A 107699-nucleotide genomic window follows, 5' to 3' on the forward strand; every position below is an offset into this window, starting at 1 on the left:
TGGCCAATGGTGCCATTGACGAGTGCCGTTGCCAAAGCTAAGGCGGGCTTTTATTTTAAAGACGCTAATGCTGTTGCAGCAGTCAAGAAAAACCACAAACCCATGTTATTTATTCATGGTGGGGCAGATTCCTTTGTGCCAACGAAGATGGTTTACCAAGTCTATCGGGCAGATGCTGGGCCTAAGCAACTGCTCGTGGTTCCGGGCGCCCAGCATGCGGCCTCACTATCGCATGCACCGCAACGTTATACACAGACGGTGAAGGCTTTCTTAGCGAAGTATATTAAGTGATGCTTCTTAGCGGTTTGTCATGATTTGCTGCCCTTTGGTCGCAGCAAATGGGCTGGAACGTACCGGACACGACTTTAAGCCAAGCAGATCACTTGTCTTAAAGCTCGGTCTTATCCTAAGCGCACCAAGGACGCGCACAAAGGATAACGACGGTACTGAGCCCATTTGCCACTTCCCGTCGGGCTATGGTGGTGTAGCGTGGTCACGTTGGTTGGTCCAACTATGATTATTACTGTAGAGATATTGGACAGTGTTAGCTTGAAACCACATTGACTGTTGCCAAGGGCCCAACAAGGCGGGTACCCAGCAGTAGGCGTTTAAGTGCTGGCATAGGATAGAAGTTATTAGGAATTTTGGAGGGTTAACAAAGGGGATGGCTAACATGGCAGAAACTACGCGACAGTTTCGCCCCGTTACAGCGACGATTCTGACCTTAGGCGCAACCCTAGTAATGGGGATGATTGATGCGGATACGTTTCTTAATCATGGCGCGGTTTTCGTCAGCGCCCAAACGGGTAACCTGGTTGTGTTTGCGGTTAAGCTAATTGAACATGGCTGGGGCGCCGCGTGGGTCAACGTGCCCGTTTGGATCGGTTATTTTCTGGGGTGTTTTGGCGCGCAGGGCTTGAGTGAACACTTAGGTCGCGGCAATAATCGGCGTCAAATGCGGTGGTTGATGGTATTAGACGTTGGTGCGTACGTAATTTTAGCGAGCCTGCAACAGACACTGCCGACCATGTGGTTAATCTTTTTTCTAGGGATTGTAGCTGGCTATGAGCTGACTGTCTTTCGGCAGGTCGGTGGCCTAGGAATCAACAACGGCATTATGACGGGCAATACCAAAAATCTGGCAACCAGTACCTATCGGGCGTGGATTGTCGGGGATCAATCTGCCCGTCAGCGTCAAATCCGTTTGGCTGGCGTTCTCTTGATTTTTATTGTCGGATGTGGCGTTGGCGCGCGTTTAGCGATGTTGACGCCCCATGGCGTACTCTGGATTGCGACGGCTGTTAAGGCGATTTTACTGGCTTGGTTGTTCCTGCCCGTAGCGATGGAAAAGCCTGTAAGATAGTTGGTTGGGTTGTGGCTAGAAATAGCGTATAATTAACAAGATAAGTGGCCCTCTAAGTTGGGGATCACAAATGAAAATAACTTAATGACAGACTGAAATTTAAGGAGCACATTCAAATTGTTAATCACAGGACTTATTATTGGCTGCCTGCTGATTGGCTTGGTAATTGGGTACGTGGTGCGGCAACATCAGCATCGTCAAGAACTGTTAGCGGTACAAAAACAAGCCCGCGACATCATTGCTTCGGCAACGGCTGAGACTCAGCAAAAGATTGCGAAGCTGACGGCCGACAGTCGGCGTGAGACGCTTACTTACCAACAATCAGTGAAGGATGAATTAGCCGAGCAAACAAGTGATATCGCAGTTCGCGAACAGCGGCGTCAACAACGTGAACAGTTATTGGGCCAAATGGGCGTCCGGTTAGCTGACCAAACAGCGATGCTGGATGAACGAAGCCAGGCTAATCGCGATCAACGCCAAAAGATTCGCGACCTCAAGGCCCAGGCACTCCAGTTGCGGACTGACAGAGATGAGACGTTGGCTCAACAGGCAGGAATTGATGAACAAGCGGCTAAAGACCATGTGTTAGCCGATACGGAGTTGGACTTGAAGCGTGATCGTGATGTTGAGATTAAAGCGTTGAATGATAATGCCGTCGCAAACGCGGAGAGGTGGGCCAAGGATGTGGTATTATCGGCCACTGAAAGTGGACCGCAAGACCTCCCTAAAGAACATTTGGAGCATACGGTGACGGTGCCTAACGGTGAAATTCGTAGTAAGATTATTGGCCGTGATGGGCAACACATTCGCTTGTTAGAAACGCTCACGGGGACCGATTTAATCTTTGTGCCAGATGATAATACGACGTTGTTTATCAGTACCCATGATCCTATTCGGCGAGAAGTGGCCCGCGTGGCGTTGACCAATTTAGTGGCTAGTCGCCGGATTTCATCGAACCAGATTGAAACCCAAGTGGAAAATGCCCAACGTGATGTGAACCACAGTTTGTGGGAAACGGGTGAGCAGACCGTCAGCGGACTGCACGTTGGTTGGATGCACCCTGATTTGATGAAGCTAATTGGACGCCTCAAATATCGGACTAGTTATGGTCAAAATGTGTTGTTGCACTCAATCGAGGTGGCCCAATTAACGGGAGCGATGGCAGCACGGTTAGGGTATAATACGCGTTTGGCGCGCCGAGCTGGCTTACTCCATGACCTTGGAAAAGCGATCGATCACGAAGTCGAGGGCACGCACGTGGAGATTGGAACGGAGTTTGCCCAGAAATATGGGGAAGATGACGTTGTGATTAATGCAATCGCTGCACACCATGGCGACGTCGAGAAGACCTCGCCACTGGCCGAACTAGTGGCGGCAGCGGATGCGATTTCTGGTGCACGACCGGGTGCACGGAGTGAGTCTGTCGAAGACTACATTAATCGATTGCGTGCGTTGGAGAAAATTGCCAACGACCAGTCTGGTGTGGCTGAAAGTTACGCTATTCAGGCCGGTCGGGAACTTCGGATTATTGTTAAACCACAGGAGTTGGATGATACCGCCGCGGCCAATTTGACGCAGGAAGTGGCCCAACAGATTGAATCGACGCTGACTTATCCAGGTAAGATCAAAGTTACCACGATTCGTAAGTCAACGGCAGTCGAGTATGTGGGCGATGAAAAGAAAAAGAAGAGCAAGAAGAAAAAGAAGAAAGCTGCCAATGCGTAGCGTATTTTAGGGTTATGGCGAAGGTCATAGCCCTTTTTTATGCGAAATGGTGTTCGCTAAGCAACATCAGCGGTATCATAAAATGAGGAAAGGGGCGGTCACCATGAAGCAAGGGTCATTATTTGAAAATAGTCAGCGTAATACGCCATTAGCTAGTCGGGTCCGTCCGCAAACGTTGGACCAGTTCGTGGGTCAGGCACATTTGTTAGGACCAGGTAAGATTTTACGTGAACTGATTGAAAATGATCAGGTGTCCTCCATGATCTTTTGGGGACCGCCGGGTGTGGGGAAAACAACGCTGGCTGAAATTATTGCCCGGCAAACGCAAGCCACCTTTCTGAGCTTTAGCGCGGTCGATAGTAGTATCAGTAAAATCAAAAAAATTATGCATCAGGCGGAAGCCGATCGGGAAATTGGCGAGCAGACGATTGTTTTCGTGGATGAAATTCATCGTTTCAATAAAGCGCAGCAGGATGCTTTTTTACCTTACGTTGAGCGGGGGAGTATTATCTTAATTGGTGCTACCACGGAGAATCCGTCGTTTGAAGTCAACTCAGCGTTGCTGTCACGGTGCAAGGTGTTCGTGTTAAAGGCGTTGGCAACGGCGGATATTGACCAGCTGTTGCGTAACGCTTTGACTAATCCAGCTGGATTTTCTGGCCGGGTGACCATTGGTGATGCTGAGTTGCGGGCGATTGCTGAATTTGCCAACGGGGATGCGCGTATGGCGCTGAATACGTTAGAGATGGCCGTGTTGAATGGTGATAAGCAAGGCGATCAAGTCACGGTTACTCAGGCTGATTTGAAACAGCTGATTACCCAAAAGTTTGTGCTATATGACAAGACGGGTGAGGAGCACTACAATATTATCTCGGCGTTACACAAGTCGATGCGCAATTCCGATCCGGATGCGGCAATTTATTGGTTGACGCGGATGCTTAGTGGCGGAGAAGATCCGCTGTATGTGGCGCGACGACTGGTGCGCTTTGCCAGTGAGGATATTGGGTTGGCCGACACGAACGCGTTAAATGTGGCCATCAATGTTTTTCAAGCCTGTCAATTTTTGGGGATGCCAGAATGTAATGTGCACCTGGTCGAGGCAGTGACGTATTTGTCGCTGGCACCCAAATCCAATGCGATTTATAAAGCGAGTCAGGCGGCGCAAAAGGATGTTCAGCAGACCCGTGATGAACCAGTTCCGCTACAATTGCGCAATGCGCCAACGAAGCTGATGAAAGACCTGGGTTATGGGGCAGATTATCAATATGCCCATGAGTCGGCCGCTAAATTGACGACGATGCAGACGTTGCCAGAAGCTTTGCGTGGTCACGTGTATTACGAACCAACCGAGCAAGGGCGTGAAGGCCGGTTCAAAGCCCGGTTGGCCGAGATTAAACGGTGGCAACAGCAACACCGTGATTAACTAAAGGAGGGTTCCACCATGCAAACCGTTAAATTGAACAATGAGGTCACCATGCCCCAGCTAGGACTGGGCGTGTTTCAAGTCTGGGACCCAGCCGAAACGCAACAAACTGTGGAAACAGCCTTAGAATTGGGGTATCGTCTGATTGATACCGCGGCGGCCTACCATAACGAAACGGCAGTTGGCGCCGCGCTGGCTGCAAGCAAGGTGCCCCGTGAAGAGTTATTTGTGACCTCAAAATTATGGGTTCAAGATATGACCTATGCGGGCGCCCAACGCGGCGTGCGCGACTCATTGGCTAAGTTGGGGTTAGATTACTTAGATCTTTACCTGATTCATCAACCAATTGGCGATGTTTATGGGGCGTGGCGCGCCTTAGAGGAACTGTATGAAGCCGGTAAAATTCGGGCGATTGGTGTCTCAAACTTCTCGCCGGCATTATTGGCGGCGTTCACCCATTTTAACCGTATTAAGCCAGCGGTTAACCAGATTCCCATCAACGTCTTCCAACCCCAAACGGCACCGGTGGATTATCTACAGGCCAATGGCATTCAGCCAGAAGCTTGGGGACCGTTTGCCGAGGGGCGGCATGACTTGTTTACCAATGAGGTTTTGACTAAGATTGGTCAGCGATACCATAAAACACCTGCTCAAGTGGCCATTCGCTGGTTAATTCAGCGGGGCGTGGTGGTTATTCCCAAGTCAACCCATGAGCAACGACTGCAAGAGAATTTAGAAGTGTTTGATTTCGAATTGCTACCAGCTGATATGGTGGCAATTACTGAGTTAGAGATGCCACAGAACCATGTGCGGACCGCGGCTGACGTTGAGCGAATTCTCCAGATCACGGTGCATGAAGATTAGATTTAAAGAAAGCTGTCTGGTGTGAGCTGGGCAGTTTTTAAATCACTTAACCAAATCATTTCCTAAAACTGATTCACTTATTTAGAAAAATGCCGTAAAACGGTTGAATTTTAAGGAAGAGTAAGCGATACTGGAGTTGGTTGGTTCACTGAACCATGGTGCAAATAGTGTTACCGTTTGCAAAATGACGTTGGTCGGGATAGTTAGTAATTTTAGTTAGTTGGTTTTTTAGAACTACTAACATTGAAATGACCGACTAGTAAATCAGAATTAATGAGGAGGGGATTTTATGGTCCGTCGCAGTATGAATCGTAACCAATTGCACGATCAGAATTTAAAATTTGTGCTTCAACAAATTTTTAATAATCATCCCACCTCGCGGATCGAGATTTCCCATCAGTTAAACCTTAATAAGTCCACGGTGTCATCACTGTATAATACCCTGATGGCCGATGGATACTTAACGGAGCTTGGCTTAGGAGAGGCCTCGAACGCGGGTGGTCGTAAGCCAACACTAATCGAAATTAATCGAAATTATGGGTTCACGTTAACGTTTGATCTGGGGTATCGCCACCTACATGCCTTAGTGACCTATCTGAATGGTCAGGTATGGAAGTATGATCGCATTGAGACTAAGGGACAATCCATCCATGAAATGATTGATCAAATCAATCACTACATTGCGGCCGTCCAAGCCGAAGATACGACCAGCCATGGCTTACTGGGGATCTGCTTTTCCATTCATGGAATCGTCATGGACAATCAGATCAAGACGTCGCCCTTTATTGATATGGATGGCATTGACTTGGAACAGGTCTTTTCTACCATGTATCAAGTGCCCGTGGTACTCGAAAATGAGGCCAACTTATCCGCCGTTTATGAGCGAGACTTCAATGGTGCCCGTGATTTGAATAGTACGGTTACCGTCAGCATTCACCGCGGGATTGGTGCCGGCATCATCCTCCAGCGTGAATTGTTTCGGGGTGAGCACGGCGATGCGGGTGAAATCGGGCAGACGGTCGTTAGCATTGAAATGGACGATGCGGGTGCCGGCCACCCGGTCCACGCGGAAGATATCAGTTCTGAGGATGCGATCATTCAGCAGTTAGAACAGAAAAAAGGAATTACAAATCTGGATCGTACACAACTAGTGGCCCTTTATCAAAAACAGGACGCTGATACGCTGGCCGTTTTGACTAAATTTACAACGGCAATTGGGGGCTTGATTTATAACCTCATGCGTAACTTGGACCCCGATGCGTTCTTTATTAACTCACCATTGGTCGAAGAAATTCCAACACTCTTGACGCAAATTCGAACGGTATATCAAAACTTAGCGCATAATGCATTGACCATTGATTTAACGCAAAATGCCCGATTAGCGACGGTTTTGGGTGGCTGTTCACTCATTACCCATCGCGCGCTAGGGTTGGATCATTATGAATTGAATTTTGAACGACCGGCTACTGAAACGACGGCTTAGATACCAAGACCCGACTTATCCTCGCGATGAGTGGGGCCTTTTTCGGTTATTTCCCGGGTTAATCGGTAATATTTTCGCAAAAGGCTTGCTAATGACGCGACGTTACCTGGTATAACGAAGCTAAGGAGGTGAGATTCATGTCAACTTATACGACCGGAGAACTGGCCAAACACGTGGGCGTTTCTGTCCGCACAATTCAGTACTATGATCAGCGGGGGTTACTCTCACCAATGACGACCGCCGGTGGTCGCCGTGAGTATACGGCCCAAGATGTTGACCGGCTACAGCTCATTTTAGTGTTAAAAGGTATGGGCCTGAAATTAGCGGCGATCAAGGATATTCTAAATAGTCCCAATGCGACTGATGTTTTACAATTGTTGCTGACAGAGCAGGTACAGCGTTTGCGTCAAGACCAGGCCGCGACAACGACCCAACTCAAGACGGTTATCGCAGTCCAAAAAGCGCTAGCTGTGTCGGGACCCTTTCCGCTCGAATCCATTCATGACATGGATCAGCTCATGACAAATCAACAGCGGTTACGTCAAGTTCATGGAAAACTAATTATTGGTGGACTAGTCATGGATGCCATTGAGGTAGCGGGGCTCGTATATGCATGGCTGACCGGTAACTGGTGGGTATTTGGCGGCGTCATGTTGCTCGCTTGTGGGGTAGCAGGATGGCTAACCTATCATTACTTTCAAGCGGTACGCTACTGCTGTCCCAACTGTCACACCGTTTTTCAACCACGATTTAAGCAGGCTTTCTGGGCCGGGCATCATCTACGGACGCGCAAATTAACGTGTCCGGCATGCGGAAAGACAACGTACTGTGTGGAAGTTACCGCTTCGCGAGAACAGGCGTAAAAAATAATCAGCCATTCTTCTGATAAGAAATGGCTGATTATTTTATTTATATTTGACTTCCAAACGACTCATCCAGTAACCCAGGGCAATGCCCAGTAGACCAGCAACGGCGCTTAGCCCCAGGGTTAACGGCGTTACGCCAGCATAGGAGATACTCTCAGCAGCGTGTGGATTGGGAACCAGAATCAGAATGGTGCTGGCCACCACGATGCCCAAGATGAAGTGATACACCCGTGAATGGAAGCGACGGATTAGATAGTCCATGGCTTTGGAAAAGAGCGCCATCGCTAGCACTGCGCCTAAGGCAATCGGTAAATAGACGCCCAGTAGGTTAAGCTGTTTAAAGCCAGTTAGCATGGGAGTAAAGAGACCTAAGATTAGGAGTAAGTTAGAGGGGCTTAACCCAGGAACTAAGACCCCCAGGGCAATTAAGGCGCCCGCCACGATGAAGCCGCCAAAGTTGGCGGGTAACGTGCCGAAGAGATCACTCATGAAGTATAAGAGCCCTCCACTGAGCAATAAGGTACCGAAAAACCAAGCCCAGTCAACGCCATCTCGGGGAGTGTGGGCGTTAGCGGTATGCATCAGGGCGGGCAACGTACCCACAATGGCTCCCGCGAAGCCCCACAGTACAATGACTTGCCAATGAGCCAACAGATACTCCAGCGGTGCCGATAATAGCGCGACGCCCGCGATGCCGCCCAGACCAACCGGCACAAAGTACCAGAAATCACGACGGAAATTTTGCCGAAAATGGGCCATGAAATTTAATAAACGTTCGTATAACCCTAAAATAGCGGCGAGCACGCCCCCGGAAACACCGGGAAGAATGAAGCCTAGGGCGATGATAACGCCTTTACAGAAACGCACGATGGGGTGATCTTGCCGATTAGTCACGAATAGGTCCTCCTCAAGGGCTAAGTTAGAGTCAGCTTACCAAAAAAATTTATGCGCGACAAGCTTACTGCGCGTAAGGCTAGAATAATTTAAACTTTTGGGGCTTAAATAATTTCCTTGACCTGGAGTTGACTCCAGCTTGTATGCTACGAATATCAAATCTCAAGGAGGTTTTCATATATGAAAACAATCAATTGGCCGTCAATGTTTTTACCGGGTACCACAGATAACTTTGTCTCTAACGAAAAAATTGTAACGGGGGTTACCGTTGAACAACTGTGGGAAAAGCTGGTCGATAGTAGTCAGTGGGAAAACTATTATGATAATGCCGATCATATTGAGTTGCTAGATCACGCGGGGAGCCGATTGGCTTTTGGTGATCGATTTAACTTTCATACGTTCGGATTCCCTATCAATGCTCAGGTAATGGAGTTGGTTGCACCGACTGATGGGGTAGCCCGCATTTCATGGCACGGCTGGCAAAAAGACGCGGCCGATGCAAACAATGACTTAGATGTGTACCATGCTTTTCTAATCGAGGCGTTGGCGGGTAAGCGTGTGCGGGTGCTGACGCAAGAGTCCCAGATTGGTCAACCAGCGGCAGATATGGCTAAGCAGACACCTAATCCTATGCTTAATGGTCATCAAGATTGGTTAGATGGGCTAGTACGTGCGGCGACTCGCTAATTCGTGATAAGCTAGTCGGCAAGGAGGGATGCACGATGAGTTATACCATTGGTGAGGTCGCTAAACAGCTTGGCCTTAGTGTTGATACGATTCGTTACTATGACAAAGCCGGGTTAATGCCGTTTGTCAAACGAGATTCAGCGGGCCGACGGCAATTCACGGCTAACGACTTGCATCTGATGGAAATGGTCATGTGTCTGAAGAATGCTGGTGTTCCGGTAGCGGAGATTGCAACCTTTGTAGACTTACGAGCGCAAGGTGATGCGAGTCTTGCAACGCGGTATCACTTACTGGAAGAGCATGAGCAAAATCTCAAGACAAAAATTGCGGATTTGCAGGACACGTTGGCTTATCTACAATTTAAAAAATGGTATTACAAAACGGCGGTTGCTGCAGGGACTGAGACCATTCACTATGAAGCAGGAACCAATGAGGTCCATCCCCATATCTTGGACGAGTATTTAAAAGTATTGGCGCAACAGCACGACACCGCAACGATTGAACGCTTGATTCATCAACGGCGACAGTGAGTTGACCGCTTGATTCATCAACGGCGACAGTGAGTTGACCGTTAGATTAGCCCAACCCGCATGGTCATGTGTGGGTTGGTTTTTTTGCCTGGTTGGTGTTGTGATTTGGTCCTTACAGCCCGCTCTGTAATCTCAGTGTGTTCTATGTTCTCTACCAAGCAATTAAGTTGTGGTTGGCGTTTAGAAAATTTATTTGGAGAGTAATTAAGCGGCTAACAATTCATACGGGTATGTGTAGATCCATGAGGCGTTATACAAAGAGACCTGTCCGCCAACACGTCTATGCCGCAAGATGATGGGGCTGGCAGGCCTTCTTGACACGTTCTAGTGGCCCACGTATAATGCAACAGTCAAATTTATTTAAGCGACTAACGACTAAGGAGGGATACTATTACAGAACTTTGTACACAGTTAAAAGGAGCTAGGATTAATCAGGGGTTGTCACAAAATGAGGTTGCGACTATTCTACACGTGACGCGACAGTCAATTTCAAAATGGGAAAATGGACGGGGATATCCGGATTTAGATAATTTGGTTCGACTGAGTGATATTTATCAGTTGTCAATTGACGAGCTCATCCGTGAGAATTCCGAGTTGGCATCTAAAATTCATGCTAATAATGCAGAAATTAAAGAGAAACAGGTTCAATTAAAAAAGGTCAACACAGAGATTCATCAAAATACCGATGAAGGTCTGATATTGACCTTGTTAGTATTAGCGTCAGCTTTAATTCCACCGATTGGTATGGTGCTGCCACTGTATGCGATTTGGCGAAATACCAAATATAATAGTCTTCATAAAACGATTATTGTCATATCGATTGTGGTTATGATTGTTAGCTTAATGGGTACATATGTGATTATTGATGATAATTGGATTACACCATCTAAGACGGTGGTTTATCAGGTTAAGTGAACGTAACGTATAACTTACCCTTTTGCATATGAGCAGATAAAGCTGCTTGATACTTAACGGCACCAATTGAACGCGTCAGATGTAGCGTCACTTTACTGGCGGAATCTTTGACCATGTATTTCTTAGTGATCGCACCAAGACGGGTACTGACCTTGATGTTTGAAACATTTTTAATTTTATTACCTGAGGTAACGATGGTATAACTGGCGGACCAAGATAACGCCGAGCTATGAGCCACATGTAAAGTTGCGGCGTCAGCCTTTACTGATCACCGCATAGAATGATGAAGCAAGTGAATACGATAGTTATAAGTTTACGCATAGATTTAACCTCCTGATTTGAGGTTAAATCTATGCGTTGAAGTACATAAGGAACGCCCCGTTTACAAGAGGGAACGATTGGATTACGTTGGAAAAGTAAGGATTAACTAGACCCAAAGTTGATATCTGAGGCCTCATACTTTGGATTTAGATGAATCCGGCTTACCTAACTTAAAAACATTCTCTACTTGTTAAAAATAGGTGGAGGGATAATAAAGATGTGTTGCAAAGTTATCTATAGTGAGGAAACTAAGTCGTTACACCTCTATATGTAAACATCCCGCTTCTCTTAAAAAGACAAACTTCTTGGTATATTTATTTCTGCTGACGTCGGCACAAAGAAATAGTAATAAATAATTGAGGAGTTGTTCTTATCAAATTTTCAAAAAAACTTTTAGACTTAGCTTTAGGCTTAGCTGCCATGGTTTCAGTGAATATTCTCTACACAAATGTTGCTAATGCTTCAGATGCAACTGGTAATTCGGATGCAGCAATGATAACGATTTCTGACTCAAATGATATTTATAAACAATTTGAGAAGGAAGCAAAATCATTGTACAATCAAGCGTTATTGCCTCAGGATCTACAGGAACAAATGCAAGCCCTTATTAAAAAGTACGATGGTGCTGAAGTTTCATATAATATTAACGAAAATGACAGTCCTAACGTTAATAATCGCGCTGGGATCATGCGATCAATTACAAAGCCAGCCTCGGTACAAGAAAAATTTGTTGACGGCGGAGTTAATGATTATGCGAAATCTAAGTTGGCGCTTGGTAAGTTATGAACCTATTATGGTACATGTGAGAACTTAATTCTTGCAGGTGGGACTATTGCAGGTGCATTTGCCGGGCCAATAGGGGCAGCTGCGGGAGCATTTGGCGGAAAAATCTTAGGAAAACGTTGTTCCCAAGCACAAAGTGACGTAAAAAAGATGATTAATAAAAAGCGATCAAAAGGAGGATGTCGTATGACGCTGACTGACGAATTTCCAATTGGATCCGTTAACTCAAAAAAACAAGTTAGTATCTAATTCAGGTGGGATACTTTAATGAGGAGGATATTATGATTTTACTCATAACGATCGGATTTATTTACCTAGTTACGGTTATCTCAATCCTTTTTTATAAACATCTTCATAAAGATTTTGAAATGTCTAATTATCAGAAGGCTATTTTAACCGTTTTAACTATTTTATTTCTTGTAGTGATTTATTCTGCCATAATGGCAACTGTAAATTGAATATCAAAATATGTATAGGGATGGCGAATAAGTTCACCTAATATTAGTAGATTACAAGCTCATAGTGGTAAAGAAACTATGAAATTGCTTGGCACGGTGCTGCAAAGAAAGGGAACATGGACGTTTATATTAGTTCCGGTATGTTGAACATGGCAAAAAACAAGGATTTAACGTATTAGCATAAATCTGCCTACTACCATTGGCGCCATTGGTGTTGCACTAGGGATTTGCTAAGGGGCACGTATTCCACTTCAAAGGTGGTAAGCATAAATCATGGTCATATCAATAAAGAGAATACTTTTAGTGTTGTTTAGCATTTTGGTTGGCGTGTTTGCGGCAATAAACTTTAAGTATGCTTTGGAAATGAGAATTATTTTGGCTGTCGCGTTTTCAATTGTAAATATTTTTTCGTCTTTGTATACGTTGTCGCATTGGAGAGAGTTACGTGAGGATCGTTATAGTCAATCGCAATACTTTTTAATGTTCATAGTAATGGAGGCTGCTTTGTGGGTATTTACGGCACTAGTTCCTAGTGGCCTGACCGGTATCGCTTCGTGGCTTTGGCTAGCAGCCATTAATCTCTGTTTTTTCGGTATTTTGGTGATCATTGCAATTTTCTATGAGAGACTTTGGAGAAAACGTTAGATAAAATTAACTGAGGTCATCACCGTGGGTTGCGATGACGGCCCCTTTTGGTGGGAGTTAGCCGGTTTCAGCAAACACTGTAACGGTAGTGAGTTGATGAAATGGAGGTAAATGGTAGTAACATGAAGATTAGGTTACGTAACTATCTTATATGCTATGTGACAATCGGGATCATGGCATATATTTTACCTGTGTTGTGGTCAACGGTTTTCAGTTTTAATTGGTCGAGTTTAAAGCGCATGTTTATTGATTTGCTAGTTGCTATTGTTGTTATTGAAGTTTTTGAGTATATTCAACGAAGAGAAAGTAGCTTCTGTAATAAGGCTTAGCATTAATCTGAGTCATTAAAGGGGAATAGTCTAAATGAAAACTAACTCACGTTGGACGGAAGCTCTAGCTAATCAGTACAGTGCTTCTACGCTAAAAAAAATTCCGTATGTGATGATAATTGTTTTATTAATATGCATCGCTTTGATGTTAGCGGGCCGTGCTTCTTGGGGATTCAGCCTGTTAACATTAGACTTTTTCATGCTGACAGACTATCTAACGGTTAAATTGGCGCAAAAGAATATCAATGTTATCTTCAGTATGTTATTGGGAACGCTAATTTCTGTCATAGTCACTGGGATAGTTATATTAGGTTTGGGTTTGTTGTTTAAATGGTGATTGCAGGACAAAACACATTCTTAATCTAATCATCAGGCCATATAAAATATCTGCTGATAGGCGCTCCGTCTATTCGTTAAGTCTTAAGCTACAGGTGTATCACTGATACAGCAGGTTATTTGGGATGATGGCTCATCCAGAGCCTGATTCTTAGTAAGCGGTTAAGCTTGAACCAGCATTCGATAGCGGGTATAATGAGACTACAAAAAAGTGACGACTGATTCGGACAGTCGCCACAAGTTCGCAAGTCTAGTGCGGTATTATGGGGAGCTACTTCTTTCTTAGAAGTGGCTTTTTTGATTATCCTATAGGCTCTAGCCAAATTGACTATCGCTAAGGATAACACGTAGGCCGCCATTGCGAACCCCACGCCCCTAATGCCTTTCTCACTAATAGAGTCATGTTCAATCGCCCCCTAGTCTAGAATGTGGGAGGACGTAACCGACTACCTTGCTGACCCAATCGCCGGGTAGCTAATCCCGGTCACTGGCGGTGTACTTAATATAGCCGACAGCGCCCTTGATGTCGATATATATTGAGCTAACTAGTTGGCTATTAGTGCAATTAAAATAAGACCAGTCTTCTCAGAAATCTACTTTCCGAAAAGACCGGTCTTATTTGAGAGTAATTACTTTTCTTTTGGCTGAGACCAGTAATGTGCCCGGGTTAACAGGTCACGCGAACGATCGTCGGCGGGGACGAAGCCACGGTTGAATAGGTGCTTGAAGTACATCATGTTATAGATAGAACCCCAGAGAACACGAAGTAGAAAGCTTAATGCTGACGTATACTGGACTAATTGTGCTTCACCACTAACACTCATCAATAGAAGCATCTGGACTCCGAGTTCAACACCCATCATACATAGGAAGTTATACCAATCAGCCCGGAAAATACTAGGGAAGGCATCAAATAAAAATGACGTCCACGAAAACCCAACCTTAGCGATCCGCATGTTTCCCGTCTCAGGATTCACGACGGTCGCGTAGTTCGGTGGCAACGGAAATCCTTGTGGACCGTCGCCGTTATTATTCTGATCGTCATTGAAGCCCTTGAAAGGATCTTGCATGTCATTTGCCAACTTTCTTAAAATTCGGTCATTAATCGTTAAATAAAAGTCTAACACGAAACAGCGTGTCTGCCTATTAATCTATTGGCGCCGCGTTAATTTAACGACTGCTTCACAGCGGGCAGTTTGGGGCATCATGTCAACGGACTGGATATACTCAACCCGATAGTCAGCCGTCAGGTCAACCAGATCTTTAGCCAGCGTCGATGGGTTGCAGGAAACGTAGACCAGCTTACTTGGCCGAATGGCAAGAATGGTTTCAATTAACGTAGCATCTAAGCCGGTACGCGGTGGATCAACCACGATGGCGTCGGGACGGAAGCCCGCCATGACCCATTTAGGCAATAGATCTTCAGCTGTGCCAACTTCATAGTGCGCATTGGTAATCCCATTAGCCGCGGCGTTAGCGTTCGCATCATCGACGGCTTCGGGAATAATTTCCATTCCGCGAACCTCGGCAGCGACATCGGCTAATGACAGCCCGATCGTGCCGATACCGGCGTAGGCATCAACGACCGTTTGCCCGGGTTGTAAGTCGAGGGCTTTCTTGGCCTCATCATAGAGGACTTCCGTTTGTGCCGGATTGAGTTGTAGAAAGGCTCGCGCTGACAGTTTGAAGGTCAAGTCGCCCAGCTTTTCCGTAATTGCCTCGGCACCAGCCAAGTGGCGAGTATCATCGCCCCATACCAATGAGGTTTCACCGGGGTTGATGTTTTGCATCACTGAGGTTACTTGGGGCAGCTCATTAGCAATGCGCTCCAGCAATTCGCGTTTATGCGGGAGCTTAGGCGAGTTGGTGATGAAGACCAATTGCACGTCGTCAGTGTGTGCCGCGGCCCGCACGACCAAAGTTTTGACAATCCCTGATTTTTGTTCTTCATCGTAGATCGGCATATCAAGGTCTTGCAGCATAGCGACCACAGCTCGCATGACGGTCATGGTGACGGGCATTTGGACGGAGCAGGTTGGTAGGTCGATTAAATCATGACTTCGTTCAGCGTATAAGCCGGCTTCGACTTGACCCTCGGCGTTACGTCGAACTTGGAATTGGGCTTTGTTGCGGTAGCCATAAGGGTCTTTCATTCCCAAGGTTGGCCGCAAGTCATAACTGTGAAAGCCCTCGGGTTGGTAACGTTCCAGGGCCTGAGCGACCACGTCTCGTTTAAAGGCCAGCTGGGCTGGGTAATCCAAATGTTCCAGTTCAAAACCGCCGACTTGATCGGCATAACTGTCGCGGGGTTCCACTCGGTGGGGGCTGGTTTTACGGATTCGGTGAACTTTAGCCCGCAAATAACGGGTAGCCACACTGGTCACCTCGACCACGGCTTCTTCGTTGGTTAAAGCACCGGGAACAAAAACGGCCATCCGTTTGTAGTACCCGATCCCTTCACCGTTAATGCCCATGCGCTTGATGGTTAGCGGGAAGCGTTGACCAACCTCGACTTGCACCCGTTCCGTTTGCCGGGCACGTCGTTGGTCTTGATGGGGCCGTTGATTGCGGTCACGATGGTAACCGCGATGGTTCTTAGATTCATAATTTGCCATATTTTCTCCTAAACTTGATGACATCTCTTAGACAAGACTGTTGTGTCCGCTGACTAACGCCATGAGGGACACAATACCGTCGCCTATTATACCAAACTTTACTGGTATTCGGGAGTTCGGCAATTTTTGGTATTTTAGAAGTCGCTTCCATAGGCAAAAACTGGCGAGTTCGGTACAATTAAAGGGATCGTTTAATTTAAGGGAGGGGTCGTTGTGAGCTTGCTAGAGCTTCACCATGTTGGGTATCGCGTTGGAGATACCCCGATTTTGCAAGACGTAAACCTCAAGATTGATAAACAAGAATGGGTGACCATTGCCGGCCCATCAGGTAGTGGCAAGTCCACGCTGGTCCGGATTATCGCATCGTTACTAAGTAAGACCAGCGGTGAGCTACAGTTTGCGGGACAGTCGATTGAAAGTTATGATCCCATCGCCTATCGACGGCGGGTCTCGTATGCTTTTCAGCAGCCCACACTATTTGGCGAAACGGTGGCCGATAACCTGGCCTTTCCGTATCAGATTCGCCAAGAACCGTTTGACCAACAACGGGCGATTACCGCGCTGGAATATGTGGGATTGGGTGAGGCCGATCTAACGAAACACGTGACCGACTTATCTGGTGGACAGCGCCAACGAGTGGCTTTATTACGAAATGTGATGATTTATCCCGAAGTACTTATCTTAGATGAAGTTACGGCAGGGCTAGATGCCGAAAATAAAACGTTTGTGTGGAATATGATTCAGCATTTTAACCAAGATGACCACTTAACGATTATTGCTATCACCCACGACCAAAGCGAAATTGAATCGGCTAAACGCTTAGTGACGATTGAGAATGGTCAGATTGTCGGAGGTGTCCAATGAACTTAGCAGTGAATAATCAATCTTTGTTGTTAGCACTCGGGTTAGTCGTAATTGCCTTAGCCATTGGTTGGAGGGAAAAGCTGGGCATTGATCGTGACATGATTATCGGGGTTGTCCGGGCCGTCATTCAACTCTTTGTGGTCGGCTATTTGCTGAAGTCGGTTTTTCGGGTTAATAATCTGTGGCTGACGCTCATTTTAATTTTAATTATTATTTTTAATGCCGGCTACAATGCCAAGCAACGTAGCAACGGGATTCCGCGAGCCTTGCCGATTTCAATTGCGGCTATTTTTCTGAGTACGGGCGTCACATTAGGCGTTCTTATGTTGGCGGGGGCCATTCGGTTCATTCCAGCGCAGATGATCCCCATCTCCGGGATGATTGCGTCGAACTCAATGGTGGCGATTGGCCTGTGCTATCGCAACTTGAACGCCCAATTCAAGCAAGAACGGCAAGCCGTTTTAGAGAAGTTGGCGTTGGGGGCAGACCTAAAGGACGCGTCACGAGATATTTTGCGTGACAGTATTAAAACGGGAATGCAACCCACAATTGATTCGGCCAAAACGGTGGGAATCGTTAGTCTACCGGGGATGATGTCGGGCCTGATTTTTGCCGGAGTTGACCCCGTTCGGGCGATTAAGTACCAGATTATGGTGACCTTCATGTTGATGTCGGCCACCAGTATTGGCTCGGTGTTAGCGTGTTATTGGGCCTACAAAGGCTTCTACAATGAGCGCAAACAGTTGATTAATTAGGAAAAATTCAGGAGGTAATGTGCTATGACACAACGAAAAGTAGCGTTGGTAACCGGAGCTTCTTCCGGGATTGGGAATGCGATTGCTCGGAGCCTGCACCGCAATGGCGTGCAGGTATATGCCGGTGCGCGACGGGTGAGCCGGATGAATGACTTAGATGACCTCGGTATTACCACGTTGGCCTTGGACGTAACGGATCCGGCGAATGTCGAGCATGTTGTTGACCGGATTGTTGGCGAGACTGGTCGGGTGGATATTCTCGTCAATAATGCCGGATATGGTCTGATGGGTGCCCTGGAAGATGTGCCAATGGATCAAGCGCAGGCCCAGTTTGACGTGAACCTATTTGGTGCGGCGCGGTTGATTCAATCGGTGCTCCCCGTGATGCGGCAACAACACAGCGGTCGGATCATTAACATTACCTCTGTGGACGGAAAGATCGCGCAGCCGCTAGCTAGCTGGTATGTTGCTTCCAAATTCGCGTTAGAAGGCCTATCCGATGCTTTGCGGTTAGAATTAGTCCCCTTAGGGATTGACACCGTCGTGATTGAACCGGGGGCGATTCAGTCAGAATGGGCTGACATTGCGGCTAACCATTTACGTGAAACGTCAGCGGTGGGGCCCTATAAACCAACAGCCGAACGGGCCGCTGCGATTTTACAAGCGGTCAAGCGCTTTTCTAGTAAACCACAGGTGATTGCGCGATTGGTCGATCGAGCGGCACTATCACGGCGGCCCAAGACTCGTTACCATGCGGGGGCTGGTAGTCAGGCAGTCATCGCCCGGCGCTTCCTATCCGATAAGACCATCGATCGGTTGTGGTGGCTAATCGGTGAAGCAACGCAACGAATTAAACGTTAAGCTAAGTTTGATTGCCGTTGCGGCAAAAACTGTTATACTAAAAATAACCAAAACACTAGGGGTGTCCACAAATGGGCTGAGATATGGCAACGCCATGATCCCTTAGAACCTGTCAAGTTCAGACTTGCGGAGGGAACGTGTCGTGGCACCCAAATGAATCATAGTCGGGCCACCGGTTTCTCTTTGTGAGTACACCGGTGGCTTTTTTTATGGCCTAACGAATAAAGTCAAGTGGTGTTGGCCCCGTTAACTAGCGGGTCATTCAGCGGAACCGGGGCCGTCATAAATCACCTGACTGGCAGATTATCCGGCTCATTTTGCTGGTACAGTCCAAGTGTTTGGTGACGCAGATGCTCGCAAAGAAAAGGGGAGGACCTTACCATGAAATTAGCTTTACTTGATGACCTACGGACCCAGAACCCAATTGTCTTTAACATCTCCAACTTTGTCACGGTGCAGGATGTGGCGAACGGCCTTAATGCGTTAGGGGCGTCGCCGATTATGTCCGAAGAACCAGCCGAAGCCGGTGAAATGGTGGGCTTGGCTGGTGGCGTGTGCTTGAACCTGGGAGCATTTACGCAAGCTCAGATTCAACAAATTCGGACGGTCGGTCAACAAGCTAACGCCCAGCATAAGCCGCTAGTGATCGATCCCGTTGCAGTTGGGGCCGTGCAGTATCGTAAGCAAGTGGCCACGGGGCTTTTGGCGGATTTCCATCCCGATGTCATCCGGGGAAACGCTGGGGAAATTGCGGCGCTAGCCGATATTTCATGGCAAGCTAAAGGGATCGATGCCGGGGAAGGTGCGGGAGATCTTGTGGCGATTGCCCAAGCCTGTGCCCAGAAGCTGGATTGCGTCGTGATTTTATCGGGGCCAACGGATATTATTACCGATGGCACGCGGGTGGTGAAGGTCCTGAATGGCACGCCATTGTTCCAAGTACACGTGGGGTCTGGTGATATGCTGTCGAGCATTGTGGCGGCTTTCTGTGCCGTGACACCGGACACTTTTGAAGCGGCGCAAACGGCTTGCTTGGTCTTTGCGGCGATTGGTCAACGGGTCGTACAAACGGTGCCTGACGTTGGTGCGGGCAGCTTCACGGTGCATTTATTAGATGCTTTACAATCCACAACGGTGGCTCAAATTGAAGCCGTTGCGGCTTATGAATAATCTCTTGGAAGGGAAGTAGCATTATGGCAAATGAATTTCCACAAACGTTAACCATCGCCGGGACTGATAGTGGCGGTGGCGCCGGTATCATGGCGGATCTCAAAACCATGCAGGAGTGTCAAGTCTTCGGTGCGGCGGTCGTTGTCGCCGTAACTGCACAAAACACACTCGGGGTGCAGGACTTTATGGCCCTGCCACAAAAATTAATTGATGAACAATTTGCGTCGTTAGCGGCCGATTTAAAAATTCGAGCGTGCAAAACCGGGATGCTGGCTGATGCGGCACACGTTCATGGCGTCGTGAAAAACCTCAAGAAGTATGATTTTGGTTTATTGACGGTCGATCCCGTGATGATTGCTAAAGGTGGCGCGGCTCTGCTGGCTGATGACGCGGTGACGACCGTACGTGATGAACTGGTGCCATTGGCGGATGTGTTGACGCCCAATTTACCAGAAGCGGAACGACTGACGGGGCTAACAATTACCGATAATCGGGGGATGGAAGCAGCGGCCGTGGCCTTACAAGATCTCGGCGCTAAGAATGTTGTGATTAAGGGTGGTCATGAAGCAACGCCCGATCAAGCGAGTGACTTTGTCTTACTGGCAGACGGCCGTTCATTTTGGTTATCGGCTACGCGGATGGATACCGTGCGCACACACGGGACAGGTGATACACTGTCATCTTGCATTACCGCAGCGCTGGCTAAGGGCGAAGACTTTGAAACGGCGATCCGCATGGCTAAAGACTTCGTGACCGCAGCGATTGCCAATCCAATTGCGGTGGGCAACGGTCACGGACCACTGAATCACTGGGCTTATAATCAAGGAGGCGCGGAATAATGTCAGTAACGTTTGAACCAGGTCTGTTACGGGCCTACTTTGTAGCGGGGAGTCAAGATGTTCCGGGGCAGGATTTGCGAGATGTCCTAGCGAAAATGTTGGCAGCTGGAATTACTGCCTTTCAATTCCGGGATAAGGCGACGAGTACCTTGACGCCGGAACAACGCTTAGCTTTGGGCCGGGATTTACGGGCACAGTGTCGTGCGGCCAACGTGCCCTTTATCGTAGATGATGACGTTGACCTCGCTTTAGCACTTGATGCCGATGGGATTCACGTCGGGCAAAGCGACCAACGGATTCAGCAGGTCATTCAGGCGGTTGCTGGCCGCAATATTTTCGTTGGGCTGTCGTGTTCGACGATGGCTGAAGTTACTGCGGCTAATGCGATTGCTGGCATTGACTACCTTGGTAGCGGCCCGATTTTTCCAACCACCTCTAAAGCTGATGCCGATCCAGTGGTGGGGACTGCCGGCCTGCAAAAGTTGGTGGCCCAGTCCCGGGTCCCCGTAGTCGCCATCGGCGGGGTTACGGTCGATTCTTTACCGGCCATTGCGGAAACGGGTGCCGCCGGTGTGGCCGTGATTACCTTACTGACGCACAGTCACAATGTTGGTGCTGATACGGCGGCGATGCGTCAAGCCTTCAGTAAATAATTTAATCGCTAAAGTGATTGTCGGCCGACCTTAAAAGGGGTATGCTTCGAGTATATCCGCAAAGGGGAGGAAGCCAATGAGCTTTTTGGAGTTAAAGGACATTCATAAGTCCTATTATATGAATAAAGTCGCGTTCCCAGTTTTAAAGGGGATTGATTTACAGTTTGAACGCGGCGAGTTTGTGTCGATTTTAGGTGAGTCTGGTGGGGGGAAGACCACCCTGATGAATATCATCGGGGGGTTAGATGCCCAGTATGAGGGGGACGTCTTACTCAATGGGCGTTCCGTTCGGGACATCTCGGCTAAGCAGTTAGACGCTTATCGGCGACAAACGATTGGCTTTGTTTTTCAAAATTTCAATTTGATTAGTCACTTGAGTATTTTGGATAACGTGTTGGTATCTTTACAGATGACGGGCCTCAGTCGCAAGGAACAGCGTGAACGCGCGGTGCAATTGCTGGACCGGGTGGGGTTAAAGGAACATATCCACAAGCACCCCAATCAGTTGTCCGGTGGGCAAAAGCAGCGGGTGGCGATCGCTAGAGCCTTAGCCTCAGACCCAGATATCATCATTGCTGATGAACCAACGGGGGCTTTGGATTCCCAAAACACGCAAGAAATTTTGACCTTGATGGATCAGATTGCGGCGGATGGCAAGTTAGTCATCTGTGTGACCCACTCCCAAGAAGTGGCGGATCACGGTACTCGGATCGTTCACATGGCCGATGGGGTGATTGACCATGATACGCGGTTAAAGGACCCGTTCCCGGTGAAAGAGCACGCGGCGTTACCAGCCAAGCACCTGAGCTTTACGGCGATGGTTAAGATGGCGTTGAAGCATATGCGCTATAATTTAAAACGAAATTTGTTAATTATCTTTGGCGCCTCGATTGGGATTTTTAGTGTTATTTTGATGTTGGGCTTAGGTCGTGGGGTCAAAGGCTATATGAACCACGAAATCTATTCGCAAATTAAACCCACGGCGGTTCAAGTCGCCCAGAATACGGATAGTCAGGACCCCAAGAAGCTCGCGGTGACGCAGAGTGATCTCGGTCGCCTGCAGAAGCTGAGTCACGTCAAAAAAGTTCAGCTCGGCTACTATGGTAGTAATGTGCAAGTGCAACGGGGCAACGCTAGTGCGACGGCTCAGGTGATGCAGACCACGACCGACCAGATGCTGGCTAAGAGCATCAAAAAAGGGCAACAACCAGCGACTGGCGAAGTCGTTTTAGGGAAAGACTTTGCGCAGAAATTCAACAAAAAACACCCGTACCGATTAATCGGCAAGTTAGTAAAGATTTCGATTACGGGGATGAACAAGCAGCATTTACCCGTTGTGATGACTAAATCACTAAAGGTGAGTGGGGTTTCTGATGGTAGCGCCGGACAGGTGCAAACCAATTTGACCACGGTTCGGCAATTGTATGCGGCTAAGAAGTTAACCTTCCATGCCAACTTTGCGACAGTGGTTATTGATAACCTCCAGAATGTGACGAGTGTTCAGGACAAAATCAAGACACTCAAAGCAAGCAACGGTAAGAAGCAGTATCAATTGACCGGAGCGGGCGCGTTGGTTTCAACGTTGAACACCTATATCCAGCTAGCCTTTTACGTGTTGGCGGCGATTGCCGGCATTTCACTGCTGGTTTCCGCGATTATGATTATTGTCGTGTTATACATCAGTGTTTCAGAGCGGACCAAAGAAATTGGGATTCTCCGAGCATTGGGGGTTCGCCGGAAAGACATTCGTCGATTATTCTTGTCGGAAGCCTTTTTCTTGGGCTTATTCTCCAGTGTGCTAGCCCTGATCTTCACGGAACTGGTCGCATATTTCGCCAATAACGTGGCGACGAAGTACATCGGCTACAGCATCATTGAGATCACCAGTAATTATATGATCTTCGGGATTGTTGTGGCGATTATCATCAGTTTATTAGCTGCTTTAGCTCCGGCTGGGCAAGCTTCTAAACTTGATCCAATTGAATCATTGGCCTACGAATAAACAGAAAGGAGGCGTCATTCCGAGCTATGTGCGGGATGACGCCTCTTTTATTTGAAATAATCATGAGCTATGAACTATTTATCACTGGCAATAAACTACTTGTAACAAATAGGCATACGTGTAACGTGATTTCGAGTAATAGAAAACAGGACCCACGGCCGTGTTTAAGTGCGGCACATCTGGGTCCTGCTTTTAAGTTGAGGAAGTTAGTTGACTAGGGCTAACTTCACAAGTTCATTCTAACATGTTCGCGGAATAAAAGCTATTACAAAAAAGTAACGATTGAAGCAAATTTGACCAGTGGTTAACACGGCGGCTAATAGTTTAACCAATAAGCTGATTCTTCCTAAAAACATTTAGCCGATATAACTGCTAATAGTTGGATCGGGCGCTATTTAAATATCAAGTATTAGCTGATGAACACTTGCAAAAACGAACTTATGTTCGTATAATAAGTGCAACCACTAAAAAGGGGGTTACGCCATGGATTATTCGCAGGAGCCGCACGGTTTATTTTTTATGATCGATAATAAATCTTTCTATGCCAGCGTTGAGAGTGTGGAACGCGGGTTAAATCCGTTGGAGTCCGTCATCGTCGTCATGTCCGAGGCCGACAACACCGGTAGTGGTCTGGTGCTGGCCGCCTCGCCAATGGCGAAGAAGTTATTTGGGATTAGCAACGTTTCGCGCCAGTATGAAGTGCCACGAGACCCCCGTATTTTAGTTGTACCACCGCGAATGAATTTGTACATTCGTAAGAATCTGCTGATTAATCGTATTTTCAGAGATTACGTTGCTGATGCTGACCTATTTCCCTATTCCATCGATGAATCAATCCTCGATATGACCAAATCGTGGCGCTTGTTTGGGGAAACACCGGAGGCCGTGGCCCGCCAGATTCAGGTACGAATTCGCCACGAATTGGGGTTATACACCACGGTGGGGATCGGAGAAAATCCGACGCAGGCCAAGTTAGCCTTGGACCTACAAGCCAAGCACGACCACGAGCTGATTGGTCGGTTAACCTATGCTGATTTTCCCGAACACATTTGGCCGATAACGGACCTGACCAAGGTGTGGAGCATTGGTCACCGCACGGCCGCCCATCTTAATCGACTGGGCATTCACAGCATGGGAGATCTGGCGCACGTTAACCCCTATGCATTGCAACAGGAGATGGGGGTTATTGGTGGGCAACTCTTCGCCTTGGCCTGGGGCATTGACCGCAGTCAGTTAACGCAGATCCGCCCAGCAAAAGAAAAGAGCTGGAGTAACTCGCAGGTTCTACCACGAGACTACCATCAACAGCGTGCTATTGAATTGGTCCTACGTGAAATTGCCCAACAGGTGATTGCTCGGATGCGGCATCACCATCAGCAGACCGCCTGTGTCAGTCTGTCCGTGGGTTTTGCTTGGGATGGCAAAGCCGATGACGGGCGCAGTGGTCTGCACCATACGCGCCGGATTGAGCCGACCGATAACGCCCAAACCATTATCCGGGAATTGGTGACGTTATTTCGTGAGCATTGGTCGGGCCAAGCCGTCCGCAATCTGGCCGTGGGGCTATCACGTTTGAGTGCCAGTGGTCACGTTCAATTGGACTTATTTCAAAATCCGCAGCGCCAGCTTAAAGATGATCGGTTCGACCGCCTCATTGATGACTTACGTGATCGATTTGGCAAGACGGCCGTCATTCCGGCTAGTAGCTTGCTACCGGGTGGCACGATGTTGAGTCGCGCCGCACTGGTAGGCGGGCATAATGGGGGGAATAGCTATGATTGATGAACAGGCCGAAACCAAGCTTATCTTGACCCGACTGGCGCCCTTATTTACGGCTCAGTGGCATTGCCAGTATCGGATTGACGTCGTTAACAATCCCTATGGCGCGGCGATTAATTTCTTCTTGGACATTCGCCGAACACATCATCGGGAGCGTTCAATCCCGCTCCACACTGTAGCCACGCAAGACTTAGAGGTATTAGAGCGTGTTGTGTGGGGCATTCGACAAGAAACGGCGCTGACCTTAAATTTTGTGAATTTTGGTCACGTCCGGTGGCCGATCAGTCAACGCTGGATTCGCTAAGGATGTGGATGGTATGTTAAAAAAGGAACCGGATGACCGGCTGGCGACGCAATTCTTTCAACGGGATTATCAAGATCGGGGAATGTTGAAGTGGGGCGGGTTTTACTTATCGGATCACACGAGTGCGTTGCGTAAAATGCACGCTGCTGAACAGCAAGAAGCGCCGCAACCTCGTCAGTCTGTGGCGGTAATTAGTGAACGGCTGGCGTTGGCCTGGCGGACACATCACCACGTGCACTTTCAACTCAACGTGGTGGATGCTAACCAAGCGGTCACCGTGCTTGACGGGGTCGTGGCCGGGGTGGCGGATGACCAGATTATGGTGCAGTTGCCCGCGGGTAACTATCGCCAACTAGCCTTGACGGCAATTCGTTGTGTCACTGTGGCGGCTCAGTAAACACAAACGGCGTTCATCACACTGCAGTTGTGTCATGAACGCCGTCATCAGAGATTGAGTTATGGTTGTGACTCAGGCGGGATCAAGCCCGCCTCGGGGCCAGTATAACATGGTCACCGGCGTTTGTTTAGGCCGCCTGACCGGTTTTATTTTAAGGAATTAGCGCAATTAAAAAGGCGAACATCTCCGCTGGACCACTCACCGGAGATGTTCGCCTTTATTATACGTTAGAAAGTGGCATGTGTCGTCTGCATTAACTCGGCCCCTTTGTTGACCAGAAGGTAGCCGGAACCGTTGCTCGTGAATTGTAAGCCTTCAAATTCACGATGGCCGTTCAGGTTCGTCCCTTCAACTTGGCTAGCTTTGAGCTTGCCCAGTTTGCTGACGGGAATGGAAGCAAGACTGCTATCGGAGACAAAGTAAAGTCGGTTCCGCTTGGCGTTGTATGCCATTGATTGCGGCTTGGTTCCCGGTGCGTACCGCAAGCCCTGCATGATTAAATGAAAATGAACGGACTTGGTGCTGATGGTCCCTTGGTAAATCTTAACCGCGCCCTTAGGTGCCCAGCCACCGTTTGAGTAGGTGAAGAAGTAGGCTTTTCCGTGCTTATCAAAGGTCAGATTAGACCCCATCGGTACCGTATTTTTCAGGGTGAAATTGACCTTGGTGCTTGGTTTCAACGTCTTGGTTGATACCTGTTGCACGTTAGACTTCACGGCGCCTGGCTTACCGATGAACCACAATTGGCCATTCTTAGGATTGCGAGCGAGGGATTGACCGTGGCCGGTATTGAAGAGTGGGCCAACAGTCACATTCTTTAAGATGGCTTTGTCCGTTGCGGTTAACTTGCCAACGGAATGGTCGTAAGTTGCACGCCGTAGGGCATCCATATGCGTGCTGGTAATGCCAAAGTGACGCAGGGCCCCTAGATTGTAGCGAATAATACGGCCGGTTGTACTCTGACTGCTAGTCGTGATGAGTTCGTAGAGTGTGTTGCCGTTGGGGGTCAGCACTTCACTTTGGGGGTTGCCCCAGTCAGCTGACCGCTGATAAGTTACGGGTAAGAAGACGTTGGACTTAAAAGTAACGGCCTTGCCCTTAGTGCTACTGATTTGGGTTGGACTGGTCTGGAAAATATTGGTGTAGCTTTGTTGAAAGGCGTAGCGCTTAACGAATAAGTTCTGGTTCTTCACGGTTTTATACTTTTTGACGTTGTAGGTCGCTAAGGCGTTACCGTGTTGAGTGGTGGTCTTGGCGTGGGCACTTAAAGCCGAGCCCCCCACTAATAAAGCAGCGATTGTCGCTGCGAGTAACCAATGTCGTGTTTGGATCATGTGTGTTCTCCTCCAGTAAGTAAACTGTCATAACATATCTATTTATAGCACAAATCACTTAATATGTAATCGAAAACATCAAAAAAATAAACAGTTTAAGCGTAAAATACCGCACATTTTGGATAATTTAGCATCTATGGTAATTGGGGGACCGGGCGCCGTAGCGGGGTATTTTGGGGGTAATCTACCGGAAAAAAGCCATAAAAAACCGCCCGTTTACCGAAAAAAACCGCATTAGGCGCACGGGCAACCTTCCGGTAAAGTGGGGATTGTTCCATGGCCATGGATCATCACGCAACGAAAGGATGAGCCATATTGGAGACGACTCAGGCAGCCGCCTACCGCTTTTTGTATCAAGGAGACCACGAAACAATTCTATATGCGGCGTTAAAACGCCTGCATATTGGCCGTAATCATGCGGATTATGAGGATTATTTACAGGAGGCCCGCCTCCTGTTCCCAGAGATCTATGCCGCTTTCCCCGAGGACCCGGAAGCCAAGCCGCACCACTTTTTGGCCTACGCCCAGCAGAAACTCTATTGGGCCTTACTGGACCGCTTGCGTCGTGAATTACGCCTGCAAGACCGTCAAGCTGTGGGCGATCAGGGGGAATTGCTAACGACCGTGGCCAGTGACGAGGATATTTTAGAGGCTATCGGTCAAGCCGATTTTCGGGAATATCTGTTAAAAGTCATTGGGGGTGCGGGTAGCACGGGAGAATGGCGTTATCTGGTTGGCACCATGATTGACCAATTATCCCCCGATGAGATTGCCGAACGCCACGCGGTGAACCGAGCCACGGTCTTTCGCTGGCGCCGTTCGGTAGTGCGACGACTGGTACAGGCTTTGACGCCACCAGATAAATTTTAAAAATATTGGCAAATCGTGCGACTTTTTCCGGCGGAATTTCGTTAGTAAGAGTGTAAGGGTTGGCCAATCACTTACTACTAACGACCCACGAGAGGAGTTTCACCATGCAAACCAACTGGCAGAAGACCACCATCACATTTATCCTCGGCACCGACGACCAGCCGGCCAAAATCACGTTACAACACGCGATTGCGACACCGGATGCAAAGCAAGTCAAGGCCTTCGGCGGGTATCTGGCGGGGCTGACGGGGTTACCATTCCGCACCGCGCTGGTCGCTACCCAAAATGCTGTTGCCTAATTCAGAAAGGATGGGATTGAATGAAGACACTGGAATTAAGCTTTAAAGGCTCCGATATGCGGGTTAAACATTTACGGTTGAAGTACGTGAACACGGAACTTACGGCAGATGATGTGACGGCAGTGATGAACCAGATGGCTAAAGCCAAGTTGTTCGTAAAGGATGGGGTTAATTTGTACGCCGATCCACTACGGGCTGATATGGTTGAGACCACGAAGACGACCTTGATGGCCGTTGACACCGCACCAACCGCTTAACCGTTTGGGACTTAACGCAACGAGTAAAGAACGGCTAAGCAGCATCAAGTAACGCGTAACTGATAAAAAAATCGATACTGGCAGCGGATTAAAGCTGCGAGTACCGATTTTTGGGTGGCATTAGTTAATGTGGGGATGTTCTAGGACTTTATCCGGATAAGTTGTGGTCACGTAGTCCGTAATCGCCGCAATCATCTTGGCAGTTGAGGGCGCTTTGGCCTGTTCGGAGTTCACGACAAGGCAGATGGTGCGGTAGAAGCGTGTGTCAAATGGATAGACGTTCACGTTCCCCGACAGACGTTCTAGTGCCAGCTCTGGGAGAATGCCCATGCCCATGCCGGCCTCGACCATGGCTAAGATGGATTGGTCGTCAATCGAGAAGCGTAACGCGTTGGGCCGAATCTGGTAATGGTCGAGAGCTGCCTTCGTGTCCTTATCGTAGTCGCCGCGTTGCAGAATAAAATTCTGGTCGACCAGATCGGCGGCCGTGACCGTCGTGCGGTTGGCTGGGATAAAGTCGCGGGGCGTGATGCAGTAGATTTCATCCTTAACCAGCGGCAACACGGTTAGCTTTTCAGCCACGGGGAGGGCGGAGAGTCCGAGGTCCAGGCGTCCGGTCTTAACGGCAGCGGCAATGTCGCTGAACCCGGCTTGAACCAAGTTGATATCAATTTGTGGGTAAGTTTGTTTGAACTGCTGAATGATGGGTGGGAGCCAAGTGATGCAGACGGAAGAAAAGGCGCCCAACCGTACGGAACCGGCATTCAACCCGTTGATATTGGCAGCAGCCTGTTGGAGCCGATCTTCGGCGTTAATTACGCCCTGAATCAAGGGGAGAATACTTTGACCGTCGGGGGTTAGCTCAACGCCGGTTCGGTTACGAATAAAGAGGGGAAATCCCAGCTCCTTTTCTAACTGATTGACGGAATGGCTAATGGCTGACGGGGTGACATTAAGTGTCTGCGCCGCCCGATAGAAGGTTTGTTCTTGAACGATGGCCTGAAAGACGCGGTAGGCAAAAGGTAACATGAGTGGGCACCTCCGAAAGATGAATGAGATTCAACTTGATGGAATCTGATTGAATAGAAATAAGTGCTCTTAGTTTAGCATAAATTTGGCGCAACAGCCGAAAAGAATTGGCGTTTAGTTGGGTTAGGGTGCTGAATCAGTTATGCTATAACCGAAAAAAACCAGTGACGGTGGTCGCTGGGGCGTTAACTGGGGATGGAATGGGACAATGAAAGGTGTGATCACATGACGATTCGATTAGCGAAACGGGTGAATTTGGCGGTACCGTCAGCGATGAGTGGCTTGTATCCGGCTAACCTGAGCGCAGATGCCGTCTCATTTGCAGCCGGACAACCTAACGAACGGTATTTTCCAACGGTGGCTATGAAACGGGCAATTGATCAGGCGCTGAATCAGGGCGGACAGCATCTCTTCCAGTACCATGATGTTCTAGGCAATCCGGAACTTCGAGCACAATTGGCGGCGCGGATTGCCCGCACCGGTGGGGTATCAGCCACGCAGGATAATGTCGTCTTGACGGTTGGTGGTCAACAGGGATTAGAAGTCATCGCTAAGACGGTCTTGAACCCCGGCGATGATGTTATCGTGGAAGGACCCTGCTACTTCGGCGCGCTGGGCGCATTTGACCTGTGCGAACCCACTTACCATACGGTACCATTGCAGGCGGATGGCGTGGATCTCGAACAGTTAGAGGCCACGCTCAAGCAATATCCGGAAACGAAGCTGTTATACACGGTGCCAGACTACCAGAATCCGACTGGGGTGACGATGAGTGTGGCTAAGCGGCAACGCTTAGTGGCGTTAGCCAATCAATATGATTTCGTAATTCTGGAAGATTCGCCGTACCGGGATCTGGGCTATACGGGGACGCCACTGCCGACAATCAAGCACTTTGATACTCAGGGGCGGGTCGTTTTTCTCTCCAGCTTTTCGAAAATGTTGGTGCCCGGCCTTCGCGTGGGCTGGTTAGTGGCAGATGGTGATCTGTTGGCGGGAATTCAGAAGATGTTATTGGCTAGTAATCTGGGCGCGGCAAGTGTCGTCCAGGAAGCCTTAGCTAATTATATGAAGGAAAATGATTTAGATGCGCACATGGTGGAGCTGAAAAACCACTATCATGAGCAGCATGATGCCATGATGGCAGCGATTCAGAAGTATGTACCGGATGTTGTGACCGTGACGCACCCGACCGGTGGCTTCTATTATTGGGTGACGTTACCGCAGGGTGTCGATACGACTGCGGTTTTAGCTAATATTGCGGCACCACAAGCCCACGTGACGTATATTCCCTCGGCCAACTTCTATCCGCAACACGATGTGCATAATGGCTTGCGCCTGAGTTATAGTGGCGTGACCCCGGCACAGATTGATGCGGGGATGCGCCGACTGGGACAGGTGCTAGAGACGGCGATTAAACGGGCCCAGCCAGTACCAGAAGCATAATATAGAAGAAAAGGGCAAACAAAAAGGCCGGCGAGAACATTTCGCCGGCCTTTACCTTAAAGAAGTTAATCGTTTCCGTTCTCCGCGGAAGCGATCACTTTAAGGTAACTATTTCCAGTTGCCAAAAAGCATCACCCCCTTTCATTTGATGCCTGTAGTATGGACCCATCGGAAGATAAATGCAAGTAAACTTACTTACCTTAACATCGCTTTAAATTTGATCGTCAATAATGGTTGCCAACGTTGAGGAATAAGCGATTACAAAGGCTTTAAGCAGGTTAGCGGCGTTTTAGTTATGTAACAATAACATTACAGGACACCCATAATTGTTTCAATCCAACGACAATCAAAGCGTAATCCTTGTATCTCCTTAAGGAAATCGCTATACTTATCTTCGTAGTTAGGGGATAGCTGATCGGGTCCGCTGATGTTATCGAATAAATTTCTTAACAAAAGCGCTAACTTCGGTTATACTATTCTTGCTTGATAAATTACATATTTTATGTTTGGAGGAAGAAAGATTATGCAATCAAGTTTAAAGAAATCTCTTTACTTGGGCTTAGCTGCTTTAAGCTTTGCCTCAGTTGCTGCAGTTTCAACGACTGCTTCAGCTAAATCTGCTGCTAAGGTTACATCTGACAAGGTGTTAACCACTGACGCTACTAAGCGTAACGTTAATTTGACTGGTACTAACGCTATTTACTCAAAGCCAGGTACTGTTAAGGGTGCTAAGGTAGTTGCTACCACGACTACTGCTAAGAACCTTAACAAGTCAACGACTTCACGTGAAAACTTCCGTGCTTACCGTGTTGCTAAGACCAACCGTGGTTCTATCTACTACAAGGTTGTTTCTTACAACAAGGCATACCGTGGATGGGTTTACGGTGGTAAGAGTGATACTGCCTTTGCTGGTGGTTTAACTTCTTACGACACTTTCAAGGAAGGCACTTTGACTGCTGACCAAAAGAGTGGTAACTACAAGTTAGCTAACCCTGGTAAGACTGAAGCCGGCTTGACTTACAAGCAACCAGCTTGGACTCAATACAAGATTGGTAAGACGATTGCTGACACCACTGCTTACAAGGACGCTACGTTCTCTGTAGACAAGGTTGGTACTCGGACTCGTGAAGGTGACACTTGGGTACACGTCGTTAACCAAAACACCGCTGACACTAAGGCTGATGGTTGGATTCTTTTGAGCAACTTAACTCAAACGAATGCTTTCAACGAAGCTAGCCAAGTTAAGGTTAATATCAACAATTTGAAGGGTGAAACTTTGAAGTCCTTCAACTATAATGTTGGTACGACTGCTACTAACACGAACGCTGCTGACAACACTGTTTATGACTCAACTGCTACTCCAACTAAGTTTGCTGATGGCTTTGCAGCTACTGTTAAGAATGCTTTAGCTGGTACTGGTTACACGGTTGATGGGACTAATGCATTAAACCGCGTTGCTAACTTGAAGTCTGGTTCTACTTTGACTATTTATGCAACGGAAGGTACTCAAAAGCCATCTACGGTTAGTGTATTTGCTCAATATCCAGATACGCCATCTATTAACCAAGTAAAAGTAGCCACTGCTGATCAAACTAAAGACGGTGTTGCTGATGCAGCTACTGCTCAAAACTTGATTAACCAACCAGCTGCTACTACGCTCTTCACTGGTGTTGAAGGTAAGTCCTTCACTGCTACTGAAGCTCTTGCTTACTTGAATGGTAATGCTTCTATGAAGAAGTTAACTTCTCCTTCATGGACTGAAACCTCTGGTAGCACTTCTGTTACGTATCAATGGGTATTGACACCTAGTCAAGCCTTTGCTGGCCAATATGGTTCACCATTCTCTGCTATCTACACTGCAAAGAAGACGGTTGTTCCTGCAACGGGTAGCAATGACAACAATACCGATAACCCAATCGCTAATGGTGTTGTAAGTTCTACTCCTACTGCAAATCCAACTGATACAACTAAGTAATCATTTATTACTTTAAATGATGGTTAATTTGTAGTTTTAAATTGAATCGATCTACATTAGTCTTCGGATTATGTAGATCGATTTTTTATATATTATTACCAATAAGCCTTTATACTCGGAGATATTAATGATTTGATATAAATAATAAGATTTGGTCGATAATTAGTTATTTCGGTCTAAATTTAGAACTAAGTTTTAATCGGCATCTCTAAATGGATAATCATTTCATACAATTTTGACTTTATCCAATAATGTAAAATATCTCGATTTTTCGCTTAATTTGCTGGTATACTAATAGGAGTTACTAAATCGTGACTAATTCTGTTTCATCGGAGGAGACACACATGCAAAAGAGTTTAAAAAATTCACTGTATCTTGGCTTAGCCGTTTTGAGCTTAGGTACGGTTACGGTTGTTAGCACGACCGCTAATGCCGCTTCTAAGACGAAGGTGACATCTGATGTTACTTTAAAGACGGCCGCTGAAAGTCGGAACGTTGAAGCAACTGGTACGAATGCTTTATACAGCAAGCCAGGGACTGTTAAGGGTGCCAAGCTGGTCGCTTCTAAGACCACGATGAAGAAGATGGCGAACTCCAAGAAGTCTGCCGACTACTTCCGTGCTTACCGGGTTGCTAAGACGACTCGTGGAACTGTTTACTACAAGATGGTTTCAATGGACGGCAAGTACCGTGGCTATGTTTATGGTGGCCGGAGTGTAAAGGCTTTTGCTGGTGGCATTAAGAAGGCAGCAACGACTAAGTCCGCTACTATGCCAAGTAATACAACGATGTACTTCAAGACGCCAGGCAAGAGCAATGTATCTTGGACGGCGCCTAACAACACGCAATACAAGGCTTCTAAGGTTGTTAAGGATACGACAACGTATGCTAATGATGCTTTAGTGGTTACGGATGCTGCACGGAAGACGCGTGAAGGCTCATTGTATTACTACGTTACGGATGCTGCTCATCCCGAAGTTAATGGCTGGGTTTACGCTAAAGGTCTGACGACCACTAAGCCAACAACGGATAACTTTAATGATAAGACAGATGTTAAGGTTAACTTGAAGAATGCTGATGGTGTGGTTATTAAGACAGCAATCTTATCTAAATTAGATGCTAATGGCGGTACGACTTCAACGGTAACAGGTACAGCTGTTGGCGATTCGGCAAAGAAGCAAGCAAATGATGCTTGGGGTAAGACGGTTCTAACTGGTACTGGATATAAGTATGCTAGTGCCGATTCTAGCAATGTATCTGCTTTAACAAATGCCAAAACGGGTGATACGATTACATTGATCGTTACTAAGAATGAAGTGGTTGATACGCCAATTACTTTCTATGCAACGACAAATAGTGCAGATTTATCACAAAAGGCAACAGTGCTATCTGTGTATAAAAACGAGACAAATACACCGGCTTCTAAGGATACGGTTGTATTCCCAACAGTTAGTGCTACATTCGATGGTACCAAGGATGCTAGCTTTACTGCTGGTGATCTGGTAGCTTACTTGACGACTTCGAAGCTAAACGTATTGTACACACCTACCTATACTAAGACCACTGGTAGTTCAGACAAGTACTACACGGAATACACGTTAGTTAGTGCCTTACCAGGTACTTATGGCACAACTACTAAGGCTTTCTATGTAGCTAGTGAAAAGACTGGTAACTCACCAATGAGTGCGCCTGTAGTTTCAGGTACGACTGGCTACCACACGAACAACTAGTAAGTTTAAATTTAGTAGCGATTGATTCCTTGATCGGTAAGATAAAGAAACCCCGTTCACATTGTGGATGGGGTTCTTTTGTGCACTTGGGCAAGGAAACAAAGAAAAATTACTGGGATTTACATAATTCAGAATACAATTAACGCCTTGAATAAAATTGAATGCGTGGTACTCTCAAATGTGGACCTACTAATTAAGTCAAAATGGCAGAATAATAATGTGGCATAAATTTATTAAGGCAACGTTGTGTTTGGTGGGAATGGTGACCATTGGATCAATAACGCCAACGGCTCAAGCTAGTAAAGTGGTGACTTCAATGCCAACTGTGCTCCGGGGAACCTGGCATTTTAATATGGATAATGAAAATAAAAATACATATTCGTTTAATAAGCACAGTGTCAAAGAAGTTACTAAAAATGGTGGATATACAGACACAACTAAATCTAAACTGGTTAAAAAGCTTGGGAATAATGAAATGAAGGATATAGTTGTTGAAAAGCAACATAATGGCTGGTACGGTATGATGTGGAGTGGGACTGATGGTATCTTAGTAATTAAACCCGGAAACTATAAGCTACATGGAAAGAAGTATCATGTTCTTTACATGCGAGATTTGGGTTGGGGCGGCCGAATGGATAAGAAAATAACGACTTACGTAGCATTTACACATAACTTTTCTGGAGTTCACACAAAGTCCGTTTCGACTAAGGGAATGTTGAAGTAAATTTCCTTAAATAGCGGTGAAGATTGCTGCGGTACTTTAAAAACACCATGACGCTAGGTTAGTCAGGGTGTTTTTTGAGTATGATAGTGAGAAAAGTGTCTGGGATAAAGTCGGTTTTTATTGTATAATCTTTAATTAGGAGTAAACATTGGTATATTTGTTAAATATAATTTATATTATAAAGGTTTCTTATGGGGTAATTGATGCATAATCGGAAAGGAAAAGATGATGGAATATAAGCAGAGGGGTATCTGGAAGATTAGATGTGTATGTGTGCTAATTGGGGGGCTGGTAATGCTACTTCTTTTCCCGATGACGGTAGGAGCTGATTCAACACATACGAAAATACCAACAAATACCACACTAACTGACCAAGAATTCGAACGGCAAATTACAGCCGATGTTGACCCCGACCGTCCGATTAGGGAAGTACTTCCCGATCCAGTAATAGCAAGTCATTTTGTTGATAGTTATAATTACTACGTTTATTCACCCGCGGGTCAGGGGGTTACGCTGGATTCTAATTATCAAGCGGCAATGGCGCGGGCGGGCGATGCTTTGCTATATATGAATATTCCAGAGAAAGTCCATGATTGGACAGGAGTCAAGCTAATAGCCAGGGATGTTGCCATTATCTCGAATCAGGGTGATGGATTTGATAGGAAGGCCCTGATTTATTATCAACAGTTCGAAACGGGGAGTTCAATTAACTTTTCTAACTGCGGAATTACCCAATCGACGTTTGAAGGATTTCTCGATTATATGCGTGAACACCACATAACCCGTATTCAGGGAAACTTTGAATATAACCATATTTCTGATTTTTCGCGGTTATCAAATATTGTTGTGAATGATAATAACTACCCAGAAGGATATGGTTTTTATGGCTTCTTTGGTGCTGGTCAAACGAACGGTCATATAACCTATGAAGGACCCGGGGCACCAATTAAAGTAGTGGGCAATACGGCAACGGTCGCCGTTGATGACTTCCAACAGATGATGACGCTGGGGTCGCCAACCAGTACGATTCCAGTTGATTGGCAAGATAGCGATAATCCGGTAAATCACACCTATTGGGCAATGGACAGTGACCTTGCGCGGCAGATGTATGATCCGATTAGTTATGGTACAGCGCTGAAGAAAGAGGAGCTGAACCATACGTTTCCCGAAGAGTCGCCAGATTTGAGTGAGGCGGCGTCTATGAGTAGCTGGCACCAAAGTGATTTTGACCGCTTTGCGCGTAATTATATGGCCTATGCCGGACGTTATTTAGTGACCAATACGGGTTGGCGTAAAGTGAATGTGCCGCCATCAGTTGCTTCCAGCAAGATGTACTTACGCTCATTGGCCGACCGTTTTCACTTTAAGCTACCGGATATGGTTAAGAATTACCCTGATAGACTTACGCTGACCAATATTGGTAGTGACCAGCAATCAATTACGATTAAAGGTGATTATCGGAACGGGGGATCGATCGTGACGGCCTTTAATACGGCGGTTGACGTGCCACTGGTTCATGAGAGCCGCCCCGCGGTCTCATCGACAGAGACCTCCCGGCCAGTAACACCTTCGAAGCCAGATAACGTGACCAAGCCGAGTTATGTGGTGAAAAAAGGGCAGGCGGTATCCGGAATACAGAAACTCGGTTTGTATCGTCAGGCAACCTTTACGGCGAAGAATCGGCGGGTGTTTTATCCTCGGCAGTTACGTGAAAAACGCCCCCAATTTGTCGTGACGGGGTATGCCACATCTAGGGGCGGACGGCCGCGATATCGGGTCCGCGATGTGAATCATCATAGTCGAACGGCTGGCCTGACTGGCTACATCACAACCCAGCCACAGTACGTGACGAATACGTACTACAAGCAAAATCCGCGGCGAATTCGGGTTATTAATGCCCAAGGGGTTAACGCCTACCGCCGGGTTAAGTTAACTGGCAAGATGCGGCACTATAAGCGAGGAATGGTTTTGAAAGTGAAGCGACTGGAATCGTATCACCTGACGACTCGCCTTGTGTTGACGAATGGGCAGTATGTGACGGCGAATAAGACGTTGGTGATGAAGCGGTGATAGGAGTTAAAAAAATATTGGTGGATCTCGGGATTTTTTTAAGTGAACAGCATATGAATGTCGTTAACTGGAAAAGCTTTATTTTTCGTATTTAATTGAAATTTAAAATCAGAGTAAACAAAGGGAACTCTATTTGAAAGTTAACAAAGTTTCGTATAAGTATTCGTCAATGGCCACTGACGAATAGTCATAATTATTTTACATAAGGACAATATTTCTTATATAATATAATAAATATGGACAATAATAGAAAGGAAATATGTGATGGATACTTTCAATATTGAATCTATTGACTTAAAACGACTAAAACTTGATAAACAGAATCCTAGGTTCTCTGCGTATAATTTTAAAAATGAGACTGAAATTATCAATTATCTATTCAGATATGAAAAGTTATCATCGTTGATTGATGAGATGTTAGATAAAGGCTTTTTAGAATTGGGCGAAAGAATTATTGTACTACAAGATAAGTCCGGATATACTGTTTTAGAAGGAAACCGCCGTGTTGCGGCTTTGAAGGCAATTACTTCAACTAATAAGAATTTAACTCAAGGGCAACGAAAACGTATTGGAAAGAGTTCTTTGGCGTTGACAACACCATTGATAATTAAATGCGATGTTGTGAGCAACAGAGAAAACGCGAATAATAAGATTGCTTCTAAGCATATTTCTGGGATAGAAAAGTGGTCTCCTTCTAGTAAGATGGCCTTCTATAATAATACGTTTAATAATCTAATTGGAAATGGGCGTAGAAAATTATCTTCAGAGGAAGCAATAGAAGAAATTAAACAAACTACGCCGGAATCGGCTACTAAAATCAGAAATACTATCGCGGAGTTTAAATTTTTAGAGTCTGTATATGACGAAACAAAAAGAAAATATCCAGATCTGGCAGCTATGCCTGAACTGAGCACTGAAGTTATTAGTGGACGCGTCTTGTCATATTTAAAAAAAGATTTGAGCTTGGTAAGAGATGAGTACCTTCGCATGAATGTACCAGATAAACTTTGGACTACGTATCAGGAAATCTTACTCATTATTGGCGAATTTTCTTGGTGCATTAAGGATGATAAGGGAACTTCAGTAATAGATACACGTGTTGTTGGTACCAGAAGCAAATGGAATGAGTTTTTATCAACGAATATAGCGCTCCCATTGAGAAATAAAATAAGTGAGTTTCAAAAACCAAGAGAACTAGATGAAGATAGCGATAGGGATGATCTACAAGAAAAGGATACCGAAACATCTGCGAACGATAGTGGCACAAGTGAAGAGGAGAGAACTGATAAAAGTAAAGATGATAAATCTAGCAATCATCAGGACAAAAATTCAGATCAAGATATAAAGGATTATAAACTTATTATTCCTCAAGATATCGTTAAGCTTAGTAAAAAACAATTGCCATTTGATTTAGTGTTAGACAAGGATATTCAGCTTTTCGATGCGGAAAGTAATATTATATCTTCGAGTAGTTCCGAGTATGATAAGATTAAAGTTAAGTCGTTTAATCCAAGAGCACCAATTTTATTTTCTGAGCATAAGGTATTACCCCAAAGCAGTGAAGGGACATTTCAAGTTGTTGCTCAATATAATAATTGGGAAGGAAATTTTTTTGTTGAGATAAAAGATAATAAGAAGAGCAAGGTTGAAACTTCGGATATTATTTATGATGATGACTGGTTCCTAAACAAGAATCTTCTTTTGGGCGAATCTGCTAACTTTGAAAAATTGAGACTTATCTTGAACAGTATTGACGTCAGAAAAGATGTAAGTAATGAAGAAAATTTGCTTATATGTTCGGCCCTTTGCCGACCATTACTTGAGGTTACGGTCAGAAGTACTCTAAGTAAAATTGGTAGGAAGTCAAGTGGAGATACCCTCATAGCGAGAATATCGACGTTGAAAAACGAATTATGTGAAAGAAGATTACTTACGCGAGAAGAATCAAAAAATATTAGCAAAATTGATGATGATTTGAATGCATTGAATGGTTTTCTTCATAGTGGTGATGGTAGGATAACAACACATAGCTTAATTGGCATATACTCTAAGTATAAGCTTTTCTTAGAGAAGTCATTTGACCTCCTGTTAGAATAAAGAAAAGTAGTTATGGAGAAGAATCTATGGAACATAATTTAAGTCCATTAAGGTATCCGGGTGGAAAAAATAACCTATATCCTTATGTTAAACATTTAGTAGAGATAAATAATATATCAACATACGTAGAACCGTATGCAGGCGGAGCTGCCATTCCGTTGAAACTTCTAGTGAATAATGATGTTGATCGTATTATTATTAATGATATTGACAGTGGAATATTTAATTTTTGGAATGCTGCATTTAATAATACGGCAGAGCTTATAGATTTGATTGAACGAGTTCCAGTTAACATTAATGAATGGTATAGGCAACGCGAGATTTATCGCAAGGCAAGTAGTAGTCCACTTGAAAAAGGATTTGCCGCTTTTTTTCTGAATAGAACTAATAGATCAGGAATTATAACTGGGGGACCCATAGGTGGATTTGAACAAAAATCTAAGTATTTGATTGATTGTCGATTTAATAAGCATTCCTTGATGAAGAAAATAGATCGAATAAGCAAATTTTCATCGAGGGTGACAATTCATAACTTAGATGCTATAGATCTGATAAAAAAATCAATTTCACAAACAAAAAATTCCTTGACCTTTTTTGATCCTCCATATTTTAACAAAGGTTATAAGCTCTATCGAAATTTTTATACACCTGTAGATCATAATCTACTGTCACAGTCTATTATTGAGAAGATGGAAGATAAGAAGTGGATATTGACTTATGATGTTGACCCTTACATTTTAAACTTATATCGAGAATTTGAGCACTTTCAATACGGATTGAATTATACAGCTGGAAAGCACAAACAGGCGAATGAATATTTATTTTTGTCACATGCTCTGTCCTCTTCATCTGTTGAGAGTTTTTTAAAAGTTGAATAGTTGTTATGTTGGGGATGGAAAGCTTGGCAATTTGGGAGAGAAGCTCAGGTACTTCTTCAAGGATAATAACGTATTCGATCGTGTGGTTAATTGTCAGAAAAACGGTCTTATCTGATATATTCTAAAGTATGATCTGACGATCGTAATGGATGTAAATAACATGGGATTTAATAGTTGATCGGAAAATAATGCTATAAATTTACATTTGTAGCAGACTACTTTGGAGTTGATACAATTAACTTTTGGGAGTTATTAAGCAGGGAGCATTTTAAGGCCCAATGAAATAATAAATTCAGGTTACTATTCCTTTACCTTATCTTGTTGAGAATCCAATGGTGTATCAAATGGGATTCGTAAGGTAAGAACTCAGCAATAAGCTGTTAGCAACTGGTAGAAATGACGTAAGACGAATAGTGAGTGAGGAGGAAGCCTATGAGAATTCAGAATTTAGGGCCAATTTCAGATGCTACCATTAACTTGAATAAATTAACTGTGTTTATTGGTAATAACGGTACCGGAAAAACTTTGGCAGCCTATAGTGTCTTTGCATTTCGCAACTGGTTGCGGACATTTAGTGCAGATGTGATTGCAACGGCTGATTTTTCTGATTTGGTAACCAATGGTAAACTTACCCTACCGATTGCCGAGACAGCAACCAGTGTCGTAACCAATGTTATTGAATCATTTAATCGCCTGAATGAGTCTAGTAGCTACTTCAGCAACTTCTTTAGGGACGAAGCGGTATACGTACCTCATAAAACGCAAATTACAATTGATAAGGATGACTTTTCAAATGAACTATCAAGTAAGCTTAGTAAAATATTATTTAGCTATGCAGGTCGTGAATCCGACGATGCCACCGATCAGATAAAGCAGTACGCTATCACGGTGGAAAAAGATGCAACTCAGAAAAATATTGTTATCACGCGGACTGAACAGTTGAGTGAAAACCGTAAGTTAGAATTATCTGCAGAAGAAAATATTATAAAAAGGCTTAATCAAAGTATTACATGTTTCTTCGCAGATAACTTGGCAGAAAATATTTATCTGCCGGCTGAGAGAATCGGCATTAATGTCTTTAGGACCAGACTAAATAATCAAGTGGTGAATGAGAGCTTTTCTAATCCAGTTGAAGCACTAACTAGCAGGCCAGCGATGAATGAGCGTTACCCATATCCAATTGAAGATTACATTAAATTTTTGAATAATTCCTTAACGTCTTTGGACCGCAACTATGATCAACAAACGTCGGCCGATGAGCAGGAACTTCTCAGTAAGCTAATTCCGGGACATTTCTTCTACAGCGAGGACTTGAATCAGATTCGATATCGTCTACCGGAAGACACGACACAGGAAATTAGCTTCAACCTCGTCTCATCATCGTTGAAATCTTTACTGGGGATTGAAACCTTTGTGAAGCATCATGACACATTTAGCTGGTTGCTCATTGATGAGCCTGAGATGAATCTTCATCCCACACGGCAAACGATGATGGCCGATTTACTCTACCAACTCACTAAGGGAAATACGCGCGTGGTCGTTTCCACCCACAGTGATTATTTTATTAAAGCGCTCATTAACGATATCTTGGCGTCTAAGGTCGCGGATAAAGAAAAGCACATCGGAACGACCGCTGATGTTTCGATTTATGAATTCACCAATAATAGTGTTCGGCGGCTGGAAGATTTAACCGATGAGGCCGCATTTACCAACTTTGATGAAACGACTGACAAGATTAATACGCGTTATTATGATCTACTAGATCAATTGGACGAGGAAAATGCGGGGCCGACCGATGAATGATCAGTATTATCAAGCATTTACACGAGCCATTGTGTCACAGCTGTTTGTCTCTGGTTCGCGGGCCCAACGGGTGATACAGGAAATTAATGAAGAGAATTATCAATTTAAACTAGAATTTCGTGTGAAATCGGCACATGCAGTTGCCTTTCGGCTTGAAGATGTAAAGGCACAAGCGAAGTACCTAAATGGCGGGAAACGAGCTGCTGGTAAGGATAACGACTGTACTATTATCGATAATGGTATTTTCCAGATTGAGGTTAAAGAAACTAAACGAATGGGAAATACAAAGGCTTCTAAGCAACTTATCGGTGGCGAGCGATGGTTAAAGCATCTTCTGTATTTGGTAGCCAGTGAAGATGAGACTCTTAAAACACAGGACCCACAGCAGATATACAACTTGATTATTCAGCGAGTGGGTCGTGGAACGCTGTCTCGGACACAGTCTCGGCAAGTTATTAGAGACGGTGATAATTACCGAATTCGAATTGGTAAAAATGAACGTCGAATTGACCTTACCCGTGTGAAGAACGAGATTACTCAAGGAAGTTCCGTGGTGAATGATCGTCGTTTCTTTAGCTAGTATCGTTTTTTACTTGGGGAGCAACTGAACTAAGTGGTATAGAAAGGTGTACATGTACTTTTGTTCTGCCTTCGATAGCGGCTACTTTATCCCATGCTAAGCCGGTTGGCATAATTACGCTAACTAATAAGTGGATAAGCTAAAAAGCGCCCAATTTGGGCGCTTTTTTATTTGCTCTAAGGCAATCGCAGTTCTGTAGGCAGCCCCTCAGGCGCAATGTCCAGATGCTGACAGATAGTTGTGAGAATATCCGTTGCGCGGGTTAAGGTGGTGAGATTTCTCAGGTGCAGGCGAAAGGCAATCTTCCGTTGCAGCCAGAACGGTACGGGAAGCTGACCGGCTTCCATTTGCCAGTAAGCCATCGGGGAAACATTCAACAGTGCACTGACTGCGGTGACTGACTGATCCTCAACCTGGGTGCGGACGCAGTGTAAGACGTCTGCATAGGTGTGCTTGGCTAACGGGTCGGAGTTCGTAATCAACGGTGTGACCTGGGTGCTGTCCGGCCAGGGCTGATCTGGCAAGTCGTTAGGTACCTCATACGTTCGATATTGCTGGATGGTCATATGCACAATTGCTTCGGGTAGGTCCGCAGCGGCGGACAACATTAACAACTGATCGACGGTTAGTTTATAACAAGAACAAATTAAGGTCAGCGTATCACCGTCAGCTACGGTAATATGGTCAGCTTCGAGTTCTAAAAGGTACCAAACTGGCACGTCAATGTCCTTTAAGACGGCTTCTGGCGTGGCATCGGCGGCCAAAATATGGCGCAAAGCTTTAAGGATGGTACCTAAACTGTGTGGGGGTGTCTGCATAAAAGGCCTCCTAGCCATTTTGGCCCATTATAGCAAGCGATTATGGGATAGACGTGAAAATATTATGAGAATATACGAATTATAAATAAATAAATAAAAAAATCATTCGTATATAAACCTGCAAATCATATTTGGTCAACATGATTTCATTGCGAATTTGTTGCGCAAATAAAGCGATCGGTGAATTAATTAGGTGATACGTCCTTCTTGCTATAATTCGTGTTTTGTGAGAATCTATAGCCGAATCAAAGAGGGGAAGACGGTAACTGAATGAGGGTGAGGGGATGTCAACCGCATGTTTGAACGGATTAACGGCGACGTATCGTCAACAAGTAGTCGCAACGAATACCGTTGATTTCACCAAATTACAGCCACAAGATGTCGAACGGCTGGTGCCAACGAATCAACTAGACATTGATTGGTCGGCGGTCATTTTTATTAAGAATTGTCGACGACGTAAAGCTATTGCCGATACCGTAGTTTGGACGGAGCAAGGTGGTTTTTATCGAACGCGTCAGTCGCCCCGAGCACTAATCAATCAAGTAGTCGAGACGAGCCTCGTGCAGTGGCTAGACATGCGGGCCATGGTGGATTATCTAGAATTGAGCGGACCATTGCCCTACGTGATGGGGCGAATCATGTTAGTCTCTACGGAGCGACCGGCCGATGGCAATCAGACCAGTTGGGTTGGCTGTTGGAGTGTGAGCCACATGAATCCGACCACTCGCCAGCATCAAGTGAGTTTGCTGTTAACAAATGGAATGACGATGATTATTCGCGATACGGTATCGCGTTTGCGTAAGAAGATCGCCGAAGCACATCAGATTTTAGTATTTCAGCAGGCAAACCAAGCATACGCGACGCATCAGTACCAGCCCGTCTCGAACGTCTACCGGCCGTTTAATCAGGAGCCATTGGCCTTTCGGCATTATCGAGACTGGCGGTTGGTTAGCGGTGTTTTACGTAAGGCAGGCTATTCGCTACCGGATGAAGTCGTTAAACAACTGGTCACCGAAATTTATCGGGGAGATTGGCACCCACGACATTTAGATGACGAATGGGTGTCGTCACAGTATTGACGGGGGTTGGTAGCTATGGGAGAAGTCAAAAAATTAACAAAATAATATTAAATTCGCCCGATATATAATTTGTTTATAATATAGTCGTAAATATATGTTAGTATGAATATTGTAAGTGCGTTAGGGATTAACCTTTTCAACCCAGAACGAACTAATTCGCACGAGGACTATGTTAGACGCCTTGACGGAGCATAGGCCGTTGAGATGTCACGAGGAGGAAGAGAATCATGATGGAAGCGAAAAAATTAGCGGTGGACGTTGAACGGATTCACCAGCTGAATTCGCTCTTACGGCCCTTCATCAAACGGCCAAGTGTTGGCGATACCATTACGTTTGAACAGTACCGGATTTTACATGAACTGGTTGCTGAAAAGATTAGTACCAGTGAGTTATCCCGGCGGTTAAACGTAGGTCAATCCATGGTATCAATTCAAATCAGTCGGTTATTAAATGGTGGATTCATTAAGGATGAAACCTTGCCGACAGATCGGCGCTATCACGTCTTTCAGATCACGACTCAGGGGCGACGGGTTGAAGAACACGTTAACGGTGCCCTAGAAGTTGAGTTACCGGAGTTAATGAAGCAGGTCAATACGATCTTGAAATAACGAAATAGCTGTGATGAACCGTTATTAGCGACAGACAAAGAGGACCCCCAAGAATTGGTTAAATTCTTGAGGGCCCTTTTTGAGATTAATAACAAGTTTTACGCTTATTCAGCGGCTTCTAATTCTTCTGCTGGTTCTTTGAGTGGATTACCCGCCTCGTCAACTAATTGCAGTTCACTCAAGCGAATAATAACCAGGTCGCCGAAAGAGTCAATCTTATCGGTTTCCTTCTTAGCGAGTTGGTTAGGTTCAACCTTAACCAAGGCCGCATGTTCGTAGATCTTAGTAATGGTTCCGTAAAATGAGTCAGAGAAGAGTTCGGTCTTCTTACAAAAGACCCGATTATTTTCGTGTAATGCCATTGGCGATCGTCCCCCATAAAAGTAATTTATAACAGAGTAAAGGTCATGGGCCGAAATGTCAAGAAGTTTCCACTAAAAATATTGTATCTGTGTAAAAGATTGTGGGTCTGGTTTAATAAGTGAGTAAGTAAACTAGTTGTGTCGCAGCTGATCAATCTTAGATTGCGTCGCAAAATTCTGTAATAATTCGTTTTGCTTGGTGACTTGAGTGGCAAATTCCGTAAGAAAATTAATGTCTAGATCGCGCAGGGGACGCTGTTGCTGAGCAGCAATGAGGAGGTCGTCAATTTGTTGGTTCAAGGACTGACTAGTTTGTTGCAATACGGCAAAAGCGGGAATGGCAGTGATTCCGGTTGAGGTGAAGGTCGACGTAACAGTCGGGGCACCGGTTGTGGTGATCGGTGTCGTTGACACTGGCTGTATTTTTTCGGGTGTTGCCGTGCTGGCATCGAAGTAATAATAGACTTCGCGCGGTTTTAACGCAGCTTTCTTAATACGATGATCAATTGAAGGCGCGGCTGAGACGGCCCCCATGACGACGGTTGTGGCGAAGCCTAATTCACCTAACATCTGGCGTAACTTGACCGCCCGAATTCCGCGAATCCCTGGAAATTTTTCTGCCGAGACGGCCTCGGTTTCGTGTTCATCTTGTAGCCAAGTGATAATTTGCTGGCGAATCTTTGCCGCTTGACTGTTTTTAGTGTTTGCCATGTCCATGCCCTCCATACGCGTTTTAATGATTAATTGAGTTGTTATTAATTATTGAAACATGTTTATTGTGGTAGTGACAAGGGCCAATGGAGAAAATAACAAATTTCTTAGGACTTTTACCCGCCACTAATCTTTTCAAGATAAGTATGGTACAATCAGGGTACATAGAGGAATAATTCTGGTGATACTGCCCATTACGGGTGGCCAGGCTAACATCACTGTGCGCATGAGGGTTAATCATTGGGGGTCTTCCCTGTGGTTGTCTTAGTCGCGGCGGAGTTTCGGACCCTTTGATTGAGCAAATGCCGATATCGAGGAAGAGGCGCGCTGGCGACTCTTCCTTTTTGTTTATCATCAGTGCGTCGGTGGCAGTTCTAATCAATATAGGAGTGAACAATTTTGCATATCTTTAGAGATGAAAACGGGATTCGGCTGGTCGTATCCCACCAGCTCGGACATTACGCCGTCCATTTCACGAACTACGCCCCAGAACAGGAATTCGTTAATTACGAATTAAAGCGAGACCGGCACGGCCGTTATCATCTAAACATTGAAAAAACGAACCTGACAGAACTGGATCAACCAGTCTTTAAGCAGGAATTGGTTTTTGGTGACTTAGGTGACAGCTTAACACCCATTGCCGGCGTAACCCTGATGCTGATCTAGTCCGGGAAATAGGTTGAAATTACGGGAGTCTGGGACAAAAGTCTCAGGCTCTTTTTGTGTTCCCAGATATCGGGTGCTGAAATGAGCGTCAAAAGTGGTTTAACTTGATAAATGTAATTATAGGAGTTACAGTATAGGTGTTCATTTAAAACGAAGAGGTGCTTGTGATGACAAACGTTTTAGTATTAGGGGCTAACGGGAAGATTGCGAAGCTAGCTACGGTGCAACTATTAAATAATCCTGACAATCAACTTACCTTGTTCTTGCGTAAGGCGCAACGGCTGGCAGGGGCTGCCGGTCCCCGAGTGAAGGTCGTGGAAGGTGATGCTAGTCAAGTTGCTGATTTGACAGCGGCGATGGCTGATATTGATGTTGTGTACGCAAACTTAGCTGGTCGGAACATTGAAGACGAGGCGCAAGCGGTGGTCACTGCCATGCAGGCTAGTCACGTACAACGCTTGATTTGGATCTCAACGCTGGGCATTTATGATGAAGTTCCGGGCAACTATGGCAAGTGGAATCACCAAATGCTAGATGGTGGCTACTTGGAAACCTATGCAGCAGCGGCGAAGGTAATCGAAGCCAGTGATTTAGCCTATACCATTATCCGGCCAGCATGGTTGACGAACCATGACGAGGTCAGCTACGAGACAACTCAAAAGGGAGAACCGTTCAAGGGAACGGAAGTCTCACGGAAGAGTATTGCGGCATTAGTGGCAAAGCTAGTCACTGATCCGGCTGAATCAGTACGTGCATCGCTAGGCGTTAATAAACCAAATACGGATGGTGACAAGCCAGCTTGGTACTAAACGCCGAGTTGTCGGCATTCAGCCATAGTTTTTTAAATTAAGGGTTCAAAAAGAGTGCAATGTAAGAGATTTCGCGGTATAACTAACGTGTGTGTTGAGTAGACTCCACACGACCTGTGTTCAGGCTTTTATTACCTTTGGAATCAATTTACTGAGCTCATTCTGTGAAACTTTTCCTCCAAACAAGAACCATGGATTTGCCTGGAATTGATTCATATATCGTCAAATGCCGTCGACAGTTAGCCTGTCGGCGGTATTTTTATGACCAATGATTTTATGACCAATGAAAACCGGTCAAATTTAGAACATAATTTGGTGTATTTTGGTTGCAAACGCTTACAGCCAGTGTTATTATAATAGTGCGGAAAGGTCATAAAGGTTGTGACCGAGTTCCATGAGTTAGTATTAGATGTAAGTGTTTGTAACAACTGATTTCCGTTTTGCACGTAAGTCAGATTTACCAGCAAGTTTAAGATTCTGAAAGACAGATAGATGACAACTCCGATAAACCTTCTAACGAGCTCTGGTAGTTCTAGGTAACAGAATCAGATTTTCAGTTTTACAATTGAATAGTGTTTGAAACATCATGCTTCTTGTAAGCAAGTGTTGATAGACTTGAAACAGTTCCAGGCAGTTAACTAGAGTTCGGATGTTGCGTCGGCAAGACCATATGAGGATTTCAAGAAGAATCGTTAAAATGTGGCCGGTTAGATGTAATGAGGGAATTAAGATTTACAAGTAACACGCTGAAAACGGCAGCCAGAAATTGTCAGTGAATGAATGTAGTGGTTGTGGCAGCTCAGCGAGAGAAATGTTCTAGTTATGAGGCGATTAAGAATTAGCAAGAAAACGAAACGGGAATTTTGCACGACTCACAACCGCCTTTCCGCGAGTTAGCAGACTTCAAGTTATTCGCAACTCAACTTGAAGTCTGTTTTTATGTCGCGACTACTCTTGTTGTTCGGCATAACTCAGCTTTAGCTGTTTTAGTTGGTACATAATCGGTTGGGTGGTTTGTTAGAAACTTACCTAACTTAGTGGTCTTCTGCCACGTCGTTGTTCTTTGAAATTAGGATATTTGTCGAAAGTAAATCCTTTTAGCAAGAAAACAGAATGTTCAAAGATGTTCTGAATGGGCCGGCCCCTACAGGTGGTTCAGGGTGATAATGTTCGGAAATAGACTTTTTACGTTTCCCTTAAATCGACCATTTACAGGGCGGCTGGGAAAAGGTATATTATTACTAGACCGAAAAATACTTGGGGGATTTTTACCTAAATGTTTATCGAAGGAGTGAGCAACGGTGGCATTTCATCGCATTTTCGTGGTTGATTTTGCGGGAGTCGGATTGGGCGAAGCGCCTGATGCGAACCGCTTTCAATCAGTTGGCGCCGATACACTGGGGCATGTGGCAGTTGGTTGGCCAGATAAACTAAATCTTCCAACATTACAGCAACTTGGGCTTGGTAATATTCGGGTTGACCATCCTATTCCGGGGGTTGAGCCAATTGACCAGCCCAGTGGCTTCTATGGACGCTTGCACGTTCAAGCACAAGACAACCGACGAGCTACTGGATTACGCGAGATGTGGGACTTTACCGGTGAGAACCGGACAGAGACCGTGTTTGCTAGCCTACCAGCGGCGGGGTATGCCGTGAGTTTAGCGGGACCATTCCTGAGTTATCTGCAAACGCAAAGCGCAGCTCAACGTTTCCAAGTTGGTAGTAATCAGGATGCTTTCCGGATTTTATATGATCGTTTGTATCAACCAGCGTCCGGCTTGGCTTATGTGGTGCTCCCAGACTTCCGCTTTGCGGGTGAGCAGCAAGATGTTCATGCATTTGCTGAGGCGTTGACTAGTGCCGATCATTATCTGGCCCAGGTTCAACATGACTTGGGAGCCAACGATCTTTTGATCGTGACGGCCACACATGCTGATGATCCGACTGTTAGTGCAACGCCAACACGCGAATATTTACCGTTATTAGCTTATTCGCCATCGCGGCCAGTTGGGCACGCCTTAGGCATTCGGCGGACATTAGCGGACGTTGGTGCGACCGTCCTTGAGAACTTCGGTTTGGCAGGTCATGCTGCCGGACATAGCTTTTTAAATGAGATTACACAATAGGAACTTGAACGAGCCTTGAAGGGAGGTGAGGGGGCATCAAGATTGAGATACTGGCTTGGGGTTGCAAAGGTCAGCGAGAGACAACGGATAGTTTCATCAGATATTATTTACCGTTTAAATTCACCATTTACCGTTGGTTGTCGTTGAAATTCCAAACAAGTAGATCGATAATCGTTCGTTCGTAACAGAAGTTATGCGATACATAATTTCTGCAGCCACATCGTGTCAACTTTTGTATGGCAAGTGGCCATACATCAAAGAATAATATCGGAAAGAGGTATTTTGACCAATGCTAGTCGCAGTCAATGTTTTAGGGGTAATTGTTTACCTCGCAATCGCTTTCTTATTCTCTAAGAATAAGAAGATGATCAACTGGAAATCAACTGGAATTGTCTTAGTTATTAACTTGATTTTGGCTTGGTTCTTTACCAGCTTCTCCATTGGACAAGACATCGTTAAGGGTGCCGCTGATGGATTCAACTGGTTAGTCCAAGTGGCTTACCAAGGAATCGTGTTCGCCTTACCAAACTGGGTAACCCCAGAATTTGGTGGGACGGCGAAGTCCATGAACTTTATTACAAGTTCTCTTCTTCCAATCCTGTTAGTTGTGCCAATGTTTGATATCCTGACTTACATCGGGATCTTACCTTGGATCATCAAATGGGTTGGTCGTGGCCTTTCCTTCATTACCGGGCAACCTAAGTTTGAATCATTCTTCTCTGTTGAAATGATGTTCTTAGGGAACACGGAAGCTTTGGCCGTTTCTCAATTACAATTGAAGAGCATGCGTAAGGAACGTAACTTAACGCTGGCTATGATGTCCATGTCATGTATCACGGCTTCGATTTTAGGGGCTTATACGCAAATGGTTCCTGGTCAATTTGTTTTGACGGCCGTTCCAATTAACATCTTGAACGCCATTATCGTTACCAACATGTTGAACCCAGTAGAAGTGACACCTGAAGAAGACACTATTGCTAAAATCGGTGGTTCTAGTACCGTTGCTGCTGAAGAAGGCGAAGTTGAAGACGATGGTAAGAAAGAACCATTCTTCTCATTCTTGGGTGACTCCATCTTGGGTGCCGGCCGTTTGATCTTAATCATTGCTGCCAACGTTATCGCCTTCGTTGCTTTAGCTGCGTTGATCGATAAGATTTTGGCACTCTTCAACCCATGGTTATCTTTGGAACACATCTTAGGGATCATCATGTTCCCATTTGCTTGGTTAATGGGTCTGAACGTCCACGACGCTTTCGGCTTTGCCCAATACATGGGGACTAAGTTAGTTACGAACGAATTCGTTGTTATGGGTAAGATTTCATCTACCATTAACACCGGTGCTTTCTCTGCCCACTACCGGGCAATCTTGACGGTCTTCTTGACTTCATTCGCTAACTTCTCAACAACTGGGATGATTATCGGTTGTTTCAAGGGTATCGTCGATCGTGAAAACAACGAACTTATTTCTAAGAACGTTGGCTACATGCTCCTTTCCGGGATCCTGGTTTCCTTGCTATCAGCCGGAATCGTTGGCTTGTTTGTTTGGTAAAAATAATCGCCTCATGTTAGCATGAGACTAACGGTAGCCCAGGGGCGTTGTTCCTGGGCTATCCGTGTCACTAGGCATAGTTAATGTAAGCATCTGGCAAGTGATTGGTTGTATGCTAAACTAGTGAGAGACTGACGGGAAACCGGTCAGTCCGTACGGGTGCCGACCTTCCTGCGCGGAAGTGAAACCCAGCCGAACGGGTGAAAGCGTCCGGTTGCAAAGCCCGTGAAGTCTGTGTATCGATTGATGATACACCGAAAGATAGGGATTTTTATGGATAAGCAACAATCGCAAGTGGACTTAGCCAATAAGTTGACGCTAAGAGAAGCTTTGCGGCATAAGGATGTCGTCCGCAACGAACTGATTGCTGGGGTAACTGGCTTCTTCGCCATCTCATACATCATTATTGTTAACCCGTTGATTCTGAAAGATGCGGGGATTCCAACTGATTTGAGTGTATTTGCGACCATCTTTTCTTCAGTGATTGGGTGTCTGATCATGGCTTTTTGGGCCAATGCACCGATCATTCTGACGCCAGGGATGGGGGTTAACGCCTTCTTTACCTACACCATTGTGGTGAACATGGGACTCAGTTGGCAAGAAGCGTTGGGTATTGCAGCCGTGGCCAGTTTTGTCTATATGCTGATTGCCTTTACGAAGGTGTCGACAATTTTATCGGAGGCAATTCCAGAGTCGCTGAAGAGCGGAATTACCGCTGGAATTGGGTTGTTTTTGGTTGAGATCGGTCTCGAAAAGGCTGGCTTAATTGTGGCTGGCAAGTCGTCACTAATCGTCTTAGGCGATTTGACCAAACCCACTCCGTTGTTGGCCTTGTTTGGACTAGTGCTCAGCTTAATCTTGTACATTCGCAAGGTTAAAGGGAACTTCTTCATTGCCATTATTGCCACCAGTTTGTTGGCATTTTTCCTTGGCGTGAAGGATAGTGATACGCCGAGTGTCGACTTAGCGCGACTGGGACAGTATCACAAGATCGCTTTTCAAAACGATTTTTCCCATTTGCTGAGTACGCCATTTATTCTGGCAGCCTTCTCAATGACTATGATTTTGGTATTTGAGTCGATGGGCCTTTTACAAGGCTTATTGCCGAACCAAAAGAAGTTTAAGAAGACTTTTGAGGGAAGTTCGGTGACGACCTTCCTATCCAGTTTCTTGGGGACTAGTCCAACGGTAGCAGCAGCCGAAAGTGCTTCTGGTATCGAAAGTGGTGGCCGCACGGGGATTATGGCACTAACCGCCGCCGTGTTGTTCGCCTTGTCGCTGATCTTTGTGCCCCTCTTGGCCTACGTGCCGTCTGCTGCCATTGCACCTGTGATTGTTATTACGGGGGCGTTAATGATGGCAGCCATCGGTAACATCAAGATGGCCGATTTTTCCGAATGGTTTCCAGCCTTCTTGATTATTGTGCTGATTCCATTTACCAATAGTATTTCCACTGGGTTAGCCTTTGGTTTTGTGTGCTACCCAATTATGAAACTCGCGTTAGGGAAGGGGAAAGACCTGACCTGGCCGGTTTACTTACTGGGCGTTTTGTTCCTATGCGACTTGGTCTTTAGTGCCATGTTGTAGGCGGAACTTTTCGCTGGGTAAAAACGTAAGCGGTTTTACCGCACGTTAATTCAAAATTATTTGGGAGGAAATTACAATGACAATTAAAATTATTATGGATACTGATCCTGGGATTGATGACGCAGCTGCTTTGACGATGGCGATCAACGATCCTAAGTTAGACCTTAAGTTAATCACGACGGTGGCTGGAAACGTGACGGTTGATAAGACGACCATCAATGCACAAAAGATCGTTCGGTTCTTCAATGCCGACATTCCCGTTGCAGCTGGTGCGGAACAACCCCTCTTCAAAGACTTTGAAGATGCTGCTCGGATTCATGGCGCATCCGGAATGCCTGGCTATGAATTCCCAACGGACTTACCACGGCCTTTGAACAAGACGGCCGTTGAAGCCCTCCATGATGAAATCATGGCAAGCTCTGACCCAGTAACGTTGGTCCCAACGGGTTCATACACCAACATTGCCTTGCTCTTCTCAGAATATCCAGAAGTAAAGAGTCATATTGACCGGATTGTTGCCATGGGTGGTGCCTTGGGTAAAGGGAACATGACCAGTGCCGCTGAATTCAACGTCTTCACTGATCCAGATGCCGCTGCCATTGTGTACAAGTCTGGTGTGCCAATCGTGATGGTTGGTTTGGACATTACGATGAAGGCCCTTTTGACTCACGAAAGCATCGAAGAATTACCAAAGATTAGTGAAACTGGTAAGATGCTTCATGATATCATCGTCAATGATGGTGATAACAGTGATGCCGGTATTGCGATGCATGATGTGAACACGATCTTCTACTTATTGCATCCAGAAGCAATTAAGACGGAAGATATGTGGATTGACGTTGTCACTGACGGCCCAGCAATTGGGGAAACGGTCGGTGATATCCGCGGTGCTTACCACAATGGTAAGACCAACGCCAAGGTTTCCGTTGATATCGATGACGTGGCCTTCAACAAGTGGTTCCTTGAAGAAGTTCGCGCTATTAAGAACTAAGTAAATTGAATGGAAGGTCAGCAACGTTGATGTTGCTGGCCTTTTTTTGTATGAGTAAATCCGCGGAACTTTACACAAATAGACATGATTCCATACAAAAACGATACATTTCCCTGCTATGATGAACGTAAATAAGGGAAGAAGATGATCACATGTCAGTAGCGGATTGGGAAACCTTAATTCTGTTAGTTGTGGTCTGGTTACCAATGATTTGGGTAGGACGGCCACCTAAACAGCATGGGTAGTCATTAGTGGGGCGTCATACCGCCCCGTTTTTTATGCGAAAATTTGTAAAAAATTTACAAGATGTTGACAGAGATAACATCAATAATTTACATGAATCCGCTATGCTAGAACCTAACTTAGTAATAGTCGAGAACTATTGCCGGGGGCGCTTCCGGTGAGGGGTCTCGAGTGATGGGGGCATGGGGGATGAATCGATTTACAATTGTTCACATATCGGACATTGATTTGACGATGGATGATAATCAGCGATTGGCGACACAGCCGTTACAGCGGGTTTTTGACGATCTTGAAGATCATCAAGTAGCGGCCGACTTAATCGTACTTAGTGGTGACTTACTGATTGATGGTGACCAGCAGGGGTATCGGCAATTACACCAGTATTTACAACAACAAGAACGTCGATTACAAGTAACCATTCAAGTACTACTAGGTGATCGTGATGATCGAGAAGCCTTTAATCGGGGATATTTAGCAGTCGCACATCAGTCGTATTATGCCGATAAACAAGTGCATCAGAACATGGATTTTTATTTCTTAGATTCTAAGTGGGAATTAAATAAATCGGCTGGGTGGCTGGATCGACCACAGTTGGACTGGTTAAATAAGAATTTACATTTAGCCCCGCGGCGACGGGCCTTTATTTTCCTGCACCATCCACTAGATGCGCCGGCTCTACGCGATATGCGTTACACCTTGTTGCAGAACAACCGGGAATTGTTGGCGATTCTACATGGACATAATATTGGAGGAATCTTTACCGGGCACCTGCATTTTGATGCCAATTACGTAGTGGATAGCGTTGTTCCGGTTACCGTAACTGGATCGGCAGCAACCTATATCAATTGTCAAGATCCGTACCAGCACGACGTGTATACAGGAACCACTTACAATGTGATTACTATTCAACGCGGGATTGCCAGTGTCATTACCCATCCGCTGGCCCTCGGGCAGACAGTCATTCAGACGATTCCCGTCAACCGCACTGGCTTTGTTAAACATCGCCCCCGCGCTATACCAGTTCGCCGACCACTGCCTTAGGTAACGGGATTGGCGACCAACCTAAAAAGAATTCAGTATAGGCGATGCCCCGTCAACCAACGGGTATCGCTATTTTTGCGTAGTCGTTATTAGAATAGGCGTTTCATGTGGCCCTAATTTTCGGTATAATAGGAAACGTTAGTGCGAGCGTTCAGTTGCGTTTCGCCGGTAAGTAAGGTAAAGTATACTCAAACGTGAAACAATTGTGTTTCACAGAAACGAACTGGGAGATATTGCATGAATCCAGAAGAATTTCGGGCCGCGCTCGCTGCGCAAGGCATCGATTTAACCGCAACACAGGAACAACAATTCGCGGATTACTACCAATTTTTGGTGGCCACGAATGAGCACGTTAATTTAACCACGATCACTGCGGAGCCAGACGTCTATTTGAAACATTTTTACGACTCGTTGACCCCCGCTTTTTACGTCTCTGCATTACGAACAGAGCCTTTAAAGCTCTGCGACGTTGGTGCCGGTGCCGGCTTTCCGTCATTACCCTTGAAGATCGTCTTTCCCCAATTACAGGTAACCATTGTGGATTCCCTGAACAAGCGGATTACGTTCTTAAATGAACTGGCGGCAAAGCTTAACTTGACGGGAGTGGCATTTCATCATGCGCGAGCTGAAGAATTTGGTGGCAAGCGCGCTGCTAACCGTGAAGGTTTTGACTTAGTGACGGCGCGGGCCGTGGCGCGGATGTCAGTGTTGAGTGAGCTGTGTCTTCCCCTAGTTAAGGTCGGGGGCCAATTTGTCGCTTTGAAGGCCGCGCAGACAGAAAATGAATTGGCGGTTAGCCAAAAGGCCATCACGACATTAGGTGGCAAGTTGCAAGCCGATGAGGCCTTTAACCTGCCTGTTTCAAATGATCCGCGGCATATCGTCGTGATTGATAAGGTTAAGACAACGCCAAAGCGGTATCCACGTAAGGCGGGTACACCAAATAAAGAACCATTAGAAGATTAATGGGATGGGGGTAAGATAATTGCCATTTTCATTATTTGGAAATAATCGGGATAAGGCGGCACGACAACCGGCACATCCTGTGAAACAGACTGTGGTGATGATTCCAATCGCCCAGATCATTCCTAACCGATTCCAACCCCGGCAACGGTTTGACGCAACGGCGATTACGGAGCTGGCCCAAACCATTCAGGAACACGGGTTGTTACAACCCATTGTGTTACGTGAGTATGAGCCGGAGCATTACGAAATCATCGCTGGTGAACGTCGGTTTCGAGCAGTCTCTAGCCTGAAATGGGAAACCGTTCCGGCAATCGTTGAAAAAATGAACGATGACGAGACGGCTTCCATGGCCCTGATTGAAAACCTCCAACGCGAGGAACTTACGGCCATTGAAGAAGCGCACGCTTACCAACAATTGATGACGTTAAACCAGCTGACCCAAGCCCAACTGGCCCAGGGTATTGGCAAGAGCCAAGGCTTTGTGGCTAATAAGTTGCGGTTGTTGAAGCTAGCGGAACCAGTCCGAACGGCGATCTTGAACCGGGACATTTCAGAACGGCACGGTCGCGCCTTGCTGGCACTCTCGACAGACCAACAAGAGGCCATGTTGCAGACAATCGTAACGGATCACTTAACGGTTAAAGAAACCGAAGCGTTAATTGCCAAGGGCCAACAGCAACCGAAACGGCGGCGTAAAGTGACGAAGCACAGTGTGTCTGGCGATACGCGGGTGGCCGTCAATACGATTCGTCAGTCGGTGAAGATGGTGACGGACGCGGGCATGACGCTAACAACCAAAGAAGAAGAGACGGCGGACGGTTACCGCATTATCATTGACATTCCCAAAGAAAGTTAGAGGTGGAACGACATATGGGCTATATCATTGCATTGGCCAATCAAAAGGGCGGCGTGGGCAAAACCACGACCGGCGTAAATTTAGGGGCAGCTTTGGCCTCCGCGGGCAAGCGGGTCTTGCTAGTTGATACGGATGCGCAAGGAAACGCGACTAGCGGTGTGGGTATTCAAAAAGCAACGATCGAACGGGAAATCTATGATGTTTTAGTCAACGAAACGCCGATTAAAGAGGCCATTTTGCAAACGGAACATCCTGATTTGGATATCGTGCCAGCCACTATCCAACTCTCCGGTGCGGAAATTGAATTGACGCCAATGATGGCACGGGAGACGCGCTTGAAAGCGGCTCTCGATGAGGTGCGGGATCAATACGATTACATATTAATCGATTGCCCACCATCGTTGGGCCTGCTGACGATCAACGCGTTTACCGCAGCAGATTCCATTTTAATTCCAGTGCAAAGTGAGTACTACGCTTTGGAAGGATTGACCCAGTTATTGAACACGGTCAAGTTGGTCCAAAAGCACTTCAATCGTAACCTGAAGATTGAAGGGGTCTTGCTAACGCTGTACGATGCCCGGACTAATTTGGGGAAGCAAGTCAACGAAGAGGTTAAGAAGTATTTCCAAAACAAGGTCTATGCGACGATCATTCCGCGTAACGTTCAGTTAGCGGAGGCGCCGAGTCATGGGATGCCGATCATTGACTATGCGCCAAAATCTAAAGGTGCTGAAGTTTACTCTGAACTCGCAAAGGAAGTGCTAGCTGCCCATGGCAAATAAGAAAGAGAAAAGTTTAGGACGGGGGATTGACGCCCTGTTTGCTGAAAATGGGGTGGATACCGCCGAAGAAAATGTAGTGGATTTGACCTTGGCCGATATTCGGCCCAATCCATACCAACCCCGGCAGAAGTTCGATCAAAAGGGGCTGAATGATTTGGCAGCTTCCATTGAAAAAACCGGTGTTTTCCAGCCAATCATCGTTCGGCAACCGGATAAGACGCTAGAACGCTACGAAATTTTAGCTGGTGAACGGCGTTTCCGGGCATCTAAATTAGCTGGCAAGACCACGATTCCGGGCATTGTTCGTGACATTACGGAAGAACAAATGATGGAAATCGCCGTCTTGGAAAACCTCCAACGGGAAGATTTGACCCCGTTGGAAGAGGCCGAGGCCTATGATACCTTAATGACCAAGCTGACGTTGACCCAAGCCCAAGTCTCTGAACGACTGGGTAAGAGTCGCCCCTACATCGCTAACTACTTACGGTTACTGGGGCTGCCTAAGGCGGTTAAGGATATGTTGCAGCACAACGAACTATCTATGGGACAAGCTCGGACGTTGCTATCCTTGAAAGATAAGACGAAGCTGGTGGCTTTGGCTAAACGTGCCGTTGAGCAAGGCATGACGGTGCGCGCTTTAGAAGCTGAGGTTAGCAAATTAAATGGTGCCGCGAAGAAATTGGCCAAGAAACCGGCGAAGAAAAAGTCGCCATTCTTGCGGTCAACGGAAAACCAATTGCAAGAACGCTTTGGCACGCAAGTCTCTATCAACGAGAGCCAAGGTAAAGACCAACAAGGTCGCATTGAGATTGAATATTTATCCAACGATGATTTGAATCGGATTTTGGACCTATTGGATATCCACTTAGATTAACGGACATTGGAGGAAAGCATATGTACGATTTAGGTGATTTGGTTGAAATGAAGAAGCCCCACCCATGTGGTACCAACCGCTGGGAGATTACCCGAATGGGCGCGGATATTAAGATTAAGTGTACCAACTGCGGCCATGTCGTTATGCTGTCACGCCGTGAATTTGAGAAAAAATTGAAAAAGGTGCTGGTTAAGGCCGACGCCAATAATGGAAAGAGTGAATAATTGTTATGTCATTAACTGCAGGAATCGTTGGGCTGCCTAACGTCGGTAAGTCCACGTTATTTAACGCCATCACGAAGGCCGGCGCCGAAATGGCCAACTACCCATTCGCAACGATCGATCCAAATGTGGGCATGGTCGAAGTGCCTGATAACCGGTTGGATCGGATTCAAGAACTGATCCCAGCGAAAAAAGTTGTGCCAACTACCTTTGAATTTACGGATATTGCCGGGATCGTCAAGGGGGCCAGCAAGGGTGAAGGACTGGGTAACCAGTTCTTGGAAAACATTCGCCAAGTGGACGCCATCGTTCACGTTGTCCGGGCCTTTGATGACGACAACATTACCCACGTCTCTGGTAAAATTGATCCCATCGATGATATTGAAACCATTAATTTGGAACTTGGCTTGTCTGACTTAGAAGCCGTTAACAAACGGTTGGCTAAGGTTGAACGGGCTGCTAAGGGGAGCGACAAGGAAGCTAAGGCTGAATTGGCCGTTTTGCAAAAGATTAAGCCGGTTCTCGAAGCCGGCGGTGCCGTGCGGACAATTGACTTTGACGAAGAAGAAATGAAGATCGTCAAGGGCTTGTTCTTACTGACATCCAAGCCAGTCTTGTACGTGGCTAACATTGCCGAAGACGACATGGCTGATCCCGAAGACTCTAAGTACTTTGGGTTAATCAAGGACTATGCGGCTAAGGAAGGCGCCGAGGCCATTGCCGTGGCCGCTGAAGCTGAAGAAGAAATTGCACAGTTAGATGATGACGAGAAGCAAGACTTCTTGGAAGCTGAAGGCGTCGAAGAACCTGGTTTGAACCGGCTAATTCGGGCGTCATATCATCTCTTAGGCTTACAAACGTTCTTCACGGCTGGTGGTAAGGAAACGCGGGCGTGGACGTTTAAAACGGGGACTAAGGCCCCTCAAGCGGCTGGTATTATTCACTCCGACTTCGAACGAGGCTTCATTCGTGCCGAAGTCATGGCCTTTGCGGATTTGGATCAATTTGAATCCGAAGCAGCGGTGAAGGAAGCCGGTAAACTCCGAGTTGAAGGGAAAGACTACGTGATGGAAGACGGCGATATCGTCGAATTCCGATTCAACGTTTAGAAGGGAATTCAAGAGTAATGAGTGATAACAAGCAGACGCCACGGAATGCGGGCGTCCACCAAAGTCGCAATACAGTAGCGGTTAACGAGCGGGCAGCTTTCGATAATGTTGGACTGACCAAGCGGAACGCCGATTACATGTATCGCTTTAACAAGGCACTAGAGAAGACGAAGTTGACGCCAGAAAAGAAAGCCAAGGCCGTCCAAGAGATGGTCGATGAATTGGTTGAAGGTCAAAAGAGCGGGAAGACCGCCAAGAACCTTTATGGGGATGTTGCGGATCGCGTTCAATTTGTCGTTGAAGGCCCGAAAGTTCAAGGAACCGGTGTGGTCTTTGGCGGCCCCAATTATTGGCCGAACATGATCTATAACGCCTTGACGTTCTTCATGATTTTCAACCTGATGTTTGGGTTAATGTATCTCTTCAGTCCGAAGCTGATGACGACTAGTCAACCAGTGGGGATTACCGCCATTACGGTGAGTGCTTTGGTAGCTGGATTTATCTTGCCAATCATGCCACGGCTATTTGATCCTAAAGTTAAGCACAAATACAACGGTTGGATTCGCACCGTGTTCGTATTACTGGGCTTCGTGGTCTGGATGGCGCTGTTCTATCTAGCCCAGATGTTGCCAAACGTCATCAACCCAGTGCTGATGCCATGGCCAAGCATTATCTTGGGCGTGCTATCAATTGCCGCGATGATGTGGATTCGCCGGACCTACAAGATCCGGGGCGGCTTCTTTGGTTAATTAAACAATACTGGTGGAATACCAGTGAGCGAGCGTGGTGCTTAGGGCGCCCGCTCGTTTTTCTTTATTGAGAAAAGGGGTGTGTCGATGACAGTCGTATTAGTGGTTGCCATTATGATTTACTTTATTCGAGACCAGTTTGAGTATAGTCCGGTTCATCGGTTGACGTTCTTATTGGTCCCCTTGTTTACGTGTTATATGTTTATGAAGGCCTTTGTGTGGACACCGTTAAATGGCGGCATATTGGTGTTACTGGTGCTCTTTGCTGCATGGGTGAGTCACTATCAGGCGAAAGCCACGCAGATTCGTGAGGAACATCGTCCCGTGTCTTATTTTCAAGATGCGACGGGACATGAGGTGCCCATCTATCGCAAACGCGTGACTAGCCAGGGCGGACACGGTTATTTACGGGGCTGGGTGCTCGTGATTATCGCACAAGTGATTATTGAGGCCACGTACCTCCATGAGACCATAACAACTCATAAGATTTGGGAAGTGGTCTGGGAAGAAGTGCTGGCTGACCTATTAACACCTTACCGATTTGTCACGTCTGGCGCCCATACCAGTTGGATTTTATGGGCATTGACTGGCTTCACGAGTTTGGGATATACGTTATGGTTATCTCACCAGTTTCCCAAGGTTCGTCAAGCGGTGTTTGGCGCTAAGGATGATTAAAAATCCGCTTGACGATTTATAGGCCTAGGTAACTTAAACACTAATAGTTCGATGAGAAACCTTGACCATCGCAGTTTAGACTGGTAAATTAAGAAACAATATCTCCCAGGATTCCTAACCGAGCCTGAGACTAACTAAGAGGAGCGAGATCAACTATGTCTAATTGGGACACGAAGTTTGCTAAAGAAGGATTCACTTTTGATGATGTTTTACTAATACCTGCCGAAAGTCACGTTTTGCCGAATGAAGTCGATCTGAGTACCCAATTAGCACCTAACTTAAAGTTGAACGTTCCATTTTTAAGTGCCTCCATGGATACCGTCACGGAGACGAAGATGGCCACGACAATGGCCCGCAACGGGGGCCTCGGGGTCATTCACAAGAACATGAGTGCTGATGATCAGGCGAAGATGGTAGCTGCCGTGAAAGCTATCGAAAACGATGCCAGCCAGTATCCTAACGCAGCGGTTGATGCCAACAACCACTTGTTGGTGGCGGCAGCTGTCGGCGTGACATCGGACACCTTTGATCGGGCCAGTGCTTTATTAAATGCCGGTGCGGATGCGATTATTATTGATACCGCCCACGGTCATTCCGCCGGGGTATTGCGTAAAGTTGCTGAGATTCGTCACCAGCTTCCAGATGCTACATTGATTGCGGGCAACGTGGCCACGGGCGAAGGAACACGGGCCCTGTTTGAAGCCGGCGTTGATGTTGTGAAAGTGGGTATCGGTCCTGGTTCCATCTGTACCACGCGGGTGGTTGCCGGTGTCGGTGTGCCGCAATTAACAGCAATCTATGACGCTGCCCAGGTGGCTCGTGAATTTGGCAAGCCGATTATTGCCGATGGTGGGATGAAGTATTCTGGCGATATCGTTAAGGCGTTAGCTGCTGGTGGTAACGCCGTGATGTTTGGGTCAATGTTCTCTGGAACAGACGAAGCTCCTGGCGACATCATCGAAGACGGCGGCAAGAAGTACAAGACGTACCGTGGCATGGGGAGTTTGGCTTCCATGTCTCATGGTTCAGCCGACCGATACTTCCAAGGTGGCGTTAACGAAGCCAACAAGTTGGTACCGGAAGGAATCGAAGCCCGCGTCGAATACAAGGGAAGCGTCAATGACATTATCTTCCAAATGGTCGGTGGCTTGCGTTCCGGAATGGGTTATACGGGGAGTGCCACGATTCAAGACTTGATTGATAACGCGCAGTTTGTGCGGATTTCAAATGCCGGGTTGATTGAATCTCACCCGCATGATGTGCAAATTACCAAGGCTGCACCTAATTACAAATAAAGTTGTTGGAGCCGGTTTAGACTTGACCAAAAATTAGTATCCAACAGTTCTGCCGTCCCGTAACTCGCAAAGTTACAGTGGGCGGCTTTTTATTTGTGGGGGTCATGGCTCAACATGAACGATGAGATATGACTTGGCGTGTTCCCGTTAAATAGTGTAAAATTAAGGAATGGTAAAGTGGCTTACAGCCACCTAAAGGTTCGGGTTTTCCGACCGCAGACCGGCGTTGATTTGTTAAACTAGACTTAAACCTACGGGGAAAGACCGCTAGTGAAGTTGCCTAGCTGGTAAAGGAGACTAGCACTTATGAAAATTTTAGTTGTTGATGATGATAAAGAAATCGCCCAATTGTTGGAAATTTACATTAAAAACGAAGGGTACGAACCCATTACGGCTTACAATGGGAAAGAAGCCCTAACCAAGTTACACACGACGCCCGATATTGCGCTGATGATTTTAGACATTATGATGCCTGAAATGAGTGGGATTGAAGTGGTGAAGGAAGTTCGCAAAGACTCACAGATTCCGATTTTGATTCTGTCGGCGAAGACCGGTGATATGGATAAGATTCAAGGGCTAATCACGGGGGCTGATGACTACGTAACCAAGCCATTTAATCCACTTGAAGTGATGGCGCGGGTTAAATCGTTGTTACGGCGAAGCCAAGATCAAGTAACGGATGATAGTCCAGACATTTTGGATATTGGGACGCTCACAATTAACAAGGACTCGCATGAGGTTAAGACAATTGCGGGGCTGACGATTTCGCTGACGGCCTTAGAATTTGGTATTTTGTACTTGTTGGCGAGTCACCCCAACCGGGTCTTCTCCGCGGATGAGATTTTCGAGCGGGTTTGGCGGCAAGAAAGTATTGTGTCGGCGAAGACTGTCATGGTTCATGTGAGTCATTTACGGGATAAGATTGAAGAGGCCACGAACGGCGAAAAGGTTATTCAAACCGTTTGGGGCGTAGGGTACAAGATTGAATCGCATTAAGCAACGAGGGGTAGATAGGAGTCAACATGGTCGAACGACAGCAAGTGCAGTTGAATAAATGGCAGGGGGCACACGTATGAAGTTAACCACGCGCGAAAAGAGTGCCCTATTTATGGAAGGCGTCGTGACGGTGATTCTCTTGCTGATGATCAATTTGGCTTTGTTGGTAATGATCAGCCAAGCCATCGAGAGTAATCCCGGTTTGCGGGACGGAATCTTTATTATCAAACGTTCAGTCGTGTTCGGTCCCAACCATTTTCAACTCTGGAGCTGGGAGAATGTTTTCATTAGCTTCTTAGGACTAGCTGACATCCTGGTCGTTTGGTGGCGGTTGATTCGGCGCTACCGGCAAATGCAATTACACCACATCATTGATGAATTGCATTATATTGCCAGTGGCCATTTTGACCACCGGGTGCCGTTTCGGGTGACTGGCGACGTGCAACGGGTAGTGGATTCGGTGAACGCACTGGTAGATTCAGTTATTCACTCGATGGATGAAGAGCGGGCGATTGAGAAGTCGAAGGACGAATTAATCACGAACGTGAGTCATGATATCCGGACGCCGTTAACCTCAATTATTGGCTACTTAGGGCTGATTGAAGATAAGCAGTATCATTCACAAGAGGATCTCTTAAAATACACGCACACAGCCTTTTTAAAGTCTAAGCAAATGAAATCATTGGTGGAAGACCTCTTTGAATACACGAAGGTGCGGCAGACTGATACGCCGTTGAGTCTAACCAATATTGATCTGGCAGCGATGCTGGAACAGCTAGCAGCTAGTTTTGAACTAGAGGCTCAAAAGAAGGGGATGACGATTGGGTCTAGCAGTACGCCCAGTGTGTTGATGATGGAAGCTGACCCTGAAAAGTTAGTCCGGATTTTCAATAATCTAGTGGCTAATGCCTTGAAGTACGGTGATGGGGGCAAGCAAATTAACCTGATTGCCAAACAAGTTAATGACAATGAACTGGAAGTCCGTGTCACGAACGATGGGCCTAAAATTCCTAAAGAATCTTTATCGATGATTTTCGAACGATTCTATCGAGTTGAAGAATCTCGTTCTAAGGAAACCGGTGGAACTGGGCTGGGGTTGGCGATTGCGCAGAGTATCGTTGCACTCCATGGTGGCTATATTTATGTGGAATCGGATGATGACTTAACGAGTTTTGTGATTCATTTACCGGTTAAGCATGACCAACCACTGGCCATCCCACAACGCTTAAAAACAACCAATTAAATCCAGCGGGGAACCGCTGATTACATAAGACAGAGGAGTTTTAACATGAAACGTTTGAAACAACTAATGGTGGGCTTGGTCACAGCGATGACGTTGGTTACCGGGGGCTTCAGTACGTTAGGGACGACGGTAACGGCCCACGCGGCTAGCAGCAACAGTACAACGGTGAACTTGCAGGCGAAAGCCGGAATTGCCGTTGATGCTAAGACGGGGCAGATCCTGTACGATAAAAATAGTGATCAGTCACTACCAGTGGCATCGATGACGAAGCTGTTATCGATTTACCTGGTTTTGGATGCGATTCATGATGGTAAATTAAAATGGGATCAAAAGATTACGGTCAATAAGGCGATGGCCAAAGTGGCCCAAAATACGAACCTGTCCAATGTTCCTTTGCGTGCCGGTCACAGTTATACCGTTAAGTCGTTGTATCAGGCGTCATTGATTTATTCAGCTAACGGCGCGATTGAGGCGTTAGGGACAGCCGTTGCGGGATCGCCACACGCGTTTGTGACGAAGATGAGAGCAGAAGCTAAGACGTTAGGCATGACGAATGCCAAGATTTATAACGCTTGTGGGCTGACTAATAAGCAAGTGGGTAAATTGGGTTACAGTAACGTTAAAGGCTCAACTGAAAACGAATGGTCAGCAGCCGATCAAGCTAAGTTGGCGGTGGCTTTGGTGAACAAGTACCCCGAAGTTCTAAAGACAACCAGCATCAAAAAGATGTGGTTTGAAAAGGGGACGTCAGATGCGACTAAGATGGAAAACTGGAACTGGATGTTAAAGGGGCTATCAGCTTCTTACAGCAAGTTACATGTTGACGGGCTAAAGACCGGGACGTCAGACGCCGCCGGTGCCAACTTCACGGGGACGGCTAACAATAATGGCAACCGGATTATCACGGTCGTGTTGCATGCCGCTCACAAGTCGGATACTGACCCAGCTCGTTTCAAGCAAACGCAAAAGATGATGTCTTACGTTTACAATAATTTTAAGACGGTGACTTATAAGGCTGGGAGCCAAATTACTGGTAGTAAGACGGTGAAGACCCATGATGCCAAGCAGTTAACCGCTAAGACGGCTTTGGCCAGTGGGATCAAGCTGTGGATTCGTGATGACCAAGTGGCCAGCAACGTTCACGCGACGACCCAATTAAAGTCGAAGTTGACCACTAAACAGGCGTTGGAAGCACCCGTTGCGAAGAACACCCAAATCGGAACGGCAAATATTTCTTTGAAGGGTGATCAACTAGGGTTCTTAGGCAATACGAAGACGACGAAGGTACCACTGAAGGTTACCCAGTCTGTTGAAAAAGCGAACATCTTTGTGCGTGCTTGGCGCGCAATCGTGGCGTTATTCTAATTTGAAAAGCGTTAACTGGTCATCAGCCCTTGAGGTTGGTGGCTTTTTAATTGTCCAGCGAAAATTAAGCACTGACTATAAAAATAATTTCAAGGATTGTGAACAGCTTAAACGTTGCTACTAGGCGAGTTAGCAGCGTATTGAACATGGTTGAGGGCCTGTTGTTTTTTTGACAAGTCAAGCATTAATGTGCGAAGATACTTTTATTATTAGCCAGAACACGCAATTTTTAAGATTATTTTGAGGATAAAGGGAGTTGGCATTTGTGAATATGATTAAAGGCGAATGGAATTACATTCGGCATAATCGGTTGATCTTAATCTCCGTATTAGCCATTATGTTTATTCCGTTCCTCTATTGTATCTTCTTTCTGAAATCGGTGTGGGACCCGTACGGAGAGACTGGTAAGTTGCCGGTCGCGGTGGTTAACCAAGATCAGGCCGTGACGTATCAGGGGCAAAAACTAAACGTTGGGGATCAAACGGTCACCAATTTAAAGAAAAATCATCAGTTGGGCTGGCGCTTTGTTTCTGCTAAAACGGCGGCTGATGGTTTGAAGCACCATAAGTACTATACGGTGATTACAATCCCGAAGAACTTCTCCGCCAATGCGGCCACAGCGCTGGACACGCATCCGAAGAAGATGACATTTTCCTACAAAACCAATGGTTCAGCTAACTACATCGCCCAAGTAATGAGTGAAGTGGGTTCAGACAAGCTGAACAGTGAAATCCGCGCCAAGGTGACGAAAGCCTATGCGCAAGCTACGTTTAAGCAGATTTATGCGGTTGGTAAAGGAATGAACAAGGCTGCTAAGGGGTCTGCCCAGTTGAAAGACGGGACAGTCACTTTGACTGATGGCTTGAACACCTATACGACTGGGGTTCATAAACTGAATAATGGATTGCAGCAGATGAAGACGCAAGTACAGCCACTGGCTACTGGTATTCAGAAGCTAGCAACGGGCTCAGCTTCGCTTCAGAGTGGTTTAGTGAAATACACCGCAGGGGTTGACCAATATGCTACTGGGGTGGATGCCTATACGAGTGGTGTCAGTCAACTAAGCGCTGGTATGCCGCAATTGACAGCGGGAACCTCGCAGTTGGCAAGTGGGGCTAAGACATTGAACTCTGGTGTATATACGTATGTTAACGGTGTCTACACATTGAATTCTGGTATTCAAAAATTGAGTAACAATGTTGGCCCATTAGCTAGTGGTGTGACTAAGTTGTCAACTGGAAGTAAGCGGCTGACTTCAGGACTGAATGAATTGAATAATAATTCTAGTGCACTGAAGTCGGGAGCAACGCAGTTGGCTGGTGGATTGAGCCAAATGCAAACATTGTTGAACGGGCTAGCGCCAGGATTGGAAACACTACAAAGCATTACGGGCAACTCTGCTAAGTTGGCTAATGCTAAAAGTATGCTGGATACTATGGTTAACAGTGGTGCTTTAAATAGTGAGAATATTTCACAGATTAAAAGTGACATTGAAAGTATTCAAACAGGCCAAGCCGCATTAACCAGTGGTCAAACTGCCTTAAATGGCTTAGCAGGCAAGGTTCAGACGGACTTAGAAAACATTTCAGCACAGAAAGGGACACAGTCAAGTACGACAACAAACACAACCAGTACTTCTGGCGCTGATGCGACCCAAGAAGCAGCTGCCCAAGCAAGTAAAGACGCTGCTGCATTAAGCTCAGCCGTTGCAGCAGGAAACAGTGAGACAGCAAGTAAATTAGCTGGAACAGTTGCTCAAGAAACACAAACGACTGTCAGCAAGGCTAATGCTATCAAAGAAAGTAGTACAACGAAAAGTACAACGGCAAATGGTTCTGATCCAACGGCTTCGTTAGTTACTGATGTTACAGCCTTATTGAAGGGACTACAGAGCCTCCAATCTGGTTTAGGTGACTTGAACTCAGTTGCTAATGATTTGAATACTCGGACCACCGCACTTCAAGGCTTAGCAGCATCCTTACCAACTTCTGCTAGCACAGACCTGTTGCAATTATCGACAGCTATCTCACAACTACAAAATAGTAGTGCGGCCATTGCCAAGTTAGGTAGTTCTTCAAGTGATGTTGCTAAATTAGTAAGTGGTGCTAGTCAATTAAGTACAGGACTAGATACCTATACTGCTGGTGTTTCTAGTGCATTGGGCGGTTCCAAAGAACTAACAACAGGCCTAGCAACATTGAATCAAAGTGTACCAACACTAACGGCTGGTGTTATGCAGTTGGCTAATGGTTCTGAAAAGCTGGCTAATAAGGGTGCTATTTTAAAGAGTGGTTCTAGTCAAGTAGCTTCAGGCGCATCAACCTTAAATTCGGGGATTCAACAGGCTGCGGCCGGTGTTGCCAAGCTAAATGCCAAGACGCCAGAGTTAACCGCTGGTGGTAACAAGCTGATGGGCTCCTCCAATAAGTTGAACCAAGGTGCTGGAAAACTCAACGCCGGAATTATTACCTTGAGTGATAAAGTACCATCGTTGATTGCTGGTGTGAATAAGGCAGCTAATGGGTCTCAAAAGCTGGATAATGGTAGTGCCAAACTCATGGCTGGCGCCAACAAACTCCAAAAGGGTAACGGCACTCTTGCTAAGTCCTTGAAGAGCGGGGCGGATGAGATTAATGCACAACCATTGACCAGCAAGACTGCTGATATGTTTGCTGCGCCAACTAATTTGAAGCATGAAAGCTATAGTTATGTACCAAATTACGGTCATGCCTTAGCACCATACGTGCTGTCTGTGGCTCTTTACGTGGGGGCATTGGTCTTCAACTTTGCTTTCCCAATTCGAAAAGTCTCCATGGCTGGCGGCTCTGCTACCGGTTGGTATTTGAGTAAAGTTTCCATTGGTGCGGCGGAAGCCTTAGCCATGGGGCTGATCGAACCTGCCTTAATGATGTTGGGTGGCTTGAGCGTGGATCATCCAGGGTCCATGTTCCTGGTATCGGTCATGTTTGCCGAAGCGTCGATGTTCATTGTCATGTTCCTGTCGATGCTACTGGACAATCCTGGTCGATTCATCGCCATGGTTCTCTTGATGCTACAACTCGGTGGTTCCGGTGGGACCTTCCCAATGGAAGTTACCAACCACTTCTACAATGTGGTTCATCCATTCCTGCCAATGACTTACTCAATCCTCGGATTTCGGCAAGCCATTACTTCTGGAATGAGTGGTATGGTCGGACAGGCTTTCTGGATGTTATTGCTCTTCATGGTCATTGGTTTAGCCTTACTTTGGCCAACCATGATTTGGCTGCAGAAGAAACATTTGATGGGCTTATCACAACTTGATGATAACCAAGAACTGCAAGCCGTAGAGGACCCAGAGTCTAATTCCCATTCATAAACAGGTAAAATAAATCCCGTCTCATCACATAGCATTGTGATGAGGCGGGATTTTTACTTGTATAGGTGACTATTTTTTCAAAACCATTGTTTTATTGGCAGTAATGTAGGTTCCATTAGTTAAAATCAGGCGAGTAGTGATGCCGTGCTGCTTAACAGCCTTGACTTTAAGAACGGTTCCTTTGCGATAGTGACGCACCTTACTGGTGAGGTTAACTTTGCGATAAGCGTTGATGCCCTTGGCATTAATAACCGTAATCTTTTTAGGATTCGTTTGATAATACGTATTGCCAACATAGTTGGTATTGGCCGTGATGTAGCCCGTCTGTCCGGAAGTGGTTTTTACTTTGTACCGAAGGGTTCCCGCTTTTGTTCGCGCGTATCCGATGACAGTGAATGTAGGCCGTTTTGTACGCGGTTGCTTTTGGTACCAACGGATACGATTATTTTTAGTGAAGTTAACGGTCTTGTACAAACCAATCTTACGAGTAGCGTAGACTAAGATTTTACTTACAGATACCTTAGTGGCTGTCGAAGTTGTCGAATCGCTGGTGCTGTCTGCAGAACTGGAATCTGATAGGTTATCACTATCAGTAGAACTAGTAGCAGAACTGCTAGATTCAGAGCCACTTGACTCGTTACCACTTCCAGAATCGCTTGTATTTTTGGTAAATGTATAGGTGACAGCCGGGTTATCATCGGAGCCAGTTGTCACGGCAGCACTGCTGAACGTATATCCGTCAACAGTTGGTGTGGCATCAAGTAGGGCATTTTCCAGCTTGTCACTATTATCGGGAAAATCAAATGTCATGCTGTGGTCAATCGATTGACCATCAGTATCGACAAAATTTATGGTGAGAGGTTTAATCGTATAGACAGAGCTGAAGGGCGTAAAGCTTGAGACGCTGGTGATTTTACGGTATTTTCTGTCGCTAGTATTGCTAGTAGCATCCAACATGGAGTCCCATATATAGGCCGTACGTTGATTCAGATTGATTCTGACTTCACCGAGAGCCCCACTGGTTCCTGAGACCGTTTTGTTGGTGTCACTACCGTCGGCATTGTAACAGATACCAGTTCCTGTGTAGGTTGTTAGGACATGCGTGCTGGGATAGGTAATCCAAACGATATTGTCATCATCAACACCATAAGCGTTGCCGTTTGAAGTGGTGGTAGAACTGGCGGATGCTGTAGTAGTGGCAACGGCGTTACTCGTTTGGGTGCTGGCATCTGCGTGGCCAATTAGGGGGTGGCTTAATGCTAAACCAGTCAGCAAGGTCGTACTAAGCAGTAAGACTGTATTGAAATATTTTCTACTCATGTGGACATCCATTCCTTTGAAATTTGACTTAGCTCTAGCATAAAGCACGAAACTTATACTAACTTTATACATTAACTAATGCACTCTTTAGCACGTGCATTAATACATGCTGTAATGCACTCATTATAGGACAACATTGTTCCAAAAAGAAGACTTAGATTAATCACTTATTGGCTGCGTGCGGAAGCTTATCTGACAAATTGGTGGACCAAAGGGATATTGATTGCATTTTGGCGGCAAATTTACTAGACTAAAAACAGTTGTACGCAACCTTTTTTGTGGATTAAGTCAAGGAGGAATCTGAATGTCAGTGGAAAATTATGATTACGATGTGCTGTATCTCGGAAGTGGTCACGGAACGTTTGACGGTGCGATTCCCTTAGCAGCCAAAGGGGTTAAAGTGGCAGTGGTTGAAGGTGGCCTCATTGGCGGAACCTGCCCAAATCGGGGATGTAACGCTAAGATCACCTTAGATGCGCCCGTTGCCTTACAACGGCAATTGGCGGCGTTGAATCCAGTTATTACTGGAGACACGACGATCAATTGGTCAGCTAATATGGCGCACAAACACGAGGTCATTGATGGCTTGCCAGATTTTATTGGTGGCCTTCTAAAGGACAATGGTGTTGAGGTGATCACGGGTTATGGTAAGTTAACCGCGGCTCACAGCGTTCAAGTGGGAGATCAGACCTATACGGCTGACAAAATTGTCATCGCAACCGGCTTACATTCTCACCGGTTGGCCATTCCGGGTAGTGAATTAGCCCACGATAGTGAAGATTTCTTGAATTTGACCAGCCTACCAGCCCGGATGACAGTGATTGGCGGCGGGTACATCGCCTTAGAACTAGCCACCATCGCCAATGCGGCTGGTAGTGACGTGACCATCTTATTGCGGGGGCAACAAGCCTTACGTCAATTCCATCAGCCATTCGTTGAAACGGTACTCAGCGATCTAACTGACCGGGGTGTCCAGATTTTGCGAGACACGCAGGTTACAGCGTTAAAGCAGGCTGATGATGCGTTACAGGTCGTCACGGACACGCAAGGGACCCTGGAGACAGATTGGGTTTTGGATGCCACTGGACGGGATCCAAATACCCAGAACCTCGGTCTGGAAGATGTGGGGGTCGCCTACACCGATCATGGGATTACCGTAAATGACCATCTACAAACCAGCGTCCCTAATATTTATGCTTCCGGAGACGTGATTGACAAGGAACAACCAAAATTAACACCGACTGCCATTTTTGAATCGATGTATCTCAGTCAGACTTTCGCTGGCGAGACGACCGAGCCCATCGACTATCCGGCGATTCCGACGGTGGTCTTCACTTCGCCACGCTTGGCGCAGGTCGGGGTGAGTGTCGCTCAGGCCCAAAAGGACGGTGCTACGGTTGAGACCAACCATGTGCCAGACGATTGGTACCGACAGGTGGGTAAGGAAAGCCAAGGTGACAATGCCTTGATTTTTGATGCCGAACATCATTTGATTGGTGCGACTGAAGTGAGTGAACAAGCAGCGGACGTGATTAATACGTTGTTGCCAGCCATTGAATTTCAGTATGGTCCGGCTGAAATTGGTCGGTTAGTACACCTCTTCCCAACAATCAGTGCCTCAGCGTGGGGCCAATTATAGACAGACAATCGGGATTGTGACCTTGGTCACGGTCCCTTTTTTGCGTATAATGAAAGGCATTATCAGAAAGAGGGAATGGCTATGCCAGCAACATTTCGATTGATCACAGCTGCCGATGAGGCCCAAGTCGTCGCCATTTATAACCAAGCAATTGCGACTAAGGGGAGTACGGCAGATTTAACACCATTAACCGTGGCCCAGCGTCAACCATGGTTTCAGGAGTTTTCACCGGACCATTTTCCATTGTGGGTGATTGAAACCACGGCAGGCATTGTGGGTTACGTCGGGTTAGAACCCTACAGCGACCGGCAAGCTTATGCGCAAACGGCCGAAATTGCCATCTACTTATCGGCTGATGCCCAAGGACAGCATTTGGGAACGCAAGCACTCAACTGGGTTGAGTCACAGGCACCAGCACTGAAGGTGACCACGATTATTTCCCGAATTTTTGGGCATAATCAAGCCAGTCGGCACCTCTTTGAAAAGTTTGGCTATGAACATTGGGGACACCTCCCGGAGATTGCTGATATGCAAGGCTTTATGGCGGATTTGGAAGTCTATGGCAAGCACCTGTCATGAAAATCCGCTGTACTTTTTCACAAGCCTTTAATTAAAACAGATAAAATCACGGTTTTCCTTTGCTAAATATCGCATCTGTTGTATGAAAATGGCATGAAACATGTTAAAATATCATCGTGTGGTTTTATCGCTAATAGATGAACCTGTTAACTTGCTTCATATCTCAGAGTATTCAACGGAGGCAAACATTCTTGAATAAACGACGGCTAAACCCCAAGCAAGTGCCTGACCCGGATGAACCGTTATGGCGGTCGACACTGCGGGTAGCCATGCCCCTTAACTTGAGTTACATTCCGATTGGGCTGGCTTGTGGGATTTTGCTACACGCGGCAGGGTTCAATACCTTATTGACGGGACTCGTCTCACTTTTGATTTTTTCTGGTGGGGCTCAATTCCTGATTGCCACGATGTTAACCATTAATTCCCCACTACTTTCAATTGTCTTGATGTTGTTCTTTTTGGAATTACGGTATGCATTATTGAGTTCGAGTTTATCACCGTACTTAAAGGGTCAGTCGAATCGCTTTTTATTTGTTTTCGCCATTTCGCTAAATGATGAAAACTATGCGATCAACTACTTAAAGTTCGCAACGGATAAGAAATGGACCGGTAAGGAAGCCTTAATGGTGGAACACTATTCCTTGCTGTTCTGGGCGGTCAGCAATGTTATCGGTAGTTTGATCGGTAGCGCGTTAAAGATTGACCTCAGCATCGTTAATTTCGCATTGACGGCGTTATTCTTATACATGATTGTGATGCAGATCAAGAATCGCTTGACGATTGTGATCTGTTTGATTTCGGGTGTGCTGGCGGCAGTCTGCATGATGGCCACCAAAAGTACCCTAGGATTGGTTATTTCAACACTGATTGCTTCGTTGATTGGCTTTTTGCTTGAGTCAACGTTACGTAAAAAGTTACCGGATAGCCATTGGCTGTGGAAACTTCGAAGCCCGGGGGCGAAAAAGTCAGCAGTTGAAAATTCGAATGAATAGGACACAGGAGACGCTATATGAGTACAGTTAATACGTGGACCAGTATGCAACATTTTTGGTTAATCATTTTGGGTTTTTTTGTGGCCTTTCTCCCACGATTCCTGCCACTGATGTTATTCACCAAGCGGGCAATTCCTGAATGGTTCAACGAATGGATGAAATACGTGCCGGTGTCGCTGTTTACGGCGCTAGTTGTCAAAGATATCTTTATTGATAGTGCCACTTACCAATTGGTATTTGGTCATATTGCGGAAATGTTAGCGGCCGTGATTGTGGTGGTGATCGCTTATCGAACCCGTTCAATGGCAATTTCAGTCATTGTGGGCTTAGTTGCGGTGTTCCTATTATCATTGGTCGTTGCATGACGATAACTTAATTAAACAAAGTTAGGCCGTTCTTGGACGGCCTTTTTTAATGCCATTAGAAAAATCGCTACCCATCGGTGATCAATCCGATAGGTAGCGATTTTTTTGTGTGGTCATCCGCGGTGACCCACACGTATTAAGTTGATTACCTAAGCATGAACATGGGTATCATCATACATGTACGCCCGTGTCATTGGTAACATCCGGGCTGAAGGGCCCTTTGAAATCAAATACTGAATCACGTCAATATTACCAGACTTGAAGGAAGCAGCGCAAGCCTGTAAATAAAGATCCCACATCCGCACGAAGCGTTCGTCGAACATTTCGGTCACTTCGGCGCGGTGTTCGTTGAAATTCTTATCCCAGATTTCGACGGTCTTCTGATAGTGACGACGTAGCGGTTCCATATCATCGATTTGTAAACCGTTCTCAATGATATGGGTAGTGTTTTCCACTAAGCCAGGTACATAGCCACCAGGGAAGATCCATTTGTTTAGCCAGCCATTGTTGGCACCACCTTGTTGCCGGGTAATCCCATGGATCAAGGCAACACCGTCATCCTTCAGGTACTTCTGAACGCAGTTGAAGTATTGGCCCAGATTTTCTTGACCAACGTGTTCGAACATGCCGACAGAGGTGATGTAGTCCCATTGTTCCTTACCCAGTTCCCGGTAATCTTCTAGCCGAACTTCGGCCACGTCTTCTAACCCATCTTCTTTGATGCGTGCGTTGACGTAGTCGTATTGTTCTTGACTCAGGGTAATCCCGGTAACGTGCAAACCATAGTCCTTGGCTGCTGTCAGCATCAAAGTTCCCCAGCCACAGCCAATGTCCAGCAAGGTCTTGCCGGGTTGTGGGTTAAGTTTTTTGATGATGTGGTGAACTTTGTTCATTTGTGCCGTATAGAGGTCGTCTTCTGGCGTTTCAAAGTAGGCACAGGAATAAGTCATGGTATCGTCTAACCAAAGCTTGTAGAAGTTATTACCGATATCGTAGTGGTTCTGAACATCGGCTTTACTTTCCTTTTCAGTGTGCTTTTGTTTAGGAAGGAAATTGATGAATTTCTTGTTATGGAAGAAACTCTCGGCATTTTCGTAGGCCGCGGTTAAGAGGTCTTCGATACTGCCATCAATTTCAATGGTCCCATCCATGATGGCTTCTCCCAGCGCGATTGACGCGTTACGAGAGATTTCCTTGACGGGAATGGCCTCGTGAATAGTAATGGTGATGTCAGGAGTGCCAGTCCCATAAACATCAGTAGTGCCGTCCCAATAGTTAACGCGGACGGGGATGTTGAAGGTGTGACTCAGAAACGTTTTGTAGAATGTTTTTTCAAGCATGTCAGGGGTCCTTTCCGGTTTTCTCTTGAATAAGAGTCCAAGAAAACAAAATTTACTACGCCATTATACGCCTTTCATCGGGTAATGGGTAAGGGGAGAACTCAATGTAACCGCTTAAGTTTAAAACGTCGGTATTTCTCCCAGCAAAAGCACAGGAATCCATCACTAGGCATGGTATAATAAAGGTATATTTTACCAGCGGAGGTCTTCATTTTGAAAAAATGGGTATGGGTCGTGGCGACAATCGTTGTGGCACTGCTGATTGGTGGTTACGCGTATTCAAATCATCACGCAACAGCCAAAGAGTACCAAGCGGCAATGGCTAACGGGCGTACTGCCATTCAAAGCAAACATTATACACAAGCCGAAAGCTACTTCCAGAATGCTTTAAAGCGCCGGTTGAACGATAAGACCGCTCAACGGTACCTGACGCAAACGCAGCGATTCGTTTCGGCGGAAAACGCTTTGGATGATCTGCATTTTGCCAGTGCGCAAAAGCATTATCAAACCGTTCAGGACACGAAGAATGGGTCGCAAGTCTTAACTAAGCGGGCGCAGGATCGGTTAAAACAAGTTAAGACCATCCGGGGCAACGTTAAACAATTCAAGAAGTTATTAACCCAGGCACAAGGTCAAAATGAAGCCTTGAATTATGGGCAGTCAAATACAACCTTGGATGAACTCTTTAATAATAGTAAATTCCGGCAACGTTACTACAAGAACTTATACAGTCAAGCGTTGGCTTTACGTAAGGCGAACAATGCTGGTCAGACAGCCTCATTGGCTAGCAGTGCAAGTAGTACGGCCGCGGCGTCCTCAAGTGAGAGTAGCGCTACGAGCAGTAGTACCGCTACAAGCAGTTCTAGTGCGTCATTGACGTCATCAGAACAGGCGGCGGCAAAGAATTACTCGGGAAGTAACGAGTATACGGTAACAAAGAAGCAAAAGGAACTGAATGGCAAGACCATCACGGCGGATCAAATCGCTAGTGCCCGGAAGACCATTAATGCGGCAGGAGTTCAAGCAGACGCAATGAGTGATCAAGACGTGCGGGTTGCCTTGCAACAGGCGAATAAGAAGGATATGTCGTTATCGGCATACGCCAAACAATATCTGCAATAAACCGGAAGATTCGAGAGTGATACTCGAATCTTTTTTATTTGTCAGTAGGTGAGTCAACCCAATAACCTTACCTTTTCTAACGAGTTAGTTATAAAAGTTAACATGTAAGGGAGGTCAATAAACTAATCGTAAAAGAAAAACATCAGCTAAATAACTGATGGTATTAGGTAATTGTGGGTGCTTAAACCCGGTATTATAACCTTTTTCTTTCAAAAAATTGAATATTGTTACGAAAAATAAGCAAGTCATTATTCATGCGAAATTGGTAAGGACGTTTTACTATATAAGTAGAATCAGAATCTACAAAGGGGGTTAGGTGACACAGCCCTCGAAATAGCAGGTGAGCCAATCTTGGGGGATGGGGCAACCTAAACTGATTTGATTCCCAAATCACCAGAAGCTATTGGGGGAGCTATGTTACCAAGAAAATTATGATTATCAACAAACACATTATGCGCACCACCAATGAGAAACAGGTTTTGCAGCAGATTGTGAATGCGGGTCCGATTTCTCGGAGTCAGATCTCACGAAATCTCTGTTTGAATAAGGTCACAGTGTCTGATATTTATAGTCAATTACTCCATGAAGGGTTGATCCGTGAGGTTGGTCACGGTGTTAGCACGCGGAATGGTGGGCGAAAGCCAGTGATGGCATTACTGAACGTGGGGTATGGTTATGTCATCAGTATTAATATTCTTCGGTCACGCTTCTCGATGATTACCTGCAGATTGGACGGGCGATCCGATAATTATGAAAGCGTCTCAACCCGGGATGTCGATTTGACGACGGTTCTGGATATGATTGATGAACGAATTGCCAATACGATTGCTGCAAGTGATTCACGATTATTGGGAATTGCTTTTGGACTGGATGGCGTCATCTACGAGAATCAAATTCTAAGTGCGGCTTTAAAGGGCTTTAAGAGTTTTGATTTAGCGAAATATTTCAGTGATAAATTTCAAGTACCCGTAGTTTTAGAGAACTTAGCCAATGAATCCGCCATTTATGAACGTGATTTTGCGGGTGAAGGCGTTTATCAGGATCTGATTTCAGTCACGATTCGCGATCAAGTGGCCGCTGGAATTGTGGCCGATGGGCATCTCTATCGGGGCCATAACGGTGAAGCGGGGAATATTGGAACTTGTCCCCTAGCCGATCGCTACCATGAAGGCAGTTCATCAACAGTGAATCACTTTGTCGCCGAAGGTCCGGTATTACAACGGATTATGGCTTATCAGCATATCGACCGGGTGGATGTGAACCGGATTCGGCGTGATTATCTGGGGCACCGACCAGAGCTGACCGCTATTTTAGACGAATTTGCTTTCTATCTGGGAAAGGTTCTTGGCGATTTGTCGAACACTTTTGCTCCGGATGCAATCGTAGTGAATGCGCCGATTCTGGAATTACTGCCAGAAGTTATGGACCAGGTTCGGGAGCACGTTGACCGCTTGTCCATTCGCCGCAAAGCACCATTGCTATTGAGTAAGAATGCGAAGGAAGCGTCTTTAACGGGCGGTGCCTCGGCAATTATTCATAAGGCATTGGGCTTAGATGATTTACAACTAACTTTTAAAAATGAGCGTTCGGCGGTACTTGAAGAAGTGGAATCGTAATGAACGCGTAAAATTGGGAACTGGGCCCACGCCCGGTTCCTTTTTAGTATTTCCGGCAAAACTACTAGGGAATCATTAAAGTTAAGGTATAATGAACCTAACAAGTGAGATAGGGGGAGGTTCACCAGTGAGTTTATGGCAACGCTTTGTTGAAAACGTTCAGCTTCGGCGGTTTACGGTGCTAGCACTAATTATTTTTGTGCTCTGGCTGATTCGCGCGGAAATGAATATGATTCTGTTGACGTTCATCTTCACATTTCTCGTATTGCAGTTGGTCAAAGCGGTTCGACGAGTCGTCAAGCTACCACCGGCTTTGATTGTGACGGTCACGTATGTGGTAATTATAGGACTATTGTATTGGGCGGTGACCACGTATCTACCGCAGATATTAACCTCATCTATTCACGGAATTGAAAACTTATATAAGTTCTATCAAGATCCGAAGAATAATAGTAACGAGATTATTAGTTATGTAACGAATTACATCAAGACGTCAGATATCGTTAATCAGTTGCAAAATGGGGCTAAGCTCGTGCTGACGTACGTCTCGACGATTGGATCGTTTGGGGTCACGCTATTTATGTCGATGATTCTGAGTTTCTTCTTTACGATTGAAAGTAAACAGATGGCGGCCTTTTCCAAGCGCTTCCTAACCAGCACGTATGGCTGGTTCTTCGAAGACATTAACTTCTTTGCGACGAAGTTCGTGAATACTTTTGGTGTCGTGTTGGAAGCACAGTTCTTCATTGCACTGTGTAATACGGTGATTACCACGATTGTGTTAGCAATCATGCAGATGCCCCAGTTGCCGACGCTGGCCATTATGATTTTCATTTTGAGCCTGATTCCGGTGGCCGGTGTGATCGTCTCGATTATCCCACTAGCTATTTTGGGATATTCAGTGGGCGGCTTCCGCTACATTGTTTATATTCTAGTGATGATTGTGGTGGTCCACGCACTGGAAGCTTATGTGTTGAATCCGAAGTTTATGTCGAGCAGAACGGAGCTGCCAATCTTCTATACGTTTGTTGTGCTATTGGCGGGTGAACAGCTTTTCGGCGTCTGGGGATTGATTGTGGGGGTTCCCATCTTCACGTTCTTCCTGGATATCTTAGGGGTACGACCGGTTCATGGTCTACACCCGACGCCGCACGTGGATGTCAAGAAAATCCGCGAGTACCGGCGAAATCATCATCCAGATGATAGGAATGATGAATAAGACCAAGTTAAAGAGGGCTTCGCGAGGGATTGTTATCCTTGCGAAGCCTTTTTGGTTAGCTGGCAGGTAAGCAAATGTTAGTGATGCAACCCTTTAGAGACTAATCTAATTAGTTAGAAGGGGACATCACTCTAACTGATGACTGCTGATTGGTTTGAAAGACCCCTGGTGGCGTTGAGGGCGTAGAATACGGGCGAAGAAAAAGATGGTGTGTCATTCATGAAAGGTGTAGTGAGGCGAAAACAGATGAGGAGTTATTCATTGGCTGTGTGAGGAGGAGAGTTCGATGCGGAAATTAATCTATGCCATCCTCGTTGGGATAGCGGCACTGCTGGTTGGTGTTGGGCTGACACATCCAGTGGTGGGACATGCCGCAGAAGTACCAGTTACGGGACTGTCTGCGGGGGATGCCGTTATTAAGGATGCTAATGGTAAAGTTGTGACGGGACAGGGGCCGTTTGATCGTTATCAGAGCTATAGTGTGAATTATGCTTGGCAAATTCCGGACGGGGTTAAGCTAGCGGGGAATACGTCAACCGTTTCGGTCCCAGCAGGGTTGGAACCCAATGCAGACATTTCGTTTGATATTACGGATTCAACCGGAACAGTCGTGGGTCATTTTAGTATTAAGGCGGGATCATCCACCGGGACGGTTACCTATAATGAAAATGCGGATGCCGCTGTGAATCGGCACGGAAGCCTATCATTTCATGCGAGTGGGACCAGTGACAATAATAATCAGGGTAATGGTTGGACGGTTAATAAAATTGGGTGGATTTCAGGAATGGAACCACAGGGTACGCCCAACGAGCTGACGTGGAACGTTGCCTTTAACTCGGCCAGTGCCAATATCGGCACTGTAACAATTACTGATACGCTAGGACCGGGCCAAACCTATGTGCCGGGGAGCGTTTATGCTCCCACAGGATCTTATGATGCTAAAGGAAACTTTATTCCAGATGGCGGGACGCTGACACCGGCGGTCAGTGTCAATGGGTCTGAGATGACCTTTACTTTCAGTAATGTGACTAAAGCAGTCGATATGACGTACAAGACGAAACCAACACTGACGAATAACGAAGGCAAATGGACGAATACGGCCAGCGCCTCCAACGGTGGGTCAGTCTCTGCGACCGTGACCTGGGGTGGTAGCGGTACTGGAACCGGTGAAGAACCTAGTGAGGTGACTTTGACCAAAACGGCAAGTGATGGAACCAAATTGCCCGATGCTATTTATAAGTTGGAAGATAGTTTGGGGCAGGTGATGTTTTCTGCGTTGAAGACGGATGAGAACGGTCAAATTAATCTGCATATGTTAACGCCAGGCGATTACACCTTGACGGAAGTGACAGCTCCAGATGGCTATGAACTTAATACAACACCGATTAAGTTTACGGTTGCGGCTGGTCAAAAGCCGATTCAGTTAAATGCTGTTGACCCGAAGACAACGACAACGGTACCAACACCAGACAAGGGAAGCTTGCTCATTAAAAAGACTGGCATGAATGGTGTTGCTCTACCGGGAGCGGTCTTCACGTTGAAGGCGGCTAGCGGTGAAGTTATCAAAGAGGGACTGGAAACGGATGCCAATGGTGAAATTTTACTACCGTATTTGGCGGCAGGAACGTATACGTTGGTTGAAACCAAGGCGCCAGAAGGATATACGATCAACTCGGCACCGATTACCGTTGAAATTCCAGCGGATGGGCATGAGGTGGTCGTGCCAATTAAGGATCAGCAGGTAACGGGCGGTTCCGAGACGCCAACACCGAACCCACAAGAACCACAGGTGCCGGGCGTAACGCCACCAACGAAACCAATCGAGCCAACTACTCCGGGCGTGACACCAACGAAGCCAACCACACCAGGTGTGGCAGTACCAACGAAACCAATTAAGCCAATAAAACCGGGTGTGACACCAGCGACGAAGCCAACCACGCCATCGACTGCTGGGACTATTAAACCAGGTGTAACGGGGTCAACGTCTACTGGGACCACAACGCCTGGTGGCATGGGAACTGATAGTCGCAGCAATGCCCGTTCGGTTGGACATGCTGGTGGCAGTGGCGCAGTTGGACAAGCGCGGAACGCTAATGGGACAGCCCGTATGGGGGCACACGGTCAGACAATGACCCGGTTGCCACAAACCAATGAGCAGACATCGCCGTGGGCAGCAGTGATCGGTCTGATAGGCTTGTTGGGAGTGGGCGTGTTTGGTCGACTATATCGGCATCAAGATTAAATAAAACGCTTGGCTGGCAACGGTCGAGCGTTTTTGTAGGCTCAAAGATTGTGAAAATAGGGAATATAGCTGAAATTTAGCGGCAGATGGTGTAAAATAATATGGATAATATGAGAAAAGAAAGAGGTCATAACTGATGGCAAAATTAGTACTGATTCGCCACGGCCAAAGTGAATGGAACTTGGAAAACAAGTTCACTGGCTGGGTTGACGTTGATTTGAGCGAAAAGGGTGTCGAAGAAGCAAAGGCAGCCGGTAACAAGATCAAGGAATCTGGTTTGAAGTTCGACTACGCCTACACTTCAGTATTGAAGCGGGCAATCAAGACGTTACACTACGTTTTGGAAGAATCTGACCAACTTTGGATTCCAGAAACCAAGACTTGGCGCTTGAACGAACGTCACTACGGTGCTTTGCAAGGCTTGAACAAGGCTGAAACGGCTGAAAAGTACGGTGACGACCAAGTGCACATCTGGCGTCGGTCATACGACGTTTTACCACCACTTCTGGACGCTGACGCTGAAGGCTCAGCTGTAAAGGACCCTCGTTACGCAAACTTGGACCCTAACATCGTACCTGGTGGCGAAAACTTGAAGGTTACTTTGGAACGGGTTATGCCTTTCTGGGAAGACGAAATTGCCCCTAAGTTGCTTGATGGCAAGAACGTCATCATCGCTGCCCACGGTAACTCACTCCGGGCACTTTCCAAGTACATCGAACGGATCTCTGATGACGACATCATGGATCTTGAAATGGCAACTGGCGAACCAGTGGTCTACGACTTCGATGATAAGTTAAACATGACGAACAAGACGAAGATGGGTAAGTAATTACCTGGCTTTGGATGAGCCGCTCTGTATGTGGGGGCGGCTTTTTCGTGGGGAAAAATCGGCGTACAGTGAAGGACGGTTAATCGGGATGAGCAATGATTGTTATTTAAGACCCTATGCACCGACTGATTTGCCGGCTGTGCGGCGGCTATTTAAGACAACCGTTGAGCGCATTAATTGTCGGGATTACTCGGCAGAACAACTGGCCGCCTGGATTGGTGATGACAGTCCGCTAACGCAGCAACGCTGGCAGGAGAGTTTGTGCCAACATCAGACTTTGGTGGCAATCAAGGATGATCAAGTAGTGGGATTTGCAGATATAAGTGATACCGGATATTTGGATCGCTTGTATGTGCACGCTGCGTATCAGCGCCAGGGCATTGCGACAGCGCTGGTAACCGCACTGGAAGAACAGATGCTGGCATCTAGGTATACGACGTATGCGTCAATCACGGCTAAACCATTTTTTATGCAGATGGGTTATCACGTGGTTCGTAAAAATACGGTTGTCCGGGCTGGTATCAATTTGATAAACTTTGAAATGATAAAAACAAATTCGTAAGAGAAGAGAGAGTAAATTTTGGCAGACAAAGACGTTACGCAAGTAGAAATGATGAAGATTATTGCCTTATTCCGTAAAGAAGGCTACAAGGGAGAATACGAGGATTTCCAGCGGGTCAGTGGAACTGATCGGGAGTTTTTTGTGGTGATGGCCAACGAACAGGGAATTAAAGCACTATTCCGGGCGAGCTTGATGCTGAACGCTGTGCAGTTCCAGTATGTGCTCGATGATAAACATACCTTTGTGCAAGAGGACGCGGATGCCGGATAATTCGGAACTACTGGCGTTGATTAAGGAACGGGTTTGCTATACAGATCTGGTTTATCAACGTGTTAATAAGAAGCTAAAAGTGGATTTGTCACGGGCTGAGATTGAGACGTTGGTACAAAATATCTTGGGTGACGAGCAAACGATGCTTGAAAAGCGGGGGAAGAATTACTACGTCACCAGCTTAGCTCGCCACACAAGATTGACGATAAATTCGTTTAATTTTCGGCTGATTACGGCGGATCGTATCTGATAAGGTTGTGAGGGCAATCCAATTTTGGACTAATTGAATATGATGTTAAAAAGAGCAACTAGGCCTAATCGCTTAGTTGCTCTTTTTGAGTGACTTAGATACCCATGGCCCCGTTTAACAAGGAAGATGGATACTACTTATCGAGGAGTCCCAATTCTTTTGCATCCATGCCATCTCTGACCATCGCTTCAAATTTAGAACGTAATGCAGGGTCAGTTTCAGTGGTCCCAGGAATGTAGTTAACGTCTTCAGTTCCTGCCGCTAAAGCGCGTTTGTAGTACCATTTTTTCCAACGTAGGAAGTCCATCGTATGTTGTAGTGTCGCCATTTTTTCTTCTAAGTTGGTTTCCTGTTCGGCTAAGAATTCGTATCGTTCGTCTAATGTACGATCACCAGCCAGACACAATTCAATGAAGCTGGCAATTTGTTTAACGGGCAGTCCCGCTTCTTTTAAACAACTAATGGTTTCCAGATAATTGAAATCGGCATCTTTGAAGATACGACGACCGCTCTCATTGCGATCAACAAATGGTAATAATCCTTCTTTATCATAGTAACGTAGTGTATAGGTACTAATATTTAATTTATCAGCAACTTGGCCGATTGAATATAGCATGACTTATCTCGCTTTCTTTTTTTAGATTTGTTTTTACTTTAAAGGAACATTTTCGAAAACTCAAATTTGGGCCTCTTGTAGAAAAATATTTTTCACTTTTTATCAGATAACAGGAAATACTATCAATGCTGATCTGCTGCGGCTATTATTATGCGGTTTATGGTTAATTTGGGAGAATTTCAGGTGAAAATAAAAAAAGTTTTATCAATCCCTTGACTTAGACCTAGCTCTAACTTCTATATTAGTAAACGTCGAAAAGAAAGCAAAAAAGCCAATCAATTAAGGAGCGATTTTATATTATGAAGGTTATTATGGGTGCCGATCCATTAGGTTACGATTTGAAAGAAGCAGTTAAAGCACATTTGGTAAAACAGGGGATAGAAGTTGAAGATATCACGTCAACCAATGATGTTGATTATTTCTCAGTTGGTGAAGCACTAGGTAAGCGAATTGCAACGGGTGAGTTTACCCGTGGCTTTATCTTCTGCGGGACTGGTATGGGTGTGAATATCGTGGTTAATAAGTACCAAGGGGTTTACAGTGCCTTATGTGAAAGCATTGAAACCGCACGACTTTCACGCGTTATTAATAATGCTAACGTGTTAGCTATGGGTGGGATCGTCATGACGCCATACATGGCCAATCAGATGGCCGATGTTTTCTTGAACACGCCATTTTCAGAAGGTTTTTCTGAAGCTGATCCTAAATTTTTAAAGGGCGCTTACAAGGATGTTCAAACGACTGAGACTAAGATTACGGCTTTTAATACGAAACATTAAATAGCAAGAATCATTAGAACATTGATTAAGGAGCGTTGTAGATATGAAAACAATTAAATTGGGTAATAGTCAATTGGAAAAGTCTGCAGTTGCCTTGGGAATTATGCGCATGGTGCGTTTAGATTCTCAGGATGCGACTAAAGTTTTAGAAGTTATTCATGATAGAGAAATTAATTTCATTGATTCTGCTGACATTTATGGCAATGGGGATTCAGAACGAATTTTCGGGAAGGCATTTAAGCAATCTAGTCTTAAACGGGAAGACTTCTTCATCCAGTCTAAGGGTGGCATTGTCCTTGATCCGGAAAAGAGCTCTGGTGAATTAGTATTTGGTCAACGATATGATTTTTCCAAAGAGCATTTACTTGAGACCGTCGATCAGATTCTGCAACGAATGCAGATTGATTATCTGGACTCATTCCTGTTACATCGACCAGATTCGTTAATGGATCCAGCAGAGGTTTCAGCGGCATTTGATGAATTACAGGCGGCTGGTAAAGTTCGACACTTTGGGGTTTCTAATTTCAACCCAATGCAGGTTGAACTACTACAATCGGTGCTTAGTCAACATCTGATGATTAACCAATTACAGTTTGGCGTTATGCACACTGGACCAATTCAATTTGGCCTGCATACCAATATGCAAGATGAGGCCAGCATTAATCATGATGGTGAAATTCTGGAGTATTCACGGCTGCATAACATGACCATTCAAGCTTGGTCACCATACCAATACGGCTTGTTTGAAGGGACCTTTATCAATAATTCGAAATTCTCTGAACTGAATGATGAATTACAGGCCTTGGCGGATAAATACGGTGTTACAAAGAATGCCATCGCAACGGCGTGGATTTTACGCCATCCAGCAAAAATGCAAGTAATTCTTGGATCAATGAACCCAGAACACTTAGACGAAAGTATTGCCGGAACTGAGGTTACATTAACGCGTCAGGAATGGTACGACGTCTACCTTGCTGCCGGAAATGATTTACCATAATGTCATGTTCTAAGGATTGTTAACTGCTGAATAGAAAACTTGTATTTTTAAATGGATTTTGAGGTTTTAGAATATGATAAGGGACGTGTGATAGAAAAGACTTTAATTCAGTGAATAATTGATAAGACTTAGTAAGAGATTCATAAATAATTTTTGACGCGCCTTATACTTATTCAAGTGTATAATAAAAGATATTAAATAGTTCTTAAAAAACTTGGTTTATCAATTATACATGATTGGAGGTCGTCAACTTTATGAAAAAAATATTTATAGGATTAATAGCTATTGGTGCCGCTATCTGGTTTACTGGAGGCACTGTTGCGTGGGCAGCGGATACAACGGTTACCGATCCCAAAAGTGTGGTTACTTATGGTTTCTCGGGAACAAATCTAATTCTACAAACGTATAAAGCCAAATTACCACAGCTCTACACCTCAGTAGATTGGGAAAATCCAAGCGATTATCAGTTTGACGAATATCCTGATGATGCAAGCGTCGAGACTTCCCATATTGATCAAGTTTATGGTATTGGATTTAATCTACAAAAGCAAGAGACATGGTACCTCCAAGATCAGCTGGAAAACGTGAGTACTCAACGCTATACCCCAGCAAGTGAGTGGGGTATTCTACCTTTAGACTTTGATAATAGTGCAACAAGCTTACAGTTGAATTGTACAACAACGGTTCACTATCTTGTTGAGGGAACGGATAAGGACGCGGTAGCACCCTATAAGCTAAATTATCCCATTCCGACCATTCTAGAGGATGGAACTGATACGACTAGTGAGATTTCGACAACTGCATCTGATTTTAAAACTGAACTGTCCGAAGCGAAACCAACGCTTAAGGGGTATACGTTTAAATCAATGGGTGACTTTAAGTATGGTGTTAAGAGCTCTGACTTTCCAACGGATGTCACCTATTATTATTCTAGGAATTCACCGGTCACACCCCCGGAAAACAACGAAAACGCAGCATCTTCATCATCAAGTGCTATGACTTCTAGTGACGCTTCGGTAACTAGTGAATTACCACAACAAGTGACGGCTTTTAAAAAGCGAGCTATTATGGTGACTAAGAAAATGGGTCTGTACAATGAGCCAACCTTTACAAGTAAGTCACGGATGTTTTATTACGCCAAGGCTTCCCGCACGAAGCGGCCGCAACTAATCGTTACTGGGCTGGCGCAATCAGTTAACGGACGGACGCGGTATTTAGTCCGGGATGTGACGGCGGGTTCAAAATATCGCGGTGAGACAGGATATATAACAGCCGTAAAGGGATTTACAACGCCAACTTACTATCAACATAATCCCCAACAAGTTAAGATTCTGGCTAAGTCCGGTGTTAATGTGTATCGAAATAAGAACTTAACACAGCGGGTGGGACACCTAAAGAAGGGGAAGGTCGTTCACGTCAAACGGATTATGCATTACCATTTGACGACCCGATTAGTTCTGACCGATGGGTCTTTTATTACGGCTAATAAAGCCTATGTGATTAAGAAGTAATTAACGATATTTAAGGCTGGATAAACGGTAATTTAGTATAGGTTATTAAAGCTTGATCCCTGCAATTTATGGGGGGGTCAAGCCTTTTATTTTCTGAGATTCGACATTGACTAACTTGATGATGACTTTAAGCGCAGGTCCTGTATGAATTTAAAATGTCAGCGCGTTAATGAGAAGCTAAAGGTGGATTTGTCACGGGCTGAGATTGAGACGCTGGTGCAGGATATCTTGGGTGACGAGCAAACGATGCTTGAAAAGCGGGGGAAGAATTACTACGTCACCAGCTTAGCTCGCCACACAAGATTGACGATAAATTCGTTTAATTTTCGGCTGATTACGGCGGATTGTATCTGATGGATCTTCGCGGGGCTCAATGTTTTATACCAGTTTATTTGGTATACTAAATGAAATATAACTCAAAGAAAGTGACATTGTGAATGCACTAGCTAAAAAGATTATAGAGCTGAGTTTACCAGTGATTCTGCTGAGTTTTCCAGCCGTTATCATGGTCGATGGCGTCGTTAGAGTTTTACAACATGACAATATGAACCCCGATGTGGTAGTTGCGTTAGGCGGGATCATGCTGTTTGCCATTAGTGGCCTGATTACTTTGATTTATGGGATTAGTTGGTATCGTCACCGGTCAACATATCTTCGGTACCGCCGGTGGCTATGTTGGTTCTATGGCGTGGTGGCCTTAGTGGCGATGCTAATGGTCTACTTAGCTGCAACATTGCCAGAATGGCTGACGCGGTTAATTGGAATTGGATAAGCAAGTGTTAAGCGAGATGTTTGGTCCGCAATATTTAGCGAGTCATACTTAATAGATTAGAATTTAAAAGAGATAACCAAGGCCGCTCTGCCTGGGTATCTCTTTTTGACGATTTAAAACGGAATTATATCCAGTAATTTTTAAAACTATAGCAAGATTTCCCTTACAGATCACCCAATTTTTCGATAAGTCCTGCCAGCTTTTCTTGATGGTTGTGTTGAATCTCAGTGGTCATTTGGGAAGTAATTGTCATGAGTTGGGCGTAGAAGTGATGTTGAGCGACAAAGGCGTCATGCTTTTCCTGAATCATTGCCAGAACGGCTTGGCGGCACGCTGGTGTGATCGGTTGTGTTTGTAGTGAGCGGACTTGGGCGATTTCGTCCAAAGATAATCCGGCCAATTTCAAATTTTGGATGATGGTATAAGCCGTTACGTCATCAAGTGTGTATTCGCGATAACCATTCTGTGTGCGGTAAGGTGTTAGGATTCCCAATGAGTCATAGTGACGGAGCGTGTCACGAGTGGTATGGGCTAATTGACAAAATTCGGTCGTCTTCATATGATCATCTCCTAGTGAAGTTAAGTCTAACATGGGGGATGTCCCCCGGGTCAAGGAAACTATCAGAAAACCAAAGATTATTAGGAGTGGGTTTCTTAAGATTAATTAGGATGGCTATCGGGTTGACTTGGTGGTTGACCCCCATGATATGCTCACGCTAATCAAGGGGTGATAAAATGAGAATTCGACAATTTGGCAATATTTATCAGTTAGCATTTCTACCAACTATTTTTCCGATTAATTGTTATTTGGTTGATGAAGGTGTGGATTTGACATTGATTGATACCGGTATGGCATTTTGCACCAAAGGAATTTTACAAGTGATTAAGAGGCTTAATAAACCACTTGCTAGAATTGCCCTAACGCATCCGCACGTGGATCATATTGGCTCGTTGGATGCGATTAAGGCGGCTTTTCCGGCGGCACAAGTGTATGTGTCTAGACGAGATGCGCGGTTAATGCTGGGGGACACCAGTTTGCAATGTACGGAGGACCAAACGGAGATTAAAGGTGGTTTTGACCAACATGTGCAGACTAAACCAGACAATTTGTTAGAAGAAAATTATCAGCTAAAATCACTGACGGTTTACGATGCCCCCGGACACACACCGGGGTCCATCGTCTTTTACCAAAAGTCGTCGGCTATATTATTGGCGGGGGATGCCATGGTTACTCGGGGTGGTTTGGCAGTTGCTGGGGATAAACGGTGGTTATTCCCGTTTTCAGCCGCGGCGACTTGGAGTCCTGCAACGGCGATTAAGAGTATGGAACGACTGAATCAGTTGCCAATTTGCTATTTACTGGTTGGGCATGGACGAGCTATGGAGGATGCCAATCAGAAGATTACCAAGGCAATTTGGCGAGCAGAACGGAAGGTTGGGCACGTATAGGACGGGTTATTAGGAAAAAGACGATATTGAAAAATTTAAAAGTAGTTGCTCAAAGTGACCGCCTAAGACTGGACATTAGTTCAATCTTAGGCGGTCACTTTGAGTAAGTTATTAGCATGAAGAATGTCAGACTGGCCGTTTAAACTGCGACTGTAAGCGCCGTGCTGCAATAACCGCTCCGACTAACAGCAACAAGCAGACTAGAAAGCCGGCTTCAATACCGATGTGGCCGTTACCCGGGAAGGTGCGATTAACCAATGCGACCACTGCGATGATAATGGCCGTTCCAAATGAGGCCGCAACTTGTCGAATTGTATTGAAGGTTGCGACACCGTCTGGCACCATCTCATAAGGCAGTAAGCCCAGTGCGTGAGTCTGTAACGGAATTAGCATGGTGACCAAGCCTAGTTGTCGGACAGCCTGGAAAATAGCCAAGATGACTGGTGAACTACTCGTACCAATCAATGCTTGAAGTAGCGTTCCAGCACAGTCGATACTTAAGCCAATGGCGACTAGCCGTTTGACCGAAATTCGGTCGTACAATCGACCGCTCAACCGGGATAGCGTTCCCGTCAGCAGAGCACCAGGGAGAATCACCAGCCCTGAAACCAAGGCACTACGGTGCTGAATCGTCTGAATCAACAAGGGCAACAGAATGGTATTGCCATACATGGTCGCCACAATCAGCATGTTAACCAGTGTTGCTGTGACGAATTGCCCATGGTTGAACACATGTAAATTAATTAGCGGATCAGTGTGCCCCAATTGCGATTTAACAAAAATTAGACTAAATACAAGACCAATCAACAATAGCCCACCAACTTGCCAGCTCAGAAAGCTGGCGGTTGAAATGTTAGATAACCCCATCAGAATACACCAAAGACCGATGCTGACCAGCACGAAGCCACGGGAATCGAAATGCGGTGATTCGTTGTGGGGAATCTTTGGCAGGATAATTAGAGAAGCAACTAAGGTGATGAGGATGAATGGGATGATAATAATGAAGAGATAACGCCAAGATAGGTAGTCTAAGATAACCCCAGAGACGGTTGGCCCGATAATGGGGGAGAAGTTAAAGGCCAGGCCAATGATGCCCATAATGGCACCTTTTTTAGCGGGTTCGGCGTAGCGAATGGCCAGCACGTTGACTAGCGGCATCATCATGCCGGCTCCTACCGCCTGAATCATGCGCGCCACGATGACCAAGATGAAAGCGTGGCACAGGGCGCCTAATAACGTCCCAGCCAGGAAAATAAGGGTCGCTAATATGTAAAGATTGCGGAACAAGAAGCGTTTAATCAGGTAGGCACTCACCGGAATCATCAGCGCGTTGACCAGCATGTAGCCGTTGGTTACCCACTGAACCTGGGCCTCTGAGATATGAAAGGCGGTCATTAGCTGGGGCAATCCCGTATTCATCAGGGTCGAACACAGAATGCCGAAGAATGTCCCAAATACCATAACTATTAGGGAGCGAGAGATGCGTTTATTCGTCATTGACCAAAGTCCTTTCTAAATAGTTGAAACGAGCAACTATTTTACCGTATCATACGGGCAGATTTTGTCAACTTTGATTTTGTTCAGTGCTGCGCTTAAGCATAAAGTGGTTGCTCCAACAGGGAATAGAGTAGATAAAATTCTGACAAACGCTTTGTTAAAACGCATGTGATTTAACAAACAGTTTATCATTGAAATAATGTTATGTTTCAATAATTATGTTATGATAAACCTAACAATGATATGAAATAAAATTTGTGTGGGGGGATCATAAACATGAAAGAACCACAAATGCGGTTTAAACTTTATAAAGCTAAGACAAAATGGCTTGTTGCCGGGATAACAGCACTATCAATAATGGGAATGTCAATGACGGTGCATGCGGATACACCAGTTGAAAATGGGACGTCTTCGGAAATTAGTGAGGGTACCAAAAACCCGGTAACCACGGGACAGTCTGTATCAACCGTAACACTAAAAACACCTGCAACTGAGCAGACATCGGCTGAAAAAGCGGCCGCTACTACGCCTGTCGCCACGACACAGGGAGCTAAACAAACAGCTACATCAACGGGAAATACAGACACGACTGTGCCGGCTACTGTCGAGGAATCAGTTCCCGCCCAAAAGCAGGCTGCCGCTGCAGCTACCACCGATAAGGCTGTCACGACGGATTCAGTTGCATCGCAGTCGCATGTAGCAACTCCTACTAACCAGGGTCAAAAGATGGCTATGGCAACTAGTGCAACTCGTCAATCACGTGCGATGGTTTCAACCGCCGTAACAGCGACTCCTGCGTCGACTACATCGACTGAGACTGCGGCACCAGTCTCAGCTGCCGTGGTTACTCAGGATGGATTAGTCTATGATAATGCACCAATTGATGAATGGATGCCAAACAAAGGCATGCAAGAGGCTCTGTTAGCGATTTTTCAAAATGATCGCTGGTCTGCCCGTAATTATTATTTTTTAGATGCCGACTATGATTCGAAGCCAGGCGCTAAAGTGTGGAATAGTCTTAGCGATATTACGAAGAGCGATATGCTTCTTTTGAAAGGCTTTGCACTTCAGACGTCCTTTTCGACGCATATTGATGGTAAGAGTTCGTATTCAATTGAGGGCTTGCAGTATGCCACTAATTTACAACAACTAGATTTACTAAATACTTTAAATGCAACGCAAAATGGTCGGGTGCCTGGTTATTATCATGGCGATATTACCGATTTATCACCCATCAAGAACTTAACTAACTTAACTTGGTTACAGATTGCAAATAACCGAATTAGTGATCTCAGCCCACTGGCGAACATGAAAAAACTGACCTATCTTTCCGCGGTTAACAATGAGATTAGTGACTTCTCTATGTTGGATGCGGCCCAATTCACGAGTGGCTTAACAATTTTTGATCAGGTTATTCCACGTGAACCAGTTTATCTGCATCCGGGACAGGATACGATCACCTTAAACAATCTAGGGCTTAAGTTGCCACAAAATTATAATGCGACGGTAGGCCACTATGCTGAAGTATCATGGAGCGGAATTGATGGCAATGACTATTGGAGCTATTATTCTCAGAGTCCTCTTTTGATTAATGTTTATCGCCGGGGAGCCAATGGTGAGGCCGTAAGTGATACCCAAGTAAAATATACGATTGTAAAAAAACAAGTAACACCGGGACCAACAACCAGTAGTGCATCTGGAGATGGCGTTGGCGTACATCAACAGCCTTATACTTACTACTTAGCTGCGAGTTACTATGATGGATCAAATAATAAAATCGCCACTTACTACACACCTTACTTGACTGATGTAGCTGCGGCTGCCAATGTTACGGTGCATTATCAAGATCAAGATGGTAAAGCGATAGCGTCTGATACTATTTTAAATGATGGCCTAGTGGGTCAAACCTATACGACAACACCAAAAGTCTTGACCGGATATACGTTAGATCAAACCCACTTGCCAAGTAATGCAACGGGGACATTCGGTGATGAACCGATTAGCGTGACCTATGTGTATGATCAAATGGATGGTGCACCGGTAACGGTCACCTATGTTGACGATGCTGGTGAATCATTGATTGAGGCAAAAACGTTAACTGGAAAATACGGCGATCATTACACGGCCCAAGCAAAGACAATTACAGGCTATGACCTTAAGACAGTCCAGGGGAACCAGCAAGGTACATTTACCGATCAGCCACAAAGTGTGACCTTTGTTTATACCAAGCAAGCGGTTGTTATACCACCAGTTACAACGATGGTAACGGTGATCGTCCACTATCAAACGGCTAATGGTACGCCGCTAGCATTAGATAAAGTGATCACAGGTGCGCAGGGAGATACTTATCAGACGTCACCTGTATCGGTGAACGGGTATCAACTTGCCGAAACGCCAGCGAATGCTAGTGGGGTTTTTAATAAGGATGATACGATAATTTACGTTTATGCTAAGAATCCAAAGACCACAACAGGTGGTGCTGGAGATCAGGGAACCGTAGATAATCGGCCGTCTAACCCAAGCAAGCGGCCGGGAAACTCGGAAAAGAGATCGACTCAACCAGAAAAGCAATTGGACAAAAAGGGGAATCATTCAGCAGCTGACCAAGTAACGCAAATAAAAACGGCTCGGGGTAGTCAGGCTGCACGGGTATCAGAAGTAGCGACCACAACTAAACTTACGAAGAGCGTAGCTGAGCAGTCAACAACCAAGATGAGCTTACCGCAAACGAATGAAGCATCGATATCATCGAAGTGGGGAATTGCCTTGCTGGTTGCAGTTGTGAGTTGGTTCGGTCTGAAACGAAAGTCTTCGGAAAACTAATGCAATTGACGAGATGTTGAGATCCGCTCTGATCTTGGCCGAATAATGGTCATTATCTGGACTGGTAAAGAGAATGAACAAAAAGGACGCGATGAAAGTCACGTCCTTTTTACGTATCATGAATAGCTTATTTAGCAGACGTTAAATAGTTTGCTTGAAGTTGTTTTAATTGCGTGTTGGAGAGACCTAACCCCTTGTGTAAGAAATTATCCATGTTGCCATATTTGGCATCAATAGCTTTGTACATCGTGTTCAGGTAAGCCATCTTAACGGCATTTTGTGCCTTAAAGTTTTCGACGACAATTGGGGTAACTTCTTTACCTTGGGCCTTCCAGCCAGCTTCCATCTTCTGCAGGTTTTCCTTATTTGTTTGGGCTAAGTACGTGTTGGACTTTAAGTAATCTTGAGCAATCGCTTTTTTGTCAAACTTGAGGGCGGACAGAACTAGGGCAGTTCCCATACCGGCCCGATCCTTACCAGCTGAGCAGTGCCATAGGACGGCCTTGCCTTTAGGATTAATCAAAAGTTGGTGGAATAGTGACTTGTAGGCTTTTCGACCTTGAGCCGTGGTTACGGCGTCGTGGTAGGATTTTTCCATCATCTTAGCGCCAGCGCCCTTTTTAGAAAAGTCTGGGAAGGCACCGAAAGATTTAAAAACATTGGCTTTGACAAGTTTAACGCCGGCCATATGCACATCGGGACTTTGCTTTTGTTCGGTAGTGGTTCGTAAGTCAACATCGGTGGCAACATGGTAGGTCTTTACTAGTTTGGTTTGGTCTGCCTTGGTCAAATGTGACAAACTATTTGCACGAATGAGGCGATGGACTTTAATTTTTTGCCCGTGCTGGTTGACATAACCGCCGAGATCGCGGGCATTGCTAGCACCCTGTAACTTAATGTGAGTGGCCGTTGACTTAATAGCTTTAGCCTTAGTCGCTTTGGTCTTGGTTGCCCCAGCAGTCTTGACCGTCTTAGTCGTTTTAGCATGAGTAGCTGCCGAGACGTTCATCAGGGGTTGTTGCCATCCCAATGTGGTTGCTAATAATAGAGCCGTTACTAAAGTGCTTGTGCGTTTGTTCATATCACAATCTCCTCCTCTGGTTTGGTACATACTTAGAATACTAAGTTGATGTAAAAGGATGATGTTGATTGTGTAAAAGTCTGATGTCGGCTGACAACTAACCAACAAAGATATTTATAAGACCGGTCGACGATGATACAAAAACGGGCCCAGAATTTTTCCTGAGCCCGTTGACTTAATCGGTATCAATTGACTGTAAATAAGCCAATCGGTCGGTGGATACTTGTTCATTGAGAGCCTGACCTAGCTCACGACTAATGTTTTTAGTTGTAATCTGATCCTGAATATAGTTATATTCTTGCTGAAAAGCTGCAATGAGTAGCGTATTTTGTTCGTCAATAAAGTCTTGCTCTCCAACCAATTGTCGGTGGCGTTGATCGTATGCTGTCCGCACGATAGCAACTTCACGTGTATGGGCATGGGTCAACTGCTCATTCAAATAATCGATAACTGCTGGATAAGTTTGTTGGTCAATCAGACACAGTTGTTGGTGCGTGTGTTGTTTCTTAGCGACGGCTTCTTCGTGACTGAGACTACGCCAATTATCGCGTTGCTGGCGAATCGCCTGCCGTCGTTTCCGGGAAGCTGAGGTTAAGGAAAAGGTCTTGACGAGATTGAAGCGTAAAAAGAGCAAACTCCGTTGCCAACCATTTTTCTGATAACGAACCAAAGTGTTTTCTGCGGCGCGCATGTAAAGCTGGGCGATCTCAAGGGAAACTTGCTGGTGCTGTAGCATTTTCGTGACGATATCGTGCTCAAGATCGAAGCAATGATCGAATAATTGGGCTAACTGCGTACGGTTAACTTGGGGATCAGCAACCCGCTGACCATCTAAGACGTTTACCACGCGACTGGCATTGACCGAATCGCTGTGTTGCGAGGCAATCATCTGAATGGCGTCGTTAACCATGGCATTTTTAGCAGTTGCTAACTCAGCGTTAGTAAAGGTGGATTGCCGCTGTGGTAACAGCAGTGGCAACAACAATGTGGGCACCAGCAAGCTAATTAGAATTACAATTGACGCCATAAAGATCATATCGTTTCGAAAGGGGACAGCATGACCATTGAGTGTGAGTGGTAGTGAAAAGGCCATCGCTAACGTGATCGTCCCGTGAACCCCACTAAGCGCAATGATGAGGCTTTTCTTGTTTCGTTCAGCCTGGCTGGTGGCGAAAACTTGAGCGAGATTGAAGCGGGTCCATAAGAAACGGAGGATTGTCATGACTGCGTATAAGCTAAGCGCTAATCCCAATAAAATGGGAAGTGTGGTGCCGCCGGATTGCCGATGTAGATCGGTCGCTACTTGTGGCAGCGAGAGACCCAGAAGGACAAACACGATGCCGTTTAATAGGCTGGCCACCACTGACCAGGTACTGGTCAACACAATCTGTAATCGCGAACTGGTCAAACGTAACCGGTTTTGTTGAATTCCGTGAAGGAGACCAGTGACGACCACGGCTAAGATGCCGGAGACATTGATGGATTCGGCAACGAAATAGACAGCAAAAGGTGTTAAAAGGGTAATTGGCACAATGATCGACGGTGCGTCAACATTTAATTTAATCAGCCGTAAACGGAGACTGACGATGATAGCCCCGAGGATAAAGCCGACCAATAGGCCCCCAAAGAATACGTAGAAGAAGTTGCCAATGCCGTGCCAAACTGAGAACTGACCAGTTGCGACAGTAGCAATGGCTAAGTTCAGGGCAACGATGCCGGAAGCATCATTGAACAAGGACTCGTTTTCAAGGGTGTGCATCACGTCTGTGGGCACCAGCATATTGCTAGTAATTGACGAAACGGCTACGGCATCGGTTGGCGTGATAATGGCACCTAAAGCCAAGGCCAAGGCTAGTGATAGGCTTGGCAGTAAGAGGTGAGTAACGGCCCCGATGATGATAATGGAAACAATTGCCAGTCCGATGGCCAGTGAAAAAGTGGTTCCCGCTTGACGAGTAAGCCGTCCTGGACTAGTATTTTGACCATCGTTAAACATCAATACGGAAATAATTGCGAACATAAAAATTTCTGGCTCCAGATGGAAATTATGGTATACCGGCAGGAGCGCCAGTAATAACCCCATGCCAATCTGTAAAAATGCCACTGGAATCCGCGTTAGTCGGTAATGAATGAGGTTAGCAATAATCGCGGCAACGACCAGAAATAAGAGTAAGAAGATAGTGTCCATAACTGAGAACCTCCTGAAAACAAAATTAAGCAACCGGTAAACTTAGCATACCATGGTTAATTTTAAAAGAATAGGTCTATCTCTAAAATAAGGCGGCTTTATCTTGATTAGGAAACCCCATCATCGGGTAAATAAAGCTCAGATAGCTTTGGATTAGGCGTATAATCAGGACAATAACTGGAGGTGTTAGCGATGAAGCAAGCGTTGGTGATGTTGTATCCAGGTTTCTGTTATTTTGAAGTAGCGGTTTTAACTGAAATTTTGGCGTTTAAAGAAGAGGAGTGGACGGTCACAACAGTGGGGGCGGATCGGCAGAATTATTTGGGTGAAGATGGGTTACAGGTCCTAGCTGAAAAGTCCTTTTCCCAGGTTGATCCGTTAGCTGTTGATTTAATGATTTTGCCGGGGATTGACAATTATCACGTGCCGCTAGCTGACTCGCGGAATGTTGCCTTTCTACGCCAACTAAATACGGCCAGTCGACCAATTATTGCGGCAATGTCCAGCTCGCCAGTGTTATTGGCTAAGGCAGGGTTATTAGATCAGACCCAATTTACTGGTGGCCTCTTTGAAGAGACTTATGCGAAAAACCCGTTTATCCCGAAACAGAATTTAGTGCGGCAACCGGTGGTGGTGGATAATGGCATCATTACGTCGAGTTTCCAATTCTTTCGGGAATTTGCGATTACAGCGGCTCGGACTTGTGGGATCGAAGTGGGGGATACAGCTTTTGGTCCCGCCCGAACGGATCGCCCCTATACACCGGCAGAGTTAACTTATCATTATCCGGATTAAAAAACTGGCTAGTCCCAACCATGTGGGATTAGCCAGTTTTAAGTCGATTTATTCTGGTTGTTTAATCCACCCAGCAGTCCCGGTTGCGATTAGCACTTCGATACGATCTAGCAACATTAATAACCAACCGAAGGAAATAACAAAACCAATCATTTCAAAGGCAGTTAAGGAAAAATAGCCAAACACTTGAAATAAGAGCGCGGCGACCACTAGCGCAATTCCGACCCCGTCTGACAACAGCAAGAAGTCTCGTGTAATTTGGGGCAGTAGCCACCGAACACCAACGATTAGAGCGATGATTAAGTATACTAAAAAGACGGCAAAATGGTCATGAAGAGCGTGTGAATTGGCATTGTTGGGAAAAACGCCCACTAATCCTAAATCAACAGCAGTTAGCGTCAATAAGCCACGTAGCACCCATAATCGACGGGAGCGAGGAAACGATTCTTGCAGACTAACAAACAGGTAGTCGATGAGGGCAATCATCAGCAATGCTGAAAAAATCAGCGTGGCGTTAAATTGCCAACCGCCACTGGAAGCACCAGTGGTGCCAAGAAAGCTAAGATTGTGTTGCCACCAATATTTTTGATTGTTAACCGCCATCGCGATGACGACACCGCTAATGATTACGAGGGTGAGGACGGTCGATAAGACACTGGCGTCGATCATTAAGGCGAAGTAACTCATAGCTGTGTTAGTGACACTGCTAAACGCAAATAAGATAATACTGGCGGTTGCTAATCCAAAGCTGGCGCCGTTAAACAGCATCCCAAGTAGCCACATGCTTCCGGTCAAAATTAGACCAAGAATCAGGGTGAACGATAGGACAATGACGGGGAAGTTACGCCAGTAGATATTTTTAGTAAAATGATTCTGCGGATTATGGCGGTCATGGATAAAAAATCCAGCGAATAAAATAGCTCCCATGATTACCCCGAGAATGATAATGGCGGTAGCTAAGGAATAATTACCTACGAGTTTTAGGGTATGTAGTCCTTGGTGAATGCCATAACCGTAAAACAGCAGACTGACTATCAGGGCCGTGGCGAGGGGCCACAGGAGTGATTGGTGCTGAAAAAATTGGCGTCGTGGTTCTTCTAGCTGGACGACGAGTCGATCTCGTTTGACGACCAGTCTAACTGGAGTGTCTTTATTTAATTGTAGTTGTTCACTAATATCAGCCGGGATATTTAACTGAAAATCTTTTTGTGCCATAATGCCCTCCAAATCAAGCTATTACAATGACTTTCATTATAGCAAATTTTGAGCAGGGTGATTGTGAAAAGCAGGGGATGCTAGCAGTATCTTTGGATAACGGCGATCGCACAAGCGGGCTGGTGGTGTATGATGAACATGGAAAGTAGGTGGCATGAAACCATGCGTAAGGGGATTTATGGATTAACGGGGATTTGTTGGATAGCGATTGTGGTGATAATTGTTGTGGCAGCACGGCAACATCACTTATTACAATTAGCGCCGATTTATGCTTATAATCGACCGCAGGGATTGCTGGGATGGACCTTAGCCAGTGCGATTGTGCTGTCGATAACAAGTGGGCTCATGCATCGTGAGGCCAAGCGACAGTCACGGTAAAAATATCGGTGTAATCAAAAAGCTTCGGCCCAAGATGGCTGAAGCTTTTTGATTACATTAGATAGTCTTAATCTGTACAAAGCCGCCGAATAGCTTCGGCGTAAATATCCATCGCTTTATACATGCGACTGAGTTCCCAATTTTCATTGACCTGATGCATGAAGTCGGGAGTTCCCGGGAGCATCGCGCCAAAGGCAACACAGTTGTGCATCGTGCGAGCAAAGGTAGCGCCACCTGAAATTTGGGGTTGGGTATCGTCGCCAGTCAGGTCGTGGTAGGTGCTCATCAGAGTTTTAACTAAATCACTATCGGTTGGTACGTAGAGCGGGGCAACGTAGTCAAAGTTTTCATAAGTTAAACCAAAAGGCTTAACGGCTGTCGAAACTTGATTGATGAGTTGATCATGGTCGATTGTGACGGGAATCCGCATATCAATTTGCATACGTGATTCGGTTGGAGTAATGGTCAGGCTTGAAATATTAAAGGTTAAATGGCCTGATTGTTCGTCACTGACATCACCCAATAGGTTAGCGCCCGTGGCATCTTCTTTGAAGCACTTGCCAACAAAGTCTAATACCGGCATAGGAAAGACGTCATCGAGAGCGATGGCCAAGCGAAGAACAGCATTAGTTCCTTGCGGTGCCAGCATAGCATGAACGGATTTACCAGTAACGACCAATCCCGTCGAGGTCTTTTCATAGGCAAATCCATGACGATCCAATGCAGCCTGAACCTCGGCCTGTTTGGGACCATCATAAGGGGCTTTAGCCGGAACAGCATTGAAGGCATTTACCAGGTTTAACTGTAAGCTATCGCTACCAGGGCCCACTAAGTACGATTGTTGTAAGCCCTTTTCCGCGTAAATTAGTGGAAACTCAGCATCGGGAGCGATACCGAGATCGATAGGCGCTTCTTTTTCGTTATATTTAGCGATTCCACGCCACAAAGTTTCCTCGTCAGTACCAAAGATAAATCGAATTTTTTTATTGAAATGATAACCGCGATTTTCCAAAGCCTTTACCGCAAAGATCGCCGCAATAGAAGGGCCCTTATCGTCCTGAGAGCCGCGCCCAAAGATAGCACCATCACGGACAACTCCGGTGTAAGGATCGGAGTCCCAATCACTGGAATCACCAGCGGGGACAACATCAACGTGACCGATAATGCCAAATGTTTCGTCACCATCACCCGTTTCGGCATAACCATAGTAGCCATCAGGGTCTTCGTATGTGTGATAGCCCATTTCATGGCAAATTGCGAGAACTTCATCTAAGGCTAACCGAATATCTTGACCAAATGGCGCACCAGGGGCCGCCGTCGTGGTGTAAGAGGGGTGACTGATAAGACGCTTCAAAGCAGCAACTGCTGCATCTTGTTCAACTTCCGTAACGATTTTATCCATAAAGAGGTTCCTCCCTTAATTAAATACTAGAGTATGGCCATAATACCTAAGAATACACAGGTTAAAATAAACAGATAGATCATGAGCTTGGCAATAAATTTCCACCAAACATTGATGTTGACGTGAGCAATTGCCAAAGCCCCCATGACTACGCCGGAGGTTGGTGTAATCAAGTTGACCCAGCCAGAGGCGGCTTGATAAGCCGTGATCACGAGACTAGGTGCAACACCGGCGAACTTTCCAATTGGTCCAATAATTCCCATCGTAGCGGCGGCTAGACCGGATGTGGATGGAATTAAGAATGACATCGGAATGTAGAAGATGTACGTTAGAATGATGAAGAAAGCGGAACTCATACTGGATAAACCTGTTTCGCCCCAGTGTAGCACAGTAGCAGAAATATTCCCGTCATTCATGACAACTTGAATACCACGGGCAACGGCGACAATAATGGCTACACCAATGAAGTCGTTCATGCCACTGAAGAAGGATTCAATGAAGTCACTTTCTTTCATTTTGAAGACAAACATAATGACGACTGACATAAATAAGAAGAGCATCGTGATTTCGGAGAAATACCAAGTCCCCATTGGGGCGATGTCGGAGCCCAGGAGATTGCCTAAAAATGGAATTCCGGTTAGCCACTTAGTAAAGGTGGTGAAGAAAGTCCAATGTGAGTTAATCTGATCCCAAGGAATCAGCCCCATAATCATCAAAACAAATGTTAACCCGAAGAGCGACAATACACTCTTTTGACGACCAGTCATTTCTCCTTGATCAGCGTCTGTCGAGACTAAGAATCGTGCGCGGTCTTCGTCACGCTGTTCATAGAGGTAAGACTTCGTCGGATCTTTTTCAATTTTGGCGGCATAGTGATAAACGTACCAAATACTGAGAGCAGTGGTTAAGACTAACAGTAAGGCACGTGAGCCAATGCCGTCACCAGGAGTTAGGTTCAAGGATTGTGAGGCGACACCTGTTGCAAATGGATTAACTGTAGAGGCCAGGCAGCCGACCTGTGAACCAATTAGTGCGATACCAATTGCAACCAATGAGTCAAAACCAACACCGATCATGACTGGAATCAGTAAGGGGTAAAAAGCAATGGTTTCTTCAGACATACCATAACTAGTTCCACCAGCAGCAAAGAGAATCATGAGAATCGGAATTAACCACTTTTCTTTGCCTTTGAAACGGCGAACGATAGTTGCGATACCATCATCGAGCGCCTTGGTTCGGTTGACGACTCCTAAGAATCCACCAATGACTAAGATAAATAACGAAACATCGATAGCGCCAGAGGTCTTGTCATTACCAACCATGCCGACAATTGGCGACATGAAGACGTCCCAAATCCCTTGAGGATTAGCTTTTACCGCACGGTACGTGTGGGCAATGATATTACCGGCTTTGTCAGTAGAGTACTGACCTGCGGGAATAATCCAAGTTAAAATAGCAATAATAATGATGATGAAAAATAGAATGGTGTAGGCCGAGGGCATCTTAAAGCGACGCTTCGGCTTGGCTGAAGGTTCTTGCATAATCATCACTCCTTAAATAAATATATGAAAGCGGTTTGATTATACAAGATTGTGATTAAAATTGCATGAGTTATGCTGATAACTGAGAAAGTGATTAGTCCTAAGTTTGAACTAATCCGTCAAAAAAATGTTGGAGTGATGTTTTACCACCAGTTTGTCGAGTGCCCTCAAGATATAACATCTCATTGCGAACGTTCTTATATTCAAAGAGCAGGTTCGCTCGTTCCACAATAATTTCATCGCCCATATTGTCCATACAAAGATGAGCGAAGTTAGTGAGACCAACTTTAATTGCCCGCCGAATGCGTTGAAACATGATCTTCTTCTCGTGATCGGTGATGTGATAGGCTTGATGAAAGTCAATTTCGCGAAAGCTAAGCTGTTGGTCCAACATTAATTGGCAAACGGACAGAATATCGGCGGAACCGGCTTCTGAAGAGATCCCCAGAATTTTAAGTATTGAAAGAATACGATCTTTTTCATCTTGATGGGGATTAACCGGTAGAGGTTGGGCGGGCAAATGGCCATCAACTAATGATTGGATATCCGTGAGTTGACGAGTCATCTGAATACTTTGCGCGACCTTTTCGACGACCATTTTGACTTCAATAACGTTGATGGGTTTATCAATAAAAAACTCAATGCCAGCCTGGTAAGCTTCCGCACGGAGATCGGCGTCACGAACTTGAGAAATCATGATGAAGCGTGATTGCGTATTTCGGGCCTTGAGTTGCTGAACAAGATTGATACCGGATAGATCAGGCAGTAATAAATCGATTAAAATAATATCAACATGCATGAAGAGTAGATCGTGTAAGGCTTGCTGAGCAGTGTGGGCAATTCCCACAACGGTGTTAGTAGCCTCTTTTTCGAGAATTTGCTGTAGAACAAGTGGGATGGCCGGATCATCATCAATGATATAGAAATTCATGCAGACACCTCCTGACTAAGACGTTGTTTACTGAGGGTTACTTGAAAATTGGTTTCTTGATGAGGGATGGACGAGACTTGGATGTGTCCATTAAAGATATCCTGAACGATGTTTTGAACATGTGAGAGGCCAATGCCACGGTAGACATCACCCGTAGCTTCATTGAATTTAGTTGTAAATCCAGGATGAAAGATTAAAGCTAAAGTTTCCGGAGGGATACCACTGCCATTATCGCTAACATTAAGCAGAATAGTTGTATCATTATCAGCAACTGTAACGTGAATGAGGCCATGCGGCTGTCCGGCAAGTGCATCAACACTATTAAAGATTAAGTTTGATAGGATTGAAACAACGTAATAATGATTTGGAATGACGAGATCAACATCGCTATGGACGTCAATGATAACGTCCTGGTGTTTTTCCCGGATTGCGGAACGAATGTAAGTGAGCGTGACTTTCAAAATATCGGCAAGCTGCATGGGGCCATTTTGACCGTCATCAAAGTAGTCACCGAGACCACGCATGACATTTTGATAGTCTTTTTTTATCTCATGGACATCTCTGGCGATACTTAGTGCCATGGCCTGGTTTTGGGGTGAGCTTGCTGAACTTTGTAAGCTTTGATTTAATTGATAGGCATTTTTCATGACATTTTCAATCTCACTAATGTTTTTTTGCATAAAATAAACATCACTTTTTACGGATGAAGCCACCCAGATGAAATGATAATAGCGTTGCTCGTGATTTTCTGCACGCATCATGAGGGTGAAGTAGTGGTATAGGAATGCTAACAAACAACTGGTAAGACTGCGAACTAAAGCGGTGATGAATAGGAGTTGAAATAACTGATAGCTATAATGGCTAAATCCAGTTAACAGGCTAACTTCTAGTAGGTTTGCTAAGTAGTCACACAACAGAATGGTGAAGAAAAAGGAACTATTATTTCGTTGACCACGTCGCCAGTAGAGTAGATCATACAAAATGCCATAGCATAAGTAGAAAGCCATGTCGGTTACGATGAATTGGGCAATGTTTGTCCAGCTGGCATCGTGGCTAATGAACAGTAAGACACCGCGGAAAATTGGTGAGGCTAATGCAATGGCACCAGTTAATTGAATCGGATTAAGGTCGCCATTGAAGTAGAGAAAAATCGGCAACAGAAAAACCGACAGCGTTAAGATGAATCCGGGCGTGTAAGTTTGAAAGTTCACTTGAGAAGCTAATGCAATACAAGTGGCCGCTAACAAAATACGCTGAGAACGTTTGCGACTAATAAAACGTGTAGGCTTGAACATAGGCCACCTCCTAATTTTTAAATCAACTTTGAAGCAATTTGAAGTTTTACGAAAACGCTTTCTATACTGGGTATTGTAAATAACGAAAGGAGAATATACAATGGCGAATGCTGAAGTTCAACCACCAAAAAGAAGATTTAAGCTTAAAATGCCGGGTGCATTTGTGATCTTATTTATTTTGACAATCTTAGCAGTTATGGCTACTTGGATCATTCCGGCTGGAAGTTATGCAAAGTTGACGTACAATCAGTCGACAACTAGTTTACAAATTAAGAATCCTACTGGCAAAACAACTCGGGTTCCAGCTACGCAGAAGGAATTAGATCGGCTTGGCGTTAAAATTAATATTGAACAATTTACGTCGGGTGGAATTTCTGAAGCCGTTTCTATTCCTAATACGTATCAACGTTTGAAGCAACGGCCAGCTAGTTTATGGGCAGTAACTGGGAGTATGGTGCGTGGGACCATTGAAGCGGTTGACATTATGGTCTTCATCTTTGTCTTAGGTGGCCTGATCGGGGTCGTTAAAGCTAGTGGGGCCTTTGAGTCAGGACTAATGGCCTTGACAAAAAAGACGAAAGGCCATGAATTTCTTTTAATTTTTTTGGTAGCCATATTGATGGTGCTTGGGGGAACCCTGTGTGGGATTGAAGAAGAGGCAGTGGCATTTTATCCCATTTTAGTGCCAATCTTCATTGCGATGGGTTATGATTCGATCGTCTGTGTCGGAGCAATTTTCTTGGCAAGTTCAGTGGGGACAGCATTTTCGACGATTAACCCCTTCTCTGCGGTCATTGCATCCAATGCGGCCGGAATTGATTTTACACAAGGCATTGTTTGGCGGATCATTGGTTTAGTAGTGGCAGCTACCTTCCTCATCTTCTACCTGTATTGGTATAGCAAAAAGGTAAAAAATCAACCAACTTTTTCATACACGTATGAGGATCGTGAATCGTTTAATCATATGTGGTCAGTAGCTTCTACGAACGATCAAATTAAGACCGGTTTCTCCATGCGAAAGAAATTGATTTTAACATTATTCGTTGTGACCTTCCCAATTATGGTTTGGGGAGTTATGTCACAAGGCTGGTGGTTCCCAACCATGGCCTCGTCATTCTTGGTGTTTGCTATTATTATTATGTTTTTAACAGCAACGGGTCCTAATGGCTTAGGAGAAAAAGGGGTGGTTGATGCCTTTGTTGCAGGTGCATCGAGCTTAGTAGGTGTTTCATTAATCATTGGGTTAGCCCGGGGAATCAATTTAGTTATGAACGAGGGTCTAATTTCCGATACGATTTTACAATACTTCTCGTCGCTAGTTGCTCATGTGAGTGGTCCAATCTTTATTCTCGTCTTGATGTTTATATTCTTTATACTAGGTTTCATTGTGCCATCTTCATCTGGATTGGCTGTGTTGGCAATGCCAATCTTCGCACCATTAGCGGATACCGTCAACATTCCACGGTTTGCCGTCGTAACGGCTTATCAATTTGGACAATATGCCATGCTATTCTTAGCGCCAACTGGTTTGGTTATGGCAACCTTGCAGATGTTGGATATGAAATATTCTCACTGGTTTAGATTTGTTTGGCCGGTAGTCGTATTTGTTCTCACCTTTGGTGGGATACTGTTGGTATTAGAAGTATTAATTTCAGGTGTTTAATAAATCTATTGGGCACGCCGATAGACGCCTCAAGAATCGATCTGATTCTTGAGGCGTCTATCTTTTTTGTTGAATTTGAAAACTTAGCGTACAATATTTTGAGAATAGATTTTCTAATCAAAAAATCATAATCTAATTTTATGCAATTTTTAAGGGATATTTTCATTTAATGTCTTGGATATACATTTTAGATGTATATATATTTTGCCATATTCAAGTGCCAACTCAAAATGTATGATCTTTCACATTCTAAATGCGAAGAAATATAAGAAACCGCTTTCAACAGGAGGTATGATGAACTCGTACTTAAGTGATGGGAGGAAATAAACATGACAAGTCCGATTCACGTAATGTCCGAAATTGGTAAGTTAAAGACGGTAATGCTCAAGCGG

General features: G+C 45.6%; 98 protein-coding genes and 1 riboswitch (1 of these 99 cut by a window edge). Of the genes, 77 read left to right on the forward strand and 21 right to left on the reverse strand.

Annotated elements, in window-relative coordinates; all coding sequences use genetic code 11:
* The 7 genes from FC61_RS07480 to FC61_RS07510 all read left to right on the forward strand — a co-directional run.
* Nucleotides 1-291: the final stretch of an alpha/beta hydrolase gene (locus FC61_RS07480; RefSeq protein ID WP_021740945.1), read on the forward strand. 654 nt of this gene lie to the left of the window's left edge; the window shows 291 of its 945 coding nt (coding positions 655-945); its start codon lies beyond the left edge, outside the window; its stop codon occupies nucleotides 289-291.
* Nucleotides 292-673: 382 nt separating this feature from the next.
* The gene (locus FC61_RS07485; protein ID WP_225353933.1) at nucleotides 674-1363 is read left to right on the forward strand and encodes a YoaK family protein; all 690 of its coding nucleotides are present in this window, start codon (nucleotides 674-676) and stop codon (nucleotides 1361-1363) included.
* A gap of 117 nt (nucleotides 1364-1480) precedes the next feature.
* Nucleotides 1481-3088, forward strand: a complete 1608-nt coding sequence (gene rny / locus FC61_RS07490; protein ID WP_024526249.1) for a ribonuclease Y — start codon at nucleotides 1481-1483, stop codon at nucleotides 3086-3088.
* 103 nt (nucleotides 3089-3191) lie between these two features.
* Complete coding sequence (locus FC61_RS07495; protein ID WP_011668888.1) at nucleotides 3192-4511, forward strand: replication-associated recombination protein A; 1320 nt, start codon at nucleotides 3192-3194, stop codon at nucleotides 4509-4511.
* Between the two features lie 18 nt (nucleotides 4512-4529).
* The gene (locus tag FC61_RS07500; protein WP_011668887.1) at nucleotides 4530-5375 is read left to right on the forward strand and encodes an aldo/keto reductase; all 846 of its coding nucleotides are present in this window, start codon (nucleotides 4530-4532) and stop codon (nucleotides 5373-5375) included.
* A gap of 289 nt (nucleotides 5376-5664) precedes the next feature.
* Nucleotides 5665-6858 carry an ROK family protein gene (locus FC61_RS07505; protein WP_024526251.1) on the forward strand — a complete coding sequence of 398 codons (1194 nt, stop codon included), beginning with the start codon at nucleotides 5665-5667 and terminating at the stop codon, nucleotides 6856-6858.
* 137 nt (nucleotides 6859-6995) lie between these two features.
* Nucleotides 6996-7721 (forward strand): MerR family transcriptional regulator, encoded by a 726-nt coding sequence (locus FC61_RS07510; protein WP_021742920.1) that lies wholly within the window; start codon nucleotides 6996-6998, stop codon nucleotides 7719-7721.
* A gap of 42 nt (nucleotides 7722-7763) precedes the next feature.
* On the opposite strand, the gene FC61_RS07515 is transcribed toward FC61_RS07510, so the two are convergent.
* A complete protein-coding gene (locus tag FC61_RS07515; protein ID WP_011668884.1) occupies nucleotides 7764-8618 on the reverse strand; it encodes a DUF368 domain-containing protein in 855 nt (284 codons plus the stop codon).
* A gap of 180 nt (nucleotides 8619-8798) precedes the next feature.
* On the opposite strand from FC61_RS07515, the gene FC61_RS07520 reads away from it, so the two are divergent.
* The 3 genes from FC61_RS07520 (at nucleotide 8799) to FC61_RS07530 (ending at nucleotide 10750) form a co-directional block, all read left to right on the forward strand.
* Nucleotides 8799-9305: an SRPBCC family protein gene (locus FC61_RS07520; RefSeq protein ID WP_011668883.1), complete on the forward strand. Its 507-nt coding sequence runs from the start codon at nucleotides 8799-8801 to the stop codon at nucleotides 9303-9305.
* Nucleotides 9306-9340: 35 nt separating this feature from the next.
* On the forward strand, nucleotides 9341-9835 hold the full coding sequence (locus FC61_RS07525; protein WP_011668882.1) for a MerR family transcriptional regulator: 495 nt from the start codon (nucleotides 9341-9343) through the stop codon (nucleotides 9833-9835).
* Between the two features lie 390 nt (nucleotides 9836-10225).
* Nucleotides 10226-10750 (forward strand): helix-turn-helix domain-containing protein, encoded by a 525-nt coding sequence (locus FC61_RS07530; protein WP_035465133.1) that lies wholly within the window; start codon nucleotides 10226-10228, stop codon nucleotides 10748-10750.
* Here the strand turns inward: FC61_RS07530 and FC61_RS07535 are convergent.
* Nucleotides 10743-10988, reverse strand: coding sequence for a hypothetical protein (locus FC61_RS07535; protein WP_021742918.1), 246 nt, complete (start codon nucleotides 10986-10988; stop codon nucleotides 10743-10745). The two genes, FC61_RS07530 and FC61_RS07535, sit on opposite strands and share 8 nt — an antisense overlap.
* Nucleotides 10989-11491: 503 nt before the next feature.
* Here FC61_RS07535 and FC61_RS07540 point away from each other — a divergent pair.
* Nucleotides 11492-11857, forward strand: a complete 366-nt coding sequence (locus tag FC61_RS07540; RefSeq protein ID WP_021742917.1) for a hypothetical protein — start codon at nucleotides 11492-11494, stop codon at nucleotides 11855-11857.
* 2394 nt (nucleotides 11858-14251) lie between these two features.
* Here FC61_RS07540 and FC61_RS07560 read toward each other — a convergent pair.
* Together FC61_RS07560 and rlmD are read right to left on the reverse strand one after the other, a co-directional pair.
* The gene (locus tag FC61_RS07560) at nucleotides 14252-14692 is read right to left on the reverse strand and encodes a hypothetical protein (RefSeq protein ID WP_024526256.1); all 441 of its coding nucleotides are present in this window, start codon (nucleotides 14690-14692) and stop codon (nucleotides 14252-14254) included.
* An 81-nt stretch (nucleotides 14693-14773) separates the two neighbouring features.
* Nucleotides 14774-16237 (reverse strand): 23S rRNA (uracil(1939)-C(5))-methyltransferase RlmD, encoded by a 1464-nt coding sequence (gene rlmD / locus FC61_RS07565; RefSeq protein ID WP_011668880.1) that lies wholly within the window; start codon nucleotides 16235-16237, stop codon nucleotides 14774-14776.
* 213 nt (nucleotides 16238-16450) lie between these two features.
* On the opposite strand from rlmD, the gene FC61_RS07570 reads away from it, so the two are divergent.
* The 10 genes from FC61_RS07570 to FC61_RS07620 all read left to right on the forward strand — a co-directional run bounded on the left by FC61_RS07570 (nucleotide 16451) and on the right by FC61_RS07620 (nucleotide 25861).
* Complete coding sequence (locus FC61_RS07570; RefSeq protein WP_021741677.1) at nucleotides 16451-17101, forward strand: ABC transporter ATP-binding protein; 651 nt, start codon at nucleotides 16451-16453, stop codon at nucleotides 17099-17101.
* Nucleotides 17098-17856, forward strand: a complete 759-nt coding sequence (locus FC61_RS07575) for an ABC transporter permease (RefSeq protein ID WP_021741676.1) — start codon at nucleotides 17098-17100, stop codon at nucleotides 17854-17856. The genes FC61_RS07570 and FC61_RS07575 overlap by 4 nt, the downstream gene beginning before the upstream one ends.
* Nucleotides 17857-17880: 24 nt before the next feature.
* Nucleotides 17881-18717 carry an oxidoreductase gene (locus tag FC61_RS07580; RefSeq protein ID WP_021741675.1) on the forward strand — a complete coding sequence of 279 codons (837 nt, stop codon included), beginning with the start codon at nucleotides 17881-17883 and terminating at the stop codon, nucleotides 18715-18717.
* A gap of 47 nt (nucleotides 18718-18764) precedes the next feature.
* A riboswitch (TPP riboswitch) is annotated at nucleotides 18765-18870 on the forward strand.
* Between the two features lie 228 nt (nucleotides 18871-19098).
* Nucleotides 19099-19887, forward strand: coding sequence for a hydroxyethylthiazole kinase (thiM, locus tag FC61_RS07585; protein WP_011668876.1), 789 nt, complete (start codon nucleotides 19099-19101; stop codon nucleotides 19885-19887).
* Nucleotides 19888-19910: 23 nt separating this feature from the next.
* Nucleotides 19911-20726: a bifunctional hydroxymethylpyrimidine kinase/phosphomethylpyrimidine kinase gene (gene thiD, locus FC61_RS07590; protein ID WP_021741672.1), complete on the forward strand. Its 816-nt coding sequence runs from the start codon at nucleotides 19911-19913 to the stop codon at nucleotides 20724-20726.
* Nucleotides 20726-21379, forward strand: a complete 654-nt coding sequence (thiE, locus tag FC61_RS07595; protein ID WP_042516707.1) for a thiamine phosphate synthase — start codon at nucleotides 20726-20728, stop codon at nucleotides 21377-21379. Before thiD ends, thiE begins: the two co-directional genes overlap by 1 nt.
* A 76-nt stretch (nucleotides 21380-21455) precedes the next feature.
* Complete coding sequence (locus FC61_RS07600; protein ID WP_021740876.1) at nucleotides 21456-23381, forward strand: ABC transporter ATP-binding protein/permease; 1926 nt, start codon at nucleotides 21456-21458, stop codon at nucleotides 23379-23381.
* A 483-nt stretch (nucleotides 23382-23864) separates the two neighbouring features.
* Entirely contained in the window at nucleotides 23865-25163 is a 1299-nt protein-coding gene (locus FC61_RS07610; RefSeq protein ID WP_021740875.1) for a Y-family DNA polymerase, read from the forward strand.
* Entirely contained in the window at nucleotides 25156-25464 is a 309-nt protein-coding gene (locus FC61_RS07615) for a hypothetical protein (protein ID WP_021740874.1), read from the forward strand. The genes FC61_RS07610 and FC61_RS07615 overlap by 8 nt, the downstream gene beginning before the upstream one ends.
* A 13-nt stretch (nucleotides 25465-25477) precedes the next feature.
* Nucleotides 25478-25861 carry a hypothetical protein gene (locus FC61_RS07620; RefSeq protein WP_042516708.1) on the forward strand — a complete coding sequence of 128 codons (384 nt, stop codon included), beginning with the start codon at nucleotides 25478-25480 and terminating at the stop codon, nucleotides 25859-25861.
* 227 nt (nucleotides 25862-26088) lie between these two features.
* Here FC61_RS07620 and FC61_RS07625 read toward each other — a convergent pair whose 3' ends face one another.
* The gene (locus FC61_RS07625) at nucleotides 26089-27195 is read right to left on the reverse strand and encodes a hypothetical protein (RefSeq protein WP_021742360.1); all 1107 of its coding nucleotides are present in this window, start codon (nucleotides 27193-27195) and stop codon (nucleotides 26089-26091) included.
* Between the two features lie 315 nt (nucleotides 27196-27510).
* Between FC61_RS07625 and FC61_RS07630 the strand changes: the two genes are divergently transcribed.
* From FC61_RS07630 to FC61_RS07640, 3 genes are all read left to right on the forward strand, one after another.
* Nucleotides 27511-28065: a hypothetical protein gene (locus FC61_RS07630; RefSeq protein WP_021742358.1), complete on the forward strand. Its 555-nt coding sequence runs from the start codon at nucleotides 27511-27513 to the stop codon at nucleotides 28063-28065.
* Nucleotides 28066-28169: 104 nt separating this feature from the next.
* The gene (locus tag FC61_RS07635; RefSeq protein WP_021742357.1) at nucleotides 28170-28364 is read left to right on the forward strand and encodes a hypothetical protein; all 195 of its coding nucleotides are present in this window, start codon (nucleotides 28170-28172) and stop codon (nucleotides 28362-28364) included.
* Nucleotides 28365-28384: 20 nt separating this feature from the next.
* Nucleotides 28385-28621, forward strand: coding sequence for a DUF2922 domain-containing protein (locus tag FC61_RS07640; RefSeq protein ID WP_011668868.1), 237 nt, complete (start codon nucleotides 28385-28387; stop codon nucleotides 28619-28621).
* A gap of 120 nt (nucleotides 28622-28741) precedes the next feature.
* On the opposite strand, the gene FC61_RS07645 is transcribed toward FC61_RS07640, so the two are convergent.
* Complete coding sequence (locus FC61_RS07645; RefSeq protein WP_021742356.1) at nucleotides 28742-29650, reverse strand: LysR family transcriptional regulator; 909 nt, start codon at nucleotides 29648-29650, stop codon at nucleotides 28742-28744.
* 225 nt (nucleotides 29651-29875) lie between these two features.
* Here FC61_RS07645 and FC61_RS07650 point away from each other — a divergent pair, with 225 nt between their 5' ends.
* From FC61_RS07650 to FC61_RS07690, 9 genes are all read left to right on the forward strand, one after another.
* Entirely contained in the window at nucleotides 29876-31093 is a 1218-nt protein-coding gene (locus FC61_RS07650) for an aminotransferase-like domain-containing protein (RefSeq protein WP_035464925.1), read from the forward strand.
* A gap of 523 nt (nucleotides 31094-31616) precedes the next feature.
* On the forward strand, nucleotides 31617-33068 hold the full coding sequence (locus tag FC61_RS07655; protein WP_052471874.1) for a hypothetical protein: 1452 nt from the start codon (nucleotides 31617-31619) through the stop codon (nucleotides 33066-33068).
* Nucleotides 33069-33412: 344 nt separating this feature from the next.
* Nucleotides 33413-34798 (forward strand): hypothetical protein, encoded by a 1386-nt coding sequence (locus tag FC61_RS07660; RefSeq protein WP_021742353.1) that lies wholly within the window; start codon nucleotides 33413-33415, stop codon nucleotides 34796-34798.
* A gap of 217 nt (nucleotides 34799-35015) precedes the next feature.
* The gene (locus FC61_RS07665; RefSeq protein WP_021742352.1) at nucleotides 35016-35522 is read left to right on the forward strand and encodes a hypothetical protein; all 507 of its coding nucleotides are present in this window, start codon (nucleotides 35016-35018) and stop codon (nucleotides 35520-35522) included.
* 294 nt (nucleotides 35523-35816) lie between these two features.
* Nucleotides 35817-37592 (forward strand): DUF5776 domain-containing protein, encoded by a 1776-nt coding sequence (locus FC61_RS07670; protein WP_042516712.1) that lies wholly within the window; start codon nucleotides 35817-35819, stop codon nucleotides 37590-37592.
* Between the two features lie 264 nt (nucleotides 37593-37856).
* On the forward strand, nucleotides 37857-39689 hold the full coding sequence (locus FC61_RS07675) for a hypothetical protein (RefSeq protein ID WP_021741830.1): 1833 nt from the start codon (nucleotides 37857-37859) through the stop codon (nucleotides 39687-39689).
* A gap of 26 nt (nucleotides 39690-39715) precedes the next feature.
* Nucleotides 39716-40567 carry a DNA adenine methylase gene (locus tag FC61_RS07680; RefSeq protein ID WP_021741829.1) on the forward strand — a complete coding sequence of 284 codons (852 nt, stop codon included), beginning with the start codon at nucleotides 39716-39718 and terminating at the stop codon, nucleotides 40565-40567.
* Nucleotides 40568-40999: 432 nt separating this feature from the next.
* Nucleotides 41000-42370 carry an AAA family ATPase gene (locus FC61_RS07685; protein ID WP_021741828.1) on the forward strand — a complete coding sequence of 457 codons (1371 nt, stop codon included), beginning with the start codon at nucleotides 41000-41002 and terminating at the stop codon, nucleotides 42368-42370.
* A complete protein-coding gene (locus tag FC61_RS07690) occupies nucleotides 42363-42950 on the forward strand; it encodes a hypothetical protein (RefSeq protein ID WP_021741827.1) in 588 nt (195 codons plus the stop codon). The genes FC61_RS07685 and FC61_RS07690 overlap by 8 nt, the downstream gene beginning before the upstream one ends.
* A 176-nt stretch (nucleotides 42951-43126) precedes the next feature.
* Here FC61_RS07690 and FC61_RS07695 read toward each other — a convergent pair whose 3' ends face one another.
* A complete protein-coding gene (locus tag FC61_RS07695; RefSeq protein WP_233995615.1) occupies nucleotides 43127-43768 on the reverse strand; it encodes a hypothetical protein in 642 nt (213 codons plus the stop codon).
* 284 nt (nucleotides 43769-44052) lie between these two features.
* Between FC61_RS07695 and FC61_RS07700 the strand changes: the two genes are divergently transcribed.
* Both FC61_RS07700 and FC61_RS07705 read left to right on the forward strand, forming a co-directional pair.
* A complete protein-coding gene (locus tag FC61_RS07700) occupies nucleotides 44053-44847 on the forward strand; it encodes a hypothetical protein (protein ID WP_021741825.1) in 795 nt (264 codons plus the stop codon).
* Nucleotides 44848-45074: 227 nt separating this feature from the next.
* A complete protein-coding gene (locus tag FC61_RS07705) occupies nucleotides 45075-45455 on the forward strand; it encodes a MarR family winged helix-turn-helix transcriptional regulator (protein WP_011668857.1) in 381 nt (126 codons plus the stop codon).
* A gap of 104 nt (nucleotides 45456-45559) precedes the next feature.
* Here FC61_RS07705 and FC61_RS07710 read toward each other — a convergent pair whose 3' ends face one another.
* Both FC61_RS07710 and FC61_RS07715 read right to left on the reverse strand, forming a co-directional pair.
* On the reverse strand, nucleotides 45560-45817 hold the full coding sequence (locus FC61_RS07710; protein ID WP_021741824.1) for a hypothetical protein: 258 nt from the start codon (nucleotides 45815-45817) through the stop codon (nucleotides 45560-45562).
* Between the two features lie 132 nt (nucleotides 45818-45949).
* Nucleotides 45950-46528, reverse strand: coding sequence for a hypothetical protein (locus FC61_RS07715; RefSeq protein ID WP_024526280.1), 579 nt, complete (start codon nucleotides 46526-46528; stop codon nucleotides 45950-45952).
* Nucleotides 46529-46927: 399 nt separating this feature from the next.
* On the opposite strand from FC61_RS07715, the gene FC61_RS07720 reads away from it, so the two are divergent.
* From FC61_RS07720 to FC61_RS07815, 20 genes are all read left to right on the forward strand, one after another.
* The gene (locus FC61_RS07720; protein WP_011668854.1) at nucleotides 46928-47194 is read left to right on the forward strand and encodes a hypothetical protein; all 267 of its coding nucleotides are present in this window, start codon (nucleotides 46928-46930) and stop codon (nucleotides 47192-47194) included.
* 167 nt (nucleotides 47195-47361) lie between these two features.
* Nucleotides 47362-48003 carry an SDR family oxidoreductase gene (locus FC61_RS07725; RefSeq protein WP_021741822.1) on the forward strand — a complete coding sequence of 214 codons (642 nt, stop codon included), beginning with the start codon at nucleotides 47362-47364 and terminating at the stop codon, nucleotides 48001-48003.
* 1301 nt (nucleotides 48004-49304) lie between these two features.
* On the forward strand, nucleotides 49305-50129 hold the full coding sequence (locus FC61_RS07730; RefSeq protein ID WP_021741821.1) for an alkaline phosphatase family protein: 825 nt from the start codon (nucleotides 49305-49307) through the stop codon (nucleotides 50127-50129).
* Nucleotides 50130-50418: 289 nt separating this feature from the next.
* A complete protein-coding gene (locus FC61_RS07735) occupies nucleotides 50419-51678 on the forward strand; it encodes a NupC/NupG family nucleoside CNT transporter (RefSeq protein WP_021741820.1) in 1260 nt (419 codons plus the stop codon).
* Between the two features lie 273 nt (nucleotides 51679-51951).
* Nucleotides 51952-53265: an NCS2 family permease gene (locus tag FC61_RS07740; RefSeq protein ID WP_011668849.1), complete on the forward strand. Its 1314-nt coding sequence runs from the start codon at nucleotides 51952-51954 to the stop codon at nucleotides 53263-53265.
* A gap of 76 nt (nucleotides 53266-53341) precedes the next feature.
* The gene (gene rihC, locus FC61_RS07745; RefSeq protein WP_021741818.1) at nucleotides 53342-54256 is read left to right on the forward strand and encodes a ribonucleoside hydrolase RihC; all 915 of its coding nucleotides are present in this window, start codon (nucleotides 53342-53344) and stop codon (nucleotides 54254-54256) included.
* A gap of 432 nt (nucleotides 54257-54688) precedes the next feature.
* The gene (locus FC61_RS07750; protein WP_225353931.1) at nucleotides 54689-55540 is read left to right on the forward strand and encodes a metallophosphoesterase family protein; all 852 of its coding nucleotides are present in this window, start codon (nucleotides 54689-54691) and stop codon (nucleotides 55538-55540) included.
* Between the two features lie 237 nt (nucleotides 55541-55777).
* A complete protein-coding gene (gene rsmG / locus FC61_RS07755; RefSeq protein ID WP_021741816.1) occupies nucleotides 55778-56506 on the forward strand; it encodes a 16S rRNA (guanine(527)-N(7))-methyltransferase RsmG in 729 nt (242 codons plus the stop codon).
* 19 nt (nucleotides 56507-56525) lie between these two features.
* Nucleotides 56526-57362, forward strand: a complete 837-nt coding sequence (gene noc, locus FC61_RS07760) for a nucleoid occlusion protein (protein WP_024526284.1) — start codon at nucleotides 56526-56528, stop codon at nucleotides 57360-57362.
* 14 nt (nucleotides 57363-57376) lie between these two features.
* Nucleotides 57377-58144 carry a ParA family protein gene (locus FC61_RS07765; protein WP_011668843.1) on the forward strand — a complete coding sequence of 256 codons (768 nt, stop codon included), beginning with the start codon at nucleotides 57377-57379 and terminating at the stop codon, nucleotides 58142-58144.
* Complete coding sequence (locus tag FC61_RS07770) at nucleotides 58134-59018, forward strand: ParB/RepB/Spo0J family partition protein (protein ID WP_015474339.1); 885 nt, start codon at nucleotides 58134-58136, stop codon at nucleotides 59016-59018. Before FC61_RS07765 ends, FC61_RS07770 begins: the two co-directional genes overlap by 11 nt.
* A gap of 20 nt (nucleotides 59019-59038) precedes the next feature.
* Nucleotides 59039-59242 (forward strand): DUF951 domain-containing protein, encoded by a 204-nt coding sequence (locus tag FC61_RS07775; RefSeq protein ID WP_011668841.1) that lies wholly within the window; start codon nucleotides 59039-59041, stop codon nucleotides 59240-59242.
* Nucleotides 59243-59247: 5 nt separating this feature from the next.
* Nucleotides 59248-60348, forward strand: a complete 1101-nt coding sequence (ychF, locus tag FC61_RS07780) for a redox-regulated ATPase YchF (RefSeq protein WP_011668840.1) — start codon at nucleotides 59248-59250, stop codon at nucleotides 60346-60348.
* A 17-nt stretch (nucleotides 60349-60365) separates the two neighbouring features.
* Entirely contained in the window at nucleotides 60366-61097 is a 732-nt protein-coding gene (locus FC61_RS07785) for a DUF1129 domain-containing protein (protein WP_011668839.1), read from the forward strand.
* 87 nt (nucleotides 61098-61184) lie between these two features.
* On the forward strand, nucleotides 61185-61772 hold the full coding sequence (locus FC61_RS07790; RefSeq protein ID WP_021741814.1) for a hypothetical protein: 588 nt from the start codon (nucleotides 61185-61187) through the stop codon (nucleotides 61770-61772).
* Between the two features lie 155 nt (nucleotides 61773-61927).
* Nucleotides 61928-63067: an IMP dehydrogenase gene (gene guaB, locus FC61_RS07795; RefSeq protein WP_011668837.1), complete on the forward strand. Its 1140-nt coding sequence runs from the start codon at nucleotides 61928-61930 to the stop codon at nucleotides 63065-63067.
* A 306-nt stretch (nucleotides 63068-63373) separates the two neighbouring features.
* Nucleotides 63374-64063, forward strand: a complete 690-nt coding sequence (gene croR / locus FC61_RS07800) for a response regulator transcription factor CroR (protein ID WP_011668836.1) — start codon at nucleotides 63374-63376, stop codon at nucleotides 64061-64063.
* 76 nt (nucleotides 64064-64139) lie between these two features.
* Nucleotides 64140-65306, forward strand: a complete 1167-nt coding sequence (locus FC61_RS07805) for a sensor histidine kinase (protein ID WP_024526287.1) — start codon at nucleotides 64140-64142, stop codon at nucleotides 65304-65306.
* A 45-nt stretch (nucleotides 65307-65351) separates the two neighbouring features.
* Nucleotides 65352-66671 carry a D-alanyl-D-alanine carboxypeptidase family protein gene (locus FC61_RS07810; RefSeq protein WP_021741085.1) on the forward strand — a complete coding sequence of 440 codons (1320 nt, stop codon included), beginning with the start codon at nucleotides 65352-65354 and terminating at the stop codon, nucleotides 66669-66671.
* Nucleotides 66672-66942: 271 nt separating this feature from the next.
* Nucleotides 66943-70029 (forward strand): YhgE/Pip domain-containing protein, encoded by a 3087-nt coding sequence (locus FC61_RS07815; RefSeq protein ID WP_021741083.1) that lies wholly within the window; start codon nucleotides 66943-66945, stop codon nucleotides 70027-70029.
* A 69-nt stretch (nucleotides 70030-70098) separates the two neighbouring features.
* Here FC61_RS07815 and FC61_RS07820 read toward each other — a convergent pair whose 3' ends face one another.
* A complete protein-coding gene (locus FC61_RS07820) occupies nucleotides 70099-71349 on the reverse strand; it encodes a DUF5776 domain-containing protein (RefSeq protein ID WP_052256109.1) in 1251 nt (416 codons plus the stop codon).
* 304 nt (nucleotides 71350-71653) lie between these two features.
* Between FC61_RS07820 and FC61_RS07825 the strand changes: the two genes are divergently transcribed.
* The 4 genes from FC61_RS07825 to FC61_RS07840 all read left to right on the forward strand — a co-directional run bounded on the left by FC61_RS07825 (nucleotide 71654) and on the right by FC61_RS07840 (nucleotide 74924).
* The gene (locus tag FC61_RS07825; RefSeq protein ID WP_021741081.1) at nucleotides 71654-72988 is read left to right on the forward strand and encodes a dihydrolipoyl dehydrogenase family protein; all 1335 of its coding nucleotides are present in this window, start codon (nucleotides 71654-71656) and stop codon (nucleotides 72986-72988) included.
* An 81-nt stretch (nucleotides 72989-73069) separates the two neighbouring features.
* Nucleotides 73070-73567 (forward strand): GNAT family N-acetyltransferase, encoded by a 498-nt coding sequence (locus tag FC61_RS07830; RefSeq protein WP_024526292.1) that lies wholly within the window; start codon nucleotides 73070-73072, stop codon nucleotides 73565-73567.
* A 269-nt stretch (nucleotides 73568-73836) separates the two neighbouring features.
* Complete coding sequence (locus FC61_RS07835; protein WP_021741079.1) at nucleotides 73837-74559, forward strand: AzlC family ABC transporter permease; 723 nt, start codon at nucleotides 73837-73839, stop codon at nucleotides 74557-74559.
* 17 nt (nucleotides 74560-74576) lie between these two features.
* Nucleotides 74577-74924 carry an AzlD domain-containing protein gene (locus FC61_RS07840; RefSeq protein WP_024526294.1) on the forward strand — a complete coding sequence of 116 codons (348 nt, stop codon included), beginning with the start codon at nucleotides 74577-74579 and terminating at the stop codon, nucleotides 74922-74924.
* 149 nt (nucleotides 74925-75073) lie between these two features.
* On the opposite strand, the gene FC61_RS07845 is transcribed toward FC61_RS07840, so the two are convergent.
* The gene (locus FC61_RS07845) at nucleotides 75074-76264 is read right to left on the reverse strand and encodes an SAM-dependent methyltransferase (protein ID WP_021741077.1); all 1191 of its coding nucleotides are present in this window, start codon (nucleotides 76262-76264) and stop codon (nucleotides 75074-75076) included.
* Between the two features lie 213 nt (nucleotides 76265-76477).
* Between FC61_RS07845 and FC61_RS07850 the strand changes: the two genes are divergently transcribed.
* The 8 genes from FC61_RS07850 (at nucleotide 76478) to FC61_RS07885 (ending at nucleotide 84374) form a co-directional block, all read left to right on the forward strand.
* The gene (locus FC61_RS07850; RefSeq protein ID WP_021741076.1) at nucleotides 76478-77386 is read left to right on the forward strand and encodes a hypothetical protein; all 909 of its coding nucleotides are present in this window, start codon (nucleotides 76478-76480) and stop codon (nucleotides 77384-77386) included.
* 431 nt (nucleotides 77387-77817) lie between these two features.
* The gene (locus FC61_RS07855; RefSeq protein ID WP_021741074.1) at nucleotides 77818-79002 is read left to right on the forward strand and encodes an ROK family protein; all 1185 of its coding nucleotides are present in this window, start codon (nucleotides 77818-77820) and stop codon (nucleotides 79000-79002) included.
* Between the two features lie 127 nt (nucleotides 79003-79129).
* A complete protein-coding gene (locus FC61_RS07860; RefSeq protein WP_035464152.1) occupies nucleotides 79130-80221 on the forward strand; it encodes an AI-2E family transporter in 1092 nt (363 codons plus the stop codon).
* A gap of 286 nt (nucleotides 80222-80507) precedes the next feature.
* Complete coding sequence (locus FC61_RS07865) at nucleotides 80508-82463, forward strand: LPXTG cell wall anchor domain-containing protein (protein WP_021741072.1); 1956 nt, start codon at nucleotides 80508-80510, stop codon at nucleotides 82461-82463.
* A gap of 136 nt (nucleotides 82464-82599) precedes the next feature.
* Nucleotides 82600-83292: a 2,3-diphosphoglycerate-dependent phosphoglycerate mutase gene (locus FC61_RS07870; protein WP_011668719.1), complete on the forward strand. Its 693-nt coding sequence runs from the start codon at nucleotides 82600-82602 to the stop codon at nucleotides 83290-83292.
* Between the two features lie 88 nt (nucleotides 83293-83380).
* Nucleotides 83381-83854, forward strand: a complete 474-nt coding sequence (locus FC61_RS07875) for a GNAT family N-acetyltransferase (protein WP_035464160.1) — start codon at nucleotides 83381-83383, stop codon at nucleotides 83852-83854.
* Nucleotides 83855-83872: 18 nt separating this feature from the next.
* Nucleotides 83873-84124, forward strand: coding sequence for a hypothetical protein (locus tag FC61_RS07880; protein ID WP_021741070.1), 252 nt, complete (start codon nucleotides 83873-83875; stop codon nucleotides 84122-84124).
* Nucleotides 84114-84374, forward strand: coding sequence for a DUF3781 domain-containing protein (locus FC61_RS07885; protein ID WP_042516713.1), 261 nt, complete (start codon nucleotides 84114-84116; stop codon nucleotides 84372-84374). Before FC61_RS07880 ends, FC61_RS07885 begins: the two co-directional genes overlap by 11 nt.
* A gap of 133 nt (nucleotides 84375-84507) precedes the next feature.
* Here FC61_RS07885 and FC61_RS07890 read toward each other — a convergent pair whose 3' ends face one another.
* Nucleotides 84508-84990 carry a MerR family transcriptional regulator gene (locus FC61_RS07890; protein WP_021742833.1) on the reverse strand — a complete coding sequence of 161 codons (483 nt, stop codon included), beginning with the start codon at nucleotides 84988-84990 and terminating at the stop codon, nucleotides 84508-84510.
* Between the two features lie 299 nt (nucleotides 84991-85289).
* Here FC61_RS07890 and FC61_RS07895 point away from each other — a divergent pair, with 299 nt between their 5' ends.
* The 5 genes from FC61_RS07895 (at nucleotide 85290) to FC61_RS07915 (ending at nucleotide 89049) form a co-directional block, all read left to right on the forward strand.
* Nucleotides 85290-85769, forward strand: coding sequence for an RpiB/LacA/LacB family sugar-phosphate isomerase (locus FC61_RS07895; RefSeq protein WP_021742834.1), 480 nt, complete (start codon nucleotides 85290-85292; stop codon nucleotides 85767-85769).
* A gap of 43 nt (nucleotides 85770-85812) precedes the next feature.
* Nucleotides 85813-86766 carry an aldo/keto reductase gene (locus tag FC61_RS07900; protein ID WP_021742835.1) on the forward strand — a complete coding sequence of 318 codons (954 nt, stop codon included), beginning with the start codon at nucleotides 85813-85815 and terminating at the stop codon, nucleotides 86764-86766.
* Nucleotides 86767-87020: 254 nt separating this feature from the next.
* Nucleotides 87021-88277 carry a DUF5776 domain-containing protein gene (locus tag FC61_RS07905; protein ID WP_021742836.1) on the forward strand — a complete coding sequence of 419 codons (1257 nt, stop codon included), beginning with the start codon at nucleotides 87021-87023 and terminating at the stop codon, nucleotides 88275-88277.
* A gap of 144 nt (nucleotides 88278-88421) precedes the next feature.
* Nucleotides 88422-88631, forward strand: a complete 210-nt coding sequence (locus tag FC61_RS07910) for a DUF3781 domain-containing protein (protein WP_042516714.1) — start codon at nucleotides 88422-88424, stop codon at nucleotides 88629-88631.
* 79 nt (nucleotides 88632-88710) lie between these two features.
* On the forward strand, nucleotides 88711-89049 hold the full coding sequence (locus FC61_RS07915) for a hypothetical protein (RefSeq protein WP_021741068.1): 339 nt from the start codon (nucleotides 88711-88713) through the stop codon (nucleotides 89047-89049).
* A 163-nt stretch (nucleotides 89050-89212) separates the two neighbouring features.
* Here the strand turns inward: FC61_RS07915 and FC61_RS07920 are convergent, their stop codons facing one another.
* On the reverse strand, nucleotides 89213-89608 hold the full coding sequence (locus FC61_RS07920) for a MerR family transcriptional regulator (protein WP_052256107.1): 396 nt from the start codon (nucleotides 89606-89608) through the stop codon (nucleotides 89213-89215).
* Between the two features lie 176 nt (nucleotides 89609-89784).
* On the opposite strand from FC61_RS07920, the gene FC61_RS07925 reads away from it, so the two are divergent.
* A complete protein-coding gene (locus tag FC61_RS07925; RefSeq protein ID WP_021741066.1) occupies nucleotides 89785-90498 on the forward strand; it encodes an MBL fold metallo-hydrolase in 714 nt (237 codons plus the stop codon).
* Nucleotides 90499-90624: 126 nt separating this feature from the next.
* Here FC61_RS07925 and FC61_RS07930 read toward each other — a convergent pair whose 3' ends face one another.
* Complete coding sequence (locus FC61_RS07930) at nucleotides 90625-91995, reverse strand: DHA2 family efflux MFS transporter permease subunit (protein WP_035464150.1); 1371 nt, start codon at nucleotides 91993-91995, stop codon at nucleotides 90625-90627.
* Nucleotides 91996-92271: 276 nt separating this feature from the next.
* On the opposite strand from FC61_RS07930, the gene FC61_RS07935 reads away from it, so the two are divergent.
* Nucleotides 92272-94818, forward strand: coding sequence for a MucBP domain-containing protein (locus tag FC61_RS07935; RefSeq protein WP_021741064.1), 2547 nt, complete (start codon nucleotides 92272-92274; stop codon nucleotides 94816-94818).
* Nucleotides 94819-94945: 127 nt separating this feature from the next.
* On the opposite strand, the gene FC61_RS07940 is transcribed toward FC61_RS07935, so the two are convergent.
* On the reverse strand, nucleotides 94946-95899 hold the full coding sequence (locus FC61_RS07940) for a tyrosine-protein phosphatase (RefSeq protein WP_225353929.1): 954 nt from the start codon (nucleotides 95897-95899) through the stop codon (nucleotides 94946-94948).
* 175 nt (nucleotides 95900-96074) lie between these two features.
* Nucleotides 96075-98087, reverse strand: a complete 2013-nt coding sequence (locus FC61_RS07945; protein ID WP_021741062.1) for a cation:proton antiporter — start codon at nucleotides 98085-98087, stop codon at nucleotides 96075-96077.
* 192 nt (nucleotides 98088-98279) lie between these two features.
* On the opposite strand from FC61_RS07945, the gene FC61_RS07950 reads away from it, so the two are divergent.
* Nucleotides 98280-98882, forward strand: coding sequence for a DJ-1/PfpI family protein (locus tag FC61_RS07950; RefSeq protein ID WP_021741061.1), 603 nt, complete (start codon nucleotides 98280-98282; stop codon nucleotides 98880-98882).
* 48 nt (nucleotides 98883-98930) lie between these two features.
* Here the strand turns inward: FC61_RS07950 and FC61_RS07955 are convergent, their stop codons facing one another.
* The gene (locus FC61_RS07955) at nucleotides 98931-100097 is read right to left on the reverse strand and encodes a DUF998 domain-containing protein (protein WP_021741060.1); all 1167 of its coding nucleotides are present in this window, start codon (nucleotides 100095-100097) and stop codon (nucleotides 98931-98933) included.
* 138 nt (nucleotides 100098-100235) lie between these two features.
* Between FC61_RS07955 and FC61_RS07960 the strand changes: the two genes are divergently transcribed.
* On the forward strand, nucleotides 100236-100475 hold the full coding sequence (locus tag FC61_RS07960) for a hypothetical protein (protein ID WP_021741058.1): 240 nt from the start codon (nucleotides 100236-100238) through the stop codon (nucleotides 100473-100475).
* A gap of 67 nt (nucleotides 100476-100542) precedes the next feature.
* On the opposite strand, the gene FC61_RS07965 is transcribed toward FC61_RS07960, so the two are convergent.
* The 4 genes from FC61_RS07965 to FC61_RS07980 all read right to left on the reverse strand — a co-directional run bounded on the left by FC61_RS07965 (nucleotide 100543) and on the right by FC61_RS07980 (nucleotide 105644).
* The gene (locus FC61_RS07965) at nucleotides 100543-101877 is read right to left on the reverse strand and encodes a dipeptidase (protein WP_021741057.1); all 1335 of its coding nucleotides are present in this window, start codon (nucleotides 101875-101877) and stop codon (nucleotides 100543-100545) included.
* A 26-nt stretch (nucleotides 101878-101903) separates the two neighbouring features.
* Nucleotides 101904-103418 carry a YfcC family protein gene (locus FC61_RS07970; RefSeq protein WP_011668708.1) on the reverse strand — a complete coding sequence of 505 codons (1515 nt, stop codon included), beginning with the start codon at nucleotides 103416-103418 and terminating at the stop codon, nucleotides 101904-101906.
* Nucleotides 103419-103518: 100 nt separating this feature from the next.
* Nucleotides 103519-104349 carry a DNA-binding domain-containing protein gene (locus tag FC61_RS07975; RefSeq protein ID WP_021741055.1) on the reverse strand — a complete coding sequence of 277 codons (831 nt, stop codon included), beginning with the start codon at nucleotides 104347-104349 and terminating at the stop codon, nucleotides 103519-103521.
* Nucleotides 104346-105644, reverse strand: coding sequence for a sensor histidine kinase (locus FC61_RS07980; protein WP_021741054.1), 1299 nt, complete (start codon nucleotides 105642-105644; stop codon nucleotides 104346-104348). Before FC61_RS07980 ends, FC61_RS07975 begins: the two co-directional genes overlap by 4 nt.
* Nucleotides 105645-105744: 100 nt before the next feature.
* On the opposite strand from FC61_RS07980, the gene FC61_RS07985 reads away from it, so the two are divergent.
* Nucleotides 105745-107307, forward strand: coding sequence for a YfcC family protein (locus FC61_RS07985; RefSeq protein WP_021741053.1), 1563 nt, complete (start codon nucleotides 105745-105747; stop codon nucleotides 107305-107307).
* Nucleotides 107308-107699 lie beyond the last annotated feature (392 nt).

The organism is Levilactobacillus brevis ATCC 14869 = DSM 20054 (assembly GCF_001433855.1).
GTDB classification, from domain to species: Bacteria; Bacillota; Bacilli; order Lactobacillales; family Lactobacillaceae; genus Levilactobacillus; species Levilactobacillus brevis.

What these genes read in the sequence shown, in the direction of transcription:
- FC61_RS07485 (WP_225353933.1), top strand. Translation starts at nt 674, where the DNA reads ATGGCAGAAACTACGCGACAGTTTCGCCCCGTTACAGCGACGATTCTG.
- FC61_RS07495 (WP_011668888.1), top strand. Translation starts at nt 3,192, where the DNA reads ATGAAGCAAGGGTCATTATTTGAAAATAGTCAGCGTAATACGCCATTA.
- FC61_RS07500 (WP_011668887.1), top strand. Translation starts at nt 4,530, where the DNA reads ATGCAAACCGTTAAATTGAACAATGAGGTCACCATGCCCCAGCTAGGA.
- FC61_RS07505 (WP_024526251.1), top strand. Translation starts at nt 5,665, where the DNA reads ATGGTCCGTCGCAGTATGAATCGTAACCAATTGCACGATCAGAATTTA.
- FC61_RS07510 (WP_021742920.1), top strand. Translation starts at nt 6,996, where the DNA reads ATGTCAACTTATACGACCGGAGAACTGGCCAAACACGTGGGCGTTTCT.
- FC61_RS07520 (WP_011668883.1), top strand. Translation starts at nt 8,799, where the DNA reads ATGAAAACAATCAATTGGCCGTCAATGTTTTTACCGGGTACCACAGAT.
- FC61_RS07525 (WP_011668882.1), top strand. Translation starts at nt 9,341, where the DNA reads ATGAGTTATACCATTGGTGAGGTCGCTAAACAGCTTGGCCTTAGTGTT.
- FC61_RS07540 (WP_021742917.1), top strand. Translation starts at nt 11,492, where the DNA reads ATGGTTTCAGTGAATATTCTCTACACAAATGTTGCTAATGCTTCAGAT.
- FC61_RS07560 (WP_024526256.1), bottom strand. Translation starts at nt 14,692, where the DNA reads ATGCAAGATCCTTTCAAGGGCTTCAATGACGATCAGAATAATAACGGC.
- rlmD (WP_011668880.1), bottom strand. Translation starts at nt 16,237, where the DNA reads ATGGCAAATTATGAATCTAAGAACCATCGCGGTTACCATCGTGACCGC.
- FC61_RS07575 (WP_021741676.1), top strand. Translation starts at nt 17,098, where the DNA reads ATGAACTTAGCAGTGAATAATCAATCTTTGTTGTTAGCACTCGGGTTA.
- FC61_RS07580 (WP_021741675.1), top strand. Translation starts at nt 17,881, where the DNA reads ATGACACAACGAAAAGTAGCGTTGGTAACCGGAGCTTCTTCCGGGATT.
- thiM (WP_011668876.1), top strand. Translation starts at nt 19,099, where the DNA reads ATGAAATTAGCTTTACTTGATGACCTACGGACCCAGAACCCAATTGTC.
- thiD (WP_021741672.1), top strand. Translation starts at nt 19,911, where the DNA reads ATGGCAAATGAATTTCCACAAACGTTAACCATCGCCGGGACTGATAGT.
- thiE (WP_042516707.1), top strand. Translation starts at nt 20,726, where the DNA reads ATGTCAGTAACGTTTGAACCAGGTCTGTTACGGGCCTACTTTGTAGCG.
- FC61_RS07600 (WP_021740876.1), top strand. Translation starts at nt 21,456, where the DNA reads ATGAGCTTTTTGGAGTTAAAGGACATTCATAAGTCCTATTATATGAAT.
- FC61_RS07610 (WP_021740875.1), top strand. Translation starts at nt 23,865, where the DNA reads ATGGATTATTCGCAGGAGCCGCACGGTTTATTTTTTATGATCGATAAT.
- FC61_RS07615 (WP_021740874.1), top strand. Translation starts at nt 25,156, where the DNA reads ATGATTGATGAACAGGCCGAAACCAAGCTTATCTTGACCCGACTGGCG.
- FC61_RS07620 (WP_042516708.1), top strand. Translation starts at nt 25,478, where the DNA reads ATGTTAAAAAAGGAACCGGATGACCGGCTGGCGACGCAATTCTTTCAA.
- FC61_RS07625 (WP_021742360.1), bottom strand. Translation starts at nt 27,195, where the DNA reads ATGATCCAAACACGACATTGGTTACTCGCAGCGACAATCGCTGCTTTA.
- FC61_RS07635 (WP_021742357.1), top strand. Translation starts at nt 28,170, where the DNA reads ATGCAAACCAACTGGCAGAAGACCACCATCACATTTATCCTCGGCACC.
- FC61_RS07640 (WP_011668868.1), top strand. Translation starts at nt 28,385, where the DNA reads ATGAAGACACTGGAATTAAGCTTTAAAGGCTCCGATATGCGGGTTAAA.
- FC61_RS07645 (WP_021742356.1), bottom strand. Translation starts at nt 29,650, where the DNA reads ATGTTACCTTTTGCCTACCGCGTCTTTCAGGCCATCGTTCAAGAACAA.
- FC61_RS07650 (WP_035464925.1), top strand. Translation starts at nt 29,876, where the DNA reads ATGACGATTCGATTAGCGAAACGGGTGAATTTGGCGGTACCGTCAGCG.
- FC61_RS07655 (WP_052471874.1), top strand. Translation starts at nt 31,617, where the DNA reads ATGCAATCAAGTTTAAAGAAATCTCTTTACTTGGGCTTAGCTGCTTTA.
- FC61_RS07660 (WP_021742353.1), top strand. Translation starts at nt 33,413, where the DNA reads ATGCAAAAGAGTTTAAAAAATTCACTGTATCTTGGCTTAGCCGTTTTG.
- FC61_RS07665 (WP_021742352.1), top strand. Translation starts at nt 35,016, where the DNA reads ATGTGGCATAAATTTATTAAGGCAACGTTGTGTTTGGTGGGAATGGTG.
- FC61_RS07670 (WP_042516712.1), top strand. Translation starts at nt 35,817, where the DNA reads ATGCTACTTCTTTTCCCGATGACGGTAGGAGCTGATTCAACACATACG.
- FC61_RS07675 (WP_021741830.1), top strand. Translation starts at nt 37,857, where the DNA reads ATGGATACTTTCAATATTGAATCTATTGACTTAAAACGACTAAAACTT.
- FC61_RS07680 (WP_021741829.1), top strand. Translation starts at nt 39,716, where the DNA reads ATGGAACATAATTTAAGTCCATTAAGGTATCCGGGTGGAAAAAATAAC.
- FC61_RS07685 (WP_021741828.1), top strand. Translation starts at nt 41,000, where the DNA reads ATGAGAATTCAGAATTTAGGGCCAATTTCAGATGCTACCATTAACTTG.
- FC61_RS07690 (WP_021741827.1), top strand. Translation starts at nt 42,363, where the DNA reads ATGAATGATCAGTATTATCAAGCATTTACACGAGCCATTGTGTCACAG.
- FC61_RS07695 (WP_233995615.1), bottom strand. Translation starts at nt 43,768, where the DNA reads ATGCAGACACCCCCACACAGTTTAGGTACCATCCTTAAAGCTTTGCGC.
- FC61_RS07700 (WP_021741825.1), top strand. Translation starts at nt 44,053, where the DNA reads ATGTCAACCGCATGTTTGAACGGATTAACGGCGACGTATCGTCAACAA.
- FC61_RS07705 (WP_011668857.1), top strand. Translation starts at nt 45,075, where the DNA reads ATGATGGAAGCGAAAAAATTAGCGGTGGACGTTGAACGGATTCACCAG.
- FC61_RS07710 (WP_021741824.1), bottom strand. Translation starts at nt 45,817, where the DNA reads ATGGCATTACACGAAAATAATCGGGTCTTTTGTAAGAAGACCGAACTC.
- FC61_RS07715 (WP_024526280.1), bottom strand. Translation starts at nt 46,528, where the DNA reads ATGGCAAACACTAAAAACAGTCAAGCGGCAAAGATTCGCCAGCAAATT.
- FC61_RS07725 (WP_021741822.1), top strand. Translation starts at nt 47,362, where the DNA reads ATGACAAACGTTTTAGTATTAGGGGCTAACGGGAAGATTGCGAAGCTA.
- FC61_RS07735 (WP_021741820.1), top strand. Translation starts at nt 50,419, where the DNA reads ATGCTAGTCGCAGTCAATGTTTTAGGGGTAATTGTTTACCTCGCAATC.
- FC61_RS07740 (WP_011668849.1), top strand. Translation starts at nt 51,952, where the DNA reads ATGGATAAGCAACAATCGCAAGTGGACTTAGCCAATAAGTTGACGCTA.
- rihC (WP_021741818.1), top strand. Translation starts at nt 53,342, where the DNA reads ATGACAATTAAAATTATTATGGATACTGATCCTGGGATTGATGACGCA.
- FC61_RS07750 (WP_225353931.1), top strand. Translation starts at nt 54,689, where the DNA reads ATGAATCGATTTACAATTGTTCACATATCGGACATTGATTTGACGATG.
- rsmG (WP_021741816.1), top strand. Translation starts at nt 55,778, where the DNA reads ATGAATCCAGAAGAATTTCGGGCCGCGCTCGCTGCGCAAGGCATCGAT.
- FC61_RS07765 (WP_011668843.1), top strand. Translation starts at nt 57,377, where the DNA reads ATGGGCTATATCATTGCATTGGCCAATCAAAAGGGCGGCGTGGGCAAA.
- FC61_RS07770 (WP_015474339.1), top strand. Translation starts at nt 58,134, where the DNA reads ATGGCAAATAAGAAAGAGAAAAGTTTAGGACGGGGGATTGACGCCCTG.
- FC61_RS07775 (WP_011668841.1), top strand. Translation starts at nt 59,039, where the DNA reads ATGTACGATTTAGGTGATTTGGTTGAAATGAAGAAGCCCCACCCATGT.
- ychF (WP_011668840.1), top strand. Translation starts at nt 59,248, where the DNA reads ATGTCATTAACTGCAGGAATCGTTGGGCTGCCTAACGTCGGTAAGTCC.
- FC61_RS07785 (WP_011668839.1), top strand. Translation starts at nt 60,366, where the DNA reads ATGAGTGATAACAAGCAGACGCCACGGAATGCGGGCGTCCACCAAAGT.
- FC61_RS07790 (WP_021741814.1), top strand. Translation starts at nt 61,185, where the DNA reads ATGACAGTCGTATTAGTGGTTGCCATTATGATTTACTTTATTCGAGAC.
- guaB (WP_011668837.1), top strand. Translation starts at nt 61,928, where the DNA reads ATGTCTAATTGGGACACGAAGTTTGCTAAAGAAGGATTCACTTTTGAT.
- croR (WP_011668836.1), top strand. Translation starts at nt 63,374, where the DNA reads ATGAAAATTTTAGTTGTTGATGATGATAAAGAAATCGCCCAATTGTTG.
- FC61_RS07805 (WP_024526287.1), top strand. Translation starts at nt 64,140, where the DNA reads ATGAAGTTAACCACGCGCGAAAAGAGTGCCCTATTTATGGAAGGCGTC.
- FC61_RS07810 (WP_021741085.1), top strand. Translation starts at nt 65,352, where the DNA reads ATGAAACGTTTGAAACAACTAATGGTGGGCTTGGTCACAGCGATGACG.
- FC61_RS07815 (WP_021741083.1), top strand. Translation starts at nt 66,943, where the DNA reads ATGATTAAAGGCGAATGGAATTACATTCGGCATAATCGGTTGATCTTA.
- FC61_RS07820 (WP_052256109.1), bottom strand. Translation starts at nt 71,349, where the DNA reads ATGAGTAGAAAATATTTCAATACAGTCTTACTGCTTAGTACGACCTTG.
- FC61_RS07825 (WP_021741081.1), top strand. Translation starts at nt 71,654, where the DNA reads ATGTCAGTGGAAAATTATGATTACGATGTGCTGTATCTCGGAAGTGGT.
- FC61_RS07830 (WP_024526292.1), top strand. Translation starts at nt 73,070, where the DNA reads ATGCCAGCAACATTTCGATTGATCACAGCTGCCGATGAGGCCCAAGTC.
- FC61_RS07835 (WP_021741079.1), top strand. Translation starts at nt 73,837, where the DNA reads ATGCCCCTTAACTTGAGTTACATTCCGATTGGGCTGGCTTGTGGGATT.
- FC61_RS07840 (WP_024526294.1), top strand. Translation starts at nt 74,577, where the DNA reads ATGAGTACAGTTAATACGTGGACCAGTATGCAACATTTTTGGTTAATC.
- FC61_RS07845 (WP_021741077.1), bottom strand. Translation starts at nt 76,264, where the DNA reads ATGCTTGAAAAAACATTCTACAAAACGTTTCTGAGTCACACCTTCAAC.
- FC61_RS07855 (WP_021741074.1), top strand. Translation starts at nt 77,818, where the DNA reads ATGATTATCAACAAACACATTATGCGCACCACCAATGAGAAACAGGTT.
- FC61_RS07865 (WP_021741072.1), top strand. Translation starts at nt 80,508, where the DNA reads ATGCGGAAATTAATCTATGCCATCCTCGTTGGGATAGCGGCACTGCTG.
- FC61_RS07870 (WP_011668719.1), top strand. Translation starts at nt 82,600, where the DNA reads ATGGCAAAATTAGTACTGATTCGCCACGGCCAAAGTGAATGGAACTTG.
- FC61_RS07875 (WP_035464160.1), top strand. Translation starts at nt 83,381, where the DNA reads ATGAGCAATGATTGTTATTTAAGACCCTATGCACCGACTGATTTGCCG.
- FC61_RS07885 (WP_042516713.1), top strand. Translation starts at nt 84,114, where the DNA reads ATGCCGGATAATTCGGAACTACTGGCGTTGATTAAGGAACGGGTTTGC.
- FC61_RS07890 (WP_021742833.1), bottom strand. Translation starts at nt 84,990, where the DNA reads ATGCTATATTCAATCGGCCAAGTTGCTGATAAATTAAATATTAGTACC.
- FC61_RS07895 (WP_021742834.1), top strand. Translation starts at nt 85,290, where the DNA reads ATGAAGGTTATTATGGGTGCCGATCCATTAGGTTACGATTTGAAAGAA.
- FC61_RS07900 (WP_021742835.1), top strand. Translation starts at nt 85,813, where the DNA reads ATGAAAACAATTAAATTGGGTAATAGTCAATTGGAAAAGTCTGCAGTT.
- FC61_RS07905 (WP_021742836.1), top strand. Translation starts at nt 87,021, where the DNA reads ATGAAAAAAATATTTATAGGATTAATAGCTATTGGTGCCGCTATCTGG.
- FC61_RS07910 (WP_042516714.1), top strand. Translation starts at nt 88,422, where the DNA reads ATGAATTTAAAATGTCAGCGCGTTAATGAGAAGCTAAAGGTGGATTTG.
- FC61_RS07920 (WP_052256107.1), bottom strand. Translation starts at nt 89,608, where the DNA reads ATGAAGACGACCGAATTTTGTCAATTAGCCCATACCACTCGTGACACG.
- FC61_RS07925 (WP_021741066.1), top strand. Translation starts at nt 89,785, where the DNA reads ATGAGAATTCGACAATTTGGCAATATTTATCAGTTAGCATTTCTACCA.
- FC61_RS07930 (WP_035464150.1), bottom strand. Translation starts at nt 91,995, where the DNA reads ATGACGAATAAACGCATCTCTCGCTCCCTAATAGTTATGGTATTTGGG.
- FC61_RS07935 (WP_021741064.1), top strand. Translation starts at nt 92,272, where the DNA reads ATGAAAGAACCACAAATGCGGTTTAAACTTTATAAAGCTAAGACAAAA.
- FC61_RS07940 (WP_225353929.1), bottom strand. Translation starts at nt 95,899, where the DNA reads ATGAACAAACGCACAAGCACTTTAGTAACGGCTCTATTATTAGCAACC.
- FC61_RS07945 (WP_021741062.1), bottom strand. Translation starts at nt 98,087, where the DNA reads ATGGACACTATCTTCTTACTCTTATTTCTGGTCGTTGCCGCGATTATT.
- FC61_RS07950 (WP_021741061.1), top strand. Translation starts at nt 98,280, where the DNA reads ATGAAGCAAGCGTTGGTGATGTTGTATCCAGGTTTCTGTTATTTTGAA.
- FC61_RS07955 (WP_021741060.1), bottom strand. Translation starts at nt 100,097, where the DNA reads ATGGCACAAAAAGATTTTCAGTTAAATATCCCGGCTGATATTAGTGAA.
- FC61_RS07960 (WP_021741058.1), top strand. Translation starts at nt 100,236, where the DNA reads ATGGAAAGTAGGTGGCATGAAACCATGCGTAAGGGGATTTATGGATTA.
- FC61_RS07965 (WP_021741057.1), bottom strand. Translation starts at nt 101,877, where the DNA reads ATGGATAAAATCGTTACGGAAGTTGAACAAGATGCAGCAGTTGCTGCT.
- FC61_RS07970 (WP_011668708.1), bottom strand. Translation starts at nt 103,418, where the DNA reads ATGCAAGAACCTTCAGCCAAGCCGAAGCGTCGCTTTAAGATGCCCTCG.
- FC61_RS07975 (WP_021741055.1), bottom strand. Translation starts at nt 104,349, where the DNA reads ATGAATTTCTATATCATTGATGATGATCCGGCCATCCCACTTGTTCTA.
- FC61_RS07980 (WP_021741054.1), bottom strand. Translation starts at nt 105,644, where the DNA reads ATGTTCAAGCCTACACGTTTTATTAGTCGCAAACGTTCTCAGCGTATT.
- FC61_RS07985 (WP_021741053.1), top strand. Translation starts at nt 105,745, where the DNA reads ATGGCGAATGCTGAAGTTCAACCACCAAAAAGAAGATTTAAGCTTAAA.